Source organism: Bacillus sp. MBGLi79 (assembly GCF_002953915.1).
Map to the genome: position 1 here is coordinate 3,042,316 of NZ_CP026521.1, position 115,343 is coordinate 3,157,658.

The 115,343-nt window shown below is 44.3% G+C and carries 114 protein-coding genes, 1 other RNA gene, 2 pseudogenes and 3 other annotated features (1 of these 120 running past the window's edge); of the genes and pseudogenes, 16 read left to right on the forward strand and 101 right to left on the reverse strand.

Annotation, left to right across the window (positions count from 1 at the left end):
* Positions 1 to 210: 210 nt before the first annotated feature.
* The 4 genes from C1T29_RS15515 to C1T29_RS15530 all read right to left on the reverse strand — a co-directional run bounded on the left by C1T29_RS15515 (position 211) and on the right by C1T29_RS15530 (position 2,496).
* Positions 211 to 369 (reverse strand): hypothetical protein, encoded by a 159-nt coding sequence (locus C1T29_RS15515; RefSeq protein ID WP_134975278.1) that lies wholly within the window; start codon positions 367 to 369, stop codon positions 211 to 213.
* A 155-nt stretch (positions 370 to 524) separates the two neighbouring features.
* Entirely contained in the window at positions 525 to 674 is a 150-nt protein-coding gene (locus C1T29_RS15520; RefSeq protein WP_004399102.1) for a YrzI family small protein, read from the reverse strand.
* Between the two features lie 391 nt (positions 675 to 1,065).
* Positions 1,066 to 1,866, reverse strand: a complete 801-nt coding sequence (locus C1T29_RS15525) for a formate/nitrite transporter family protein (RefSeq protein ID WP_069839591.1) — start codon at positions 1,864 to 1,866, stop codon at positions 1,066 to 1,068.
* A 261-nt stretch (positions 1,867 to 2,127) separates the two neighbouring features.
* A complete protein-coding gene (locus C1T29_RS15530) occupies positions 2,128 to 2,496 on the reverse strand; it encodes a Na-translocating system protein MpsC family protein (protein WP_014664781.1) in 369 nt (122 codons plus the stop codon).
* A 315-nt stretch (positions 2,497 to 2,811) separates the two neighbouring features.
* Between C1T29_RS15530 and fdhF the strand changes: the two genes are divergently transcribed.
* Together fdhF and C1T29_RS15540 are read left to right on the forward strand one after the other, a co-directional pair.
* Positions 2,812 to 5,754, forward strand: coding sequence for a formate dehydrogenase subunit alpha (gene fdhF, locus C1T29_RS15535; RefSeq protein WP_103749985.1), 2,943 nt, complete (start codon positions 2,812 to 2,814; stop codon positions 5,752 to 5,754).
* Positions 5,755 to 5,776: 22 nt separating this feature from the next.
* On the forward strand, positions 5,777 to 6,259 hold the full coding sequence (locus C1T29_RS15540) for a helical membrane plugin domain-containing protein (protein ID WP_069149961.1): 483 nt from the start codon (positions 5,777 to 5,779) through the stop codon (positions 6,257 to 6,259).
* A gap of 33 nt (positions 6,260 to 6,292) precedes the next feature.
* Here C1T29_RS15540 and C1T29_RS15545 read toward each other — a convergent pair whose 3' ends face one another.
* The 5 genes from C1T29_RS15545 to C1T29_RS15565 all read right to left on the reverse strand — a co-directional run bounded on the left by C1T29_RS15545 (position 6,293) and on the right by C1T29_RS15565 (position 10,089).
* Positions 6,293 to 6,523, reverse strand: a complete 231-nt coding sequence (locus C1T29_RS15545) for a YrhC family protein (RefSeq protein ID WP_095432871.1) — start codon at positions 6,521 to 6,523, stop codon at positions 6,293 to 6,295.
* Positions 6,524 to 6,605: 82 nt separating this feature from the next.
* On the reverse strand, positions 6,606 to 7,745 hold the full coding sequence (locus C1T29_RS15550; RefSeq protein WP_095432870.1) for a bifunctional cystathionine gamma-lyase/homocysteine desulfhydrase: 1,140 nt from the start codon (positions 7,743 to 7,745) through the stop codon (positions 6,606 to 6,608).
* Position 7,746: 1 nt separating this feature from the next.
* Positions 7,747 to 8,670 (reverse strand): O-acetylserine dependent cystathionine beta-synthase, encoded by a 924-nt coding sequence (locus C1T29_RS15555; protein ID WP_103749958.1) that lies wholly within the window; start codon positions 8,668 to 8,670, stop codon positions 7,747 to 7,749.
* A gap of 61 nt (positions 8,671 to 8,731) precedes the next feature.
* On the reverse strand, positions 8,732 to 9,427 hold the full coding sequence (mtnN, locus tag C1T29_RS15560; RefSeq protein WP_095432338.1) for a 5'-methylthioadenosine/S-adenosylhomocysteine nucleosidase: 696 nt from the start codon (positions 9,425 to 9,427) through the stop codon (positions 8,732 to 8,734).
* Between the two features lie 20 nt (positions 9,428 to 9,447).
* The gene (locus tag C1T29_RS15565) at positions 9,448 to 10,089 is read right to left on the reverse strand and encodes a class I SAM-dependent DNA methyltransferase (RefSeq protein ID WP_095432339.1); all 642 of its coding nucleotides are present in this window, start codon (positions 10,087 to 10,089) and stop codon (positions 9,448 to 9,450) included.
* A 192-nt stretch (positions 10,090 to 10,281) separates the two neighbouring features.
* Between C1T29_RS15565 and C1T29_RS15570 the strand changes: the two genes are divergently transcribed.
* Positions 10,282 to 10,485 (forward strand): YrzA family protein, encoded by a 204-nt coding sequence (locus C1T29_RS15570; protein ID WP_014477495.1) that lies wholly within the window; start codon positions 10,282 to 10,284, stop codon positions 10,483 to 10,485.
* Between the two features lie 36 nt (positions 10,486 to 10,521).
* On the opposite strand, the gene C1T29_RS15575 is transcribed toward C1T29_RS15570, so the two are convergent.
* From C1T29_RS15575 to C1T29_RS15635, 13 genes are all read right to left on the reverse strand, one after another.
* Entirely contained in the window at positions 10,522 to 11,217 is a 696-nt protein-coding gene (locus C1T29_RS15575; protein WP_095432340.1) for a YrrS family protein, read from the reverse strand.
* A gap of 64 nt (positions 11,218 to 11,281) precedes the next feature.
* Entirely contained in the window at positions 11,282 to 13,036 is a 1,755-nt protein-coding gene (locus C1T29_RS15580) for a peptidoglycan D,D-transpeptidase FtsI family protein (protein WP_095432341.1), read from the reverse strand.
* A 53-nt stretch (positions 13,037 to 13,089) separates the two neighbouring features.
* A complete protein-coding gene (greA, locus tag C1T29_RS15585; protein ID WP_004399078.1) occupies positions 13,090 to 13,563 on the reverse strand; it encodes a transcription elongation factor GreA in 474 nt (157 codons plus the stop codon).
* Positions 13,564 to 13,813: 250 nt separating this feature from the next.
* On the reverse strand, positions 13,814 to 14,449 hold the full coding sequence (gene udk / locus C1T29_RS15590) for a uridine kinase (protein WP_003225916.1): 636 nt from the start codon (positions 14,447 to 14,449) through the stop codon (positions 13,814 to 13,816).
* A 6-nt stretch (positions 14,450 to 14,455) separates the two neighbouring features.
* Positions 14,456 to 15,724 carry a peptidase U32 family protein gene (locus C1T29_RS15595; protein ID WP_003229802.1) on the reverse strand — a complete coding sequence of 423 codons (1,269 nt, stop codon included), beginning with the start codon at positions 15,722 to 15,724 and terminating at the stop codon, positions 14,456 to 14,458.
* A gap of 18 nt (positions 15,725 to 15,742) precedes the next feature.
* Positions 15,743 to 16,672: a peptidase U32 family protein gene (locus C1T29_RS15600; RefSeq protein ID WP_040082309.1), complete on the reverse strand. Its 930-nt coding sequence runs from the start codon at positions 16,670 to 16,672 to the stop codon at positions 15,743 to 15,745.
* Positions 16,673 to 16,677: 5 nt separating this feature from the next.
* Positions 16,678 to 17,331, reverse strand: coding sequence for an O-methyltransferase (locus tag C1T29_RS15605; RefSeq protein WP_040082308.1), 654 nt, complete (start codon positions 17,329 to 17,331; stop codon positions 16,678 to 16,680).
* 151 nt (positions 17,332 to 17,482) lie between these two features.
* On the reverse strand, positions 17,483 to 18,565 hold the full coding sequence (gene mltG / locus C1T29_RS15610; protein WP_103749957.1) for an endolytic transglycosylase MltG: 1,083 nt from the start codon (positions 18,563 to 18,565) through the stop codon (positions 17,483 to 17,485).
* A gap of 140 nt (positions 18,566 to 18,705) precedes the next feature.
* Positions 18,706 to 18,987, reverse strand: coding sequence for a DUF1292 domain-containing protein (locus tag C1T29_RS15615; protein ID WP_014664792.1), 282 nt, complete (start codon positions 18,985 to 18,987; stop codon positions 18,706 to 18,708).
* A gap of 17 nt (positions 18,988 to 19,004) precedes the next feature.
* Positions 19,005 to 19,421, reverse strand: a complete 417-nt coding sequence (ruvX, locus tag C1T29_RS15620; RefSeq protein ID WP_003229795.1) for a Holliday junction resolvase RuvX — start codon at positions 19,419 to 19,421, stop codon at positions 19,005 to 19,007.
* Between the two features lie 7 nt (positions 19,422 to 19,428).
* Positions 19,429 to 19,695, reverse strand: a complete 267-nt coding sequence (locus C1T29_RS15625; RefSeq protein WP_003225903.1) for an IreB family regulatory phosphoprotein — start codon at positions 19,693 to 19,695, stop codon at positions 19,429 to 19,431.
* Between the two features lie 84 nt (positions 19,696 to 19,779).
* Entirely contained in the window at positions 19,780 to 22,416 is a 2,637-nt protein-coding gene (gene alaS / locus C1T29_RS15630) for an alanine--tRNA ligase (RefSeq protein ID WP_103749956.1), read from the reverse strand.
* Positions 22,417 to 22,745: 329 nt separating this feature from the next.
* Entirely contained in the window at positions 22,746 to 23,807 is a 1,062-nt protein-coding gene (locus C1T29_RS15635; protein ID WP_040082305.1) for an AI-2E family transporter, read from the reverse strand.
* Positions 23,808 to 23,909: 102 nt separating this feature from the next.
* Between C1T29_RS15635 and C1T29_RS24870 the strand changes: the two are divergent.
* Positions 23,910 to 24,165, forward strand: a pseudogene (locus C1T29_RS24870) (amino acid ABC transporter permease); the annotation flags it as partial.
* A gap of 60 nt (positions 24,166 to 24,225) precedes the next feature.
* Here the strand turns inward: C1T29_RS24870 and C1T29_RS15640 are convergent.
* The 8 genes from C1T29_RS15640 to cymR form a co-directional block, all read right to left on the reverse strand.
* Positions 24,226 to 24,357, reverse strand: coding sequence for a DUF3918 family protein (locus C1T29_RS15640; protein ID WP_014664797.1), 132 nt, complete (start codon positions 24,355 to 24,357; stop codon positions 24,226 to 24,228).
* Between the two features lie 21 nt (positions 24,358 to 24,378).
* Positions 24,379 to 24,570 (reverse strand): hypothetical protein, encoded by a 192-nt coding sequence (locus tag C1T29_RS15645; protein WP_003225893.1) that lies wholly within the window; start codon positions 24,568 to 24,570, stop codon positions 24,379 to 24,381.
* 11 nt (positions 24,571 to 24,581) lie between these two features.
* The gene (locus tag C1T29_RS15650) at positions 24,582 to 25,106 is read right to left on the reverse strand and encodes a PRC-barrel domain-containing protein (RefSeq protein WP_082032957.1); all 525 of its coding nucleotides are present in this window, start codon (positions 25,104 to 25,106) and stop codon (positions 24,582 to 24,584) included.
* Positions 25,107 to 25,163: 57 nt separating this feature from the next.
* The gene (locus C1T29_RS15655; RefSeq protein ID WP_040082303.1) at positions 25,164 to 27,560 is read right to left on the reverse strand and encodes an SF1B family DNA helicase RecD2; all 2,397 of its coding nucleotides are present in this window, start codon (positions 27,558 to 27,560) and stop codon (positions 25,164 to 25,166) included.
* A 24-nt stretch (positions 27,561 to 27,584) separates the two neighbouring features.
* Positions 27,585 to 28,205, reverse strand: coding sequence for a tetratricopeptide repeat protein (locus C1T29_RS15660; RefSeq protein WP_231516582.1), 621 nt, complete (start codon positions 28,203 to 28,205; stop codon positions 27,585 to 27,587).
* An 85-nt stretch (positions 28,206 to 28,290) separates the two neighbouring features.
* Positions 28,291 to 29,406, reverse strand: a complete 1,116-nt coding sequence (gene mnmA / locus C1T29_RS15665) for a tRNA 2-thiouridine(34) synthase MnmA (protein ID WP_004398509.1) — start codon at positions 29,404 to 29,406, stop codon at positions 28,291 to 28,293.
* Positions 29,407 to 29,433: 27 nt separating this feature from the next.
* On the reverse strand, positions 29,434 to 30,576 hold the full coding sequence (locus C1T29_RS15670; protein ID WP_103749955.1) for a cysteine desulfurase family protein: 1,143 nt from the start codon (positions 30,574 to 30,576) through the stop codon (positions 29,434 to 29,436).
* Positions 30,577 to 30,594: 18 nt separating this feature from the next.
* Complete coding sequence (gene cymR / locus C1T29_RS15675; RefSeq protein WP_003225879.1) at positions 30,595 to 31,011, reverse strand: cysteine metabolism transcriptional regulator CymR; 417 nt, start codon at positions 31,009 to 31,011, stop codon at positions 30,595 to 30,597.
* Between the two features lie 202 nt (positions 31,012 to 31,213).
* On the opposite strand from cymR, the gene C1T29_RS15680 reads away from it, so the two are divergent.
* On the forward strand, positions 31,214 to 32,479 hold the full coding sequence (locus C1T29_RS15680; protein ID WP_071581515.1) for a replication-associated recombination protein A: 1,266 nt from the start codon (positions 31,214 to 31,216) through the stop codon (positions 32,477 to 32,479).
* Between the two features lie 39 nt (positions 32,480 to 32,518).
* Here the strand turns inward: C1T29_RS15680 and C1T29_RS15685 are convergent, their stop codons facing one another.
* The 5 genes from C1T29_RS15685 to C1T29_RS15705 form a co-directional block, all read right to left on the reverse strand.
* Positions 32,519 to 33,283 carry a tRNA threonylcarbamoyladenosine dehydratase gene (locus C1T29_RS15685; protein ID WP_014664803.1) on the reverse strand — a complete coding sequence of 255 codons (765 nt, stop codon included), beginning with the start codon at positions 33,281 to 33,283 and terminating at the stop codon, positions 32,519 to 32,521.
* A gap of 81 nt (positions 33,284 to 33,364) precedes the next feature.
* Positions 33,365 to 33,557: non-coding RNA, 6S RNA (gene ssrS / locus C1T29_RS15690), on the reverse strand.
* 60 nt (positions 33,558 to 33,617) lie between these two features.
* Complete coding sequence (gene aspS / locus C1T29_RS15695) at positions 33,618 to 35,396, reverse strand: aspartate--tRNA ligase (RefSeq protein WP_014664805.1); 1,779 nt, start codon at positions 35,394 to 35,396, stop codon at positions 33,618 to 33,620.
* 13 nt (positions 35,397 to 35,409) lie between these two features.
* Positions 35,410 to 36,684, reverse strand: coding sequence for a histidine--tRNA ligase (gene hisS, locus C1T29_RS15700; protein WP_103749954.1), 1,275 nt, complete (start codon positions 36,682 to 36,684; stop codon positions 35,410 to 35,412).
* 89 nt (positions 36,685 to 36,773) lie between these two features.
* Positions 36,774 to 37,006 (reverse strand) — a binding site (T-box leader).
* A gap of 59 nt (positions 37,007 to 37,065) precedes the next feature.
* Positions 37,066 to 37,236 carry a YrzK family protein gene (locus C1T29_RS15705; RefSeq protein WP_014664807.1) on the reverse strand — a complete coding sequence of 57 codons (171 nt, stop codon included), beginning with the start codon at positions 37,234 to 37,236 and terminating at the stop codon, positions 37,066 to 37,068.
* Positions 37,237 to 37,368: 132 nt separating this feature from the next.
* Here C1T29_RS15705 and C1T29_RS15710 point away from each other — a divergent pair, with 132 nt between their 5' ends.
* Positions 37,369 to 38,925, forward strand: a complete 1,557-nt coding sequence (locus C1T29_RS15710) for an N-acetylmuramoyl-L-alanine amidase family protein (protein WP_103749953.1) — start codon at positions 37,369 to 37,371, stop codon at positions 38,923 to 38,925.
* Positions 38,926 to 38,951: 26 nt separating this feature from the next.
* Here the strand turns inward: C1T29_RS15710 and dtd are convergent, their stop codons facing one another.
* The 8 genes from dtd to comN all read right to left on the reverse strand — a co-directional run bounded on the left by dtd (position 38,952) and on the right by comN (position 48,324).
* A complete protein-coding gene (dtd, locus tag C1T29_RS15715; protein ID WP_071581519.1) occupies positions 38,952 to 39,392 on the reverse strand; it encodes a D-aminoacyl-tRNA deacylase in 441 nt (146 codons plus the stop codon).
* A 12-nt stretch (positions 39,393 to 39,404) separates the two neighbouring features.
* Complete coding sequence (gene relA, locus C1T29_RS15720) at positions 39,405 to 41,609, reverse strand: GTP diphosphokinase (protein ID WP_003229747.1); 2,205 nt, start codon at positions 41,607 to 41,609, stop codon at positions 39,405 to 39,407.
* A gap of 168 nt (positions 41,610 to 41,777) precedes the next feature.
* Positions 41,778 to 42,290 (reverse strand): adenine phosphoribosyltransferase, encoded by a 513-nt coding sequence (locus tag C1T29_RS15725; protein WP_014477521.1) that lies wholly within the window; start codon positions 42,288 to 42,290, stop codon positions 41,778 to 41,780.
* 5 nt (positions 42,291 to 42,295) lie between these two features.
* A complete protein-coding gene (gene recJ, locus C1T29_RS15730) occupies positions 42,296 to 44,656 on the reverse strand; it encodes a single-stranded-DNA-specific exonuclease RecJ (RefSeq protein ID WP_069149974.1) in 2,361 nt (786 codons plus the stop codon).
* A gap of 66 nt (positions 44,657 to 44,722) precedes the next feature.
* On the reverse strand, positions 44,723 to 45,046 hold the full coding sequence (locus C1T29_RS15735; protein ID WP_095432351.1) for a LapA family protein: 324 nt from the start codon (positions 45,044 to 45,046) through the stop codon (positions 44,723 to 44,725).
* A 74-nt stretch (positions 45,047 to 45,120) separates the two neighbouring features.
* Positions 45,121 to 45,618: a cation:proton antiporter regulatory subunit gene (locus C1T29_RS15740; protein ID WP_103749952.1), complete on the reverse strand. Its 498-nt coding sequence runs from the start codon at positions 45,616 to 45,618 to the stop codon at positions 45,121 to 45,123.
* Between the two features lie 157 nt (positions 45,619 to 45,775).
* Entirely contained in the window at positions 45,776 to 47,989 is a 2,214-nt protein-coding gene (secDF, locus tag C1T29_RS15745; protein WP_103749951.1) for a protein translocase subunit SecDF, read from the reverse strand.
* A 38-nt stretch (positions 47,990 to 48,027) separates the two neighbouring features.
* Positions 48,028 to 48,324: a post-transcriptional regulator ComN gene (gene comN, locus C1T29_RS15750; RefSeq protein WP_103749950.1), complete on the reverse strand. Its 297-nt coding sequence runs from the start codon at positions 48,322 to 48,324 to the stop codon at positions 48,028 to 48,030.
* 115 nt (positions 48,325 to 48,439) lie between these two features.
* Between comN and spoVB the strand changes: the two genes are divergently transcribed.
* Positions 48,440 to 49,996 (forward strand): stage V sporulation protein B, encoded by a 1,557-nt coding sequence (spoVB, locus tag C1T29_RS15755; protein ID WP_103749949.1) that lies wholly within the window; start codon positions 48,440 to 48,442, stop codon positions 49,994 to 49,996.
* A gap of 3 nt (positions 49,997 to 49,999) precedes the next feature.
* On the opposite strand, the gene C1T29_RS15760 is transcribed toward spoVB, so the two are convergent.
* The gene (locus tag C1T29_RS15760) at positions 50,000 to 50,656 is read right to left on the reverse strand and encodes a DUF421 domain-containing protein (protein WP_103749948.1); all 657 of its coding nucleotides are present in this window, start codon (positions 50,654 to 50,656) and stop codon (positions 50,000 to 50,002) included.
* 197 nt (positions 50,657 to 50,853) lie between these two features.
* Between C1T29_RS15760 and C1T29_RS15765 the strand changes: the two genes are divergently transcribed.
* Positions 50,854 to 51,243, forward strand: coding sequence for a TIGR04086 family membrane protein (locus C1T29_RS15765; protein WP_168781261.1), 390 nt, complete (start codon positions 50,854 to 50,856; stop codon positions 51,241 to 51,243).
* Positions 51,244 to 51,296: 53 nt separating this feature from the next.
* On the opposite strand, the gene yajC is transcribed toward C1T29_RS15765, so the two are convergent.
* The 9 genes from yajC to iolG all read right to left on the reverse strand — a co-directional run bounded on the left by yajC (position 51,297) and on the right by iolG (position 58,746).
* Positions 51,297 to 51,563, reverse strand: a complete 267-nt coding sequence (gene yajC, locus C1T29_RS15770) for a preprotein translocase subunit YajC (protein ID WP_003237527.1) — start codon at positions 51,561 to 51,563, stop codon at positions 51,297 to 51,299.
* Positions 51,564 to 51,600: 37 nt separating this feature from the next.
* Positions 51,601 to 52,746, reverse strand: a complete 1,146-nt coding sequence (gene tgt / locus C1T29_RS15775) for a tRNA guanosine(34) transglycosylase Tgt (protein WP_095432356.1) — start codon at positions 52,744 to 52,746, stop codon at positions 51,601 to 51,603.
* Positions 52,747 to 52,772: 26 nt separating this feature from the next.
* The gene (gene queA / locus C1T29_RS15780; protein WP_014664821.1) at positions 52,773 to 53,801 is read right to left on the reverse strand and encodes a tRNA preQ1(34) S-adenosylmethionine ribosyltransferase-isomerase QueA; all 1,029 of its coding nucleotides are present in this window, start codon (positions 53,799 to 53,801) and stop codon (positions 52,773 to 52,775) included.
* A gap of 29 nt (positions 53,802 to 53,830) precedes the next feature.
* Entirely contained in the window at positions 53,831 to 54,031 is a 201-nt protein-coding gene (locus C1T29_RS15785; protein WP_014664822.1) for a DUF2905 domain-containing protein, read from the reverse strand.
* A complete protein-coding gene (gene ruvB / locus C1T29_RS15790; protein ID WP_040082286.1) occupies positions 54,024 to 55,028 on the reverse strand; it encodes a Holliday junction branch migration DNA helicase RuvB in 1,005 nt (334 codons plus the stop codon). The genes C1T29_RS15785 and ruvB overlap by 8 nt, the downstream gene beginning before the upstream one ends.
* A 10-nt stretch (positions 55,029 to 55,038) precedes the next feature.
* On the reverse strand, positions 55,039 to 55,644 hold the full coding sequence (gene ruvA, locus C1T29_RS15795; protein WP_014664824.1) for a Holliday junction branch migration protein RuvA: 606 nt from the start codon (positions 55,642 to 55,644) through the stop codon (positions 55,039 to 55,041).
* Between the two features lie 138 nt (positions 55,645 to 55,782).
* Positions 55,783 to 56,295: a sporulation cell-cell signaling protein BofC gene (bofC, locus tag C1T29_RS15800; protein ID WP_040082284.1), complete on the reverse strand. Its 513-nt coding sequence runs from the start codon at positions 56,293 to 56,295 to the stop codon at positions 55,783 to 55,785.
* Positions 56,296 to 56,342: 47 nt separating this feature from the next.
* A complete protein-coding gene (locus C1T29_RS15805) occupies positions 56,343 to 57,650 on the reverse strand; it encodes an MFS transporter (RefSeq protein ID WP_103749947.1) in 1,308 nt (435 codons plus the stop codon).
* A 70-nt stretch (positions 57,651 to 57,720) separates the two neighbouring features.
* Positions 57,721 to 58,746, reverse strand: a complete 1,026-nt coding sequence (iolG, locus tag C1T29_RS15810; protein ID WP_014664827.1) for an inositol 2-dehydrogenase — start codon at positions 58,744 to 58,746, stop codon at positions 57,721 to 57,723.
* A gap of 236 nt (positions 58,747 to 58,982) precedes the next feature.
* Between iolG and C1T29_RS15815 the strand changes: the two genes are divergently transcribed.
* Positions 58,983 to 59,630, forward strand: coding sequence for a phosphotransferase (locus C1T29_RS15815; RefSeq protein WP_103749946.1), 648 nt, complete (start codon positions 58,983 to 58,985; stop codon positions 59,628 to 59,630).
* Positions 59,631 to 59,677: 47 nt separating this feature from the next.
* Here C1T29_RS15815 and C1T29_RS15820 read toward each other — a convergent pair whose 3' ends face one another.
* Complete coding sequence (locus C1T29_RS15820; protein ID WP_014664829.1) at positions 59,678 to 59,797, reverse strand: hypothetical protein; 120 nt, start codon at positions 59,795 to 59,797, stop codon at positions 59,678 to 59,680.
* Positions 59,798 to 59,997: 200 nt separating this feature from the next.
* Here C1T29_RS15820 and C1T29_RS15825 point away from each other — a divergent pair, with 200 nt between their 5' ends.
* Together C1T29_RS15825 and C1T29_RS15830 are read left to right on the forward strand one after the other, a co-directional pair.
* Positions 59,998 to 60,324 (forward strand): DUF5412 family protein, encoded by a 327-nt coding sequence (locus tag C1T29_RS15825; protein ID WP_231516583.1) that lies wholly within the window; start codon positions 59,998 to 60,000, stop codon positions 60,322 to 60,324.
* Between the two features lie 282 nt (positions 60,325 to 60,606).
* Positions 60,607 to 62,061, forward strand: coding sequence for an alanine/glycine:cation symporter family protein (locus C1T29_RS15830; protein WP_103749944.1), 1,455 nt, complete (start codon positions 60,607 to 60,609; stop codon positions 62,059 to 62,061).
* Between the two features lie 41 nt (positions 62,062 to 62,102).
* On the opposite strand, the gene C1T29_RS15835 is transcribed toward C1T29_RS15830, so the two are convergent.
* The 6 genes from C1T29_RS15835 to nadB all read right to left on the reverse strand — a co-directional run bounded on the left by C1T29_RS15835 (position 62,103) and on the right by nadB (position 68,460).
* On the reverse strand, positions 62,103 to 62,825 hold the full coding sequence (locus C1T29_RS15835; RefSeq protein ID WP_103749943.1) for a YebC/PmpR family DNA-binding transcriptional regulator: 723 nt from the start codon (positions 62,823 to 62,825) through the stop codon (positions 62,103 to 62,105).
* A gap of 106 nt (positions 62,826 to 62,931) precedes the next feature.
* Complete coding sequence (gene sgpA, locus C1T29_RS15840) at positions 62,932 to 63,531, reverse strand: spore germination protein SgpA (protein WP_040082279.1); 600 nt, start codon at positions 63,529 to 63,531, stop codon at positions 62,932 to 62,934.
* Positions 63,532 to 63,678: 147 nt separating this feature from the next.
* Positions 63,679 to 64,836, reverse strand: coding sequence for a spore coat assembly protein SafA (gene safA / locus C1T29_RS15845; protein ID WP_103749942.1), 1,158 nt, complete (start codon positions 64,834 to 64,836; stop codon positions 63,679 to 63,681).
* A gap of 115 nt (positions 64,837 to 64,951) precedes the next feature.
* Positions 64,952 to 66,058, reverse strand: a complete 1,107-nt coding sequence (gene nadA, locus C1T29_RS15850) for a quinolinate synthase NadA (protein WP_040082277.1) — start codon at positions 66,056 to 66,058, stop codon at positions 64,952 to 64,954.
* Positions 66,045 to 66,914, reverse strand: a complete 870-nt coding sequence (nadC, locus tag C1T29_RS15855; RefSeq protein ID WP_071581529.1) for a carboxylating nicotinate-nucleotide diphosphorylase — start codon at positions 66,912 to 66,914, stop codon at positions 66,045 to 66,047. Before nadC ends, nadA begins: the two co-directional genes overlap by 14 nt.
* Entirely contained in the window at positions 66,868 to 68,460 is a 1,593-nt protein-coding gene (gene nadB / locus C1T29_RS15860; protein ID WP_071581530.1) for an L-aspartate oxidase, read from the reverse strand. Before nadB ends, nadC begins: the two co-directional genes overlap by 47 nt.
* A 102-nt stretch (positions 68,461 to 68,562) precedes the next feature.
* On the opposite strand from nadB, the gene C1T29_RS15865 reads away from it, so the two are divergent.
* Positions 68,563 to 69,750 (forward strand): IscS subfamily cysteine desulfurase, encoded by a 1,188-nt coding sequence (locus tag C1T29_RS15865; RefSeq protein ID WP_103749941.1) that lies wholly within the window; start codon positions 68,563 to 68,565, stop codon positions 69,748 to 69,750.
* Positions 69,710 to 70,252 carry a transcription repressor NadR gene (locus tag C1T29_RS15870; protein WP_103749940.1) on the forward strand — a complete coding sequence of 181 codons (543 nt, stop codon included), beginning with the start codon at positions 69,710 to 69,712 and terminating at the stop codon, positions 70,250 to 70,252. The genes C1T29_RS15865 and C1T29_RS15870 overlap by 41 nt, the downstream gene beginning before the upstream one ends.
* 24 nt (positions 70,253 to 70,276) lie before the next feature.
* On the opposite strand, the gene pheA is transcribed toward C1T29_RS15870, so the two are convergent.
* Genes pheA through spo0B form a run of 4 tightly spaced genes read right to left on the reverse strand, consistent with a single transcriptional unit; the run spans position 70,277 to position 73,552 of the window.
* Positions 70,277 to 71,134, reverse strand: a complete 858-nt coding sequence (gene pheA, locus C1T29_RS15875; protein ID WP_040082272.1) for a prephenate dehydratase — start codon at positions 71,132 to 71,134, stop codon at positions 70,277 to 70,279.
* 16 nt (positions 71,135 to 71,150) lie between these two features.
* Positions 71,151 to 71,594, reverse strand: a complete 444-nt coding sequence (gene thrR, locus C1T29_RS15880) for a transcriptional regulator ThrR (protein WP_003222630.1) — start codon at positions 71,592 to 71,594, stop codon at positions 71,151 to 71,153.
* A 60-nt stretch (positions 71,595 to 71,654) separates the two neighbouring features.
* The gene (obgE, locus tag C1T29_RS15885; protein ID WP_014664841.1) at positions 71,655 to 72,941 is read right to left on the reverse strand and encodes a GTPase ObgE; all 1,287 of its coding nucleotides are present in this window, start codon (positions 72,939 to 72,941) and stop codon (positions 71,655 to 71,657) included.
* Between the two features lie 32 nt (positions 72,942 to 72,973).
* Positions 72,974 to 73,552 carry a sporulation initiation phosphotransferase Sop0B gene (gene spo0B, locus C1T29_RS15890; RefSeq protein WP_071581532.1) on the reverse strand — a complete coding sequence of 193 codons (579 nt, stop codon included), beginning with the start codon at positions 73,550 to 73,552 and terminating at the stop codon, positions 72,974 to 72,976.
* A 77-nt stretch (positions 73,553 to 73,629) separates the two neighbouring features.
* Here spo0B and C1T29_RS15895 point away from each other — a divergent pair.
* Positions 73,630 to 73,754: pseudogene (locus C1T29_RS15895) on the forward strand (hypothetical protein).
* 120 nt (positions 73,755 to 73,874) lie between these two features.
* Here the strand turns inward: C1T29_RS15895 and rpmA are convergent.
* The 16 genes from rpmA to valS all read right to left on the reverse strand — a co-directional run bounded on the left by rpmA (position 73,875) and on the right by valS (position 88,299).
* A complete protein-coding gene (rpmA, locus tag C1T29_RS15900; protein ID WP_003222623.1) occupies positions 73,875 to 74,159 on the reverse strand; it encodes a 50S ribosomal protein L27 in 285 nt (94 codons plus the stop codon).
* Positions 74,160 to 74,171: 12 nt separating this feature from the next.
* Positions 74,172 to 74,510 carry a ribosomal-processing cysteine protease Prp gene (locus C1T29_RS15905; protein ID WP_014477547.1) on the reverse strand — a complete coding sequence of 113 codons (339 nt, stop codon included), beginning with the start codon at positions 74,508 to 74,510 and terminating at the stop codon, positions 74,172 to 74,174.
* 2 nt (positions 74,511 to 74,512) lie between these two features.
* Positions 74,513 to 74,821: a 50S ribosomal protein L21 gene (rplU, locus tag C1T29_RS15910; protein ID WP_010330275.1), complete on the reverse strand. Its 309-nt coding sequence runs from the start codon at positions 74,819 to 74,821 to the stop codon at positions 74,513 to 74,515.
* 13 nt (positions 74,822 to 74,834) lie between these two features.
* Positions 74,835 to 74,910: a sequence feature (ribosomal protein L21 leader region), on the reverse strand.
* A 57-nt stretch (positions 74,911 to 74,967) separates the two neighbouring features.
* Positions 74,968 to 75,834, reverse strand: a complete 867-nt coding sequence (gene spoIVFB / locus C1T29_RS15915) for a stage IV sporulation intramembrane metalloprotease SpoIVFB (RefSeq protein WP_014664844.1) — start codon at positions 75,832 to 75,834, stop codon at positions 74,968 to 74,970.
* Positions 75,827 to 76,621, reverse strand: coding sequence for a stage IV sporulation protein SpoIVFA (spoIVFA, locus tag C1T29_RS15920; protein WP_103749939.1), 795 nt, complete (start codon positions 76,619 to 76,621; stop codon positions 75,827 to 75,829). Before spoIVFA ends, spoIVFB begins: the two co-directional genes overlap by 8 nt.
* Before the next feature lie 148 nt (positions 76,622 to 76,769).
* The gene (minD, locus tag C1T29_RS15925) at positions 76,770 to 77,576 is read right to left on the reverse strand and encodes a septum site-determining protein MinD (RefSeq protein WP_014664846.1); all 807 of its coding nucleotides are present in this window, start codon (positions 77,574 to 77,576) and stop codon (positions 76,770 to 76,772) included.
* A 1-nt stretch (position 77,577) separates the two neighbouring features.
* Entirely contained in the window at positions 77,578 to 78,258 is a 681-nt protein-coding gene (gene minC / locus C1T29_RS15930) for a septum site-determining protein MinC (RefSeq protein ID WP_014664847.1), read from the reverse strand.
* A gap of 52 nt (positions 78,259 to 78,310) precedes the next feature.
* Positions 78,311 to 78,829 (reverse strand): rod shape-determining protein MreD, encoded by a 519-nt coding sequence (gene mreD / locus C1T29_RS15935; protein WP_014664848.1) that lies wholly within the window; start codon positions 78,827 to 78,829, stop codon positions 78,311 to 78,313.
* Complete coding sequence (gene mreC / locus C1T29_RS15940; protein WP_040082268.1) at positions 78,826 to 79,698, reverse strand: rod shape-determining protein MreC; 873 nt, start codon at positions 79,696 to 79,698, stop codon at positions 78,826 to 78,828. The genes mreD and mreC overlap by 4 nt, the downstream gene beginning before the upstream one ends.
* 30 nt (positions 79,699 to 79,728) lie before the next feature.
* Positions 79,729 to 80,742: a cell shape-determining protein MreB gene (gene mreB / locus C1T29_RS15945; RefSeq protein WP_003229650.1), complete on the reverse strand. Its 1,014-nt coding sequence runs from the start codon at positions 80,740 to 80,742 to the stop codon at positions 79,729 to 79,731.
* A 91-nt stretch (positions 80,743 to 80,833) separates the two neighbouring features.
* Positions 80,834 to 81,529, reverse strand: coding sequence for a RadC family protein (radC, locus tag C1T29_RS15950; protein WP_014664850.1), 696 nt, complete (start codon positions 81,527 to 81,529; stop codon positions 80,834 to 80,836).
* A 36-nt stretch (positions 81,530 to 81,565) separates the two neighbouring features.
* A complete protein-coding gene (locus tag C1T29_RS15955) occupies positions 81,566 to 82,135 on the reverse strand; it encodes a Maf family nucleotide pyrophosphatase (protein WP_040082267.1) in 570 nt (189 codons plus the stop codon).
* A 151-nt stretch (positions 82,136 to 82,286) separates the two neighbouring features.
* Positions 82,287 to 83,285: an SPOR domain-containing protein gene (locus C1T29_RS15960; protein WP_095432363.1), complete on the reverse strand. Its 999-nt coding sequence runs from the start codon at positions 83,283 to 83,285 to the stop codon at positions 82,287 to 82,289.
* A 133-nt stretch (positions 83,286 to 83,418) separates the two neighbouring features.
* On the reverse strand, positions 83,419 to 84,165 hold the full coding sequence (locus tag C1T29_RS15965) for a prepilin peptidase (RefSeq protein WP_103749938.1): 747 nt from the start codon (positions 84,163 to 84,165) through the stop codon (positions 83,419 to 83,421).
* Positions 84,166 to 84,304: 139 nt separating this feature from the next.
* Positions 84,305 to 85,597: a bifunctional folylpolyglutamate synthase/dihydrofolate synthase gene (locus C1T29_RS15970; protein WP_103749937.1), complete on the reverse strand. Its 1,293-nt coding sequence runs from the start codon at positions 85,595 to 85,597 to the stop codon at positions 84,305 to 84,307.
* A 59-nt stretch (positions 85,598 to 85,656) separates the two neighbouring features.
* Positions 85,657 to 88,299 (reverse strand): valine--tRNA ligase, encoded by a 2,643-nt coding sequence (gene valS / locus C1T29_RS15975; protein ID WP_103749936.1) that lies wholly within the window; start codon positions 88,297 to 88,299, stop codon positions 85,657 to 85,659.
* Positions 88,300 to 88,358: 59 nt separating this feature from the next.
* Positions 88,359 to 88,581: a binding site (T-box leader), on the reverse strand.
* Between the two features lie 165 nt (positions 88,582 to 88,746).
* Here valS and C1T29_RS15980 point away from each other — a divergent pair.
* A complete protein-coding gene (locus tag C1T29_RS15980; protein ID WP_003222590.1) occupies positions 88,747 to 88,938 on the forward strand; it encodes a hypothetical protein in 192 nt (63 codons plus the stop codon).
* Between the two features lie 18 nt (positions 88,939 to 88,956).
* On the opposite strand, the gene cotN is transcribed toward C1T29_RS15980, so the two are convergent.
* The 8 genes from cotN to hemA form a co-directional block, all read right to left on the reverse strand.
* Complete coding sequence (gene cotN, locus C1T29_RS15985) at positions 88,957 to 89,982, reverse strand: spore coat protein CotN (RefSeq protein ID WP_040082261.1); 1,026 nt, start codon at positions 89,980 to 89,982, stop codon at positions 88,957 to 88,959.
* Between the two features lie 32 nt (positions 89,983 to 90,014).
* Entirely contained in the window at positions 90,015 to 91,703 is a 1,689-nt protein-coding gene (locus C1T29_RS15990) for a LysM peptidoglycan-binding domain-containing protein (protein WP_103749935.1), read from the reverse strand.
* A gap of 130 nt (positions 91,704 to 91,833) precedes the next feature.
* The gene (hemL, locus tag C1T29_RS15995; protein WP_071581539.1) at positions 91,834 to 93,126 is read right to left on the reverse strand and encodes a glutamate-1-semialdehyde 2,1-aminomutase; all 1,293 of its coding nucleotides are present in this window, start codon (positions 93,124 to 93,126) and stop codon (positions 91,834 to 91,836) included.
* Positions 93,127 to 93,155: 29 nt separating this feature from the next.
* Positions 93,156 to 94,130: a porphobilinogen synthase gene (gene hemB / locus C1T29_RS16000; RefSeq protein ID WP_071581540.1), complete on the reverse strand. Its 975-nt coding sequence runs from the start codon at positions 94,128 to 94,130 to the stop codon at positions 93,156 to 93,158.
* On the reverse strand, positions 94,127 to 94,915 hold the full coding sequence (gene hemD, locus C1T29_RS16005) for a uroporphyrinogen-III synthase (RefSeq protein WP_071581541.1): 789 nt from the start codon (positions 94,913 to 94,915) through the stop codon (positions 94,127 to 94,129). Before hemD ends, hemB begins: the two co-directional genes overlap by 4 nt.
* Complete coding sequence (gene hemC, locus C1T29_RS16010; protein ID WP_080488113.1) at positions 94,905 to 95,849, reverse strand: hydroxymethylbilane synthase; 945 nt, start codon at positions 95,847 to 95,849, stop codon at positions 94,905 to 94,907. Before hemC ends, hemD begins: the two co-directional genes overlap by 11 nt.
* Before the next feature lie 32 nt (positions 95,850 to 95,881).
* Entirely contained in the window at positions 95,882 to 96,712 is an 831-nt protein-coding gene (locus tag C1T29_RS16015; RefSeq protein WP_071581542.1) for a cytochrome c biogenesis protein, read from the reverse strand.
* Between the two features lie 7 nt (positions 96,713 to 96,719).
* A complete protein-coding gene (gene hemA / locus C1T29_RS16020; RefSeq protein ID WP_095432372.1) occupies positions 96,720 to 98,087 on the reverse strand; it encodes a glutamyl-tRNA reductase in 1,368 nt (455 codons plus the stop codon).
* 229 nt (positions 98,088 to 98,316) lie between these two features.
* Between hemA and C1T29_RS16025 the strand changes: the two genes are divergently transcribed.
* On the forward strand, positions 98,317 to 98,814 hold the full coding sequence (locus C1T29_RS16025; protein WP_071581544.1) for a hypothetical protein: 498 nt from the start codon (positions 98,317 to 98,319) through the stop codon (positions 98,812 to 98,814).
* A gap of 21 nt (positions 98,815 to 98,835) precedes the next feature.
* Here the strand turns inward: C1T29_RS16025 and yihA are convergent, their stop codons facing one another.
* From yihA to ilvB, 13 genes are all read right to left on the reverse strand, one after another.
* Positions 98,836 to 99,423 (reverse strand): ribosome biogenesis GTP-binding protein YihA/YsxC, encoded by a 588-nt coding sequence (yihA, locus tag C1T29_RS16030; protein ID WP_014114673.1) that lies wholly within the window; start codon positions 99,421 to 99,423, stop codon positions 98,836 to 98,838.
* A complete protein-coding gene (gene lon / locus C1T29_RS16035; RefSeq protein WP_071581545.1) occupies positions 99,420 to 101,744 on the reverse strand; it encodes an endopeptidase La in 2,325 nt (774 codons plus the stop codon). The genes yihA and lon overlap by 4 nt, the downstream gene beginning before the upstream one ends.
* 180 nt (positions 101,745 to 101,924) lie before the next feature.
* Positions 101,925 to 103,583, reverse strand: coding sequence for an ATP-dependent protease LonB (gene lonB / locus C1T29_RS16040; protein ID WP_095432373.1), 1,659 nt, complete (start codon positions 103,581 to 103,583; stop codon positions 101,925 to 101,927).
* A gap of 150 nt (positions 103,584 to 103,733) precedes the next feature.
* The gene (gene clpX, locus C1T29_RS16045) at positions 103,734 to 104,996 is read right to left on the reverse strand and encodes an ATP-dependent protease ATP-binding subunit ClpX (RefSeq protein ID WP_003229613.1); all 1,263 of its coding nucleotides are present in this window, start codon (positions 104,994 to 104,996) and stop codon (positions 103,734 to 103,736) included.
* A 272-nt stretch (positions 104,997 to 105,268) separates the two neighbouring features.
* Entirely contained in the window at positions 105,269 to 106,543 is a 1,275-nt protein-coding gene (gene tig, locus C1T29_RS16050) for a trigger factor (RefSeq protein ID WP_095432374.1), read from the reverse strand.
* A gap of 227 nt (positions 106,544 to 106,770) precedes the next feature.
* Positions 106,771 to 107,775 carry a DNA damage checkpoint antagonist DdcA gene (gene ddcA, locus C1T29_RS16055; RefSeq protein ID WP_095432375.1) on the reverse strand — a complete coding sequence of 335 codons (1,005 nt, stop codon included), beginning with the start codon at positions 107,773 to 107,775 and terminating at the stop codon, positions 106,771 to 106,773.
* A gap of 118 nt (positions 107,776 to 107,893) precedes the next feature.
* The gene (leuD, locus tag C1T29_RS16060; RefSeq protein WP_014664869.1) at positions 107,894 to 108,493 is read right to left on the reverse strand and encodes a 3-isopropylmalate dehydratase small subunit; all 600 of its coding nucleotides are present in this window, start codon (positions 108,491 to 108,493) and stop codon (positions 107,894 to 107,896) included.
* A gap of 12 nt (positions 108,494 to 108,505) precedes the next feature.
* Positions 108,506 to 109,924, reverse strand: a complete 1,419-nt coding sequence (leuC, locus tag C1T29_RS16065) for a 3-isopropylmalate dehydratase large subunit (protein WP_014664870.1) — start codon at positions 109,922 to 109,924, stop codon at positions 108,506 to 108,508.
* A 49-nt stretch (positions 109,925 to 109,973) separates the two neighbouring features.
* On the reverse strand, positions 109,974 to 111,071 hold the full coding sequence (gene leuB / locus C1T29_RS16070; RefSeq protein ID WP_014664871.1) for a 3-isopropylmalate dehydrogenase: 1,098 nt from the start codon (positions 111,069 to 111,071) through the stop codon (positions 109,974 to 109,976).
* A 20-nt stretch (positions 111,072 to 111,091) separates the two neighbouring features.
* Positions 111,092 to 112,648 carry a 2-isopropylmalate synthase gene (locus tag C1T29_RS16075; RefSeq protein ID WP_040082253.1) on the reverse strand — a complete coding sequence of 519 codons (1,557 nt, stop codon included), beginning with the start codon at positions 112,646 to 112,648 and terminating at the stop codon, positions 111,092 to 111,094.
* Entirely contained in the window at positions 112,635 to 113,663 is a 1,029-nt protein-coding gene (gene ilvC, locus C1T29_RS16080; RefSeq protein WP_003222549.1) for a ketol-acid reductoisomerase, read from the reverse strand. The genes C1T29_RS16075 and ilvC overlap by 14 nt, the downstream gene beginning before the upstream one ends.
* A gap of 23 nt (positions 113,664 to 113,686) precedes the next feature.
* Positions 113,687 to 114,205, reverse strand: coding sequence for an acetolactate synthase small subunit (ilvN, locus tag C1T29_RS16085; RefSeq protein WP_069150004.1), 519 nt, complete (start codon positions 114,203 to 114,205; stop codon positions 113,687 to 113,689).
* On the reverse strand, positions 114,202 to 115,343 hold the 3' portion of the coding sequence (gene ilvB / locus C1T29_RS16090) for an acetolactate synthase large subunit (protein WP_103749934.1). It continues 583 nt past the right edge of the window; 1,142 of the gene's 1,725 nt are visible here — the last part of the coding sequence; its start codon lies off the right edge, out of view — the gene reads right to left on this strand; its stop codon occupies positions 114,202 to 114,204. The genes ilvN and ilvB overlap by 4 nt, the downstream gene beginning before the upstream one ends.

Here is a 115,343-nt window from a genome sequence, read left to right on the forward strand (position 1 = left end):
GAAATACTTTCTTCTCTCAGAAAACAACTCAGGCAACAGCGAACTTGTTTCCTGGATTAAGAAAAACGGAAAATAAACATCATCTTCTTTTCTAAAAGGGAAGGAAGGTACCAACTAGACGGCAATGTGTCTAAAAACGTTTCGATAGAACTAAACTTTTTCATTTTTCCCGCAAAAAAAGCAGAAAACAAAATGTTTTCTGCCCTCTTTCTAATGCCAATGATAAGGGAATACATACAGCCTTTGCTGCTGCATTGCCATCAGCCTCTGCTGTCGGAACGGATTTCCATAGCCATGTTTGAAGGAATGCGGCATGGACGCATAACCATGGCCAATCGACGGCAGCCTTTTTTGATCATCGTTCATGATGCCATCACCTGCCTCACAATAACGTTGATTTACTATATGCAGGCGCGCATTTTCTTGACAGCTGTTTCGCTAAACTTGGTCCTTCTCCATTGTATAATGCATCAATAATTCCATTCTAAGCATATGCCATTCCCCCTTCAGTTTTTTTATTGCTTTTAGCGCCAGTTTGTTAAATAAAGATGCTTTAACTGAGACTCCTTCATTTCATCATAAATCTGCTCAATCTGCTGTTCTCGTTCGAATTCTTCCAGGCTCTTAAACCGTTTTTTTATCGTTAACGTTAAAAAGAATAGGTTAATCGTCATATGCTCACCCCCTTTCAAAGTCCGCACCAAGCGAAATAGCCCGCAGCATCAATCCTTCTGCCGCGGGCAAATAAAAACCGCAGACAAAAGAAGACACCAATGCCTCTACTGCCTGCGGGGAGTTGCGTATGTCCGACTATTCCGAATTTAATGCGTGCGATAAGCATCGGTTAAGGAAGGACACGAACTCTTCCACAGGCTGAATAAACCATGAACTTTTCCTTGTGTATCACGTACAGGTTGACGTCGTTGTCTCATTGTCATTTTGGTTCAGCCTCCTTTGCTCTTTTTTCTTACTTTGTAAGTATATCCACCAAATTCCATTTTGTAAACATCTTTTTCTAAAAATGGACTGAAATTGTGCAAATCATCGAATGGTTTTGCCCGTTGCTCATGATACCTGCTTCATTTCTTTTCTGGAGCGGTCTTTCTTATGATATGCAATAAAATAAATGAGTCCGACAAATACAGCTCCGCCGATGACATTGCCGATAAAAGCAGGAATGATGTTTCCGATAAACTGCCCCCACGTGAACGAGCCTGCAAAAATGGCAGCAGGGATCACAAACATGTTGGCGACAACGTGCTGAAATCCGATAGCCACAAAAGCCATAATTGGGAACCAGATGCCAAGGATTTTACCTGCTGCGTCTTGGGCGCCGAAAGAAAGCCACACTGCAAGACATACAAGCCAGTTACAGCCGATGCCGGAAATGAGAACCTTTCCAAAGCTCATATCGAGTTTTCCTTGGGCAACGGCAACCGTTTTTTCTAAATAAGGACCTGTTTCAGTCAATCCAACCAAATGCCCAAAAAAGTACGCAACAAACAATGCGCCGATTAAGTTCATAACTGTGACGATTCCCCAGTTAATCGCCAACTCTTTTACTGATATTTTTCTCGAAAATAACGCCATCGCAACTGACATCATATTTCCTGTGATCAGTTCAGCGCCAGCGAGAACAACAAGGATTAGACCAACTGGAAATACTGCTGCACCGATCAAGCTGGACAGGCTTCCCCATTCTTTCGGAAGATCACCGATCACCCTGATATCAAGCAAATACCCAAGTGCGATAAATGCACCGCCTAAAAACCCCAGCACAAGCAGTGACGGCAGCGGGAGCTTTATTTTTTTCATCCCTGCTTCTATTGCTGCTTCCGCTATTTCATCCGGTTTTCGAAAAGCCATAATAAAACGCCTCCATACTTCTTCTTTTCTAACAGTTATGCAAGAAAGGCAATAAAAAAGGCAGCACTCAAATAACCTGTGTCAAACCAGGCGTTTGAATGCTGCCTAACTTGTATGCATACCCATACAACAATATCAAGCAGTATGTAAGATATTGAAAGAGAATATATACAGTTCGTGCATACATTCCATTGCTTTAGCCTTCTATAACTGTAGCAATATCATATCAAATGTGACAAATTTGTGTCAATGGCAAATATGCTAGCTTTGCACAGCTTCTTTTTGATCATCTATTTTTCGGTCAAAAACAAATACAGATACAGCGATGTTTTCCTCAATTTTAATATCAGAAAACAAATGGACTAGCTTAGCTCCCATAAGTTCCTCCATTCCTTCCGGCGTTTGTTTGGAATAAAGGTCTTGAATCAGGCTTGTCCGGGCCGCATGTACCATCTCTCTTCCTTCAGGCGTACGGGCGATAAACTGCTCGCTTGCACTCAGATTTCCGTATAGCGTTGAAACTGCCATGTTTTCTACAAATACAGTATGAATTCGCTCAGGCCCTTTTCCGAACAATTCTTTGCGAAGCTTTCGAATGATATCATTGAATTCGTGAATTTTTTTAGACATGCTGATTACCCCTTCCGATATTGCCTTATAAAGGCTTTTCCCGGTTCCCCTTAGGACATTTCACTTGGTTAAAATTTTCCTGCCATATTGTATTATAATAAATATCACTTTATAATAAAAGCAGTGTTGATGGATTTGTAATAGGATCTTGTTATGAGTCTATCGTTTTATAAAAATCAAGGATTGGTCTGTTAGTAAGACTTGCTAGTGAACTATTCCGCCATGTGTGTTTACACCTTCTTAGAATTAAGGACAGGTGTATCTATACATGGCTTTTTTTGACTTCGTGAAAGAAAGATGGAGGGGAATATGAATATGATGGACGGTAAGTCGATCAGTATCCGTGTAGACGGAACAGAAATTCAAGCACGAGCAGGGGCCACAATTTTAGATATTTTAAATGAAAACGGAATTGAATACCCGCAGATTTGCCACGTACCAGAGGTTGATCCGATTCAAACTTGTGATACTTGCATTGTAGAAGCAAATGGCAAGCTGGTTCGTTCATGCGCGACGGTCGCAGAAAACGGAATGTCAATTGATCTTTCGGGAAATCGAGTGAAAGAAGCGCAAACCGAGGCGATGGACCGCCTTCTTGAAAACCATTTGCTGTATTGTACGGTTTGCGATAACAACAATGGGAACTGTACGCTGCACAATACAGCGGAAATGATGGGGATTGAGCATCAAAAATACCCATATACGCCAAAAGAAGATCCTTCTTGCGCGGTTGATATGTCTCATCCTTTCTACCGCTATGATCCAAACCAATGTATTGCCTGCGGCCAGTGTGTTGAAGTCTGTCAAAACCTTCAGGTAAATGAAACACTCTCAATCGATTGGGAACGCGAACGCCCTCGCGTTATTTGGGATGAGGGAGTTCCAATCAATGAATCTTCTTGTGTCAGCTGCGGTCAGTGTGTCACAGTATGTCCATGTAATGCACTGATGGAAAAATCAATGCTCGGGCAGGCTGGCTTTATGACAGGCATTAAAGAGGACGTTATGGAGCCGATGATTGACCTCGTGAAAAACGTTGAACCGGGATATGGCAGCATTTTTGCCATTTCGGAAGTTGAAGCGGCAATGCGAGAAACGAGAACGAAAAAAACAAAAACTGTATGTACGTTCTGCGGTGTCGGATGTTCTTTTGAAGTATGGACAAAAGGCCGGGATATTCTAAAGATCCAGCCTGTTTCTGATGCTCCGGTTAACGCGATTTCCACATGTGTCAAAGGGAAATTCGGCTGGGATTTCGTCAATTCTGAAGAGCGGATCACAAAGCCATTAATCCGTAAAAACGGAGCTTTTGTGGAATCTTCTTGGGAAGAGGCCCTCGATCTTGTCGCAAGCAGACTAGGATCAATTAAAGAGCAGTACGGTAAAGGCTCTGTCGGGTTTATCTCTTCTTCTAAAATTACGAATGAAGAAAACTACGTCATCCAAAAGCTAGCGCGTCAGGTATTTGAAACAAACAACGTCGATAACTGTTCACGCTACTGCCAGTCTCCTGCTACAGACGGATTGTTCCGCACTGTCGGCATGGGCGGTGACGCCGGCACGATTAAAGATATCGCCAAAGCCGGTCTCGTCATCATCGTCGGCGCCAATCCGGCAGAAGGACATCCAGTGCTCGCAACACGCGTCAAACGGGCACACAAGCTCCACGGTCAAAAACTGATTGTTGCCGACCTGCGTAAAAATGAGATGGCTGAGCGATCTGATCTGTTCATCAGCCCTAAACAAGGCACAGACCAAGTTTGGCTGATGGCTGTTACGAAATATATGATCGACCAAGGCTGGCACGATCAGGCGTTTATTGATGAGAACGTCAATTACTTTGAAGATTATAAAGAAACCCTTAAAACGTATACGCTTGATTATGCAGAACGCATCACAGGCCTCTCAAAAGAAAACATCATTCAAATCGCTGAAATGATCCGTGATGCTGACGGCACTTGTGTCCTTTGGGGAATGGGTGTCACACAAAATACAGGCGGTTCTGATACATCAGCAGCCATATCAAACCTGCTTCTCGCTACGGGCAACTATCGCCGTCCGGGTGCAGGCGCTTATCCTCTGCGCGGACACAATAACGTGCAAGGCGCTTGTGATATGGGAACATTGCCTGGCTGGCTGCCGGGATATCAGCATATTACAGATGACAAAGCCCGCGCTAAATTTGAAGAGGCATATGGTGTTGAGATTGATGGAAAGCCTGGTTTAGATAATATTCAAATGCTTCATGCCATTGAAGAAGGCAAAATGAAGGCCATGTATCTTGTCGGTGAGGATATGGCATTGGTCGATTCAAACGCGAACCATGTGCATGATATTTTATCTAGCCTTGATTTCTTCGTGGTACAGGACATCTTCCTGTCAAGAACAGCTCAATATGCGGATGTCGTCTTGCCGGCCACTCCTTCACTTGAAAAAGACGGAACATTCACCAACACAGAACGCCGTGTGCAGCGATTGTATCAGGCGCTTCCGACGCTTGGTGACGCAAAGCCGGACTGGTGGATTATTCAAGAGGTGGCAAACCGTTTAGGAGCGAATTGGAATTACAGCCATCCAAGTGACATTTTCTCTGAAATGGCAAGCCTTTCTCCTCTGTTTGCCAAAGCAAGCTATGAGGTGCTAGAAGGCTGGAACAGCTTCCTATGGGGCAGCTTCACAGGTGAAAGCACACCGCTTCTGTATGAAGACGGATTTAATTTCCCTGACAAAAAAGCCCGCTTTGCCCTTTCTGATTGGACTGAGCCAGCGGCATTTCCAGAGGAATATGATCTTCATATCAATAATGGCCGTATGCTGGAGCATTTCCACGAAGGAAACATGACAAATAAATCGAAAGGCATCCAAGCTAAAGTGCCGAATGTATTCGTTGAAATCTCACCTGAGCTTGCACAAGAGCGAGGTGTTTGTGACGGTTCGCTTGTACGCCTCGTTTCTCCGTTCGGAGCAGTCAAATTGAACGCGCTGATCACAGATCGGGTACGGAAAAATGAACTCTATCTGCCAATGAACTCAACTGATAAGGAGTCAGCGATTAACTTCTTGACGGGACCTGCAGCTGATAAACGGACGAACACGCCTGCTTATAAACAGACAAAGGTCCGCATGGAAGTGCTTGGCGGCTGTGAAACAGCGCCGCTTCCGAAAACAAATCCGCGCAACAAAAAACGGCACCCGCAAAACGGAGTCGAAGCAGAAAGAAAATGGAACCGCCCGGGCTATGTCCATCTGACTGACTGATTAACCGATAGGAGGAAAACGAATGGCCACTCCCATTACGACGATCAAAAAAGAAACAAAAACAGCCGAGCAAATGAAGCTTGAAAAAATAGAAGAACTGAAAGAGCTGCTGGCGGAAAACGAGGACGCCGTCTCTAAAACGATGACGATTATGAATGAACTCAATGATCTTGGAATTTTTGACGCGGCAACAAGCATGCTCAGAGCGAAGGAAGACATTGCCAAGATTGCGCTTGGCCAGGTTTCCCGTGAGCCTGTCACCAACCTCATCAACACGATGATGGCCGCCGGAGGCGCATTGACAAAAGCCGACCCTGAGTTTACAGCAAAGCTTTTAGAAAGCGTAATGGCTGGGACTGAACAGGCACAAAGCTTTTTAAAAGAAGACAAGAAAGTCGGGATTCTCGACCTGTTAAAAGCAATGAACGATCCTGACATCAACAGAGCCGTCGGCTTCGGCCTTCAGTTTTTAAAAGGCATGGGAAAAGAACTTCGAGAAAAATAACAAAAAAACAGCCATCGCGATGATGGCTGTTTTTTATTCGTCGGCTTCTTCCAAACGCTTCTTGTAAATAAGTGAACGGTCAGCGCAAAAGAAGGCACCGGCTAAAAATACGCAATCCGCTAAAAACATAGTCGATTTCTGGCCTAATGTTAAGCCTTGATCAGGGAGAACTGCGCCTATATATAAAAAAGTACTGACTGCAAGCAATGTAAAAGCAAAATGCTTGTAGTCTTCTTTTAAAGATTTTATTCTATTTTTATTCAAAAGAATCACCTGCCAGATTCATAGTATACGACTATTATAATATAATCCGGCGGCTTACAGAGAAAGTAATTCTATCCATTTGTTATATATTTTCAAGCGCTCGGCCGATATCTTCCACCAAATCTTCCGCATCTTCAATTCCCACAGAAATTCTGATCAACCCGTCCGTAATGCCGAGCTCAAGCCGGCGTTCTCTCGGAATAGAGGCATGTGTCATTCTAGCCGGAACAGAAATTAAGCTTTCAACCGCCCCCAAGCTTTCAGCAATGGTAAACAGTTTCAGATTTCCTAAAAACGCATCTACCCGTTCTTCACTGCCGATATCAAAGGAGATCATGCCGCCGAAGCCAGATCCTTGCGTTTTTGCAAGCTCATGTCCGGGATGATTTGAAGAACCGGGATAATATAACGTTTGGACAGCAGGGTGATTCTCAAGAAAGCTTGCGATTTTCCGCGCATTTTGATCAATCGCTTCCATTCTGAGACCCAACGTTTTGATTCCTCTCATCAAAAGCCAGGAATCTTGAGGGCCGAGCACACCGCCTGTGGAGTTTTGCACAAAATGCAGCTCTTCTCCAAGCTCTTTCGAGGCTGTTACAACTAAACCTCCGACGACATCACTGTGTCCGCCAAGATATTTTGTCGCACTATGAAGCACGATATCAGCGCCTAAAGTAAGCGGCTGCTGAAAATAAGGCGTGTTAAAGGTATTGTCTACGATAAGCAGAACTCCTGATTTTTTTGCGATATCCGCCATGAGCGTCAAGTCGGTGATTTTGAGCAACGGGTTTGTCGGTGTCTCAATATAAATGGCTCTTGTGTTAGGACGAATTGCTTTTTCAACTTCTTCTCTGCTGCTCGTATCGACAAATGTTGATTCAATGCCAAGACGGTTAAGCACCTTTGTCATCACGCGGTATGTTCCGCCGTACACATCATCAGTCAACACGACATGATCTCCGCTGTTAAACAGCATCATAACTGCTGTAATGGCAGCCATTCCTGAGCTGAAGGCATAACCTGCTTCCCCGCCTTCCAGTTCTGTCACAAGTGCTTCGAGAGCGGTTCGAGTCGGATTGGCCGTTCTTGAATACTCGTAGCCTGTATGCTGCCCTGCTTTCGGCTGCTTGTACGTGCTTACTTGATAAATGGGCACGGAAACTGCGCCTGTTTTCTCATCACCTGTGATTCCGCCATGTATCATCATTGTTTTTTTCTTCATATCAGATGCCTCCTTCGTATATTTGTTTGCTGATATATCGATCGCTGCTGTCAGGAAGTACAGTAACAATGTTAGTTCCCGCGGATGCTTTTTTCGCTTCCTCCAATGCTGCATAAAGCGCTGCACCTGAAGAGCTTCCGATCAGCAGGCCTTCTTTTTCTGCCGCTTCTTTCACAAGTCTAAACGCATTCTCATCTGTTACGGTGTAGATCTCGTCAAAGTGATTCTTATTCATATAATCGGGGATGAACTCCATGCCGATGCCCTCAGTTTTATGAGCATGAGGCTCTCCTCCGTTTAAAATCGAACCCTCCGGTTCAACAATCACCGTTTTGACTGCTGGATTTTTTTCTTTCAAGTAGGAAGCTGTTCCTGCAAACGTGCCCCCTGATCCTGCCCCGGCGACAAACGTATGAATATTCCCGTCAAGCGCTTCCCATATTTCAGGTCCAAGCGTCTTATAGTAAGTCGATGGATTTACTCGGTTTTTAAATTGCAAAACACAATAAGAATTTTCAATCTCAGTCTCCAGCTGCATGGCTTTTTGAATGGCGCCCTGCATTCCGTCCTCACGCGGGGTATAAATGATTGATGCTCCAAGCGCCTGCATAATTTGCTGTTTCTCTGTGCTGAAATGTTCCGGGACACAGAAAATCGCTTTCAACCCATATTTTCTGGCACTTAGCGCAAGGCCGATCCCTGTATTGCCTGCCGTCGCTTCTATAATCACTCCGCCGGGCTTCACCTTGCCTGAATCGAGCGCGTCACGAATCAGCATATCTCCCAGTCTGTCTTTGATGCTTCCGCCGGGATTCATCATTTCAAGCTTGGCATACACCGCGACTCCTTCTGGAACATCAAAGTTCTTTAAGCGGAGAAGCGGTGTATTCCCAATCAGCTCGGTAATGTCCGTAATCACTGTCATGTATGTCCTCCTCCTTATTAGAGGTTGTTTTTAGAAAAACGGAGGAGAACATGCCTCCGTTTTAATGAATTCGTTTGATCACCTTTAACACAAGCTCTGTTGAATTGACAGCCGCCTGCTCTAAAAATTGGTCAAATGAAACATGTGATTCTTTTCCTGCGATATCTGATAACGCTCTGATGACGACAAACGGCGTTTTAAATTGATGGCACACCTGAGCCACTGCCGCAGCCTCCATTTCAACCGCGTATAGATCAGAAAATCTCGCACGCACCTCTTCAACCCGCTTCGGATCGTTCATAAAAGAATCGCCTGTTGCAATCGTTCCTTTTGCAACCTGAATGCCGTCGAGTTCGGAAACCGCTTCTTCCGTGATGCTGATCAGCTTTTCATCCGCCGAATAAGCAGCCGGAAGACCTGGCACTTGCCCGTATTCATAGTCAAAAGCCGTTACGTCTACATCATGGTGGCGAACGTCAGTGGAAATGACGACATCTCCTACATTCAATGTATGATGAAATCCGCCCGCTGAGCCTGTGTTAATCACATAATCAGGCTTGTAACGGTCAAGCAAAAGCGTCGTGCTGATAGCAGCATTCACTTTTCCAATTCCTGATTTTAGAAGAATTACTTCAGTTCCTTCATATTTGCCAGTTGTAAATTCACAGTGTGCGATTGTTTCTGTTTTTGCATTTTCAAGTTTGTTTCTTAGGATGGTAACTTCCTCTTCCATTGCTCCGATGACTGCTAGTTTCATCTATTCACATTCCCTTCATTTTACCGTTTGATCGCCTCCATTATCCACACGAAGTCGTTTTGCTGAGAGAATCGGACTGCAAAACTTTCAGCTGTAAACATCTCTTTCAACGCATCCAATGTAGGATAATGTTCTGTCTCTAAATCATTTGCAAGCTGATAGAAGCCTTGAGAACGGGCTTTATCGATAGCCTGTTGATACGCTTGCGCATCTTCAAAGACGGTATCGGCAAACACTATTTTATCATGCAAATGAAGGTATTTGCCATATTGCTTTATGGCGGCCCGCTTTTCTTCGTCGGTTAAATGATGAAAAGCGTATGAACTGACAATGGTATCAGCCTGAAATGGCGGCTTAGGGAATGTCAAGAAGTCTCCGTCTACGATTTCCGTTCTGCCTGAAAGCTTGTCAGAAGCCAGTTTACGCATTGCTGGAGAAGGTTCGATTCCAAATACAGTTTTGCCCGCATCAAGCAGCTTTGCTGTCAAATTCCCGGTCCCCGGGCCAAATTCTAACACGTGCATTCCAGATTTGCTGACGATGGCATCAAGGATATGATCGTAGCCTCTGAACGCTTCTTTATACTGAATATCAAAACCTTGTACTGTTTGATCATAAGTTGCTGCCCAATCTTCAAAGAGAGGGATAAATTCACGTCCCATATTTGTCACACTCCATATTTAATAATTCCTATAAGTATACTATGAATTAACGATGGAACAGTTCCTATCATACCACATCTTCTGAAAAGCAGGTACTAAAACACTTTGTGTATTTTATGCCATCTCATATTGCGCAACGACTGCAAAAAAGCTTATACTTCATATGACTTGTGAAAGCTGGAGGGTCAAGACATGAATTTTCAATTAGATCTGATTAAAGACAAAGTGGAATTTTTTGAAGCGGCTTCATTGCAGGAGCTTGAAAAGAAAATCAATACACAAATTGAAAACAATAAAGCCATCATGCTCCGGGTGAAATCTGTTTCACACCAAACTGCTGTGGCAGAAGGAAGAATATTGTATAGCGCGGTGGTTCATTTCGCAGCAGAAGCCTAAAACAAAAGCAGCCGGTTGTAACCCGGCTGCTTTTGTTTATTTTAGCTTTTCTACTTTTGTCGGCTTCCAGCCTTTTTTATCAACCCATGTAATCGTGACTTGATATTTATTCCCAGTCGCCTTGTCTAAAATCTTGCCTTTGGCATCCTGAGGGCTGCCGTTATTTCCAAGCCAGAGCACCGTCATGTTATCTGTTGAGACACCGGTTGCATATGAAATGGCTTTTAGCATCTCAGCCCAGTCTTGTGAGCTTGAATCATAAGTAGCGGCATGCTCGCCTGTCTGCTCAGTTCCGACTGCTTTCCAGTCAGAATTTTCATACGTTTTTTCCACATCGCTTGATGAGCCGCCTTCTGTAACTTTTGCATCTTTAAGCCCGTCACCTGCTGAATCTGAGTCAGAGTCATCTTTTTTAGAAGAAGAATCATCTTTTTTGGAATCTGAATCAGAATCTGAAGACTTCTCAGAATCCTTTTCGCTGTCAGAAATATCTTTCTTGCTGTCTTTTATATCCTCATCCGATTTCTTTTCCGTCTTTCCTGAAGCCGGAGATTCTTGTTTTTGTGTCGTTTCAGAATCCTTGCTGACATCTTTGCTAGAAGGACTGTTAATGAAGAGATTCGCTGCTACTACGACAATTAGTATGGATACGATTGCGATTAAAATGTTAAGCACTAAATTGGCTTTTCTGCGCTTATCACGGTTTTCATAACGAGATTGATTATTGCTCAATAATTCTGCACTCCTTTATCCCTCTTGGCTCAGCATATATTTTAACATGTGCTGAGAAGTTGTTCTATTTCTGATTGATTTCAATTTCGTGTACTTTTTTAACAATATCATAAAACACTGAATTTGTCAGAGCCTTATCTCCCGGTGTATCCATGTGTAAAACAACAAGAGCGTATTTCGGCTTATCCGCGGGAAAGTATCCGGCAAACCATTTTTCATAAAGCGTTTCTTTCTCTTTTGAAAGCTTGCCTGTCTGGGCTGTGCCCGACTTCCCTGCTACAGTATACGGAAGGTCTTGAAACCTTCTGCCCGTTCCGGAAGGAGATTCTACCACCCGCCGCAGCATTTTTTGAAGCTGCTGTGACGTATATTTGTCTATCGTTTCTCCTTTAAGCTTCTGATCTTTAAACGTAACGAGCGTTGTGCCATTCTTATACTCAATTTGTTCGGCAATTTTCACCTGCCGTTTTTCTCCGCCGCGGGCGATTGTCGCCATCATATTGGCTACCTCGAGCGGCGTTACCTTTACATTTTTCTGTCCAATCGCTGTTTGCGCAATGGCTTTTTTGACTAATTTGTCTTTTTCATCCCCCCATATCACGCCGCTTTTTTCGTTATAGAACTGGCGGAAATCGGATTCGTGGTACAGTTTTCCCTCCCAGCCTGCCCGATCAGTGAGAGCGAGCTTCTCAGACATATCTTCAATAACCGAGCTGTCTTTTTTCATTAATTGTTCTGCAAGACTCGTAAATGTGTAATTGCAGCTTTGGGCAAAACTTTCATCAAAAGACAAGGTTCCTTTGTCGTCCCCCGGTTCCCCGTACAGGTTTAAATTGCAATTAAAGGTTTGGCTCGGCTTCACCGTATTATTTTCGATTGCTGCCGCTGCAATAACTGTTTTAAAAACTGATCCGGGATAGATTGGCATCAGCATATAATTTTGAAGTGTGTTTTGCCGGGACACATCCGCATTAGGTTTGCTTACAATACCCAAAACGCTGCTATTTTCGATGTCCAGCAGCACAGCTCCTCCTTTTTTCAGCCCCTGTTCATCCAATACCTCCTCCATCGCTTTTTGAATGCTTTGATCGATCGTTGTTTTGACCTGGAGCGGATAAAATGTATTGGCTTCAGCTGTATATTTGACGTCCATGCCAAACAAAGGGTTTCCCTTTCCGTCCACATGATATAAAAGCTTTGTGTCTTGTTCCGGAAGCAAAAATTCATCAAATGTCCGTTCTAAACCGGTTGTTCCAATTTCTGTCGTAATCGGTAGGTTCTCCTTGTCAGGATATTTCTTTCGGAGCAGTGCCGGATCTTGATTCGTGCTCCCTATCGTATGTGAAGCAAGGCTTGGCTTGTCTTCATTCTCCATATATACGCCGTAAATGCCGGGATATTTCAAAGAATTGATTTTTGTGATAGATTGTTTTGAAAGTGTTTTGATTTTCTTTTGCTGCAAAATGACCGGTTTTTTTGCCTTACCTAGTGTCTGGCGCAAATCGTCTTCAGACATGCCGAGGATGTCCGCAACTTTTTTGATCGGCCAATCCTGTGTCAGCAGAAAAGGGAACAAAACAACCGCAGGCTCGCTTTGGCCTGTGAGCGCCCGCCCGTTCCGATCTAAAAAAGAGCCTCTTCCATCTGAAATAAGCACTTCCTCCGTCCGCTGTTTCACACTTTCTTGAATCAAATTGATTTTCTTTTTAGAAAATGATTCTGTGAAGAACAGCTGGATTTCTGCAAGCCTCAGCAGAAGCAGAAAAAATACAATCAAAAAAGCGATGACTGCCAGCTTCATTCGTTTCGATATCTTCATAAAAAAACACCTCACCCACATTGTGGACGAGGTGTTTCGCTGCTAAACAGATATTATGAAATTTTCACAATTTTCACGAGCATTTCTCCGCCCGGTGTTTGAACTGTGACTTCTTCGTCTACTTTTTTGCCTAAAAGGCTTTTTGCGATCGGTGAATCGTTTGAGATTTTCCCTTCAAACGGATCAGCTTCAGCGCTTCCGACGATCGTATATGATTCTTCATCACCGTCAGGCAGTTCGACGAAAGTGACGGTTTTACCCAAGCCGACTACGTTAGAGCCGCCGTCATCTTCAATGATTTTCGCATTGCGAATCATATTTTCAAGAGTCGTCACGCGGCCTTCTACAAATGCCTGCTCTTCTTTCGCTGAATCGTATTCAGAGTTCTCGGAAAGGTCTCCGAAGCTTCTCGCAATTTTGATGCGCTCTACTACTTCTTTTCGTTTAACCGTTTTCAAATATTCTAATTCTTGTTCAAGTTTCTGTTTTCCTTCTGCAGTCATAGGAAAAACTTTCTCTTGTGCCATGTCCCTTCACTCCTTCTGGTTGTCCCTCAACATCTTCGATTATGTATGAGAGCATAAACTAAAAAATACAAGAATGAGAACACAGGGCAGTCCTCGTTCTTCTCTCCCATATAGGTACTGTTTATCTTAAACTGAATCTTGTCGTTCTGCAAATATTTCGCGTTTATAAACAGGGAAAGAAGGGAATTCGCACATTCCCTTCCTGCCTATACATAATATGGTCAGAGTTATTTATGTCTATGCTATGGTATTACAAAATCGCGTTTTGTTCAAGAATGGTTTGAATTTTTGTGACCATCAGATCAATTGCGACGTGATTCTGTCCGCCTTCCGGGATAATAATATCAGCGTATCGTTTTGTCGGCTCGACGAATTGGTTATGCATCGGGCGGACCACTGACACATATTGTTCAATGACAGAATCAATAGAGCGTCCGCGCTCATTAATATCTCTCATAATCCGTCTGATGATACGCAAGTCAGCGTCCGTATCAACGTAAAGCTTGATATCCATCAGATCACGAAGCCTTTTGTCTTCAAGCACAAGAATGCCTTCAAGGATAATAACATCCTTTGGCTCTACGTGAACCGTTTCTTCTGAACGTGTGTGCAGCTTATAATCATAGATCGGCTTTTCAATCGGGCGATAATTCAATAGATCCTGAATATGCTCGATTAAATAGTCATTATCAAACGCAAGCGGATGATCATAGTTTGTGTTCAGCCTTTCTTCAAACGGAAGATGGCTTTGGTCTTTATAATAAAGGTCCTGCTGGATCATTAAAATCGAGTGTCCTTTAAATTGTTCATAAATGGACCGTGTGACACTCGTTTTTCCTGAACCGGAACCTCCTGCGATTCCAATGACTACTGGATTCTTACCCATGGGCTGTTACTTCCCCTTTCTCATCATGTTGCTCGGATAAATCTTTTTGTCTAGTTTGAATTTGACAATTTGCAGGGGATGGCGGGCAGCATCTAGCTCATTTCCGTCTTCGTCCCAAATGGTTTCAATCGTATGTGTAAAGTTTTCGATTTCCGGACCGAAAAATTCCACTTCGTCGCCTTTTTTGAAGAAATTGCGCTGCTGAAGCGTGACCATTTGTGTGTCTTCATCATAATTCAGCACTAAGCCGACAAAATCATATGTCGTTTTTTTGGCGTGCTCGCCGAACATTTGCTCTTCATAGCCTGGCGTTCCTTCAAAGAAAGCTGTCGCAGTGTCCCGGTTGGCGCACTTATCGAGCTCTTCAAGCCATTCTTTTTGAATCACAAAGTTTTCTGGATCAGCGCAATAAGCATCGATTACTTTGCGGTATACGCTGACAACAGTTGCTACATAGTGAATAGATTTCATGCGGCCTTCAATCTTTAAGCTGTCTATTCCCATTTCAATCATTTTCGGAATGGATTCAATCAGTTTCAAATCTTTCGGGCTCATCGCAAATGGTGCATCTTCTTCACCATACAAAGCAACGGCGTTAGCACCGTCTGTTTGGTAGAGATCATAATCCCAGCGGCATGACTGGCAGCAGCCTCCACGGTTGGAATCCCGCGCTGTCATGTGATTGCTCAGCACACAGCGGCCGGAATATGCAATACACATTGCGCCGTGAATGAAGGATTCGATTTCGATATCTACCTTTTCTTTCATTTCTCTGATTTCAAGAGCGCTTGTTTCACGTGCCAGCACGACGCGGTCAAGACCTTCTTCCTTCCAGAACTGGACAGCCTTCCAGTTTGAAAGAGACTGCTGTGTGCTCAAGTGAACCTCAACATTCGGCGCCACTCTGCGGCATGTTTCGATAATAAGCGGATCCGCCACAATGATGCCGGCAACGTTGGCATCTCCAAGCGCTTTTAGATAGTCTTCAAGCCCGTCCATGTTTTCATTATGAGCGAAAATATTCGTTGTTACATAGATCTTCGCGCCATATTTCTTTGCGAATTCAACGCCTTCTGCAATTTCTTCGATCGTAAAGTTATCGGCATTCGAGCGCAGCCCGTATTCCTGTCCTCCGATAAAGACCGCGTCCGCTCCGTAATGAACAGCGATTTTCAGCTTTTCAAGATTACCCGCAGGTGCGAGAAGCTCCGGCTTTTTCGTAATCACACGCTTACCATTGACGATTGTGGATATTTTATCATTTACGGCAGTCATAGCTTAACCTCCTTTTGATTAATAAACCGTTTCCTTGAAGAAGAATCCGGTATCGATTTTTCTGTTCACTGGCTGGATGCTTTCAATGCGTTCAATCCAGTCTTCTTTTTTCGCTTCGTATTCGTCACGGTCTTCCACGCACAAATCAATTGCTTCTCTGTACATTTTGGTGACTTCTATTAAGTATTCAGGCGTTTTCAGGACACCGTCAATTTTGAAGGAATCAATTCCGGCATCTATCAATTCCTCGAGCTCATCAATGATGCACACATCGTTCGGGCTCATAATATGAGTGCCGTTTTCATCTTCGAAAATCGGATATTTATTATCACGCTCTTTATCGTGCAAAAACATACCAGATTCTTTTTTCTTTCTTTCAATGTCCATGACTTTGCCTTGATATTCAAAATAGTTTCCAATCAAAGAACGCTTCGATTGGAACATGCACGTCATTCCATGCACCTGGATTTCAATTTCGACTTCAGCATTTTCTTTCATTTCGACAATGCTATCCATGTTTAATTCTCTGGCAAGCACAGAACGCGCCGCGCCCTTGCGTCCCCAGTAGTTGCATGTATAGTAGTTGGTGCCTGTTGTTTCTGTACTCCAATGAAGCTTCAGATCAGGCGCAGATTCACGGGCAGCCATCAGCACGGCAGGATCGCCGAATACCGCTGCATCGACACCGGCTTCCGCTAAGAAAGCCAGATATTCGCCAAGCTCACCCACTTTATCGTTATGGAAAATTGCATTTACAGCAACGTATACTTTTGCCCCTTCTTTGTGGGCAATCTCTACGGCTTTCGTTACATCTTCACGAGAAAACTCTCCGGCCAATCTCAAGCCGTATCTCTGTTCCCCAACTAAAAACGCAGTTGCTCCCGCCTGTATGAGCGGCAAAATGTCAGCCGTACTTGTCGGCGTCACTAAGAGCTCTGGTTTTTTCATGACGTTCACCTCTTCTTTTTACTAATCGCAAGTCCGTCCCCGACAGGAATAATCGCAGTTTGGTAATCCGGATGATTCATCAGCCAATGATTATATTCATCAATTTTTGTTATAAGCCTGCGCCTTCTCTTCGGTTCTATTTTGCTGTAATCCTCTGCCACCAGACCTTTAAACAGCACGTTGTCCGTTAAAATCACCCCGTCCGGTGAAAGCATCGGTTCATATAAATGAAAAAAGTTTTGATACTGACCTTTTGCAGCGTCAATAAAAATGACATCGTAAGGCGCAGTTACATGAACGGCGTCAGCTAATTCAAGCGCATCTCCGTAAAAAACATGAATCCGGTCATCAAGCTGAAATTCCTTGATATTGTTTACCGCTTCTTCGTGCCGTTTCTCATTGCGTTCAATTGTATATATTTCAGCAGACGGCAGCTCCAGCGCCATTCGAATGGCAGAATAACCAATGGCCGTTCCGATTTCTAGTATTTTTTTCGGCTGTTTCAGAGACAAAATTTGAAGCAGCACCTCCATGCCCGCTTTTTCCATGATCGGGACATGATGTTCTTCTGCATATGCTTCAAGCTTCTTCACGTTATCCGGCCGAGGCTTTAATAATGCTTCTATATAGTCATTTATTTGTTCATACCGGTCAGTCACTACAAACAGCCTCCCGTTCTAAAAAGGAGTGCCCCAGTCTTATGCACAGGACACTCTCTGAATACATCATGATACATCGGTAAACAACCCGATATATTTTATCATAAAACCTTGCGGAAAGCGAACAAAAGGAGAGCTTTTTGCTCTCCTTTTATTTCTCATTTTTTGAGGAAATGTATTTTTCTTTTGCTTTATTATGCTCTTTTAGTGTTTTTGTAAATACGACCTCACCATTTGATTTGGCCAAGAAGTACAGATAGTCCGTTTTATCCGGATGCAGCGCCGCTTCCCATGACGACATGCCGGCATTGGCGATCGGTCCTGGCGTCAGTCCTGTGTTTTTATACGTATTGTATGGTGAATCGATTTCCAGATCCTTATAAAGAACCCGATCTTTATGCTTGCCTGCCGCGTACAGGACGGTCGGATCTGTTTGGAGCGGCATTTTCTTTTTCAGGCGGTTATAAAAGACGCTCGCAATTTTATGGCGGTCGGCTTTTTCTGTCGCTTCTTCTTCAATTAAAGAAGCCATCGTCAGCAGCTTATGCACAGAAAGTTTGTTTTTCTTTATTTCTGATTTATATGTTTCCACATAAGAATTTGTCTGCTTGATCATTGCCTTGATAATGTCTTCAAGTGATGTGTCCGGATCGTTAAAAGGGTATGTAGCCGGGAATAGGTACCCTTCAAGCGGGTGCTTAATGTTTTGATTGAAAACATCGTTTGTCACAGTGTCCGGGAATTCTTTCTTCAGCTGATTGATAAATGTTTCATCGTCCAGCTTCGCTATGACTTGTTTTTTCGAGTATTTCGTTTCATCAGCAATAGCAGCCGCGATTTGGGTCAGCTGTGCTCCCTCAGTCACTGTGATTTGAAAAGCGTAGCCTGTAGCCCCGCTTGTCAGCTTCTGAATAATGGCATCTAAATCCATTCCTTTATTCAGATGATAGAATCCGGCCTGAAACCCGGAAGCACCTTTATATTTCACATAGTACTGAAATGCCTTCTCGCTTTTTATGACATCATTTTTCTTTAATATCGATGCGATGGCTGAAACAGACGAACCGCTCGGAATGTTAATATTCACTGTCGTTTTACTGTCTTTTTCAACAGGTTCAAGCAATGATTTCCCATATAAAAATGCCCCGCCAATGATGAGAAACAGCACAACAATGGAAGACAGTATGATTCTTTTTTTATTAAAAAACGATTTTTTTTGCTGATTGATATACATTAGGTCTCCTCCCATCAGCTCTTATACTACATGATTCATTGTATTTCGGCAATTTATTACAAAATAAGGGCGAAAGAGGCCTGCAACAAGCAGAAAAAAACCGGAGCAGTATAGCTCCGGCTTTGGTTTGGCACGATGACTTATTCTTCGTCTTCGTCCGCTAGGAATGTGTTTAGTGTTTCTTCGATCATATCCCATTCTTCGTCAGTTTCAATCGGGAATAGCTCACCGTTTTCACCGTCTTCGTTTGGCGTGAAGCTGGAAGCAAGAATTTCTACTTCTTCGTCATCTTTTGATTCGATTGGGTAGTACAATACATAAGACTTGCCAAACTCTTCGTTTTCAAATGTAAACAGCACTTCACAAAGCTGTTCATTTCCTTGCTCGTCAACAATTGTAATATTTTTTTCGCCGTGTTCCATTTTTTTCACCTCTGGCTTTAATTTAAGCTGTCGAGATATCCTTGTAAAATCATGACAGCCGCCATCTTATCAATGACTTTTTTTCGTTTTTGCCTGCTTACGTCAGCTGCAATCAGCATTTTTTCAGCCGCCATTGTGGTAAGACGCTCGTCCCACAGCACAACAGGAACATTGTACGTTGTTTCAAGCACTTTAGCAAATGTTTGGCTGGCTTCGCCTCTCGGGCCGACTGTTCCGTTCATGTTCTTAGGAAAGCCGAGCACGATTTTATCTATAGTATAGTCCTTTATCAGTTCAGATAAACGGGATAAACCATAATCGCCTTCTGCTTCATTTATCTTTATGGTCTCAATGCCTTGAGCAGTCCAGCCCATTTCATCGCTCAGAGCTACACCGAGTGTTTTGGTTCCTAAATCGAGTCCTAATATTCTCATTCTTTATTTACGCCTCTTTATGCTGTTCTAAATAAGACTTTACCAATTCCTCGATTAATTCGTCTCTTTCAAGTTTGCGAATTAAATTGCGAGCGTCACGATGCCTAGGAATATAAGCGGGATCACCTGACAGCAAGTATCCGACAATCTGGTTGATTGGATTGTAGCCCTTTTCCTGAAGCGCGTCATACACTGTAATCAGCACCTCATTTACGTTAGTCTCAGCAGAATCATCGGAGAAATTAAATTTCATCGTTTTATCAAACGAGCTCACCGTTTTGCACCTCTTTCCCAAATTCGCAGGCAAAGTTCAGCCTGGGGTCCTAATCTTACCATCATTCTACACTACATGGGCGAATTATAAAACGGATTTCACCCAATCTTCTACAGAAGCCAAAGCTTCTTCTAGTTTTTCCGGCTGTTTGCCGCCTGCCTGCGCCATGTCCGGACGGCCTCCGCCGCCTCCGCCGCAAACTTCCGCAGCTTGTTTAACCAGCTTGCCGGCATGAAGGCCTTTCTCAATAAGGTCCTTTGTGACTCCGGCAGAAATATTTACTTTATCGTTTTGTACCGCACCAAGCACAATCACCGCAGAGCCAATCTTTGCTTTGAGTTCATCAACCATTGTGCGGAGATGGTTCATGTCTTTAGCATTAACTTTTTCTGCAAGCACGTTTACGCCGCCAACTTCTTTTACTTTCGACAGGATCGCTCCTGCTTCCACGTTGCCTAGTTTCGCAAGAAGAGATTCATTTTCTCTTTGTGCTTCCTTCAGTTCTGCCTGCAAAGCCGCGACCCGTTTCGGCACCTCTTTGATATTTGTTTTCAGCTCGTCAGCAGTCTGCTTCAATACAGAAATCTGGCTGTTCATTTCGACGTAAGCGCCTTGCCCCGTTACAGCTTCAATCCGTCTTGTGCCTGCCCCGATTCCAGATTCAGAAACGATTTTAAACAAGCCGATTTCTGCTGTATTTCTGACATGGCAGCCGCCGCACAGCTCTAAGCTGTAATCCCCAACTTGAACGACACGGACAATATCGCCATATTTTTCGCCGAACAGAGCCATCGCACCCATTTCTTTTGCCTCAGCGATCGGTTTCAAATCAATATTGACCGGGATGCTCGCCCAAATTTTTTCGTTTACGATTCTTTCAATTTGGTCAAGCTCTTCTTTTGTCACTTGGCCAAAGTGTGAGAAGTCAAAACGAAGACGGTTTTCAGTTACAAGAGAGCCCGCCTGATTGACATGAGTTCCAAGAACGTCTTTTAGAGCCTGATGCAATAAATGCGTTGCCGTGTGGTTTTTAATGACGCCGCTTCTCATATGGTCTTCAACTTCAGCAGTAACATGCAAGCCTTTTTGAACAGTACCGCTCTCCACAACACCTTCATGCACATGCTGGCCGTTCGGCGCTTTTTGGACATCTTTAATTCTCACAACTGCCTGCTCGCTGCGGAGATAGCCTTTGTCGCCGATTTGACCGCCGCTTTCTGCATAGAACGGTGTTTCATCAAGAATGAATTGAATGCTTTCGCCTTCATGAGCCTCTTCGATTAATTGGCCGTCCTGAAGAAGCACAATGACATTGGCATCAGCTTTGGTTTGAGAGTAGCCGACAAATGTGCTTTCATCGGTCACATCGCGCAATGCGCCGCCCTGCACCTGCATGCTGCCGACATCCTGGCGGGCGTTTCTTGCCCGTTCTCGCTGCTGGTTCATTTCTTCCTCAAAGCCCTCATGGTCAACCGTCATGTTCTCGTCTTCTGCGTATTCTTCAGTCAATTCAACCGGGAATCCATACGTATCATACAGTTTAAACACATCAGCACCTGAGATGACGCTGCTGCCCTTGTCTTTTTCTTTATTGATCATTTCTGACAGGATCGCAAGCCCTTCATTAAGGGTCTCATGGAACCGTTCTTCCTCGGTTTTAATGACTTTTGCGATGAAATCCGCTTTTTCTTTCACTTCAGGATAGAAATCAGCCATGATTTCTGCGACAACCGGCACTAAATCAAACATGAACGGACGGTGGATGTTGATCGTTTTGGCATAACGGACGGCACGGCGCAATAAGCGTCTTAATACATAGCCGCGGCCTTCATTTGACGGCAGCGCCCCGTCACTGACAGCAAAGGCAACTGTTCTGATATGGTCGGCAATCACTTTAAACGCAGTGTCCTTCACATTGTCTTTGCCGTATGTTTCACCAGAAATCGATTCTGTTGCTTTTATGATCGGAACAAACAAATCGGTATCAAAGTTTGTCGGAACATTCTGGATGACAGATACCATTCTTTCAAGTCCCATGCCTGTATCAATGTTCTTCTTCGGAAGCGGTGTGTACGTGCCGTCAGGGTTATGGTTGAACTCTGAGAACACAAGGTTCCATACTTCTAAGTAACGGTCGTTTTCTCCGCCTGGGTAAAGCTCCGGATCTTCTGGATCATTACCATATGCTTCACCGCGGTCGTAGAAAATCTCCGTGTTCGGTCCGCTCGGCCCTTCACCGATATCCCAGAAGTTCCCTTCCAGACGGATGATTCTTTCTTCAGGAATACCGATTTTTTTCGCCCAAAACTCATACGCCTCTTCATCCTCAGGATGAACCGTAACTGAGAGAAGTTCTTTGTCGAAGCCGATCCACTTATCGCTCGTTAAAAACTCCCAAGCCCATGTAATGGCTTCTTCTTTAAAATAATCGCCGATGGAAAAGTTTCCGAGCATTTCAAAGAAAGTGTGATGGCGCGCAGTTTTACCTACATTTTCTATATCGTTTGTTCTGATCGCTTTTTGAGCGTTTACGATTCTTGGATTTTCCGGCACGACACGGCCGTCAAAATATTTTTTCAGCGTCGCAACACCGCTGTTGATCCAGAGCAGTGAAGGATCCTCATGAGGCACTAATGACGCGCTTGGCTCTACCGCATGCCCTTTTTCTTTAAAGAAATCCAAAAACATTTGACGCACTTCCGCAGAAGTTAAGTGTTTCATTGTATTTCCTCCTCTATAAAAATCGAAATTCTCTTCAGTGACAGCAAAAAAGCCCTCCCCCTATGCAAACCAACGTTTACACAGGGACGAGAGCTGTCTCGCGGTACCACCCTGATTACGGGCTTCATTCGCCCGTCACCTTAAACCCTGTAACGCAGGATGTGCGGCAGTGATTAACTGCACTCAGGATTAGCTTCCTCCGATCTTCTGCTAAAGCTCCTTTCAGCTTATGGAGCTTCTCTCTTTAACAGGGCTTCGGCGTACTCAGATCCGTCACTCGAGATTCGTATGTATTCTACGAGAAATTATAGACAAGCGGCACGCCAATGTCAATGCTCTGTCCTCATCCGCAAAAAATGGATCATCATCACTTTTAAAACAGCCGTCGCAGGAACAGCCAGAATCATCCCGACGATTCCCGCAAGCTCCCCTCCGGCGAGGAGCGCAAGCATGATTACAACCGGATGCATTTTAAGGCTTCTGCCGACAATGAACGGACTAAGGATATTGCCTTCCATAAACTGCAGAATAAACACCGTAATCACCACAACAAGAACCGCCTTCACTGAGATTGTCATCGCAATTAACAATGCAGGAACAGCTCCAATGAAAGGGCCAAAATACGGAATGACATTCGTGATCCCAGAGATAAGGCCGAGTATCAGCGGATACGGAAGCCCAAATACCCAGAACGTAAAGCCGGCAATCACGCCGAGAATCAGGCAGACCAAAAGCTGCCCGCGGATGTAATCTCCAAGAGAGTCATCCACATCGCGCAAAAAGGCGCTGCCACGCTTTCTCCACGACTTCGGAGTCAGGTACCATACCGTCTTTTTCATTAGCTCAATGTCCTTTACCATATAAAATACAAGAAAAGGGATCGTTGCCGCAATTAAGAAATAATCAAGCACGTTTCGGATTCCGCTGATCGCACCCTCGATCGTTCCAGCAAAAAACGCCTCCGTCTGGCTGATCATTTTATCTATACGGTGATGCATACCATCAGGCCAATCATCCGTATGATTATGCACATGAAGAAGGAGCCCGTTATACGTTTCGGCAAACATCGGTATATTTTCTGACAACTCCGTCAGCTGCACGATGAGAACAGGCACTCCCTTATACAGCGCCCAGCCAATCCCGCCAAAAAAAAGAACATAAATCACCAAGATGCTCAAAGTCCTAGGCAATCCTTTGCCATGCAGCCATTCTGTGACCGGAAGCAATAAATAAGATATAAAAATGGAAATAATCAAGGGAATAAAGATCGTTTTTATGACGTACCAAAAGGGTGTCCATAACATATCAAGCATAAAAAAGACGTAGACTGTTAACAGAACCAGCAAACAAATGGCCACCCATAACAAAAGCTGCACCGGTTTTTGAAGCATCTGCTTTCACCTCACCTATATCTTTTGAGGTTTACACAGAATTATTCTTTTATGTTTTCAGCCAGTCCTAAGTCGTGGACATTTTTTCAGATCGTTTAGTGTGTTTTTAAATCCGCTATGCTATCTGAAATTACCCGAAGCGACTGATAGAAGCGTCGTGCTCCACCGGGCTGAGCTACACTGACTTTGTTCTTTTCATGCCGCAAGCGCTTCGCTGCATGGTTCCGCCCATTAGATACATCGCTTGCTGTTGTGATTGCTCTGCCCGAACTGATCAGACGGCGATTATTTTTTTCGATCTTTTTACTTACGGCACCTTATGTATGTGGCAGTCAATTACTTCCTTTCACTCGCAGCAAGCGCCTTGAGGCACGGCAAATATAGAAAAGGATACTCTTTAGAGAGTATCCTTTTTGCATTAAAACATTTTCATCATTCTTCTTCTCATCCGCTTCATGCTTCGATTATTCAGCATGTCAGATTGAGTCGCCATTCGGTACACGAGAGCTCCGGCTCCCATTGCCAAAAGAGAAGTCATCGTCCGATTCATCCTGCGCATCTCCTTTCATGATTAAAAATTGATGCTGCGTTCATCCTCAGAAAACAAATCATCCAAGCTGCTTAACGTTCCGTCTTCTTCCACCTGATGAGTTGCAATCTTCCCTTTCGCCACTGTCAGTTCAATAAAACAGCCCCAGCAATAATATTGGTTCACGCCGATTTTCCCGATATCCTTACTTTTGCAATTCGGGCATATAAGCATATCTCACACCTCTATCCGTTCAGAACGATCTCGTCTTTCCGCACCTCGACAAGCGAATCCGCTCTTTGGATCTGGCGCTTGCTTCCCGCCAGGTCAGAAAAGAAACCGTCCGAGAGTTCATATGCTACGATTATGCCCCTGTCCAAACAAAAGTATACATCTTCCAGCATCCCCAATATATCCCCCTCTTGCGATTTCACAAGCTTCATTTTCATCTGTTCGTATGTGAAGCATGATTTCGGAAGAGGCAGAAGCTGTTCTGAACTGACCGAAGCCAATATGCGGTCATCAAGAACGGAAGAGATATCACACGCCCGTAATAGCGCATGATGATGATGCAAAAACCGTTTTTGTGCAAGAATAAACCCGAGACAATCTCCCTGCAGAGAAAAACAAATATCAGAAATTGCCCCGAGATAACAAGAAGTTCGTTCTGAGTATACTGGGAATCCTTCTACTTCATGGCATGTTCTCAAAGTGTGATCAACCACCTTTTGTTGAACAGGCTTAGGTTTTGCTTTGCGCCTTAGACTCATACGATGAAATCAATTCCACTGCAAATGAAAAAAACTCCCGCTTACACGGGAGCATGTTTACAGCTGTTCTTCTTTCATAAAATCAAATGGTGTAATGCCTTCCATGCCAATGTTGGCGTCGTGTACGCTGAATGGGAGCTCTTTTTGGAGAGCCTCAAGCTCGGCATCCATTTCCTCAACCTGTACGGACAGCCTGTTTTTTAAGGAGGTCTGTCTGACAGTTGCATCATTATTTTTCACGCCCCACTCCAGCGCCTCCTCTTCCCCGCATAAAATGAGAAATTTCTTCGCTCTTGTAATCGCGGTATAAAGAAGGTTTCTTCTGAGCATTCTATAGTAGCCTTTCACAACAGGCAAAACCACAATCGGAAATTCACTTCCCTGCGATTTATGAATAGAACAGCAATACGCATGGGTAAATTGATTAAAATCTTTTTTCGTAAACGTCATTTCATTGCCATCAAAAGAAACGACGGCCATGTCTTCTTTTTCTGTATTTTCCTTTGCATAAAATATCGACGTAATTTCGCCAATATCTCCGTTGAATACATTGTTTTCCGGTTGATTGACAAGCTGCAAAATTTTATCTCCGGTTCTGTAGACAACATCCCCGAACTTCAATTCTCTCCGTTTTTCTTTAGGAGGATTTAAAATATCCTGCAGCATCACATTCAACTCATTGATGCCGGCTTTTCCTCTGTACATCGGAGCGAGGACCTGAATGTCCTTTGCCGTATAGCCTTTTTTCAATGCATTGGCGACAACTTTTTCAACAACTTCTTTAATTTGCGAGCCTCCGCAGCGAATAAAGGATCGGTCCTTTGTGGGGGCAGTCAAATTGTTCGGCAGCAATCCATTTTTCATCTGGTGGGCAAGCTCGACGATTGATGACCCCTCAGCCTGGCGGTAGATGTCTGTCAGTCTCACCGTGGGAATCACCTGGGATGCCAGTAGGTCTCTCAGCACTTGGCCCGGACCTACAGAAGGCAGCTGGTCTTCGTCTCCGACAATGATGATTTGGATATGATCAGGGATCGCCTTGAACAGATGGTTCGCCAGCCATATATCAAGCATGCTGGCTTCATCGATTATTAACAGCTTCCCTTCAATCGGCTCATCCTCTGTATGGGAAAAGCCTTCAGCGCCGTTCCAGCCAAGCAGCCTGTGTATCGTGACTGCAGGAAGTCCCGTTGATTCACTCATTCGTTTTGCTGCTCTCCCTGTCGGAGCGGCCAAAACAATCGGAAAAGCTTCATCCTTTTTATAAGCTGACGGGTCTAGTGACACACCGTGAAGCTCTCCGTAGAGCTCGACAATCCCTCTGATAACCGTCGTTTTCCCTGTTCCTGGGCCGCCTGTTAAAAGAAGCATCGGCGAGGAAAGGGCTTTTTGAATCGCTTCCTTCTGGCTGGGGGCATACTGAACGTTCATCCGTTCTTCCAATTCCCCCAAAGCGAGCAGAAATTCTGATTCGGGAAACTGGTCATCATATTCAGTTTGGCTTGCGATATGTTTCACTCGCTTAGCAACATTTTGTTCAGCGTAAAACAGCGATGGGAAATAACAGCGTCCATCTTCTATGACAATGTCTTTATTTTCTCCAAGAGCAATAATCGCGTTAGCGGCATCCATTTCTGTGATGCGCTGATCTTCCTTTGCTGACTGGTTTAACAGTGATTGGGTGTCGATGATCAGCTGCTCCGTTTCTATGTACGTGTGCCCCTCTGACAGACAAGTCGTTTCAAGCGTGTACAGAATCGCAGCTTTTACCCGCTCAGGATGATTACCCGAAAGACCCATTCTGCCGCCCAGCTCATCCGCTTTTCCAAACCCGATGCCTTCTACGTCCTTCACAAGCTGATAAGGATTTTCTTGAATCTTTTCAAGCGTCTCGGATTCATAGGCTTGATAGATTTTCATGGACAGCTGCGGGCCAAAGCCAAACTGGTTCAGGGAAATCATGATTTGCTCCAGCCCCTGATGCCGCTGCAAGGCACCGGCCAGCGTGTCTGCTTTCTTTTTTGAGAGCCTCGGAACATCATAAAGCACTGAAGCGTCAGCCAATATTTTGTTAATGGCGCTGTCGCCCAGCTTTTTCACAATTTCTTCAGCTGTTTTTTTGCCGATTCCCTCGAATAAGTCACTCGATAAATATTGTATGATGCCTTCCTTAGTCGTCGGTATCTCTTTTTTAAAATGCTCCGCTTGAAATTGGAGCCCGAATTTCGGGTGTGTTACGATCTTTCCGTAAAACGTGTAGGTCTCTTCTTCTTGAAGCGCAGGGAAGTAGCCCGTCACGGATACGGCTTTATCTTCTATGGCTTCGGAGGTCTCTGTTACTTTCACTTTCAGAACCGTATATAAATTGGTGTCATTATGATAGATGACTGTGTTAACTGTCCCTTTTAAATAGGGCTCTTCCTCCAGTTTAAGCTGATCCGGATGCTGCTGCACGAGCTGTCCCTCCTCCTGTGCCTGTTATGATGGGTCGATCAGTTTTTTAGCATGAAGCGCAAGCATATGGTCTGGCTGGATATCGATCGCCTTGTCCAGCATTTCCAGCGCTTTTTCTCGATTTTCTTTATAAGCATAAGCGACACCGGCATTATAAAATGCATCTGCATGCCCGGGATCTTGCTCTGTTACAGCTGCGAACTGGCTGAGCGCTTCGTCCAGCATGCCCTCATTGGCTAAGCACATCCCGAATTGAAAGCGTGCTTCCGTATCGTTTTCATTCAGCTCAACCGCTCTTTGTAAATATGGCAGTGCAAGCTTAGGCTGTTCGAGCTTGACAAGAACCGTTCCGAGCATGTAAAACAGGTCGCCGTTTTCCATCCCCGCACGAAGCGCTTTTTCAAACATGTCTTTCGCTTCTTTGTACATTTCTTTTACAACATAGACATTTCCTGCTCCATAATAAGCAGTGGCTGCGCTATTGTCTAATTCAAGCGCTTTATCATAAAACGCAAGCGCACGTTCCAGCTCGTTTACGGATGAAAGCAGGTTGGCAAAATTGATATACGGCATCGCGTCTTCTTTATTTTCTTCAATCGCTTTTGTAAATGCCTCTGCCGCTTTCTCGTAATCGCCTTCCTGCATCGCCTCTATACCGAGTTGATTATAATCCACCGATCATCTTCCTTTCACTAAAAAACCCCAACTCAGTGTTGAGGTTTTTCATCTTTTATACGTACCACAATTTTGTTCCGTCTTTGTACACATCATCAATTGTCCCGCCGCCAAGGCATTCTTCACCGTCATAGAAGACAACGGCTTGTCCCGGCGTTACAGCTCTGACTTGTTCATCAAAGATGACTTCCGCTTCACCTTCGCCAGTCATGCGCACCGTCACTTTATGATCTTCTTGGCGGTAACGGAATTTAGCCGTGCAGGAAATCTCTTCACCCTTCATGATATCCGAACGTACCCAGCTGATATTTGTTGCTGTGATTTTGTCGGAATATAAAAGCGGGTTATGGAACCCTTGATCTACGTAGAGGATGTTCTTTTCAAGATCTTTCCCTACCGCAAACCACGGCTCGCCGCTTCCGCCGATGCCAAGGCCGTGACGCTGTCCGATCGTGTAGTACATCAACCCGTCGTGGCGGCCTTTAACTTCGCCGTCCATCGTCATCATATCGCCCGGCTGTGCAGGGAGATATTGGCTGAGAAACGTTTTAAAGTTACGCTCGCCGATAAAGCAGATGCCTGTACTGTCTTTTTTCGTCGCCGTTGCAAGTTCTGCTTCTTTGGCGATTTCACGCACACGGCTTTTTTGAAGCTCGCCAATCGGGAACATGACTTTGCTCAGCGTATCTTCTGTCAGCTGATTCAAAAAGTACGTTTGATCCTTGTTTTCATCAATGCCGCGCAGCATTCTGACTTTTCCGCCGCTTCTGTCTACTCTTGCATAGTGGCCAGTCGCTAAATAGTCGGCGCCAAGTGACAATGCATGCTCCAAAAAGGCCTTGAATTTAATTTCTTTGTTGCACAGTACATCCGGGTTTGGTGTTCTGCCTGCTTTATATTCATCAAGGAAGTATTGGAATACCTTCTCATAATATTGCTTTTCAAAGTTTACGGCATAATACGGGATTCCGATTTGGTTGCAGACGCGGATCACATCTTCATAATCCTCTGTCGCCGTGCAAAAACCGTTTTCGTCCGTGTCATCCCAGTTTTTCATAAAGATTCCGATTACATCATAGCCCTGTTCTTTTAACAGCAGGGCCGCCACAGATGAGTCTACTCCGCCGGACATGCCGACGACGACTCTTGTATCCTCCGGCCGTTTTTCCATTTCATTCACTCCAATAACTAAGCCGCCTTATTGTGTCAGTCGTTTGACAACGTCGGCCACATGTTTGGCAGCAGTTTTCACTTGCTCAGCCGTATTGCCGAGGCCGAAGCTGATTCGAATAGAGGACGTCAGCCTGTCACTCTCTTCTCCGAACATAGCAGTCAGAACATGTGACGGCAGGACTGAACCGGCCGTGCACGCTGAACCGCTTGAGACAGCGACACCCGCCATATCAAGATTGACCAGCAGCGCTTCCACTGACACACCGGGGAAATAAAGATTCAAAACATGGGGCAGACTATGCTCTTTGTCCCCGTTGATCTCGAATGCCACACCTGCATTTTTAATCGTGTCGGCAAAGATTGCTTTAAACGATTGATACTTCTCGTTTTTTTCGTCCCGTTCTTCACTTGACAGCTTAATCGCTTCTTTCAGCCCGACAATGCCCGGAACATTTTCTGTTCCGGCACGGCGTTTTCTTTCTTGCTCTCCTCCGAATAATAGCGGTGAAAGCTTCACATCTTTACTCGCATATAAAAAGCCTGTCCCTTTTGGCCCGTTGAGCTTGTGCCCGGAAACAGACAGAAGATCAATATGGCTGTTTTTCACATCAATTGGCAGCAACCCGAACGCCTGAACAGCATCGGTATGAAAATACGCTTTGTGTTCCTTCAGCAGCTCACCGATTTCATCGATCGGCTGCACTGTTCCGACTTCATTATTTCCATACATCACTGTCACAAGGATTGTATCATCACGCAGTGCTTCTTTCACCTGTTTTGCACTGACTCTTCCATTTTGGTCAACGTCCAGATACGTTATGTCAAATCCGTCTTCCTCAAGTTTTTCACATGTGTGAAGCACAGCATGATGTTCAATTTTTGTCGTGATGATATGTCTGCCCAGATCTTTTCTTGCAAGCGCGGTTCCCATAATCGCCAAGTTATCAGCTTCCGTGCCCCCGCTTGTAAAAATGATCTCCTGCTCTGCCGCTCCGATTTCTGCTGCAATCTGCGCTCTTGCTTCATCCACCCATTTTCGAGATTCTCTGCCAAATGAGTGAATACTGGATGGATTACCGAAACTTCCTGAAAAATGCGGTATCATTTTTTCCAGCACGCGCTCATCCATCGGAGATGTTGCGGCATGATCTAAATAAATCCGTTCCATAATGTTTACACCTCTGATCTAAATATAGAACATATAAGCTTCTTGCTCTCCGTCTGTATAGCTGGCAAGATCCTCTAATGTTGTACTGTCTAAAACCTCTTTTACAGCGTCTCGGATGCGAATCCAAAGTTCACGCTTGGCAGGCTCCTCATCTTCCAGCACTTCAACAGGGCTGATCGGCCCCTCTAGCACACGGATAATATCTCCCGCCGTAATGGCATCCGGCTCACTGCCTAATACATATCCGCCATATGCGCCTCTGATGCTTTTCACTAAACCGGCATTACGGAGCGGCGATACCAGCTGCTCCAAATAATGCTCGGACAAATTATTCGTCTGTGCGATGCTTTTTAATGAAGTCGGGCCCTCACCATGCTTTTTTGCAAGCTCGATCATAATGGTGAGCCCGTATCTTCCCTTAGTTGATATTTTCAACATGAACACCTCTGTTATTTCATGATTTTCCACATTTATAATGGTAATTACTATATGTTTCGTCCGTTTATTATCTAATAGACCAACTGTTATTATAACATACCTTCAGCGAATTTTCATTGAGGCAAAAGGAAACGGGCCTTTCCCCTTTTCTAATGTACGGTTTTCCGTTACCCTGTAATTAAGTAAGGAGAGATGATAGATGAAGCCATTGGCATATCGGATGCGTCCGACAAAAATAGAGGATATTATCGGCCAGCAGCATCTGGTGGCTGAAGATAAAATTATCGGCAGAATGGTCCAGGCAAAACATTTGTCATCCATGATTTTGTACGGGCCGCCCGGAATTGGAAAAACATCAATCGCCACAGCAATCGCCGGTTCGACAAGTATAGCTTTTCGAAAGCTGAATGCTGTCATTAACAATAAAAAAGATATGGAAATCGTCGCCCAGGAAGCCAAAATGTCAGGCCAGGTGATTTTGATTCTGGATGAAGTCCACAGGCTGGATAAAGGAAAACAAGATTTTCTATTGCCCTATTTAGAAAATGGGATGATCATTTTGATCGGAGCAACCACGGCTAACCCGTATCATGCCATTAATCCGGCGATCAGAAGCCGGACCCAGATTTTTGAGCTTGAGCCGTTAACACCTGAACTGATCAAACAAGCGCTGGAAAGGGCCCTTCATGATGAACATCGAGGCCTCGGCACATATTCTGTATCCATTGATGATCAGGCGATGGAGCATTTTGCTCACGGATGCGGAGGAGATGTCCGCTCCGCTTTAAATGCACTTGAGCTGGCCGTGTTGTCAACGAAGGAGTCAGCAGACGGTGTGATTCATATTACATTAGAAACCGCGGAAGAATGTCTGCAGAAAAAGAGCTTTTCTCACGATAAAGATGGTGATGCGCATTATGATGTGCTATCCGCTTTTCAAAAATCGATCCGCGGCTCTGATGCCAACGCTGCTCTTCACTATTTGGCAAGATTAATTGAAGCCGGTGATCTGGAGAGCATCGCAAGACGCCTGCTCGTCATCGCCTATGAAGATATCGGCTTAGCAAGCCCGCAAGCCGGTCCGAGAGTGCTGCACGCTATTCAGACCGCTGAGCGAGTCGGTTTTCCCGAAGCGCGAATCCCGCTGGCCAACGCAGTCATTGAGCTTTGCCTCTCACCGAAATCAAACTCAGCCATTCTGGCAATTGATGAGGCTCTGGCTGATATCAGAGCCGGAAAAATCGGTGATGTACCGAAGCATTTAAAGGACGCGCATTATAAAGGAGCTCAGGAATTAGGAAGAGGAATCGACTATAAATACCCGCACAATTACGACAATGGATGGGTCGAACAGCAATATCTCCCTGATCCTTTAAAGAATAAGCAATACTACAAGCCGAAACAGACAGGAAAGTTCGAATCCGCCTTAAAGCAGGTGTACGACAAATTAATGAAAAGAAAATAAAACAAAAACAGCCTTGCTCTTCAAGGCTGTTTTTATGCGTTATTTATCCTTTACGCGTTTGATTTCAATGTCTTTCAAAAGATCCATGACAACATGTCCGCCCATAATCAAGCCTGCGACTGACGGCACAAACGCATTAGAGGATGGCGGCATTTTCGCTTTACGGATTTTCGCTTCGTCATTTCCCACTTCTTTTCTGACATCTTCCCGAATGACAATCGGGCTTTCGTCAGAAAAAATCACTTGAACGCCTTTTTTGATGCCCTCTTTGCGTAATCTCGTACGGACGACCTTCGCAATTGGATCAGTGTGCGTCTTTGAAATATCTGCAATTTGGAAGCGTGTCGGGTCCGTTTTGTTCGCGGCACCCATGCTGGAAATGAGCGGAATATCCCGTTTCAGACATTCTTTCATTAAATGGATTTTATAATGAATCGTGTCTGACGCGTCAATGACATAGTCGAGATTATAGTCAAAAAATTGCTCATACGTTTCTTCCGTATAGAACATTTTTAACGCGATCACTTCGCACTCCGGGTTAATGTCAGCGATCCGCTCCTTCATTAAATCAACTTTCGGCTGTCCGACAGTTGAAAGCAGTGCGTGAAGCTGACGGTTTACATTTGTAATGTCCACATCATCTTTGTCGACAAGCAGAATGCGGCCGACGCCTGACCGCGCGAGCGCTTCCGCCGCGAACGACCCGACTCCGCCAACCCCAAGCACAGCCACCGTGCTGTTTTTCAGCGTTTCAAGGCCTTCTTTTCCGATAGCTAATTCATTGCGTGAAAACTGGTGTAACAAGAACCTCACTCCACATTCGTATTCTGGTTTCATCTATAAAATGGCTGATCCATGAGCAGCCGTTTTTCTGCGCACAAAAAATAAAGTCCCAATAGTGCCGTTGCAGCTTTCCTTTGTTTTGAACCCGCTCTCAGCAGGTGGGTGCCCTCTTTTAAATCTTGTAAGTCCTCTTTACCGAATGAAAAGAGGCATGTACGCCATTTAAAAATGCGGGCTCCCAAATCAAAAAAATGTTCGGTCAAAACTAGGTGTACAACTAACACATCAGGACTTTATTTAACTTGTCAAAATCATATCACAGACGATTTTGATTTTCAAGAATCGAACTGCACATTCAGTTCTTAACTTTTTTCTTGATAGAAAGATGAAGCTCATCAAGCTGAGCATCGCTTACTTCGCCTGGCGCTTCTGTCATCAAGCAGCTTGCGCTTGCCGTTTTCGGAAATGCAATCGTATCTCTCAGGTTCGTACGTCCAGCTAGAAGCATAACGAGACGGTCTAAGCCGAGTGCGATTCCGCCGTGCGGAGGAGCGCCGTATTCAAATGCTTCCAGCAGGAATCCGAACTGTTCAGCCGCTTCTTCTGGTGAGAAGCCGAGAAGCGCAAACATTTTTTCCTGAATATCCTTTTCGAAAATACGGATTGAACCGCCGCCAAGCTCATAGCCGTTTAAAACGAGGTCATAGGCTTGTGCTTTCATGTCTTCAGGCGCTGTTTCAATCAGCTCAAGGTCTTCGCGGACAGGCATTGTGAACGGATGGTGCGCTGCGTAAAAACGGCCTTCTTCCGGATCATGCTCTAATAGCGGCCAGTCGATGACCCATAAGAAATTGAACAATTTTTCATCAATCAATCCGCGTTCTTTCCCAAGCTTTAAGCGCAGGGCGCCGAGTGATGCGGCCACAACTTCAAATTGATCCGCTCCGAACAGCAGCAAATCACCTTCAGCAGCATCAAGTGCTTCAATCAGCTTAGACTGCTTTTCTTCATCAAAGAATTTAGCGATCGGGCCTTTCACTCCGTCTGCCTCAACTTTCACCCAGGCAAGCCCTTTTGCCCCGTAGTTTGCAGCAAAAGCGCCAAGAGCGTCGATGTCTTTTCGTGAGTAGTCGCCGGCACCGTCTTTTACGTTGATGGCTTTGACCACGCCGCCGTTTGCTACAGCTGATGAGAACACTTTAAATTCCGTATCCTTTACAATGTCAGACACATCCGTCAATAGCATGTTAAAACGCGTATCCGGTTTATCAGAACCGTACTTGTTCATTGCTTCGTCATACGTCATTCGAGGAAGAGGAAGCTTAAGTTCCACACCTTTTGTTTCACGCATAACCTTTGCCATCATCTCCTCAGCCAATGACATAATGTCTTCCTGGCTCATAAAGGACATTTCAATATCAATTTGCGTAAACTCAGGCTGGCGGTCCGCACGCAAGTCTTCATCGCGGAAACAGCGGGCAATTTGATAATATCGCTCAATGCCTGATACCATCAGAAGCTGTTTAAATAGCTGCGGGGACTGCGGCAGCGCGTAGAACTCACCTTCGTGCACACGGCTCGGCACCAAGTAGTCACGTGCGCCTTCAGGCGTGCTTCCTGTTAAAATCGGCGTTTCAATATCAAGAAACCCGTTTTCATCTAAAAAGCTGCGAACAGCTTTCGTCACGTTATGGCGCAGCTGCATCGTCTGGAACATAGCCGGTCTGCGTAAATCTAAGTAACGGTGTTTTAAACGAACGTCCTCTGATACCTCTTCTGCTTGATCAGAAATCGCAAATGGAGGTGTCTTTGCAGCATTTAAAACGTTCACTCCATCAGCATGAATTTCGATCGCGCCTGTTTTCAAATTCGGATTAACTGTTCCCTCTTCACGCGCCACCACTTTCCCTTGAATATCAAGCACGTATTCATTTCTGATGCCTTCCGCAATAGCAAGCGCTTCTTTTGACACATCAGGGTTAAAAACGACTTGAACAATTCCCGTACGGTCACGCAAGTCAATAAAAATCAATCCGCCGAGGTCCCGTCTTTTTTGGACCCAGCCTTTCAGCGTTACAGATTCACCGATTGCTTGTTCAGTTATTTCACCGCAATAATATGTTCTACCAAACAATGTGTTCCACTCCTTATCCCTTTTGGTTTGCCTTCATTACATGTATAAATTCATCAAGTGCCACTTCAATCTGTTCGCCCGTCTGTGCATCCTTTACATTGATTTTGTTTTGGGCCAGCTCATCTTCACCCAAAATCGCAATAAATCTCGCATTCAAGCGGTCAGCTGTTTTAAACTGGCCTTTCAATTTCTTATTTTCATAATCGATTTCACTGGAAATGCCTGCTTCTCTCAGTTTGTACACCAATGAAACAGAATAATCCTTGGCTTTTTCGCCGAGTGTGACGATATAGCAGTCGATCCCCTTATCAACAGGCAGCTCTCTTTTTTCAGCATCAATTGCGGCAAGCAGGCGTTCGATGCTCATCGCAAATCCGATGCCCGGAGCTTCAGGTCCGCCGATCTGTTCGACAAGTCCGTCGTAGCGTCCGCCGCCGGCAAGTGTCGTAATCGCGCCGAAGCCCTCCGCATTGCTCATAATTTCAAATGCGGTGTGGTTGTAATAATCCAGCCCCCTCACAAGGTTCGGATCAATTTCATACGAAATGCCAAGATCGTTTAAGTATTGTTTCACTTTCTCAAAATAAACGGCTGATTCTTCATTTAAATATGTCAAAATCGAAGGTGCCGATTTCATCAGCTCATGATCACGGTCTTTTTTGCAGTCCAAAATTCTAAGCGGATTTGTGTGCAGCCGTGACTGGCAGTCTGAACAAAATTCTTCGATGCGAGGCTCGAAGTGTTTCACGAGCGCTTCTCTGTAGCTTTTGCGGCTAGCTTGATCGCCGAGGCTGTTTATGACAAGCTTAACGTTTTCTAAACCTGCTTTTTCATAAATACTCATCGCAAGCGCCATCACTTCAGCGTCTATTGCTGGGTCTTTCGAGCCAATCGCTTCAATTCCAAACTGATAAAACTGGCGGTAACGGCCCGTCTGAGGACGTTCATAACGGAACATCGGCCCTACATAATAAAGCTTTGTCGGCTGTACAGGATTTGCGAACAGCTTGTTTTCATTAAAAGCGCGAACCGCAGCAGCTGTTCCCTCCGGACGAAGCGTCAGGCTTCTGCCTTTGCGGTCCTCGAAGGTATACATTTCTTTTTGTACGATATCTGTTGATTCTCCGACGCCTCTGGCAAACAGTTCTGTATGCTCAAAAATCGGTGTGCGGATTTCTTTATATTGATAAGTGCGGCAAGTGTCTCTCATAATTTGTTCAACAAACTGCCAGCGATCTGATTCTCCAGGCAGAATATCCTGTGTTCCTCTTGGAATGTTATATCCCATAAGTAGACCTCCTTATGTATTCCTTTTAAAATATACAATTTTCGTTCATGATGAAAATGAAAAAAACTCCCGCCCCTACTATACATGATAGTAGGGACGAGAGTTATACCCGTGGTGCCACCCTAGTTGGAATATGTTCATATTCCCGCTCGATCCTTTAACGCAGGTTCACGTTCACTGCCTAATGGCGTTATTCACGCGTTCAGCAGGAAACCTCCGGAGTGTTGTTTCGAGAAAGACGCAATGGGATCCGCTTTCAGCCTGGGGCGGGTTCCTCTCTAGCCATGCAATCTGACCTACTCTTCTCCATTATTGGTTCAAATCTTTCATCATTTGCTATGTACTCAATTTCTATTATAATAATGGGATTGGGGTTCTCTGTCAAGCTTTATTCCGGTTGTTTTTCCTAAGTGCTGCTTCTTTGGACATAAGACCAAATTCAGATGCTGTTTCCGTTAGATAACCAGTTGTATCGGGATCTGCGTGATCGCTGTAATGCAGATTTGCTTCACCGTCTTGAAATGCCCGTCCCATTTTTGGATGATATTTCATGATTTGCACACCTTTTTGATTGTATTTACGCCTAGTATAAACAAATCATTTTATTTTTATTTAAAAATCAGAAAGGACTTTACGATATTAAACAAGAATGCTTTTTTAATGATCATCTGAAAGGAGGACACAATGAGCAAGAAATACTTTGTCCTTATTGTATGTATTATTTTCACCGGAGCGCTTTTCCCGACATTTTCATCCGTTACAGCCGCTCAAGGAGAAGCAGTCATCGCAACAGATGAAATGAATGTCAGAAGCGGCCCGGGGCTTAGCTACGGCATTACAGCGGAAGTAAAAAAGGGAGAACGCTATCCCATTTTAAAGGAAGATGGAGACTGGGTGCAGATCCAGCTTGGTTCCGGAGAAAAAGGCTGGGTAGTCTCCTGGCTTATTACAAAGGAAGATCAGGCCAGCACAAGCTCTTCAGGAAGCAGTGACACTGTGACATCAACAGACCCCGATCTGCGGATGAGAACCGGCCCGGGTACTTCATACGAAGTCATCGGCAAATTCCCGCGAGGCAGCCAAGCATCTGTCATTGATAAAGATTCTGGCTGGATCAAGATTTCCTATCAAAATGCCACCGGATGGGTGTCATCTGAGTATGTCACGTCAGGAGGCAGCAGTTCAGCATCTAATGAGAGTGACCAAACCGAGGATTCCGGTGCGTCAACGACGGGCACAGTCGGTGTTTCTTCACTAAATGTAAGAGCCTCCGCCTCACATGACGCGGCAATTATAACAAAACTTGACCGCGGAACGAAACTGACGGTTCTCAACGAGAAAAATGGCTGGGCTCACATTGAGGTGAACGGGCTGAAAGGCTGGGTTGCAAGCCATTACCTTTTGACTAATTCTGATCCAGCTGAGAATTCGGCAAATGCAAGCAGTTCGTCCTCCGCTAAAAAAGCCTATATTATGTACGGAGGAACGAATCTAAGAAGCAATGCGTCAACATCAGCTTCGATCGTTGAGCGTGCTGCCAAAGGAGATTCATACACCATTACCGGTTCAAAGGGAAACTGGTATGAAATCAAGCTTGATAACGGGCAGACTGCTTATGTAGCCAATTGGGTAGTCCAAACATCTAAAAGCGCAGAAGAAGCAGGTGAACCGCCAGTCTCTGATTCTCCGTCTGGAAACGGCTCTCTCAACAATAAAACGATTATTGTTGACCCGGGACACGGAGGAAAAGACAGCGGAACAATCGGGTATTCGGGGAAATTCGAGAAAAACCTGACGATCAAAACGGCAAAACTGCTCGCCAGCAAACTTAGATCGGCTGGGGCAGATGTGTATGTGACACGCCAGGATGATACCTTTGTCAGCCTGCAGTCACGGGTCTCCACGTCTCACTATCGCAACGCTGACGCCTTTATCAGCATTCACTATGATAGCTATGCGGATACCTCTACAAGAGGCAGTACTGCATACTACTACAGCCCTGCCAAAGATCAGGAACTCGCATCAGATGTACACTCTGAAGTGGTAAAGCGGTCTTCCATTCCAGACCGCGGCGTGTTATTCGGGGATTATTATGTGCTCCGGGAAAACAGACAGCCCGCTATGCTGTATGAGCTGGGATATGTAAGCCATCCGCAGGAAGAAGCCATTGTACATAGCAATTCATACCAAGAAAAAGTAACAGATGGGATCGAAAGCGGATTAGAGAAGTACTTCCAATAAAAAAAGCTGCCTCTTGGCAGCTTTTTTTATTTTGAATCCATTATAAGCGTGACCGGTCCGGAGTTTGTAAGCTGAACATCCATCATGGCTCCAAACGTTCCGGTCTCTACTTTGATTCCTTTTTCACGAAGCAGGTCATTCCATTTTTCATAAAGGCCTAAAGCTTTATCAGGTTTGGCCGCATTCATGTAGTTCGGCCGGCGCCCTTTTTTCGTATCTCCATAAAGCGTAAACTGTGAGACAGATAAAATTTCTCCTCCTATATCTAAAAGAGACAGATTCATTTTTCCTTCACTGTCATCGAAAATACGGAGATTGACAACTTTATCGGCTAAATAAGCTGCATCCTCTTCTGTGTCATCGTGAGTGATGCCGACCAGCACCATGAGGCCTTGTCCAATTTTGCCGACGACCTCTTCGTCCACTGTAACGCTTGCTTCTGTTACTCGCTGAACAACTAATCTCATTTTCTAACCCCTTTAGTTCATGACGCGGCGCACAGAGTAGATATCTCTAATCTGTTTAATACGCTCGACGACTTTGTGCAAGTGATTGATGTTCTGAATAAAAATCGCCATATGAATGGTTGCCACTTTATTGCGATCCGATTTGCCAGAGACAGATGAAATATTTGTTTTTGTTTCGTTCACTGCCTGAAGCACCTCGTTCAGCAATCCGCGACGGTCGTACCCAAGAATCTCTATCTCAACATTGTATTCCTTGCGCTTTTGAACCTGTGACTCATGTTCCCACTCTACCGGGATCAGCCGCTCTTGGGCTTCATTCGTTTTGACATTCGGACAATCTTCACGATGGACCGAAACCCCTCTGCCTTTTGTGATAAAGCCGACAATATCATCACCCGGCACAGGATTGCAGCATTTTGATAAACGGACAAGGAGGTTGTCGATGCCCTTGACGCGAACACCAGCTTCCCGTTTTCTTCCTTGAGGGTATGGCTTAGGTTCCCCAGTGACTTCCTGAACGATCTTTTCCTGTTCTTCCTGATCGCGCTGTTTTCTCTCTTTTTCTGTTAGGCGGTTTGCCACCTGGAGAGCTGTAATGCCGTTGTAGCCGACCGCTGCGTACATATCTTCTTCATTTGAGAAATTAAATTTGTCAGCAACCTTTTGAATATTCTCCGGTGTTAAGACATCCTTCAATTCAAAATCCAGGTTTTTTATTTCTTTTTCGACCAGTTCACGGCCTTTTTCGACATTTTCTTCACGTCGCTGTTTCTTAAAGAATTGACGGATCTTATGCTTCGCTTGGGATGTTTGGGCAAGCTTCACCCAATCCTGGCTCGGACCATAGGAATGCTTAGAAGTGAGAATTTCAACGATATCACCTGTCCGAAGCTTATGGTCAAGCGTAACCATTTTTCCGTTCACTTTGGCACCGATTGTTTTATTGCCGATTTCAGAGTGAATCCGGTAAGAAAAATCAATCGGAACAGAACCGGACGGAAGCTCGATTACATCTCCTTTTGGCGTAAAGACATACACCATGTCAGAAAACAAATCAATTTTGAGCGATTCCATAAATTCTTCTGCATCTGTCGATTCATTTTGAAATTCTAAAATTTCACGGAACCAAGAAAGCTTTTTCTCAAAGGTTGCGCCTTCATTGGCTGCTTTCCCTTCTTTATAAGCCCAGTGAGCCGCAACCCCGTATTCAGCGATTTCATGCATTTCGAAGGTGCGGATCTGCACTTCCAGCGGATCGCCTTTAGGCCCAATAACCGTTGTATGAAGCGATTGATACATATTCGGCTTCGGCATTGCGATATAATCTTTGAATCTGCCGGGCATCGGTTTCCAGCATGTGTGAATGATGCCGAGCACCGCGTAGCAGTCCTTTATGCTATTCACAAGAATACGGACAGCCAGCAAATCGTAAATTTCATTAAATTGCTTATTTTGCAGCACCATTTTTCGATAAATGCTGTAAATATGTTTCGGACGTCCCGAGAAGTCAGCCTTGATATTCACTTCTTCGACACGTTTCTTCACTTCATTGACAACCTCATCGACATAAAGCTCACGTTCTGCGCGTTTCTTCTTCATGAGGTTGACAATTCTGTAATATTGCTGAGGATTCAAATAACGGAGCGCCGTATCTTCCAATTCCCATTTAATTTTTGAAATCCCGAGACGATGCGCCAAAGGAGCAAAAATTTCCAGTGTTTCATTGGAGATTCTTCGCTGTTTTTCTTGAGGCAGATGTTTCAATGTCCGCATATTGTGAAGACGATCCGCCAGCTTGATCAATATGACCCTGATATCTTGAGCCATAGCGACAAACATTTTGCGATGATTTTCCGCCTGCTGTTCCTCTTGAGATTTATATTTAATTTTGCCGAGTTTTGTTACGCCGTCTACAAGCATTGCCACTTCTTCGGAAAATGCTTCTTTCAGGTCATCGAGCGTCACATCTGTATCTTCCACGACATCGTGCAAAAATCCGCCCGCAATTGTGGAAGGGTCCATTTCAAGATCGACGAGAATCCCCGCAACCTGAATCGGATGAATAATATATGGCTCGCCCGATTTGCGGTATTGCTCGCGGTGAGCATCTTCAGCGTACAGATATGCTTTTTCGACAAATGCGATATGCTCATCAGATAGATAGCTTCGCGCTTTATCAATAACTTGCTCGGCAGTCAATACTTGTTCGTTCGCCATGGAATCACCTTTTTTAAAATGTAAACTGTATTGTAGTTTATTATCAAGAAAAAAACGAAAGATGTAAAGAGCAGAAGTTCAAATAGCCAAATATTATATAAAATAAATGCAAAACAATAGGAAAAAAGCACCCTGACATGGAGTGCTTTTTTCGTTATGCGATTATCCTTAGTATTTCATTAATGTTAAGATGTCATAATCTTCCAACTTATCTCTGCCGTCAAGGTAAGAAAGCTCGATTAAGAAAGCGATACCAGCAACAACGCCGCCAAGTTCTTCAACAAGTTTGATTGTCGCTTCAATTGTGCCGCCTGTCGCAAGCAGGTCATCTGTAATAAGCACACGCTGACCAGGCTTAATCGCATCTTTGTGGATCGTTAATACGTCTTTTCCGTATTCCAAGCCATAATCCACTTTAATTACTTCACGAGGCAATTTGCCTTCTTTGCGGACCGGCGCAAAACCTACGCCAAGCGCGTAAGCAACGGGACAGCCGATAATAAAGCCGCGCGCTTCAGGGCCAACGACCAAATCGATTTGCTTTTCTTTCGCATATTCAACAATTTGATCTGTGGCATAGCGGTATACATCGCCTTTATCCATCAGTGTTGTAATATCTTTAAATTGCACGCCCTCTTTCGGGTAATCCGGTACAATTGTTACGTATTGTTTTAAATCCATCTGTTTTATGTCCTCCTCGTACTTTCATAAGCCTCTGAATCTTGTTTCATCAGCTTATTCAGCCATTCCTTCAGCTCTTCAGCAGAAGAATAATTCAGCTTTTGATCCAGTTCCATCAGCTGCTGTTTCGCCTGATATGTTTGTGAGTCTGTTAAGTCACGTTTCTTTGCTCCGCTCACAACAGACAGCACACCATTCTCTATTTTAACAAAACCGAGATCAAAAAACACCTTTGTCATGAAATTGATTGTTTCAACGGACCAGCCTTTATGTTTTGCAAGCTCTGAACCGTGTTTTTTCACATCAAAAGCGCCTCTTTTCAGCAAGAACGCATAATACCATTTAAAGTGGTCTCTTGCGGGAAAAGTCGATAAAAAGTGGTCCTCATGATTGAGAAAAATAAAATATATCCGCTCAGGCGCCTTTCCTTCCAGCAAACGTGCGAGCATGTCCAACGAAGGCGGCGGATCCAGCAATACAATATATGCACCATCGAGGTCAAACGCCTTTGCTTGATCTTCTGAGCTGATGACCTGCACTTCTTGACGAAGGCCTTCAGTTTGAAGAAGTGTTGTTGAGTCTTCTTTGAAAGAGACAATGGCCCGTTTAGCAGATGGAAGGGCGGAAACTGTATCTTCCCACGTCCGTTTTCCCCTTAAATCAAATAGCTGCCATTCAGAAACAGCGGCGTCCTTTATCATAAGCTGCGGTTTTTTCCGATTGTTCCATTCGTTGATTGACATCTCACCGACAATGGAAATTCTTGATCCCGGTACGATGCCTTCTTCGAGCTCACCTTTATTAAAACCGACGCAATCAAGCTGAGACGACTCATTTTTGATCGTCATTTTGACATGAGTTTTATTTGCCCCTATCTTGCGGACATCTTCCAGTACTGCGTTTTCTACGAGAACGTGCGGTTTCGGGTTCAGCATGCCAAAAGGAGAAAGCATGTTCATTTCTGTGATGCTTTCAACTGTAATGTCCTCGACGCTGCAGACAAGGTCTACTTCCTGTACAGGAACAAAATCCTCTTCCGTAAGCGTATTGTCCGCTATTTCATTCAGCCTGCTTCGCAAATTCGGCACATCCTCGGCTTTGAGCGTCATCCCCGCTGCCATTGGATGGCCGCCGAAATGAGGAAGAATATCTCTGCATTCAGAAAGGCTCTCAAATAAATTAAACCCCCTGATGCTTCGGGCCGAACCTTTAGCGATCCCCTTTTCTTCATCAATGCCAAGCACAATAGCAGGGCGATAGAAACGGTCCACAAGCTTTGAGGCCACAATCCCGACGACTCCCGGGTTCCATCCGGCTTTTGCCACGACAATTGCAGTTTGATCGAGCCCTTGCCGTTCAACCATTTCAATCGCTTCATCCGTCATTTTGCTGACCATTTTTTGGCGCTCTTTGTTCAGCTGGTCAATTTCTGCGGCAAGCTCTTCCGCTTCAAACGAATCCTCTGACATGAGCAAATGAACAGCTGGGTCCGCCTGTTCGATTCTTCCGACGGCATTCAGCCTTGGAGCGAGCTGAAATCCGACAGTTTCTTCGTTCGCTTCTCCGATGTCTCCGCCTGACAGCTTAATCAGTTCTTTTAAGCCGAGCCGGTTTGTCCGCCGGAGCCTTTCAAGTCCTAGTGTTGCAATTAATCTGTTTTCGTCATGCAGCGGGACAAGGTCAGCAATGGTGCCGATTGCCGCCAGGTCAAGCAGTTCATCCGGAAGTTCACCCAATAAAGCATGGGCCAGCTTAAACGCGACTCCGACCCCTGCAAGCTCTTTAAACGGGTAAGTGCAGCCCGGCTGCTTCGGGTGGACGATCGCATGGACATCCGGAAGCTCCGGTCCCGGTTCATGATGATCTGTAATGATGACATCCAGTCCGAGTTCTTTTGCCACCTTCGCTTCATGCACAGCGGCAATTCCTGTATCAACCGTAATGATCAAAGAGAAGCCCCGTTCTTTAATCGAACGAAACGCCTGTTCATTAGGTCCATATCCTTCTTTAAAACGGTCAGGTATATAAAAATCAACTTGAGCCGATAGTTTTTGCAGCGTGTGAAGCATCACTGACGTACTGGTAACCCCATCGGCGTCATAATCGCCATATATCATAATCTGTTCTTGTTGTGAAATCGCCTGTTTTATTCGATCTGCCGCTTCTTTCATGCCTTTCATTTCAAAAGGATCATAAAAATCGGCATCCTTTGTATGTAAAAACAGCCTAGCGCTTTCTGCCGTATCAAAGCCTCTTTTTACAAGCAGGGACGCAACAAGAGGTGTTATATGCAATTGTTCTGTGAGTGATTTGACCTTATCCTGATCTGGTCGCTGGATTTCCCATCGCATTTTTGACGCTAACATAAATTCACCCCTCAACCACCCTATTATACTAGAGCAGGCTGAAGGGTTTCAAATAATATTCGAAAACTAGTCTTTTTTCTCAATCATGGCTGAAGCATCCTGTGTGTCGGTCTGATCAGCAAGCTGGGTATCCTCTTGTTTATGGATTGCAGTTCTATTTTCTTTCCGCAGCGTTTTGATTTCCCGCTTTAATTTCATCACCTGAAAAACGCCGACAGAAAATACAATGAGCGCTCCCATTAAAACCGAGCCTAAAATAACAAGAATAAGCGGCCATTCTGACCTGCCAAACAGGTAATCAACTTCTACGGATCGAACATTAATAACTGCAAAAATAGCGACAATTAAGGTGAAAATAAGTGCGAAAATAATGGTCCATTGTTTATTCATTCTCTTTCCCCCAAACTTCTTATTGAGGTAACTTTCCCTATCAAGACTGGTTTTAAACATGGCTTAATACTATGTTAAGCCATGTTTGCGGTCAATTTTTCCCGGATCAGCCTCTTCAGTCCGCTTCCCTCACCGGACATGACAAGTGTATCGCCTTCATCAATGACTGTTTCAGAACTCGGATTTAGTTGTTTATCCTGATTCTTCTTAATCATTGCAATGACCGTCACATGATATTCCTGCCCCACATCCAAATCACCAATCGTCTGATGAATGGCAGGCGCTCCCGCTTCTGCTTTACACCACTCTATCATGAAATCATCAAGGGCTGACTCGACCTGTTCTATTGCTTTCGGTTTATATGCCATTCCGCCAAGAATTGCAGAAATCTGCCTTGCTTCAGCGTCATCAAGCTGCATGGAGGCAACACATTCTTCATGGTCGTTTTCGTCAAAATAGTAAAGCTCTTTCCGTCCGTCATGATGAATGATAATTGAAATTTTATCACGGTTTCTAGTAACCATTTCAACTTTTTGTCCTATGCCCGGCAGCTCTGATTCGCGAACCCTCATATATAAACCCTCCTACATATCTGAAAACCAGTCACAAACACGTTTAACACCATATATATGTTTAAATGTAAGCGTATGTCATTATAGCAAATGCCTGTTTTAAGTTCAATGAAACTTCAAAAAACAGGCTGTCCTGCAGAGGACAGCCTGATATGTTTTATTGACCCGAGTCTTTTTTCAATTCTTTCCCTTTCCATGCAAGCCAAATTTGTGCGGCAATGTATAGAGAGGAATAAACGCCTGTTAACAGCCCGATCAATAAAGCAATTGAGAAGTTTGTAATAGAAGATGCTCCAAAGATCAGCAAAGTGATAACAACGATCACGACAGTTAATACAGTGTTAATAGATCGTGTAAAGGTTTGCTGCAGGCTCAGGTTTACAATATGGTTCAGGTCGGCAAATGTTTTCGGCTTGCGCTTTTTCATATGCTCGCGAATCCTGTCAAATGTAACAATTGTATCGTTAATCGAATACCCGATAATCGTCAGGACGGCCGCGATGAACGTAACATCAATCTCCAGCCTTGTAATACTGAAGAACGTGACGATAAAGAATGCGTCATAAAGCAGTGAAGCGATTGCGGCAATCGCCATTTTGTATTCGAATCGGATTGAAACGTAAATAATGATGCCAATAGAAGCTATTGCAACTGCGTACAGCGCATTTCTTGCCAGCTCTTTTCCGACTGTCGGTGAAACTGTGCTGACATTCGGCTCTGTTCCGTATTTGTCTTTAAAGTGCGTTTTTACTTTGGCAATCGTTTCTTTATCAGGCACTCCAACAAAACGGGCAACACCGATATTGCTCTTTTCACCCGACAGAACAACAGTATCAGGGTCCATACCCAGAGATTCAAAATCCTTCTCAACTTGCTCTGTCGTCAGCTTATGGTCACTTTGCACTTCAATCCGTGCGCCGCTTGCGAAGTCAATGCCAAGATTCAGCTTGAACACAAGCAGGATAATAATCCCGGCAATCGTGACCGCAGTGGAGAAAATAAAGAAATATTTGCGTTTGCTCGTGAAATCCCATTTTTGGAACGGCGTATGCGGCTCTGTATTTTCGTCCGTATCCTGAATATCCATAATATGCTTCTTATTAACGCCGAACCAGCCTTTTTTCCGGTCAAGCCATCTGCTTTCCACAAGGAGAGAAAGGAGAAATCTTGATAGGAAAACGGCAGTGATAAAGCTTGTCAAAATCGACAGAATCAGCATTGTTGCAAACCCTTTAACAGAGCTTGTTCCAAAGATAAAGAGCACAACCGCTGCAATAATGGTTGTAATATTCGCGTCAAAAATCGTCGCAAATGATCGTCTGTTTCCTGAACGGAAGGCAGAACGGACTGACTTGCCTAGCTTAAGCTCTTCTTTAATCCGCTCATAGGTGATGATGTTGGCGTCAACCGCCATCCCTACCCCTAAAATGAGCGCGGCAATCCCCGGAAGCGTAAGTACAGCATTCATCCAGTCAAAGACCTGGAGTGTAATGTAGATATAAACGGATAGCGTAATCACCGCGATAAATCCCGGCAGACGGTAATAGAAAAGCATAAATAAGAAAATAATTGCGATACCGATAGTACCGGCAAACACCGTATCATGGAGAGCTTGCTGTCCAAATTGTGCGCCTACTGATGTTGAATATTTTTCAGTCAGTTTTACAGGAAGCGCGCCGGCGTTTAAAATGTTTGCTAAATCTTTCGCTTTTTGAACGGTAAATTGTCCTTCAATCGTAACGTCTTTTGTGTTCAATTCCTTACTTACATTTGGAGCTGATACATATTTAGGATGCTCTTTTTGAACTTCTTTTTTAAAGGAGTCCCCTTTTTCGTAATCCAGCCAAATGACAAGCTGGTTGTTTGGCGCCATCTTCATGACCTTTTTGGTCACTTCACCAAATTTATCAGCATCTTTTAATTTAATACTAACAATAGGTTCGTTTGTTCTAGCATCATATGTTTGTTTAGCCCCATTTTCGACGAGGTCAGAGCCATTCAGCAATTCTTTGTCATTCGTATCTCTGAAAGAAAGCTGCGCTTCAGTAGCCAGAATTTCACGCGCTCTGTTTTGGTTTGTCACCCCAGCGAGCTGAACGCGAATCCGGTTATTTCCTTCAATTTGGATGTTCGGTTCGCTGACACCGAGAACATTGGCCCGGCGGTTCAACGCCTCTACTGTGCTGACCAGAACGTCTTTTGTGATTTTGTCACCTTTTTTTACAGGCTGTACATCATACAGCACCTCAAATCCGCCTTGCAAATCCAATCCTAACGTAATATTGTTCGCAGCAGGCTTCGTAAAGTAGCCCAAGCCCGTGCCGATCAATAGAACGAAAAGGAAAAACGCAATCAAGCGTCCTTTTTTCATTATGTATATCCTCCCTTAAACCTGTGCGAATCAATCTGCTATCTAAGCAGTTCTTCCAATGCTTCCTGTCCTTCTTCACTGCCCAGCCAATTAGACGTTTTGAATGACTCAACGGTTGCATAATTCATAAATTCGCCAATTTTCACTGATAAGATATCACTCGCCAGTTCATAAATGTTCAGTTCCATTTTCTTTTTCCACTTCTTATTTGTTAAGTATGACCACAAACTTTCAAGTTCAACATCATCATACCCGAGAATCTTAAACTCTTCCAGTTTGCTGTAAAGAAACGGCCTGATGTGGTCTTTATATAGATCGGCGGGATGCTTCTCCATGAATTCCACGCTCCTTTTTTATTGTTTTTCATGAAGACTTGTCATGCTTGGACGATATATACGCATATCTTTATTGTATATGATTCCAGGTAGTTTGAGAAGGCAGGGGGTAAAAATGGCGAAACAGACGTTTTTAAAGGGCACTCTTATTCTTATCGCAGCAGGAATGGTTACAAGAATGCTCGGGTTTGTCAACCGGGTGGTTATCGCCCGGTTTATCGGTGAAGAAGGGGTCGGGCTTTACATGATGGCGGCGCCTACCTTTTTCTTGGCCACTACATTAACTCAATTCGGTCTGCCGGTCGCGATCAGCAAGCTTGTCGCTGAAGCCAGTGCGCGCGGAGATCATCAAAAAACGAAAAACATTTTAGTCATGTCTCTGACCATCACGGGAGTGCTCAGCCTCATCTTTACACCGCTGTTTCTGTTTTTCGCCCCGGTTATGGCTGAAACGATGCTGACAGATAAGCGAACACTGTACCCGCTTCTGGCCATTACGCCGGTCGTGCCGATTATTGCTATATCGAGTGTGCTGAGGGGGTACTTTCAAGGAAAACAGAATATGAATCCGCTCGCTATGTCACAAGTCCTTGAACAGGTCGTCCGTATTTCACTCGTGGCTGTCTGCACAACGATTTTTCTCCCTTACGGAATTGAATATGCTGCAGCGGGGGCCATGCTATCCTCAGTGGCAGGTGAGCTGGCATCCCTTCTTTATTTATTCGTTTGCTTTAAGTATAAAAAAACAATTAAAATCAGAAAGCATTTTTTCCAGTCAATTAAAAACGGAAAACAAACCTTTACCCAATTAATGAGCGTGTCCCTTCCAACTACGGGGAGCCGCTTTATCGGAAACCTCTCTTGGTTTTTCGAGCCAATTTTCGTCGCTCAAAGCCTTGCCATTGCAGGTGTGGCGACAATTTCCGCAACAAAGCAATACGGTGAACTGACCGGCTTTGCCATGACCCTGCTGACTCTGCCCAGCTTTATTACATATTCTTTGTCGACCGCGCTTGTTCCTGCGATCAGTGAAGGAATGGAACAGAAAAAATTGCAGGTGGTGGAATACCGCTTGGAACAGGCGATGCGTCTCTGTCTACTTAGCGGAGGCATTTCAGTTGTTATTTTATTTGTATATGCGGATGAGCTGATGAGAGTGATGTACGGTTCCTCAAGCGCAGCTGTATTTATAAAAGTGATGGCCCCGTTTTTTCTGCTTTATTATTTCCAAGGCCCACTTCAAGCTGTGCTGCAGGCGCTTAATTTGGCAGGAGCTGCGATGATGAACAGCTTAATCGGAGCGCTTGTCAAAACAGGTCTTATTTTTGTCCTAGCCACAAGGCCGTCTCTTGGCATTATGGGGGCGGCATTGGCCATTGTTACAGGCATGGTGCTCGTCACGCTATTGCATGCAGCAACCGTAAGCAAAGTGCTGCCGATCAGCATTAAAATTAAGGAATACGCACTCAGCTTCGCTGTTATTGTGATTAGCGGATTCATCAGCTCCGCCATCAAACAATATATTCGTTTTGGAGCATCCGAGGCTGTGAATCTCGCCGGATGGATTGCGGTGAGCGCCGCTATTTACATTGCCCTCCTGCTCGTTTTCCGTTTAATTAAAAAAGATGAGCTTCGCCGCATTCCTATTATCGGACGTTTGATCATCCGATAATGGTCACGTACGGTGCCCATCTTTTTCATCAATAAATAATTCTCCGTCTGTAAACGAGCAAAATGAAATATCTGAAGGGTCTGTGTACCCGTGTTTTTGCAAATTTCCAAGCAGCCATTGTTTATCTTTACCGATTCTGGACAGGTTTTCGGTTTGAATGGAGCCGTCAAGGATGAGCGGCAAGTCGAGCTGCCGATGCTCTCCGCTATTTTCTTTCTTTACAATAGTCAGTTTGCCCGACGGTTCTAAAATCGCAAATGATACATCAGCTACTCTGTCGATACTATTTTCTCTGAGCTGAACCATTAAATCATCAAAATTATACCGCTGTGATCTCATCGCGTCTTCGTCAATTTTCCCATATTTAATAATTATGGTCGGCTTACCGTCAAGAAGCTGGCGGACTTTTCGGTTTTTTAAAGATAAGTATGCGAATGTCACTTGAATAACCATTAATACAAGCATTGGCAAAATGGTGTGAAACAAATGATCTTCTACGTTTTCTATGGCCAAAACGGCAATTTCAGCCATCATGACAAAGACAACGAGGTCTAAAATGCTAAGCTCCCCGATCTCCCGTTTGCCCATGAAACGAAAAATGATCAGTATCACAAAATACAATACGATTGTGCGAAACGTAATAGTGAGAAGCTCTTCCATCATGCACCTCCGACTCATCATAGGATGCAACAAAACGAACAATTTATGTAAGAAAAACCGATTGTATTTCATAAAGCTTTTACGTCTAATTCAAGGGTTAAGGGAATACATTTTTACAAAGACGAGCCATCAGCATGTCTGACGGTTTTGCACAAAAAGAACAGAAGCCTTTTAATACAGGCAGAGAGGAGACAATCATGGAGGAAACGAAACAAATTGGAAAAGGCATTCTTTACGGCTTAATCGCCATATTTTCAGCCATGCTCCTGACAAGTTTAGCGGTTTCACTTTTATTGACCGCAACCTCGCTGGAAGAGTCATCATTTAACTGGCTGATCACCGCTATCTCATTTCTCTCTTTATTTATTGGCGGATTCATTTCAGGCGGGAAAGGCAAGGAAAGAGGCTGGATGATTGGCGCATTGACTGCTTTAAGTTTTTCACTGATTATTTTATTGTTTCAGTATTTAGGATTTGGAAAGACATTTACGGCAGAACAGCTGCTCTTCCATCTGGGGTTTTTAGGGGTGTGCATGCTGGGCGGGATTTTCGGTGTAAACATAAGGGGAAACAGGTCTTCCACATAAAAAAGAGCGGGCTCACCCGCTCTTTTTTTGTTTGCTATGTATAGCTCCTGCTGTTATTCAGCAGCAGAAACTTCTCTGATCGCACGGCGGTCGAACGTAAGACGTGTGTTTTCACCAGTCTTAATTACGACTTTGCTCTCATCGATAGAGTCAACAGTACCGTGCAATCCCCCGATTGTCACTACTGAATCGCCTTTTTTCAGTTCCTCCTGCATTTGGCGTACAGCCTTTTGCTGCTTTTGCTGAGGACGAATCAGCAAGAAGTAAAGGACCGCAAACATTAAAATAATAGGAACCAATGTGCCTAAAGTGCCAGTCATCATTTTCACCCCTTTCTGTAAGCCTGTTATTGTTTATTTAGAAGCTTTTCGCATTTGGCTTGTTGTAGCCGTAACGCTCAAAGAACTCTTCTCTGAAATCACCCAGACGATCCTCGCGAATAGCCTGTCTTACCTGCTCCATTAAGTGTAACAGAAAATGAAGGTTATGGTAAGTTGTTAATCGAAGGCCAAATGTTTCATTGCAGCGAATCAAGTGCCTAATATACGCGCGAGTGTAGTTTTTACATGTATGGCAATCACACTCTTCATCAATCGGACGGAAGTCTCTTTCGAATTTCGCATTTTTCATATTGAGTCGTCCTTCAGCTGTAAACACTGTGCCATTTCTTGCAATCCGAGTAGGCAGCACACAGTCAAACATGTCGACCCCGCGGATTGCTCCGTCGATCAGCGCGTCCGGAGAACCGACTCCCATCAAATATCTCGGTTTATCCTTCGGCAAGAGCGGTGTTGTAAACTCGAGTACACGGTTCATCACATCCTTCGGTTCACCGACAGACAATCCGCCTATAGCATATCCCGGAAAATCAAGGGAAATCAAGTCCTTCGCACTTTGTGTGCGCAGATCTTCATATTCTCCGCCTTGAACAATACCAAACAGTCCTTGTTCATCCTGACGGTTGTGAGCATTCAGACAGCGTTCCGCCCAGCGGCTTGTCCGCTCAACTGACCGTTTCATGTAATCGTACTCTGCCGGGTATGGCGGGCATTCGTCAAACGCCATCATAATATCGGAGCCGAGTGCGTTTTGGATCTCCATCGCTTTTTCCGGAGATAAAAACAGCTTGTCCCCATTTAGGTGGTTGCGAAAATGGACGCCCTCTTCCTCTATATTACGAAACTTGCTTAAAGAAAAGACCTGAAAACCGCCTGAATCTGTTAAAATGGCGCGGTCCCAGTTCATAAACTTATGAAGCCCGCCCGCTTCTTTGACAATATCGTGACCCGGTCGCAGCCATAGGTGATAGGTATTGCTTAAAATGATGCCCGCATCCATTGCTTTCAGCTCTTCAGGCGCCATTGTTTTGACTGTCGCCAGTGTGCCGACCGGCATAAAAACCGGCGTTTCAAAGGAGCCGTGAGGCGTATGCACTTTGCCCAGCCGCGCTCCTGTTTGTTTGCATTCTTTTATAAATTCATAGCGTATTGGTTGTTCAGCCACTTTTAATGAGGCCTCCTGTTCTCAAATTAGATAATCAGCATCGCGTCTCCGAAGCTGAAGAAACGGTATTCCTCTTCCACCGCATGGTTATAGGCACGCAGAATGTTTTCTCTTCCAGCAAGCGCGCTGACCAGCATAATCAATGACGATTTCGGCAAATGGAAGTTTGTAATCATTCCGTCAATGGCTTTAAATTCATAGCCTGGATAAATAAAAATAGATGTCCAGCCGCTCGATGCTTTAAATTGCCCGTCATGTTCCCCGGCAATCGTTTCAAGCGTGCGTGTCGAGGTCGTGCCGACAGAAATGATCCTGCCGCCATTTTCTCTTACTTTGTTTAAAGCCGCAGCCGTTTCTTCCGACATTTGATAAAACTCTGCATGCATATTATGCTCTTCCACTTCATCGGCACTCACAGGGCGAAATGTTCCAAGGCCAACGTGGAGTGTGATGAACTCAATTTGCACACCTTTATCTTTCAGCTGCTGTAAAATTTCTTCCGTGAAGTGAAGGCCTGCTGTAGGCGCAGCGGCAGAGCCGATTTCTTTTGAATACACGGTCTGGTAGCGCTCTTTGTCATCAAGCTGTTCTTTGATATATGGCGGAAGCGGCATCTCTCCAAGGGATTCCAGCACCTCGTAGAAAATACCGTCATATTGAAATTCCATTTTTCTGCCGCCGTGCTCCAGCTCTTCCGTGCAAACTGCCTTCAATCTTCCGTCTCCAAATGTGACAACGGTTCCTTTTTTCACCCGTTTCGCCGGTTTGGCAAGCGTTTCCCATTTATCGCCAGTTTCTTGTTTCAGCAAAAGAAGCTCCACTTTCGCACCGGTATCCTCTTTTGTGCCGAATAACCGCGCAGGCAGCACACGGGTATTGTTCAGCACAAGACAATCACCTTCGTTAAAAAAGCTGATAATGTGTTTAAACGAGCTGTCAGTCAGCTCTCCTGTATGTTTATCAAGCACCATCAGCCTTGAAGCATCGCGCTGCTCCAACGGTACTTGTGCAATTAAACGTTCCGGTAGTTCAAAATCAAATAAATCGACTTTCATGATAACTTCACCTTTATTCTAGTCTTTTGTTATTTCATTCTGCCGAAAAGATTAAGCAAAATTGATAATACCACACTTATGATAATACAAGTGACAACCGGGAAGAAAAACGTGACATTTCCTTTTTTCACAAAAATATCTCCCGGCAGCTTGCCGACAAAATGTAAAACTGCTCCGATGATAAGCAAAACAGCACCAAGAATCATCATGATCTTAGGAAACTCAGTCATATCGGGGAGCCTCCATTTGGAAATGTTGATAAACGGCCGGTGTCACGATCCTTCCACGCGGCGTTCTTTGGATAAATCCAATTTGCAGCAGATATGGTTCATATACGTCTTCAATCGTATGCGATTCCTCGCCGATCGTAGCGGAAATCGTATCAAGGCCCACTGGCCCGCCGTTAAATTTTTCGATCATGCCCATCAACAGCTTATGATCAATATGATCCAAACCGAGACGGTCAACCTGAAGCCGCTCCAGCGCATCCTGAGAAATGTCTTCCGTAATCCGGCTGTCACCCAGGACTTGGGCGAAATCGCGCACCCTTCTCAGCAGGCGGTTCGCCACGCGCGGCGTACCTCTAGATCTCCTTGCAATTTCAAGAGCAGACGGTTTATCAATCTCAACCTCAAATACATCCGCAGTTCTCGTGACAATATCGGCCAGTTCTTCTTGTGTATAGTACTCAAGGCGTGACATGACGCCGAATCTGTCTCTTAAAGGAGCCGTCAATAGCCCTACCCTCGTCGTAGCTCCCACCAGCGTAAACGGCGGCAGGTCAAGCCGCACTGAGCGGGCAGAAGGGCCTTTGCCGATCACAATATCCAGGCAAAAGTCTTCCATTGCAGGATAAAGCACCTCTTCAATCGATCTGTGCAGCCTATGTATTTCATCAATAAATAATACATCTCCCGGTTCAAGCGCCGTTAATATAGCAGCCAAATCACCAGGCCTTTCAATCGCAGGCCCTGATGTCGTCCGCAATTCCACTCCCATTTCATTTGCAACAATGGAAGCCAGCGTTGTTTTTCCAAGTCCGGGCGGCCCGTACAGAAGAACATGATCCAGCGTCTCCTGTCTCATTTTCGCCGCATCTATAAACACGCGTAAATTTTCTTTCACCTTATGCTGTCCGATATACTGTGCCAGATTTTGCGGCCTCAGGCTTTGCTCTATCACTGATTCATGGTTGTCTGCTTCACTTGAGACGAGCCGTTCATCCATGAACATCACCTTACTTTAATAGTTTTTGTAATGCTTTTTTCACATATTGGTCTGTTGTCAGCCCAATTTCTTCTTTAAGGTGAGGAAGCACCTTTTTGATTTCTTTTTCAGCATATCCGAGAACCCTGAGGGCTTCAAGTGCTTCTTCGAGAGCCGTTTCCGCTGTTTGCTTTTCAAGCCTTTCTTCATGATTAAACAGATTTTCAATCATTTCAGGCACAACATCTGCCAGCTTTCCTTTTAAATCTAGAATAATCTGGCGTGCGGTTTTCTTTCCTACTCCAGGAAACTTGACCAAAAAAGCTTCATCCTCATTTTCAATTGCTTGGATGACCGCTCCCGGATCACCCGATCCCAAGATGGCAAGTGCTCCTTTCGGCCCAATTCCGGTCACGTTTAACAGCTTTGTAAAGAGCGCCTTCTCCTCTCTCGTTGAAAAACCGTAAAGCGAAAAAGCATCCTCTCTGATATGATGATATGTAAAAATCGTTTCTTGGTTTCTCTCCTTATATATAAACGGATTCGGCGTAAAAATCTGATAGCCGATGCCTCCGTTCTCTATGACGATATATTGGGGAGATACATAATCAATCGTCCCTTTAACAAATTCAATCACGCACATTCACCTCTTTGACTGTTCTTCATTGTACCATAAAAACAGCCAAAGTCTTATAGAAAAGTTAACATACGTTCGCTTCTCTCTCATTCTTTCACGAAAAAAAAGACATGAATACATGTCTTCAATCAGATGACGTTACCCGCTGTATGTCTTAATATGTTCGATGACATCCTCGAACTCCGCTTTTGTCCGAAAAGGAATGCCTTTCAACAGATTTTTTTGCATGTGGCTTTCCAGCCTTTCTAAATCAATTTGAAAAAAAGACTGAATGGGTTCGGAAGCTGGCTCAGGCCGCCCATGAAAAGTGGAAATCACTCCATTATCCGATACACCGATATACCCGTTCACTTTGCTGAGCGGAGAAATATCGTCCATTTGCTTCCGGAAGAGCACATATCCCTTTTTTTGTTCCACAAGCGTCCATCCGGCATAAGCCGCCCAAAAATCATCCATGGAAAGCACTTTTTCACGCTTATGCTCAATGCTGACATCGCCGTCCAAATACACCTTTTCAAGCTGCACATGCACCTGCAGCGGTTCATAGTGCTCCACTTCCGCGCCAAGCGCGCGGGAAGGAGCGCCTATTTGAAATACTGCGGCTGAGCAAAGAATGCCCAGCAAAAGATACGCCGTGCTGAATCGTTTCACCCTCTACACCTCTTTGCACACGTTTATGATTAGTTTGACCAAAGAGGCTACTGCTTAACCGTTTTATCAAAATTTGTCTGCACATTTTCCCTGATAAACCGTTCCTCCGTATACACATCTGTTCTTTGCTCAGGAATTGTCAAGAATTGCGTCAGAAAAGCACTGAAAAAATACAATGCCGCAAAGATCCAAATTACGCCGCCTGCACCGAGCGGTCCAATGAAAAGGCTCACGATACCCGGCGCGATAAACGCACACAAACCAGATCCCAAATTCAACACTGACATGGCAGCGCCTTTATTATCAGGCGCAAGCGTCGGCAAAAGAGCGCTTAATGGAACGTAGCCGGCTAATGCCGCGCCGTAGCAGCAGGCGATCATCATCATCACCCAATACTGATGCCCGATCAGCTGAGGCGTGTAATAAAGCGCCAGCGTAAAAATGCCGCATCCGACACCGCCAAACCACATGACGGTATTGCGCCAGCCAAGTTTATCTCCAACTGCGCCAAAAATAAGATTAAACACAATATTCACAAAAAACAGCGTCCCCCAAATTTGCAGCCATTCCGAAACCGAATACCCGTAATGTGCTAAATAAGTCGGAAGAAAGATGGCAAATCCAAATTGTCCTATTGCATTAATCGTTTTGACCACTCCGCCGATGCCGACCTTAGGGTTTTCAAACATAATTGTAAATGCCTTCGACAGTTCTTTCCATTTCGGCTGATCTTGTTTTTTTGCTGGGGTAAATTTATCTTTATTAAAAAATAAGGCCAGAAATCCGCCTGCCGCCACAAACAGCAATGCACTCCAAAGCGTATTGATTTCTCCAAAGGCAGGAACCGCATAGCTGGAATAGAACGGGCCGAGTACGTTAAGGCCGCACGTAAACATAAACCAAAACCAGCCGACAGCTTTTCCGAGAATTTTTTGAGAGGTGCTGTATGATACCCACACGAGAAAAGAGTATGCAAACAGCGGATATCCCAAGCCTCTAAGGGCATAGCTACCTAAGAGAGCCGGATAATACATATGTGGAATCGCCCAGCCGATAAAAGCGGCCGAACCGAGGATAAACGCAAGCAATCCGATCGTCATCGTTTTTCTCGGCCCCCACGTTTGCACAAACGTTCCTGAAAGCCAAGCCGAGATGGTGACAGCAATGCCGTACATGGTAAATAACGATGCGGATTGCTGCATACTGAGACCATGATCCACGAGAAAAGGCGACAGCCAGCCTTGTTCGAGGCCGTCTCCAACCATAAAGATGACAACGCCAATATAACCCCAAACCATGTGAGAAGGAATTCCGATTTTGTTCAAAACATTTCCTTTAGCATGTACTGTATTCATTTTCTCCACCGCCTACTTAAAGTATCAATGGAGTATATACCCAAGCTTGCGGAATTGTAATCCTTTTTGATTAAAAAGCGATTTTTTCAGTGTGCTCAATACTGACAGGCATGCCAAAAGCAAGCGATTGCTGTGCTGCTCTTGCAATCCGTTCGGCCTGTAAACCGTCATTGCCGGTGCAGGCAGTCTCCTGATTTGTGCCGATCGCTTCTGCAAAACGGAGAATCTCCTCCTCATACGCATCCTTATAGCGTTCAAGGAAAAAGAAATGCGGTTTATCCTTCATCACAAAATCAGCGGTTGACACTTCAACCGTCGTCGGCCTGCTATTGTCCGCCGCTGCAGAGCCTTTCGTCCCGAAAACCTCTACCCGCTGGTCATATCCGTACACTGCTTGGCGGCTGTTATCAATCACGGCCATGGCACCGTTTTCAAAAGTCAGTGTAATAACAGCTGTATCAATATCGCCCAGCTCCGCAAAAGAAGGATTCACCAGAGCCGCCCCTTTTGCATACACTTCTGTCACTTCGCTTCCCATAATATATCTGGCCATATCAAAATCATGGATTGACATATCCATAAACAAGCCGCCTGACATGCGGACATAATCTATATTCGGGGGTTCTGGATCCCGAGACGTGATTTTTAATAAGTGAGGTGTACCGATTTCACCATTTTCAACAACTGTTTTGATTTTCTTAAAATGAGGATCAAAGCGGCGGTTAAAACCGACTTGAAGTGTTACTCCATGTTTCCGGACGGCCGCAAGCGCTTCTCTTGTTTCATCTAGAGAGAAACTAACTGGCTTCTCACAAAAAATATGCTTTTTCGCTTCGGCTGCTTCTCTGATCATCTGAGCATGTACGGCTGTAGGTGAGCAAATAAAAACAGCATCAATTTCAGGATCATGTAATAAATCACGATAATCAGAAGTTATGTATTCAATCTGATGACTGTCGGCCCAGCTTTTTATACGGCTCGCCTGAATATCAGAGATTGCTTTTAATTTCATGTGAGGAATCCGGCTTATATTTTGAACATGAAGTTTGCCGATGCGGCCTGCACCGATAATCCCTGTCACAATCTGTTTTGTCATCGCATGTTCCCCCTTGAATATTCACGAAAGCGCTTTATTTAAAATTAATACTATCCCATTTGTAAGCGCTTTTCAAGAATGGAAATAAACGCTCTATGTCTCTTTTATCACAATTTATGCTTATAAGTAGCCTTCTTCTCCAAGACCAGATACACTAGAATTAGGCTCTTTTTCCTGAACAGTTTATGATTTTCCTATAAACGACTGCATAAAATAGAGCAAAGAAGGTGAATGAAATGCTGACAAAAGCAGAGGAACTGGCCCATTCAGTCATATACCGCAAAAACAGCAGATTTGATAAAGTCAAAGAGAAATCCGAGGAATTAACACTAATCGGCAAGGGTAGAAGCGCCTATGTATTTGCCTTAACAGAAGGCGGCCGGAAAATGGCGCTGAAAGTATTTTTTCCGGAGTATCAAGCGACAGCAGTCAAAGAAGCCGCGATCTATGAAAAATTAGCCGGGTCCGCATTCTATCCTGACATTTACGAAACTGGCGATTCATTTATTCTCATGGAATATATTAAAGGTGAAACCTTTTATAACTGTCTGAAGAAAGGCATTGCAATCAGTGATGACATGATTCAGCAGGTTGAAGAAGCGCTTTCTGACGCCCGGGCAGCCGGACTGAATCCGTCAGACATTCATTTGCGGAATCTGATATTGACAGAAACCGGAGCGGTGCGGGTGATTGATGTTGCAAGATTTGAGCAGACAAAAACATGCACGCAGTGGGACGACTTAAAATCAGCATATCATTCACTCTACAAAAAACCGATATTCCCCAAAAAGATTCCGGTTTTTTGGCTGGAGATCATCGCATTTTTATATAAGAAAGATTGGTTTCAAAGGCATTTCGCACAGCGGAAAAGAAAGTATTCTTAAATCAAAAAGGCAGCCGCTTGTGTGGCTGCCTTTGTTCTGTATGTTTACTATCTTACGGTAGAAATCAGTTTCATTTGTTCAGGCGACAGCTTAATTCGATAGCCTCTCACAGTTAAGTAGACCGCTTCTGAGTCCTTCTCTCCGGAATGACAATACGTTTTCTTCATTTCTGTCTCCCCTCACCCTGATTGGTTTTATTTCATCATATCATTCCTTTATTAAGTTAATTTTAAAGAAATGTAAAGATCATATGAATCCGATATATGGTAAAATGAGAGAAAAAAAGGGAGAGAGTCACATCAAGACACGCAGTAAAGTCCCGTTGATGTTTGTGCTGCTGGTATTCTTCGGCGGCGCCGTTTATTGGATGTTATTTTCACTAAAAAACGTTCCGAAAGGAAACCTCGTCCAATCGGTTGAATCGCCTGACGGCAGCTATACGTTAAACACTTACATATCCCAAAACACCTTAAGCTTAGATGCGGCCAGAGGTGAACTTGTAAATGAAAAAACACTTGTTAAGAGAACAATCTATTGGAATTATCCGGACAGCCGTCCAGCAGTGACGTGGATCAATCACAACACAGTGAAAATCGGCAATCAGACATTACACCTCGATACAGATGAAACGTATGATTGGCGAAAAGATGATCATTGGATCCGTGAAGAACCGCCTCAGGCACAAGTGAGGTGACGATACATGAATAAGAAGAACAAGCAATTGTGCTCGCTTGTTCTTTTATATACGGATTGACTGAACTAGGCTAATTGTTGCAAGAATTTTATAACAAATGCCCTAAGTCGGCCTCTGCAGAAAAACGCAGCGTAATCGATACGCCGCGTTTTTTCTTTTTTCCTTCCTCTTCTTATTGATAATTATCAGTCATATAATGTGACAAATCGATTGTAGAAATAGTTCGATTAGCCCAAAATCCTTTTTATACATGTATTCGAATGGAAGTGAGGAGGAAGCTTGATGGCAGATATTGTTGCTAGTTTAAACGCGGTCTTATGGAGTACCCCCGTCATTTATATTTTATTGGGAATTGGATTGATCTTTTCAATTATGACCCGTTTTTTACAAGTCAGACATTTGAAAGAAATGATTGTTCAGATGTTTAAAGGAAAGAGCTCTGAAGCTGGCGTTTCTTCTTTTCAAGCATTATCAATTGCGCTGTCCGGCCGAGTGGGTACAGGAAACATCGCAGGAGTGGCGACAGCAATTGCATTCGGCGGACCCGGCGCTGTGTTCTGGATGTGGGCGATTGCCTTTATCGGGGCGGCGAGTGCCTTTGTTGAATCAACGCTTGCCCAAATTTATAAAGTGAAACAAGACGGTCAATATCGGGGCGGCCCTGCTTATTATATAGAAAAAGGCTTAGGCATTAAGTGGTTTGCCGTCTTATTTGCCGCTGCTGCCCTGATTGCAATGGCCCTTCTGATGCCGGGCGTACAGTCCAACTCCATTGCGGCCGGGGTCAAAAATGCATTCGGCATCTCTCCTTTCATTACAGGGTGTGCTCTCGTTTTATTATTAGGGTTTATTATTTTTGGCGGCGTCAAACGAATTGCTAATGCGGCGCAAATGATTGTTCCTTTTATGGCCCTTGGATATATCCTGCTGTCTTTGATTATTATTGTCATGAACGTGTCTGAATTGCCTGCTGTGATCTCGCTGATATTCAAAAGCGCTTTTGCATTGGATTCCGCTTTTGGCGGCTTAATTGGCATGGCGATTTCCTGGGGTGTTAAACGTGGGATTTACTCAAACGAAGCCGGCCAGGGAACAGGACCGCATCCCGCAGCCGCTGCAGAAGTTTCTCATCCGGTCAAGCAGGGGCTGGTTCAGGCATTTTCTGTTTATATCGACACCTTATTTGTATGTTCCGCTACAGCTTTCATGATCTTGTTTACCGGTATGTACAATACCCAGGCTGCAGATGGTTCCTTTATCGTCCATCACCTTAAAGGCGTAGAAGCAGGACCTGGTTTCACACAAGCGGCAATTGACAGTGTTCTCCCCGGATTTGGTGCAGGCTTTGTTGCCATCGCTTTATTCTTCTTCGCATTTACAACAATTATGGCGTATTACTACATCGCAGAAACAAATATTGCTTATTTAGCACGGGGCAGAGAAAGCAAATGGGCAATGCTCGGCTTAAAACTGATTATTTTAGCCGCCACGTTCTATGGGACTGTGAAAACAGCTTCACTTGCTTGGGCATTGGGCGATGCAGGGCTTGGCATTATGGTATGGCTGAATGTCATTGCCATTGTGCTGCTTGCCAAACCGGCGCTTCTCGCTTTAAAGGATTATGAACGCCAAAAGAAGCAGGGCTTAGACCCGGTCTTTGATCCGAAAGCGCTGGGTATCAAAAACGCTGATTTCTGGGAGAAAGAATACACTAACGAAAATGAACGTGTCTCTTAAACAAACTAAAAACCGGCCCGATATGACATCGTGCCGGTTTTTTATGAGCGATAATTGGTATACACTTCTTGAACATCATCATCTTCTTCAAGGATGTCTATTAATGTTTCCAGTTTCTCAACAGCCTGGTCATCGGCATCTGCATAGGTTTTGGGGAGCATGGTCACCTCCGCTGAAGAAATTGGATATTTCGATTCGAGCGCTGTTTTTACCTCTTCAAAAGAATCAGGCTCTGTTAAAACCTCATACAAGTCTTCTTCAGCCCGCAGCTCTTCTCCTCCTGCTTCCAGCACATCAAGCATGAGTTCATCTTCTTCTATTTGCTGTTTAGTCCGGTCTATCGTAATGAATCCCTTCCGTTCAAATAAAAAGGCTACACATCCGCTCTCTCCCAGACTTCCGCCATTTTTATTAAAGGCAGTTCGCACATTTGACGCCGTTCGGTTTTTATTATCTGTTACGCATTCAACCATAACGGCAATCCCTGAAGGACCGTAGCCTTCATAGGTGATTTCTTCATAGCTGCTTCCATCTTGGCCTCCCGCAGCTTTTTTAATGGCCCGGTCTATATTATCATTCGGCATATTGGCGCCTTTTGCTTTTTCGATAACTAGACGCAATGCTGAATTTGCTTCCGGATCCGCTCCGCCTTCTTTCGTTGCCACATAGATTTCTTTCGCAAGCTTCATAAATATTTTCCCGCGCTTTGCATCCTGTGCATTTTTTCTCTTTTGTATGTTTTTCCACTTAGAATGGCCTGCCATGTTTTCACCTGCTTTTCCTTTTTCTATGTACACTTTAATGGGTATTGTTCGCTGATGCAAAGAAAAAGGCTGCCGAATATCACTATCTTCCGGCAGCCTTTCATCCTTAGCGGGTGTTCATTTTATGAAGTCTTCTGAACAGCCCTTTATCTGTCGATACTTGGACGTCACGGCCATTCGCATAGTTGCGAGCAGCTTTTGCGACATTATCTCTGTCAGACTTTGTGAAATCCCTGTGGCTTCTGACTGCGACAACTACTCGGTCATCCGATACCATCACTTGTGTGTCATTGACGTTTTTCACTTGTTTCACACGGTTGGCAATTTTGGCCGCCAGTCTTCTGTTTTCTTGGTTGTCATACCCATTGTACGCCACATTCCGATTCATGTTTCGGTTATTCGTGTTGTTATATGTTCCGTCAGTAGCCAGAGGAACGCGATCGTCAGCAGTAACACGGTCACGGTTATTTACATTCGTGGTGTTTCGGTTACCGTCGTTCTGATCCTCCATTAATTCAGAAACAGGACCATCGTGGTCGATTCCGTCTCCCTGTCTGTCAGCATCGTTTTCATTTGTATAATATCCGATTGGACGGGTATTGCCGTTATTGCGCGTATCATTCATGGCATTATTATCGTTTGCTCCGCATGCTGTTAAGCCGGCTGTCATAAGAATCAAGCTAGCGATCGTCATTTTTTTACCCAATGGAAAAACCCCCCGTGGACGAATTGAGCATGTTTGCTCGTTTTTATCATGTGCGTCCGAGGGGCATGTTAAGCGTGTCAGTTCTGTCCATTTGGCAGTGATCTGCTTGAAAACAAAAAAAGGAACGATTTACATCGTTCCGAACGATCACTCATTTTCCTCTTCCGGCCGGCCAAACATTTGGTTTACAGAAGGCTGATTCGTCATTGGCATAGAAACTCCTGCCGAATATGGGTTTGGATTTGGGTTAGCGGTGCCATATGGCATATTAGGACTTCCATAAGATCCCAGTCCCGAGTGGCCAGGCGCAGTGAAATATGGCTGATGATCACCGTCACAGCCGCAGTCGTCATGATCTTTGTACGGCATGTAACCAGGAGCCGCAGCAGGCTGGTACGCTCCCATTACTTGGGGAGTGCCATAATAAGGGCCATAAGGCATATGTCCATACGGAGATCCATAAGCCGGAGATGCGTAATGCGGATCACCGTATGAACCGTAATGTCCGTGGTGGCTGTTTTCATGATGCTGGTTTTCATAACCCGGGTCATACTGAGGTGAGACAAAGCCTGGCTGGTATCCATGCATCGGGTACATTGGATAAGCATGTGCAGGATGTAACGGATAGCACAATCCGGATCCTGGAAGAATTGGCGAAATAGGCACCGGACACGGTACGAAATGAGCCGGATAATGAAAATAAGGCTGAACAGCCGGCATATTCGGAACTGTGTGATGAACGTTTTCTTCTTCTACACCGCCTACTTCTGGCGCCTTTGGCATATTAGGCATATTCGGATAATTTGCATTTTCCATATTACTCATAGCCTCCTGTTGTGGAAATTGATCTTGCATATGATACATATGATCTATATTTCCGTCATGATGTTTTTTCGTCTCCTCCGGTTTAGGAGGCGACCAAGGCTGGAAAAGCTGTTTCATGTCATAATACTCGTTCACATCAGCTTCAGGATACACATTTTCCTGCAAATTAGGCATCGGCGGGACATACGGCACGGACTTCTTTTCTTTCGGCTTTGTGTCTTCTACGTCGACAACGGATTTAGGCTTCTCTTTCGCATATGGATGTTCTTGCTTCCCGCTCCCGGCCGCAGGACTTTTGCCCGCTTTTGGCTCTTTTCTGACCGGGACTCCTTCTGACGGCACTTTTATTTTCATTCCAGGCATGATTAAGTCTGGATTACTAAGCTGTGTATTGAGTTTTTTCACTTCCTCAACATCGACTCCGTACTTTTCAGCTATTTTCCAGAGCGAATCGCCTTTTTGAACGATATGGATTTTCAACGTTTTCCCCTCCTATGCAAAACGTGAACAGTTCAGCTGTGATTACAATATGTTTCTTCACAACATATGCCTGAACAAAAGAAGTTATGAGTACAGGAAGGGAAATATTTCTGATCTACGTGATCGAAAGCATTCGATTCAGGGCAAGGAGTGCATCCTCCTGAATGGCTTTTGGCACCTTAATGACGCCTGAAGGCTCTCCTTTTTCAATTTGTTCCAACGACCACAACAAATGCGGCAAATCGATTCGGTTCATTGTCAGGCAAGGACACATGTCAGGGTTGAGTGATTCGATTTGTTTATCAGGGTGCTCGTGAATGATCCGCTGGACAAGATTCATTTCTGTCCCGATTGCCCACTTGCTTCCCGCCGGAGCCTGGTTGATTGTGTCGATAATATATTTAGTTGATCCGCTATCATCGCTTAGTGTCACGACTTCGTGGGAGCATTCCGGGTGCACAATGATCTGAATGTCGGGGTCACGCTCTCTCATATCATGGATATTTTTAGTGGTGAATTTCTCGTGAACAGAACAATGCCCTTTCCACAAAATCACTTTCACATTCGTATGCTCGGATTCAGTCACTAATTCATCTGTCATCGGGTCCCACACCGCCATATCTTCAAGCGCTATGCCCAGATCATAAGCCGTATTTCTCCCTAAATGCTGATCAGGCAAAAATAAAATTCTTTTTTTCTGTGTAAACGCCCATTCAAGCACTTTTTTCGCATTCGAAGAAGTCACAGTTGCTCCGCCATGCTTTCCGACGAATGCCTTGATCTCCGCAGTGGAGTTCACATAAGTTAAAGGTATGATCGTATCTCCAAATATATGCTGAAGCTTCTCCCATGCCCTATTGGTTTGCTGCATGTCAGCCATGTCAGCCATAGAACATCCAGCTCTCATATCTGGCAGGACAACCGTTTGCTGCTCGCCTGTCAGCATATCAGCGGTCTCTGCCATAAAGTGAACGCCGCAAAATACAATGTAATCCGCTTCTTTGTTTTTTTCCGCTACTTGGGCCAATTGCAGGGAGTCGCCGGTTTGGTCAGCAAATTGTATCACTTCATCCTTTTGATAATGATGGCCTGGTATAAAGAGCCTGCTGCCGAACTTTTCCTTAATGGCGGCAACACGCATTTCCATATCCTTTCTTGACAGTCCTTTATAACTTTCCGGCATCATATCATTCGATTGTTTGATCACATCAAGAATTGACATAACGGCATTCCTCCACAGATTCATTTGATAACGTAACATCCATGCTGATATCTAAACTTTTGACGGAATGAGTCAGAAATCCTAAGGAAATATAATTCACACCCGTCCCTTTAAAAGCAGGCAAAGATTCTAACGTAATCCCGCCAGAGGCTTCAGTTTTTATATGATTCGGTGTGAGATTTGAAAAATGACGGACCGTATCTGGCGGACAGTTGTCAAACATAATAACATCTGCGCCTGCTTCAATTGCTTCCCGCAGCTGGTCCTCCGTTTCAATTTCCACTTCGATATTTACCATATGCCCCACGGCCTGACGAGCTTTCTGGCATGCCTCTAAAATAGAGCCGCATGCAGCAATATGATTGTCTTTAATCATGACACCGTCATACAAGCCGAATCGATGATTATACCCGCCACCCGCTCTGACAGCGTATTTTTCCAGCATTCTCAGCCCCGGTGTTGTTTTTCTCGTGTCACAAATTTTAATCTGTTCATCATCCAGCCTGCGGACAGCCTCTCTTGTCATCGTCGCAATTCCTGACAGTCTTTGAATAAGATTTAATACGACCCGCTCTCCTGAAAGAAGCGTTGCGGCCGGACCTCGTAATACTGCAATCACTTCACCTTTTCGCAAAATGTCCCCATCTTTTTTGTGTAAAATGATTTGAACATTTTTATCTAATAAAGCAAAGCCTTCTTTTATCACCGCAGCCCCTGCAAAGATCCCCTCTGACTTTGCAACAATCTCCGCTTCACAGCTCTGCTCTCCAAAAATAGACTGCGATGTAAGATCCCCTGACCCAATATCCTCAAGAAAAAAGTGATTCAGTAATTTTTTCAGCTGTAAATGATTCATTGTTCCAAATCCCTTCGTTTATTCTGATCTTGGTTCCTTTTTTTGTATGGACAATTTGTCTTCCCTGCCAGCTCACCTCAGCATGAGGAAAATCGGTGCGGAAGTGTGCCCCCCTGCTTTCCTCCCGTAAAAGCGCAGAAAACGTCATCAGCTTTGCAGTTTGCCATAAATGAGAAAGCTCCAGCTGCCGAATTGTGATATCCTTCACATTCTTTTTTTGAAAAGGCAGCGTATGAAGCCAGATGCTAAGCTCAATCAAACTGCTTTGTTCCCGCAGAATAGACATGTGGCTTGTCATTTTGCTTTGCAGTTCATGCACCTCTATATCCGGCACCTCGTAGAATACGTTTTTGGGAGTCGCTTGATATTGCCTGTTATAAACCGGTTTTTGCATAATATGCTCTGCTGCCCTTTTTCCAAACACCAGCGCCTCCAATAAGGAATTGCTCGCAAGCCGGTTTGCTCCATGTAAACCAGAGCATGCAGTCTCGCCAATCGCATAAAGCCCCGGTACTGTCGTTTCTCCCCAGCGATTAACTGAAACACCTCCCATTAAGAAGTGCATTCCCGGAGCAACAGGGATTTTTCCACTATGGATATCAACCCCTGCTTTTTCACAAATGGCGGTGATGGTAGGGAAACGCGCTTCAAAATCAGAAATCGCACTGAAGTCAATATAAACGTGATTTCCTTTTGCCATTTCCTCATGAATAACCCGTGAGACAACGTCCCTTGGAGCCAGGTCACCTAAAGGGTGCCGGTCAGCCATAACCCGGCGGCCGTTTTCGTCTACTAAACATCCGCCTTCCCCTCTGACAGCTTCTGAAACAAGCCCATAGGAAACACCATTTTTCACAAGCAGTGTCGGGTGAAACTGTGTAAACTCTAAATCCGTTACTTCCGCTCCGGCCCTGTAAGCCAGAGAAAGACCGTCACCTGTGACAGAGGGATCATTCGTATGGTGAAGAAACAGGTTCCCGCAGCCGCCGGCAGCCAGCACAACTTCGTCTGCATGCCTTACCTTGAGCCGCCCCTTGCAGTCTTTTGTCATAACGCCGATACAGCGGCCATCCTCTATAAGCAACTCTGCTGCCGTTTCATGCTCGATTAACTTAATTTTGCTGTCGATCCGTTTGAGCAAATAATCGACAAGCAGCCTGCCTGTTGCGTCTCCGCCCGCATGAAATATACGGTTGTATGAGTGGGCTCCTTCTCTTCCGAGACAAACATCGCCTCGTTCATTGCGGTCAAATGGAAATTCACGCTCCAATAGGCTTTGAATCATCATTTTTCCATCATGTAACACATCTGCTGCAATAGCTAGATTATTATGGCCGCACCCTGCGTATAACGTATCCTCCAGATGGGCTTCAATCGAGTCACCTTTTGTATAGGCCGCAGCAATCCCGCCTTGTGCATAGACAGAATTGCTGTTTTTGACGCTTTTTTTTGTGATAACAGTCACTTCGTATGACGGCGGGAAAGCTGCCGCTAAAGAAAGTGCCGCCGCCCCTGAACCGATGACTGTAATCGTCTTTTTAGACATATGTCACCCTCCTGTTGTTTACACCTGTCTTGACACCTATATTTACACAAGGATAAAATAAACTCAAGAGTTTTTTATGGAGAACGGATGGAGGAAGACCGGATGATTTATTTAGATTATGCAGCGACAACACCGATTTGTGAGGAGGCTCTTAACGTATATCAGAAGCTCAGCATGGATATGTACGGAAATGCAAGCAGCCTGCACGATGCAGGAGGAAAAGCAAATCACATACTGGAGTACTGCCGTGAAAAAATCGCCAACATCATTGGCGGTGAAGCAAGCGGCATCTATTTTACAAGCGGCGGCACTGAATCTAATTTTCTGGCCATTCAATCATTGCTAAACGGCCTGCCAAAAACGAAAAGACATTTTATTACGACCGCCATGGAGCATCAGTCTATTCAAAACTGTGCTGCATATCTGGAACAGCATGGATTTGATGTCACCATCATTCAACCGAATGAATACGGGCTTATTACCGAGGAAATATTAGCAGCTCATATCCGTCCGGAGACAGGCTTGATATCTATTCAGCATGCCAATTCTGAAACCGGGATCATTCAGCCCATTCAACATCTGTCTTCATACCTGCATAACAGGGATATTCTTCTTCATTGCGACGCTGTTCAAACGTTTGGGAAAATTCCTATCAATACAGAAGATTTGGGAGTAGATGCACTCTCAATATCGAGCCATAAAATCCATGGACCTAAAGGAGTGGGTGCGGTCTATATCCGGCCGGATGTCTCTTGGAAACCCGTTTATCCTCTCACTACTCACGAACGAGGATTCAGGGCCGGCACCGTAAATGTTCCTGGGATCGGAGCCTTCACTGCTGCTGCGGAATGGATCGTAAGCGAAATGGAAAAACAGATATCCCGCAATGAGGCATTAAGAACATACTTTCTAGACCAAATCCGTATGCGGTCTCTCCCTGTAACCCTTGCGGCAGACACTTCACAAACAGAATGTCTTCCGCATATTGTAGGGTGTTTTTTTCACTCATTTGAAGGACAATATGTTATGTTAGAATGTAATCGGAGCAATATTTGCATTTCAACGGGCAGCGCTTGTTCTGCCGGTTACCACGGTCCGTCAGCAACGATGAAAGCATTAAGAAAAACGGAACAAGAGGCTCTGCAATTTATCCGCATCTCTTTTGGCAGGCATACAACAGCTGACCAGCTAGATCAGTTATTACATACGTTTACAATGCTTTGGGAACAAAAGAAAGGAGAATTTGATATTGACCGAGGAATTAAAGCTTATGGGCGCCAACAGGCGTGACCAGCTTCTTCTGTGGCTGAAGGAATCTACATCACCGCTGACAGGAGGAGAACTCGCAAAAAAAGCAAACGTTTCAAGACAGGTTATTGTACAGGATATATCGCTCTTGAAAGCGAAAAATGAACCGATTATCGCCACAAGCCAAGGATATGTATACATGGATGCGGCCGCTCAGCAGCACCAGCAGGCGGAAAGGATCATAGCATGTCTGCACAGTCCTGAACGGACAGAAGAGGAACTGCAGCTCATCGTGGACGAAGGCGTTACAGTGAAAGACGTAAAAATTGAGCATCCCGTTTACGGAGATTTAACTGCAGCCATCCGAGTAGGCACCCGGAAGGAAGTTAGCCATTTCATTAAAAAAATCAATTCTACGAATGCTGCCTACTTGTCACAGCTGACCGACGGCGTGCATCTGCACACACTGACAGCATCTGATGAACACCGCATTGATCAAGCCTGCCAAGCACTCGAAGAAGCCGGCATTTTAATTAAAGACTAAAAAAAGCCCTCTAGAGGGCTTTTTTTATAATTGGTAGGACTGGTATGCACCCAAAAGCTTCACTTTGCAGCCAAGCGCTTCAAGTTCCTGCATGGCTCCTGGAATCAAGACATCATCAAACGCTTTCTCAATATCAATAATAAAGAAATAATGGCCTAATCCCGTTTTAGTCGGACGTGACTCAATTTTTGACAAGTTTAAATTTCTCCAAGAAAATGCAGACAGCACTCTATGCAGCGCCCCCGACTGATCATCCTGCGGAAGCATGACCATTAAGGTCGTTTTCGGCCTGGAACTCAATTTTGAATTCACTTCAAAAGATATGTTTTCATCCGGGGACAGGATAACAAATCTTGTATGATTGTCCCTATAATCCTGTATATCCCGTTTCACGATTTTTAATTCGTATGTAGAAGCTGCCATATCATTGGCAATGACCCCGATATTCAGCTCGGGATGGTCACTGACAAACTTTGCTGCCGCCCCGGTAGAATTGGCGTATTCATATGGAACGGAAGGAAATTGACGATGGAGAAATTTATGGCATTGCGCAATCGCGTGCGAATGTGAGTAAATTTTGTCGAGCTCTTTCCACGCATTCTCTCTAGAGGGATGGACGAGCAAATGCTGATGAATCGGCAACGTCATTTCACCCACGATAGGCAAGGGCTGTTCATGTATTAAATAGTCTATTGTCAGATTTACTGATCCTTCTAATGCATTTTCCAAAGGAACAAAAGCGAAATCAACTTCGCCTGCAACTGCCGCATCTATACACTCCGGAATGGTGCGGTAAGCCACATGTTCGGCGCCGTTTTGAAAACAAGAACTGACTGCTAGATGTGTAAATGTAGCTGCTGGACCTAAATAACCGACTTTCATGACGATTTTCTCTCCCTTATGCACCTGAACCTAATATTTCAACCTTTTCTACAAAATCAAACTTCCTGAGCTTATTCATTAATGTATGAATGTCTTCTTCCATTGCAGACGTACTGATAGACAGTGTCACATTTGCTCTTCCTTGAAGCGGAATGGTCTGGTGAATGGAAAGAACGTTGCTTCCAGAATCAGCTACCGCCTGAAGGAGCTGAGATAACGCACCTGACCTGTCCTCTAAATGAAAGAAAAGTGTGATAATTTGTTCTTTAACCATAGTATAGAATGGAAAAACAGCATCTCTGTATTTATAAAATGCACTTCGGCTTAGATCAACCTTTTGAACGGCATCTGCTACTGAGTCTGCTTTTTTTCGATCAAGCAGCTTTTTGACTTCCAACGTTTTTCTCATTGCATCGGGCAATACATCTTCACGGACAAGATAAAATGTCTCCTCTTTCATTTGCATCTCCCCTTTAAAATAGAGAGCCTGACACCAGGCTCTCTTTTCAGCCAACATTCATTAATCAATAAATTCAAATTCAAATTCCAGAAGCCTGATTATATCTCCATCCTTGGCTCCGCGTTCTCTGAGTGCTTCATCAACACCCATTCCGCGCATCTGTCTTGCAAACCGTTTAACCGATTCATCACGTGAGAAATCAGTCATCTTGAATAACCGCTCAAGGCTGTCTCCTGAAAGCACAAATACACCGTCTGGATCGCGTGTAATGTTAAATGGCACTTCTTCATTTTCCATCGTGTACATGACACGGTTTTGTGTAAGCTCTTCCTCGTCATACAGCGGGAATTCCGGTGTGTTCTCAAGCTGATTGGCAACCTCAAACAGAAGCTCACGCAGACCTTCTCTTGTCACCGCACTGATCGGGAATACCGGATAATCATCCGTCAGCTTTTCTTTAAAGGCTTCGAGATTTTCCGCAGCCTCCGGCATGTCCATTTTATTTGCAACGATAATTTGCGGACGCTCAGTGAGTCGCAGATTGTACTCGCTCAGTTCCTGATTAATCGTGACATAATCATCATACGGATCGCGGCCTTCTAAGCCGGACATATCAATGACATGAACAATAACTCGTGTCCGTTCAATATGGCGCAAAAACTGGTGGCCCAGTCCGACGCCTTGGTGTGCGCCTTCAATCAGCCCCGGCAAATCGGCCATGACAAAGCTGCGTCCGTCATCCGTTTCAACCATGCCGAGATTCGGGACAAGCGTTGTAAAGTGATAGTCCGCAATTTTCGGTTTTGCAGATGAGACAACAGACAGCAAAGTAGATTTTCCCACACTCGGGAACCCGACAAGTCCGACATCTGCAAGCACTTTTAATTCAAGAACAATGTAGCGTTCTTTTCCCGGCTCGCCGTTTTCTGAAAGCTGAGGCGCGGGATTAGCCGGTGTAGCAAAGCGGCTATTCCCTCTTCCGCCTCTTCCGCCTCTTGCAATGACAGCCCGCTGTCCGTGCTCTGTTAAATCAGCGATGACCTGTTTTGTATCATCGTCTGTCACAACGGTGCCCGGCGGAACTTTAATGACCATATCATCAGCATTTCGTCCGTGCTGGTTTTTGGACATGCCATGCTCGCCGCGAATCGCTTTAAAGTGTTTTTTGTATCTAAAATCCATCAGGGTGCGGAGACCTTCATCCACTTCAAAAACGACGTCTCCTCCCTTTCCTCCGTCGCCGCCGGCAGGGCCGCCTTTTGGCACATACTTTTCACGGCGAAACGCAACCATCCCGTTGCCGCCGTCGCCGCCTTTTACATATACTTTGACCTGATCTACAAACATAATGTCCTCCGTTCTAACCGTTAAAAACTCCGCTAGTCCAATCCAATTTCAATCAGACATTCGTGACTTGTGATTTCAAAACGCATGATATCAACTTCCTCATATCCATTCTGCCGAATATCATCAAAAGCAGATGGATCGGCAAAGGCGCCGTGGAAATCAAGGTACAGAATCAGCTGTCTATCAGGATGATCCGTTTGAAGCGAAACCGTTAAATGATTTTCACTCTCTCTGCTGACTGCTTGATCAAACAGATGAAACAGCTTTCTCATCAGTTTCGCCAGCTTTTGGTCATATGCCGACAAATCCTTAATTTCTCCAAGAACTTCATATTCAAGCGTCATATAATGGGTTTTCCAATTAAATGTAAGAAAATCAAACGCCAAATGCGGTGTTTTCAGGTTTGAGAGCTTTGATTCGTGCTTTGCGTCTATAACCATTTCTTCAATCATTTCAAAGACGCGGTCATACTTCTGTAAGCTTAAGTTTCCTTTAATCAGCTGCAGCTTATTCATCCAATCATGCCGGGAATGGCTAAGCAGATGAATCAGTTCGTTTGTTAATGCCGTGTCGCTTATATTTTCTTCTTGATTTTTTGAAACATCCTTCATTTTCGCACTCCCAATCATTTAATTTCTTATTTAGGAGTCTGTATAAGTGTGTATTATGAATTATAACAGAGAAGGCTTTGTTAGAAAAACAATTGTTTTTCCCAGAAATATCATGTTCCTTTTTTCTGGCGCTTTGGTTGATTTGCAGCCAGGCAGAACATTTTATGTATTACTGCTTGGGGAACATATCCAGTGGGTTTGAGATATTTATTCTCATTCTTGGCGGGGTCTGCTCGCACATACTCTGCATTTCATTCTAGGTGTTTACTCCGCGTATTGCAAAAAAAACTCCAGTCATCAACGACCGGAGTTTTTTGAATCATTATTGAGCTACAGGATATACGCTCACTTTTTTGCGGTCACGGCCGAAACGTTCGAATTTAACAGTTCCGTCGATTTTCGCAAATAGAGTGTCATCTCCGCCGCGGCCCACGTTTTCACCTGGGTAAATTTTTGTTCCGCGTTGACGGTAAAGGATAGAACCGCCTGTTACGAATTGACCGTCAGCACGTTTAGCACCTAAACGTTTAGCCTCAGAGTCACGTCCGTTCTTTGTAGAACCTACTCCTTTTTTAGAAGCGAAAAACTGAAGATCTAATCTAAGCATGTAGCTCACCTCCTATATTATGTTTGTGGTCACACGCAAGTTGTCTTTGTAATCTCGTTCGATTGTCTCTAGCGAAACAATCATGCCTTCAATCAGCAGCTGAGCTTTTTGGCGCGCATCCGGATCAAGAGATTCAGGAAATTCAAAATAAAAATAACCCCCGTCCTCTCCTATATCAAGAAGCGGCTCGAAGCCTGCGAGCACAATGACCGCGTTAACGGCTCCAAACACAACGGCTGTCACTCCGGCACAAACAAGATCTTGTCCATGTTCAGCAAAATTCGCATGGCCCGTCATTTCAAAAGACAATATGCCTTTATCATGAGACCTTCTGATTGTTGCCTGAATCATGCTTACGCGTTGATTTTTTCGATCGTCAATTTAGTGTAAGGCTGACGATGACCTTGTTTTTTATGAACGTTTTTCTTTGCTTTGTATCTGAAAACAGTGATTTTTTTCGCGCGGCCTTGTTTTTCAACTTTAGCCGTTACTGTCGCGCCTTCAACTGTAGGGTTGCCGACTTTCACGTTGTCTCCGCCAACAAACAAAACGTCTTCAAAAGTAACTGTTTCACCTGCTTCAGCAGCAAGTTTTTCGATGTAAACAGTTTGGCCTTCTTCAACTTTGATTTGTTTACCGCCTGTTTTAATGATTGCGTACATTCTCTGCACCTCCTATTAGACTAAGACTCGCCAGATACCAGGGGGCTGTAAAAGCTCTTAACACCTGTACTGAGCGGTTGTAGCAATGGTGCTACATCCATAACATTAAAAAATATACCAAAATACAAGACGTTTGTCAATCGATTTTAGTAAGGCAGCAGCAGTTCCTCCATGGAGGAATTCGTCCGCTTATCGGCAAAGTAAGCGTGCAGCACTTCATTCTCGTCAAGCTGGCTGAGCTTCTCGCCTGATTTCTCAATAATAATTGGATGTTTGCAGCCGCGTTTGAACTCGGCCATCACGTGATAGACTTTATCCTCCGCCTTTACTGTCAGCGGCAGAAGTTTCTCAAGATCCCGATTTTTTCCGTAATACCTTTCAAGAAGAAATCTCACATGGATATAGTGCCTTTGCCTATATTCCTCAAACAAAGAAACAGCCAGAAAGACAAACAAAACCCATGCGCTGATTTGCAGAGGAATCACAAATAAAACCCAGCACCCAAGCAACAGGCAGAAGCAGAGCGACGTTTTTAGATTGAGCCGGTGAGCCTTTTGAAAGGGCAGCTGTTTGGAAAACAACAAAAATAACAGTTTTCCGCCATCCAGCGGCCAAATCGGCAGTAGATTGACAAATAAAATAGAAAGATTATAAAAGGTGAAGAGTTCAAAGGTATGCTGATGAATCACTGAGGCTTCTGCAAGCATCCAGGCAGCAACCTGAAGCCAGATGTGCTGAAGAGGGCCGGCAATAATGACCGCAAATTCTTCCTTTAACGGCCGATTCCCGTGCTCTTCCACTTCAACCGTTCCGCCAAACGGCAGCAAAAATACACGCTTGATTCTCCAAGAAAAAAACACAGCCAGAGCAGCATGCCCCAGCTCATGAATCAATACAATCAGGAGCAGACATAATAATGCTTTCATATGACCTGTAAGCAGCCCCAGCGCCGCGATAATCCAAAGAAAAGGATGCACATGGATCTTTAAGATAAGGTCGAGCCATTTATTCAAATGAAATCACCTGAATCGGATCAATAAATTTATCGCCGTCTTTCATGGCAAAATAATAGACCCCTTTATTATGATCATCAAGCTTAATTGAACCAAGCTTTTTGCCTTTATCCACAAAATCATATAAAGCAACATCCACATCTTTGAGCTCGCCATAAATACTGTAGGTGTTGTCAGCATGCTGCACCTTAACCGTCAATCCCGTCTGGCTGTCTTTGCTGACTTCAACCACATAGCCTTCCTTTACGCTATCAATCGTATCGCTGCTTGTTTCAACTTTAATTCCTTCCCCATTGTTCTGAAAATCCTGCTGTACTTTCCCGGATGCAGGCGCGACCAGATCTTTGCTTACTTCAACCTGCTGTTCCTTATCTTTGTGTTCAGGAGCCAGAAAAGCAAGCGGATTTCCAAATTTCGTTTTAAACCAATGGCTTGCCGAAGCAAATTGAAATTCAGTTTCGAAAGTTTTGGCAACTGCGGGTTTAATCTGGCTGGCAGGTCCAATGTTTGTTTTATAGGCTATAGCCGAAACGAGAACAAGGCAGGCCGAAAGAAGACATTTCAGGATAATTGAATCTGTTTTCACCAATGGGTGTTTTCCGTTGAATGTTGGCATGTTATCTTCGTAGACCGGAAGTGTTCCATGCTTTTCCTGATCCGTTACCATCACCCAGGACGGGGGTTTCTGCTTTTCAGAAACTGTCTGAGTAGAGAAACGTTTTGAGCCGGAAAGCTGTTTTCTTCTTTTCTCTAATCGTTTTCTGATTTCATCTGCTCTGTGACTCATTGCCATCATCCTTTGCATTCGTTGGGTTTGTACATCATATGTCTTGTCCATGGCAAATATTCGGTTTAGTCAGGAACAAAGCAGACAAAAACAAAAAAACCTGACACAGCATTTGCTTTGTCAGATTCTTCTCTTTGATTCTATCACATTAAGATCTTACGCCGAAAAATGACTTAATCTTAGCCATCATTCCTTTGTTTTGCTCTTCAAGCACTTGTAAAGGAACAGATTCACCTAAAATACGGCGGGCAATATTTCGATATGCAATGGAAGCGCGGTTTTTCGGGTCCATCGCAATCGGTTCGCCATGATTGGAAGCTTTAATGACTTCATCATCATCAGCCACGATTCCGAGCAAATCAATCGACAGATGCTGTACGATTTCGTCGATATCCATCGTGTCACCGTTTTTCATCAGGTGATTTCTGATTCTGTTTACAACAAGCCGCGGCGATTCAACATTTTCTTCTTGCTCCAGCAGCCCTATAATACGGTCAGCATCACGAACGGCTGAGATTTCAGGCGTAGTGACCACAATCGCTTTATCAGCTCCGGAAACGGCATTTTTGTACCCTTGCTCGATTCCCGCAGGACAGTCTATGATGACATAGTCAAATTCCTGTTTGAGCTCTTGGACCATGTTTTTAATTTGTTCAGGAGCAACAGCTGTCTTATCGCTCGTTTGAGCAGCAGGCATTAAATAGAGCAGATCATCAAAACGTTTGTCTTTTACGAGCGCCTGATGCATTTTGCATCTGCCCTCTACAACGTCTACAAGATCGTAAATAATTCTATTTTCAAGACCCATTACAACATCAAGGTTGCGCAGTCCTATATCAGTATCCACTAAGCATACGCGCTTCCCTAAAATGGCTAAGGCGGTACCGAGGTTCGCAGATGTTGTTGTTTTACCTACTCCGCCTTTTCCCGAAGTTATTACGATAGCCTCACCCAATTCACATTCCTCCCTCAAGCCTTGTTAGATCAGGTCTTAAATGAGCCAAATGTTGAAGGCGTTCAATGACCATATTTCCGTCTGTATCTAAATAAGCACATTCCATTTCGTTCCCTTTTTGAATGTGGTCTGGGGAGCGATTTAACACATGATTGATTCTTAATTGTGTCGGCAGCATTTCAGAGGCGGCGATGACCGCTTGATTATTTCCGTTAAACCCGGCGTGCGCGATTCCTTTCAGGGAGCCCAGAACAAAAATGTTCCCTCCGGCCCTGACTGTTCCGCCGGGATTAACGTCACCGATCAGGAGCAAGTCGCCTTTTACCTGCAGCACCTGGCCTGAACGGACAATTTTTGATACAGAAATAATTTCGGCTTCCTCTTTTATCCGCTGTGCTTCTTTTTTAGTAATGACTTCACTGTCAATAGAATGAACAAACAAATCTTTCTTTGACGCAATCAATTCGGTTAGCTGTTCCTCTTGCTCCTTATATAAAAAGCGATTTCCCAGCTTAACATGGACGCTGATTTTCTGGCCTTTTCCATCGGTATATTGTTCAATTGACAGCATATTCTGAAGACCATCGAGAAGCTCATCAAAAGAACACGCATCATCCAGATGCAATGTTAACCCATTCTTTGTTCCTTTTATCGTTACATATTGCTGCTTTTTGGTCTTCACAATATTCACCTCAACAACATACTCATTTCGTCAAAAAAAGATAAAATCCTTTTTACTCATCTCTCAATTCTTTCTTTAGACTCATAAAAAATAATCTAAACGGCAGAACAAGAATAAGAGCTGCTACAATATTCAATAAAATTGTCGGTATAAACCGGTCAAGCACAAATCCGTTAAACGTCATAATATCTTTATGAATCAAAGACTGAATGCCGAATACGTAAAATTCGAGCAGACAGACAGCCAGAACTGCTATCAATATCACTACAAATGCGTTTGTATGCAGCACTTTAAACGCTTTTGAAGCCAAATAGCATAGCCCTGCAAAACCAAACATGTAAACGCCTAATAGACTTGTATAGTTCATGTCATATAGAAAACCAAATATAAATCCGTAAATCATCGCGTGTTTTTGGTTGATAAAAGCCGACATAAATATCAATACAAGCATCAAAAAACGCGGAGCGAGCACTTGGTCGTCTGTAACGAAAGGAAAATGCACCAAATCTGTAAAAATGCTTTCCGCAGAAAAAACAAGCATCATAACGAAAGGGAGAAGGAAACGTTTCACGATCCTTCCTCCTCTGTATCGACAGTCGGCACGTCACGGTTAACAACGATCACATTATTTAAATCGGTAAGGTCAGCCGCAGGTTTTACATAAGCAACCTTCGTTAATCCATAGGAATCTGACTCGATATCAGTCACCTCACCGATTGTCAGCCCTTCTGGGAAAACACCGCCTGTGCCTGATGTTTCAATAAGATCGCCTTTTTTCACGTCTTGTTTATCCTTACGCTCAATAATTGTCATCTTAAGACGTTTTTTCTCTTTGTCATATCCTTCGATCAAGCCGTAGCCTTTGCTGCCTTTTTTTCCGGAAATTTTCGTCGCGACTCTGTTATTGCGGTCAGTATCGCTTAAAAGCTGAACAGTTGAAGTGAAATTGTTCAGTCCGGAACTTTTGATCTTGCCGATTAATGCGCCTTTTTCGTTCGTAACGGCCATATCTTTCGCTACGTTTTGCTGAGTCCCCTTGTTAATGGTGACCTGTTTCGCCCAATTATCAGGGCTTCTGGCGATGACCGTTGCCAAAATCGGCTTGTAATCCTTAATCGATTTGACATGGCCAAGCTCGGCACGCAAGGATTTGTTTTCTTCTTCAAGCTCTTGAAGCTTGGCTTCATATTGTGTCTGTCCGTCAAGCTTTTCTCTCAGACGCTCGTTTTCTTTGTATGTGTTTTTTAAATCATTGATGTTCTCAAATATTCCTGCAAAAAATTCGGCAGGCGTATGAAAAATATTTTGAAATACTCCCGTCGTATCGCCGATCACTTTCTCAGGCCAGGTGGTATTGCGGCCGCCCTTCAGCGAAAATCCAATCATAGCCACCAATATGATAATACACAGAAGTAATAGCATTAACCGCTTATTCGGCATCGTGTTACACCTCTTCTATTGAACTCCCGATTATCTAGTTTTCCCTTTGAAAAGATGGATGTGCTCCAGTGCTTTCCCTGTTCCGATCGCTACACAATCAAGCGGATCTTCGGCGATAAGGACCGGCATTTTCGTTTCTTCGCTAATGACTTTGTCCAAATTGCGAAGAAGCGCTCCGCCGCCGGTTAACACTATACCTCTGTCCATGATATCTGCTGCAAGCTCAGGCGGTGTTTTTTCGAGTGTGCTCTTCACGGCTTCAACAATTGTAGATACAGTGTCGCGTAGAGCGTTAGAAATCTCTTTTCCTGTAATTTCGATTGTTTTCGGCAGACCTGTCAGCAGATCGCGTCCGCGGATTTCCATGTTATCGGACTCTTCAGGAGCTTCTGCAGATCCGATTTCCATTTTAATCGCTTCAGCCGTACGGTCACCGATCATCAGGTTGTATGTTTTTCTGATGTAGTTGATAATCGCGTCATCCATCTCATCACCGGCTACGCGGATTGATTGAGACGTTACGATGCCTCCGAGGGAAATAATCGCAACTTCTGTCGTACCGCCTCCGATATCAACAACCATGCTTCCAGTCGGTTCCCAAACTGGCAGATTGGCTCCGATTGCTGCCGCAAATGGCTCTTCAATCGGATACGCGTCACGCGCTCCCGCCTGTCTTGTCGCATCGATAACAGCGCGTTCTTCAACAGCTGTAATACCTGATGGAACACATACCATTACATATGGTTTTCTGGCAAACATGCCTTTATTTTTTATGGCCTGATTGATGTAATATTTCATCATCGTCGCCGTAGTTTCATAATCAGCGATAACGCCGTCTTTCATCGGGCGCAGAGCCACCACGTTGCCCGGTGTCCTTCCAATCATATTTTTCGCATCATTTCCGACAGCAACAATCGATTTCGTATCCGTCTGCAAAGCGACAACAGACGGCTCTCTCACAACAATTCCTTTTCCTTTTACAAAAACAAGCGTATTCGCAGTTCCAAGATCTATACCAAGGTCTCTTGCACCAATTCCAAACATATGTATGTATCTTCCTTTCTTAAAGCAAAAATACCCTAAAGGGAAAAACTCATAAACTCTATTATAGCTTAATTCGACGAAAAAAAAAGTGTTACAAATATCCTTTTTCCTTTAAACTCACAAATTTTTTGTCCCCGATCACCAAATGGTCGAGCAGCTCGATGCCAATCAGGTTTCCGCATTCAAACAGCCGTCTTGTCACTTCAATATCTTCCCTGCTCGGCGTTGGATCTCCAGATGGATGATTATGAACACAGATAAAGGAAGCGGCAGATCGTTTAAACGCTTCTTTAAACACCTCTCGCGGGTGGACAATAGATGAATTCAGGCTTCCGATAAATACGGTGCGTTTATGGATGACTTGATTTTTTGTATTTAAGTATAAACAGACAAAATGCTCCTGGGTTAAAAAGCGCATATCCTCCATGACAAGATTAGCGCCGTCTTCCGGGGAGCGAATGACGAAATGTTCTTCGTTGGCTAATTTATGAATCCGGCTTCCGAGCTCAACTGCTGCCAGTATTTGAATCGCTTTTACCATACCGATTCCCGGGATGCTTGACAGCTCTTCAACCGATGCTTCCTTCAGCAGACGCAGCCCGTCAAAAGAGCGCAGCAGCCGGTTTGACAGCTCCAAAACAGATTCGTGTTTAGTCCCTGTCCGCAATAATATAGCCAAAAGTTCATGATTCGCTAAGTTCTCGGCTCCGACTTTCAGGAGCCGTTCTCTTGGCTTTTCTTTCGTTGGGAAATCTCTGAGTTTTAATGGCAGATCGTGTATGACCAAGCACTCCTTTTCTTTCCCTTCCCGTTTATAAAATCATCATGCCTTTATATCAAAATGACGTAGAGCTCTCATTGTTTTTGATATAGGAAGGCCCATGACTGAATAATAATCTCCGTCTATTTTCTTTACAAAAAGCGCGCCTCTTCCTTGGATGCCGTATGCACCTGCTTTATCCATCGGCTCTTTTGTTTCAATATACGTCCAAATCTCTTCTTCACTGAGGGGCCAAAACGCAACTTCTGTCTTATCATAAAAAGTCTCGCTGTGATTTTCAGCTTGAATGCTGACCGCGGTTATTACTGAGTGACTTCGGCCTGAAAGCCTCCGCAGCATGGAAGCAGCTTCTTCTTGATCCTGCGGTTTTCCGAGGCATTCGCTGTCAAGGCATACCATTGTATCAGCACCGATAACAATTGCATGCGGGTGGAGATCAGCAACAGCCTTAGCTTTTTGTTTTGCCAACCATTGGACGTTTTCTTCTGGTGAAAGGTTTCGATTTAATTTTTCTTCTACTTCACTGACAATAATGGAATAGGGCAGCTGGAGAAGATCGAGGAGTTCTTTCCTGCGCGGAGATTGTGATGCAAGTATTAGCGGTTTTGTCATGTTCGTCATCCTTTCAGGGTTTGTTTAAGAAAAAAAGATACTCGTTTATCCTACCAAATCACGGGGCTTGTCACAATTTCAGAAAAATAACTTTTTCATGACAAAATAAAAAAAGCCTGTCACTAAAGGACGAAGGCTCACGCATTTTCTCTTATTTAACGACGGCTAACAGCTGCTGCTGAGCCTTCCATCCGGCTGCAGCACTTGGCTCCTCTAACTCCTTTAATGCCTGCAGAATCGCTTTTTTCTCTCCTGTTTCTGACGCTTTTGTTTCACCAAGCGACTTTTCTATTTTTTCTACACTCGCTTTTGTAAAGTCTTCTCCGAGAATCGCCTTTGTCGCAAGCTCCGCTGTTTCCTTAAAAGAATCGGTCATATCCGACTCTATTGATAAAGAAAGCTCCTTACCTCCCCAAGCTTCAAAATCACTGTCGATTAAAAGCTGTCCTAACTGCTGTGAGACATCCTTTTCACTTGCTAAGCCTGCAATAACATACGTATACCCGTCATCCTTTGACAGTGACACGGCGGAATAACCTTTTTCGGTCAATTGTTTTGTTAACGTTTCGGCACCCTTTTCATTTGAAAATTTCCCGGCTTGCACAGCGTATGTTTTGTATGTACCTTCAGTTTGTGCCGCTTGTTTTTCTGTGCCTGAGGTTTGTTTATCAGCAGAAGCATCTCCGGCTTTTGCCGTTTGGCTGCCTAGAGAATCCTCTAAAGAGGCCGGTGCTGACGCTTCTTTATTCCCCGACATGCTTAACGCGAATAGCCCTAACCCAGTGCCAATGACAGCCGCGAAGGCAATCGTCGCAGCCACTCTTTTTACTGGTTTGGCAGTCCCGGTCTTTCCTTTTGCATAAGACTTTGATTTTTTCTTTTGATAAGGAGGAACAACTTTAGGGTCCTCTTTAAACACCTTGTCCTCCTCGGAATCCCAATTAAATTCATCTTCATCAGGATGTTCCTGGGATGCCGCAACCTCTTGTTCTGCCTTTCTTTTTTCCTCCCAATTTGAAAATGTCATGCTTTTATCCGCCTCTGTATCTTGCGTCTCTTGTTCGTAAACTGTCTCTTCTTTTCCATTAATCGTCACCTTGAGGGCTTTTTCTGCGGCTTTACTGTTTTTTTTATTCTTTCTTTTTTTCAATTCCGCTTCCTCCCTTCATTTGCTTGACCGTTCTTGTCGGCTTTTCATGCTACACACTTTAGCACAGGCGAAAAAAAAAAGAACAAGACTTTTGTCGTCTTGTCCAAAAAACGTTCGTCAAATTTTTCAGCAGTCATCCCGATGCCATTTTGATATAAAACGAAATGATAGAGTTCCCATATAAATAGGTTAAAATACTCCCTGCCGCTATTGCAGGGGCAAAGGGAAGCGGCTGCTTTTTGGCGAGTCTACCAGTCAGAACAGCTGCCGACCCGTACAATGCGCCTATCAAAACAGAAAAGAAAAAGGCAGCCGCCAGCATCTTCACACCAAGCACAAAGCCAATCACCGCAAATAATTTAATATCTCCTCCCCCTACTCCCCCATGAGTGATTGCGGCAATTAAAGCCAGAAATAGAAATCCGGCTGCAGCACCTAACAGGCCTGCATACCAGGAATCAAGCGGAGAAATCAATCTCACGGCCGCCAAAAAGGGAAGAAAGAAAATCAATATTCGATTTGGAATCAGCATATAATGAAGATCTGTCACTGCAACAATAATGAGAAGAGAGAGAAACACGACAGCGGTTAACAATTCCAGCGACATGCCAAAGCGTATTCCTGCGGCGGCAAATAAACACGCTGTCACAAGCTCTGCCGCGGGATACATAAAAGAAATCCTATGCCCGCAGCTTTTACATTTACCTTTTTGAAATAGGAATGACAGGATGGGAATTAATTCTGCAGGGGTCAAAGCCCGCCGGCAAAACGAGCATGATGAACGGGGCGCGATAATAGATAGATGTAAGGGGATACGGCGCCCGGCCGTATAGTAAAAAGAACCAAGGATAAGCCCGAAGATAAAAAGAATGAATAGCATAGACAACACACCTTTACTCACTGAGTTATGGTATGGATTGTAGCAAAATGAGAAACCTGAACTCCAATCGGGATTATGCAATTTTACACATAAAAAAGCCGGCAGAATCTTTTTTCGATTCTGCCGGAGCCGGACGCGTTTATTTCAACCGTTTGCGAATGTCAGAAATAAAATAAAGAGATCCGGTAATCAGCACGATTTCATGTGAGCCCTTTTTGCTTTCTATGAAATTGATCACATCGTCTGGATCTTCACTCCAGCTTTTATGGCTGATTTCACTTGCATCATAGAGATCTTTTGCAAGAGAAGCACGGGGAAAATCAAAAGAAGCAAAATGAATCTCATCAGCTATGGTTTCCAGTCTTTTAATCATGTTCTGATACGGTTTGTCCTTTAATGCGCTAAACACCACAGAAATGCGTGAATTGGCGAAACGCTGCTTCATCGTTTCCGCCAGCTTTTCAACACCTTCTTCGTTATGCGCACCGTCTAAGTAAACCGGAGGATCTTCTTGAACAAGCTCTAACCGTCCGGGCCAAGCAGCCTTCACAAGCCCGCTTCTTAATGCTTCATCACTGATATGGGCAATATTCTCCTTATTGAGCCACTCCGCAGCCAAAATGGATAAAGCAGCATTTTGTCTTTGGTGGGTGCCAATCAAGGATGTCCGAATATCTTCATAGCATTTTTCGCCCGTTTTGAATGAAAACTGTTCTCCTGCAGGCAGAGCCTTTTCATTGAAAATAGCACAGGTATCAAGTAATGACTGGAATGGCGCAGCATGCTGTTCAGCTTCATGGCGGATGACCTGTAAAGCTTCCGCCTGGGTAACTGCTGTAACGATTGGAATACCTTCTTTAATAATACCGGCCTTTTCTCCTGCAATTTCTTCAATGGTGTTTCCCAAAATATTCATATGATCGTGTCCGATGCTTGTGATCACAGTTAAAAGCGGCTCTACTACATTCGTAGAATCGAATCTGCCGCCCAAACCTGTTTCAAAAATAACAAAATCTACCTTATGAAATTCTGCAAAATATAAAAATGCACAGGCCGTCATAATTTCAAATTCTGTCAGCTGTCCGTGTTCCGTTTGATCAAGGGCTTCAACGTACGGTTTCATTTGATTAACGAGTGCTGTCCATTCCTCATCTGTAATCGGTGTCCCGTTTACGCTGATCCGTTCATTAAACGTAATGATATAAGGCGATGTAAACGTTCCTACCGTATATCCGGCTTCCTGCAGCATAGAACGGATAAAAGCGACAGTTGATCCTTTACCGTTTGTTCCTGCGACGTGGAGCGCGCGGATTTTTTTTTCAGGATGTCCTAAACGCGCCATCAGCTGCTCCATTCGGCCAAGCCCGGGTTTCACCCCGAATTTCAGCCGCCCGTGAATCCAGCTGCGCGCTTCTTGATATGCAGTAAACAATGATAATCCCCTCTTTTATAAGACAAGGCGGTTTCTCTAGAAACCGCCCCGGCTTTTCATTAGCCCTTCAGCTCAGCCATTCGTTTTTGAACAGCGTCACGCTTTGCCACATAATCTTTTTCTTTTTCACGTTCTTCATCAATTACGTGTGCAGGCGCTTTTTTCATAAATCCTTCATTTCCAAGTTTCTTTTGGACGCGCTCGACTTCTTTCGTCAGCTTATCGAATTCTTTTTGCAGACGGGCAATTTCTTCATCAATATTAATTAAGCCTTCAAGCGGAAGAATAACCTCTGCTCCTGAGACAACGGCCGTCATCGCTTTATCAACAGCCTCGATATCCGTGCCGATTTTAAGAACGCTCGGATTCGTAAAGCGTTCAACATATGAACGGTTCGCTTCGAGGCGGGCTGCTATTTCGTCTGTGCTTGTTTTAATATACAGTTCAACCTGCTTGCTCATTGGCGTATTGACTTCACTGCGGATATTACGCACAGAACGGATCAGCTCAACAAGAAGCTTCATGTCAGCTGCCGCTTCCGTATCAGTATGCTCCGGCACGACAACAGGCCATTGACTTACTGTAATCGATTCCCCTTGGTGAGGAAGGTGCTGCCAAATTTCCTCCGTTAAGAATGGCATAAACGGATGGAGCAGACGCATCGTTTGATCAAGCACGTAAGCAAGGATGGAGCGGGTAGTTTTCTTAGCCGCTTCGTCTTCTCCATAAAGCGGAAGCTTCGCCATTTCAATATACCAGTCACAGAAATCATCCCAAATAAAGTTATATAAATGGCGTCCGACTTCACCAAATTCATATCGGTCAGCAAGCTGGGTCACGTGCTCGATCGTTTCATTTAATCGCGTTAAAATCCACTTGTCAGCGACTGATTTTTCGCCTGACAGATCAAGCTCATCGTACGTTATGCCATCCATGTTCATTAATGCAAAACGAGAGGCGTTCCAAATTTTATTGGCAAAATTCCATGTCGATTCCACTTTTTCATAGCTGAAGCGCAGATCCTGGCCAGGAGAGCTTCCAGTCGCAAGGAAATAACGCAGAGAATCAGCTCCGTACTTGTCAATGACATCCATCGGATCGACACCGTTGCCAAGAGATTTACTCATTTTCCGGCCTTGCTCGTCACGGATTAAGCCATGAATTAAAACATCCTTGAACGGGCGCTCGTTTGTAAATTCAATGCCTTGGAAAATCATGCGTGACACCCAGAAGAAAATGATGTCATATCCTGTCACGAGAACGTCTGTCGGATAGTAGCGTTTAAAGTCTTCAGCTGTTACATCAGGCCAGCCCATTGTGGAGAAAGGCCATAGCGCAGAACTGAACCATGTATCCAGCACGTCTGTATCCTGTTCCCAATTTTCGCTATCCTCCGGCGCCTCAAGCCCGACATATAGCTCTCCTGTTTCTTTATGATACCAGGCAGGAATACGATGCCCCCACCATAACTGACGGGAGATACACCAGTCGCGAATGTTTTCCATCCAGTGTAAATACGTTTTTTCAAAACGGTCAGGCACAAAATTGACTTTTTCTTCTTTCTTTTGCAGCTCAATCGCTGCATCAGCAAGCGGCTGCATGCGCACGAACCATTGTGTAGAAAGATAAGGCTCCACAACAGCCCCGCTTCGTTCACTATGGCCGACAGAATGCATATGATCCTCGATTTTAAAGAGAACTCCCGCTTCCTGTAAATCTTTCACGAGCTTTTTGCGGCATTCAAAACGATCCATACCTTGATATTGCAATGCATTTTCATTCATCGTGCCGTCTTCATTCATGACAAGAATGCGTTCTAAATTGTGGCGGTTGCCAAGCTCGAAGTCGTTCGGATCATGAGCAGGCGTAATTTTCACCGCACCTGAACCAAATTCCATATCAACATAGTCATCACCGACAATCGGAATTTCACGATTTACAATCGGCAGTATCACCGTTTTTCCGATAAGGTGTTTATAGCGCTCGTCTTCAGGGTGAACAGCAACTGCTGTATCACCGAGCATCGTTTCAGGACGTGTCGTCGCAATTTCAATTGAACCTGTCCCATCAGCAAGTGGATAGCTCATATGATAGAACGCGCCTTGAACATCCTTGTAAATCACCTCAATGTCGGATAGGGCTGTCTTTGTCGCTGGGTCCCAGTTAATAATATATTCGCCTCTGTAGATCAGGCCTTTTTCATAAAGCTTAACGAATACTTCCCGTACCGCTTTGCTTAAACCCTCATCCAGCGTAAAACGTTCCCGGGAATAATCAAGGCCAAGACCTAATTTCGCCCACTGGCTGCGAATAAAGTCAGCATACTCTTCCTTCCACTTCCACGTTTCTTCGAGGAATTTTTCACGGCCTAAATCGTAGCGGGATTTGCCTTCTTCACGAAGTTTCGCCTCCACTTTAGCCTGTGTCGCGATGCCGGCGTGGTCCATGCCAGGCAGCCACAGCACATCATAGCCTTGCATGCGCTTCATTCTTGTTACAATGTCTTGCAGCGTTGTATCCCATGCGTGGCCAAGGTGTAGTCTTCCAGTTACGTTTGGCGGCGGGATGACAACAGAGTATGGCTCTTTTGCCTGGTCACTGCCCGCTTCAAAAAATTTTCCTTTTAGCCAAAAATCATATCGGTCTTTTTCGACCGCTGCCGGATCATATTTCGTCGGCATTGTTTGTTCATTCGTTTCCATCATAACCCTCCAGCATGTTTAAAAATGGCTGAGAACGAAAAAAGAGCTCTTCATCCCTGTAAAAGGACGAAAAACTCTTTCGCGGTACCACCTTTTTTCATGAACTCTATCAGTTCATGCACTTATAACGGATAACGGGTGTTTCCCGAATTTCTCTACTCTTCCTTCAAGAAATTATGCTCCCGGGCGACCTTCCAATCAGACAGCATAAGAAGCCTTTCAGCAAACGGCTTCTCTCTCTGCATGCGCCTTTTTTGTACTCTTCCCGTTCTAAGCAGGTGTATTTATCAGCTCATTGTATACATTATTTATGTTCTTTATTATAGTAAAAGTGTTTTTGATTCGTCAATCATCTTTTCCAAAAACACCGCTTTCTATACAGATAGGCAGGCACCTATTGCCCAAGTTTACATATGATGCTTGTAAATGCGTAGAGGAGGATGCACTGTGAAGAAACGTTTCAGCTCTTATTCGCTGCCGCCATGGGTCAGGCAAATTCGGCTTGTATCCGCACAAGTGATTATTCCCATTACGATTTTTCAAGGAATCAGAACCATTTTCTTTCCGACAACCTTTGATGTTTTGCTGCTCGCAATCCTAATCTTTTTAGCTTGCGCCCTTCATTTAGAATGGATATAAACAAACAAGTCCGCGCCATTAAGACGTGGACTCGTTTTCAGCCTGAAATTTTTTCTCTTGTTCAATCTGATGAATTTTCATTACAAACGGCTCTATATTTTTCATTTGCCAATACGCCTTTAATAATTGTGTACATTCCTCTTTTTCATGCTGTCTTTTCCCGGCTTGATAACCGTTCAGCACCTTGTACATGGCTTGCGGATAAGCCATATAGCTGAGAAATAGACTGACTTCCGCTTCACGTAAAGGAAATGATTTCGTGTATCCATAAAACCATTCGACGCATTCCGGACAAGCTTTCGGAAAGCCTCTGAACATTTTTGTAAAAAAGCCGAGCAGGTCGTTTTGCGGCGGGCCGACAGAAGCTCTTTCGAAGTTTGTAAAATATCCCGTCCCGGTATCATTATATAGAAAATGGTGTATAGACAGGCTGCCGTGGTTCATTACAACCCTTGAAACATCCTTTTCTTTTGCCGACTCATACCAGTCCTCCAGCCGCTCCAGCGCAAAGTTCACCGCGGAAATGGTTTCTGAAAAATAGGTGATGGCCTGAAGTTCAAAAGGAGAAAGGTACCACTCCTTCTCTGCTCTATCCACAAACTGTTCATAGAAGATCTTATCATGTTCCCACTTTTTTTTCGTTTGATCGTAATACCGTTCAATCTCATCACGCCTAACCTTTAGTTCCTGCATGGTTCTTTCGTGAAGGCGGGCTGTCTCTCTAAATAAATAAGCATGTTTCTGATCACGTTCTTCTTCTTGGTCAAATTGGAGCCAAGGCATTAAATAGTAGGTATCTCCGTATTGCCTGCCTGCTGAGAAAAACTCACCGCTATTTGTTCTGTATACAGGAACAAAAGAACGAAAACCTTTTTCCTCAATCGCCACCATATGATCTGTAAATTGCCTGCCGCGACCCTCTTTCAACTTTTTCAGGGCGAATACGCCGTAGTCTGTATACACCTTCCAAACAAGAGGACTGACAGGCTCAATAAATTGAGCAGTCAGTCCGTATTCCTGAAGAACCGATTGGGTATCTTCCATTTCATTCACCACATTTTCCGATCGCTTACGGTTTATGCATGGCTATTTTTATATTGAGGAATATAGAGAATCTGCCCTGCTTTTAATTCATCATCCAAGGCTAAAGAATTCATCCTGATCAGCTGCTGGGATGTAATTTCATACCGTTCGCATAAACGTTCGATCGTATCTTCCTGCTGCACAATGCAGATTTTCATTCTCGAAAACTCATCCTCTTCTCTTGTAAAAAGTTTCGTTAGATAAAGAGAATTATCACTTTCCTTTGTTTGAGGTTCCTTCGTTTCAGCAGCAGGGGAAACCCTAGGAACAGCATTCGTTTCCTTCCTTTCAGTCTCAGAGGATTCAGGCAGCTGGAAGGATTGAAAAGGTGTTTCTTCCATAGGCTCTTCAGCCGGTGGTGTTTTTCTCACTTCAATTTCGAAGCTTTCTTCCTCTTGTTCTTCCTCCTCCAGCAGCTTAGGCGCTGAATAAAAAGAATCCTCCTCTTCTTGTTCGGGCAGGAAGGTACGATAGGCCGGTTCAGGCGATTCTTCTTGATCCTCCTCTGAGCCTGTTTTTTGATTGAAATGGAAATGCAAATCGGCTTTGTCACTCTCCGCATATACTGCTGAAGCTGTTTTTTTCTCTCTGTTTTCTTCTATGGAGAGAGCGGCCTCTGGTACATTCTCCAAAGCTCCATCCGGTTCCGGCTCTTCTTGACAAAGCGCCGTACCAGCCTGATCCGATTGAGGCTCTTCTTCATTTTGAGCCTCTTGACGCAATGCGTATTCATGAATAGATGTTTCTGCTTTTTCCTCTTTGACCACAGTCTCTGAATGAAGTTCAGCTTCCAATGCAGGCGATTCTTCTGCGCCAGCGTGTTCACGAAGCTCATCCTCCGCTGGAGAGTCTGCTTTTTCACGAACATCTGCTGCAGCTGCCGGCTCTGCCGTTTCTTTTTTTGCTTTAACGATCTCTTGAATCTCTATTTCTGAAGCAGCAGGTTCTGGCTCCGATTCTGTACGAACCTCTGCTTCCATCACTGCAGGCTCTTCAGCCTCGTCTTCCTCTTTTCCATCTTCTCTGGCCTCTGGTTCTGAAGCAACCGATTCAGGCGGCTCAGATTCTGCTTTTTCTGTCTCCAGTTCTTCACGGAGCCCTGCTTTTGAGACAAAAAGTTCTGGCGGTTCATCCTGAAGAACTGCTTTCTCTGCCGATGATGCACCTGGTTCTTCTACATTATGTGCCGGCGGCTCTGAAAGCTCTTCCTCCCTGAACGCCTCAGGAGCTTCATATAAAGGTATCTCCGGTTCTTTGTCTTGCGTATCATCCAAAAGACCTTCGATCGCTAAATCAGCTTGAATTGTTAAAATGCGCGAATTCGTTAATTGATAGTCAAATGCGTCAATAAAAACAAAGACATCCTGTAAATGGCTCACTTTATTTTTTGGAATGGTAATATCCACAGGAAAACAGTGAGCCAGTTCCGCACTTCCATCCTCTCTCTTTCTGACTTGCTCAACAAACCGCTTATCTGTATACATCTCTTCGGTATGTTTGTTTTGATCTATGTTGTACTCACCTGTAAGTTCAAGCGATCCTCTGATTGATACATAATCATTTACTTCCTGAACCCTGATATCAGGATCTAATGAAATTGAAAGCAGTTCAGAAACTTCCTGTCCTTTTTGGAAACAGATCGATTCTTCTACAGAAAATTGCAATCGATGATTTTGCGGCAAGTTCATATCCTCCTTTCATCTAATCCTTAAAATTAGATGTCACTAAAGGTGTATGTATGAACTGGAGAAAATATGAGTGGGAGCACACGAAAAAACCGGCACAAGGAGTCCTTGATGCCGGTTTTTACTCTTATCTGCGGCTGATTTCAGCAAATACGTTCTCAGCTGCCTGGATTGTGTTTTCAATATCTTCATCAGTATGGGCCGTTGAGAGAAACAGTCCTTCGAATTGTGATGGCGGAAGGAATATCCCTTCATTTGCCATCCCTTTATAATAGCTTGCAAACAGCTTCAAATCTGATGATTTCGCTGTTTCATAATTGATGACAGGTTCGTTTGTAAAGAAGAAACCAATCATGGAACCTGCACGGTTAAAGGTATGCGGAATGCCATGTGCCTCGGCGGCTTTTGAAATTCCTTCTTCCAGCCTGTCGCCTTTTTTGATGAAATTCTTGTAGGATTCAGGTGTCAACTGCTTCAATGTCTCTAATCCAGCCGTCATCGCAAGCGGGTTGCCTGACAATGTACCCGCTTGATAGATCGGACCGCTCGGAGCGATCTGCTCCATGATTTCTGCCTTTCCGCCATAAGCGCCAACAGGAAGTCCGCCCCCGATTACTTTTCCTAAACAAGTCAGGTCAGGCGCTACGCCGAAGTAGCCTTGAGCGCAGTTATAGTCGACCCGGAAGCCTGTCATCACTTCATCAAAAATCAGCAGGGAGCCATATTGCTCAGTGATATCACGCAGACCCTGCAGGAAGCCTTCTTGCGGCGGAACAACGCCCATATTTCCGGCAACCGGCTCTACGATGACTCCCGCAATGTCTTCACCGAATTGCTGGAAAGCAAGCTTTACACTTTCTAAATCATTGTACGGAACGGTGATGGTATTTTTTGCAATGCCTTCAGGCACACCAGGGCTGTCAGGCAGACCGAGAGTGGCTACACCTGAACCTGCTTTAATCAAGAGGGAATCGCCGTGTCCGTGGTAGCAGCCCTCAAATTTTAGAATCTTGTTGCGGCCCGTATAGCCCCTTGCCAAACGGAGGGCGCTCATTGTAGCCTCCGTTCCGGAGCTGACCATACGTACAATTTCTACAGATGGCACACGATCAATAACGAGCTTTGCCAGTTCATTTTCCACTTCTGTCGGAGCACCGAAGCTTGTCCCGTATTCAGCCACTTTTTTAAGGCTTTCAACAACGCGGTCATTCGTATGTCCTAAAATTAAAGGCCCCCATGACAAGACGTAGTCAATATATTCATTCCCGTCAATATCAAAGATTTTCGAACCTTTTCCGCGCTCCATAAAAATCGGGTCCATGTCTACTGATTTAAATGCGCGAACGGGACTGTTCACACCACCCGGCATGAGTTTTTGCGCTTCTTTAAAAGCCGATTTTGATTTTTCATAGCTTCTCATCTGCCTCAACTCCTGTCAACTGAATAAAATTACTCCGCAAGCCATTTCGCTGCGTCTTTCGCATGATACGTAATAATCAGGTCCGCACCCGCGCGCTTCATGCTTGTCAAAATTTCCAACACAATTTCTTTTTCCTTGATCCAGCCGTTCTGCGCTGCAGCCTTCACCATTGAATACTCTCCGCTTACATTATAAGCGACGAGCGGCAAAGTAAACTCATTTTTCACGTCACGCATGATATCCATATATGAAAGCGAAGGTTTGACAATCAAAAAGTCCGCGCCTTCCTCGACATCTGATTGTGCTTCGCGGAGTGCCTCCATACGGTTGGCAGGATCCATCTGATATGTTTTGCGGTCACCAAATTGCGGTGTGCTGTTTGCTGCGTCACGGAACGGACCGTAAAACTCACTTGAATATTTTACAGCGTAAGACATGATTGGAATATTGACGAATCCTTCTTTATCGAGCGCTTCTCTGATCACTGTAACAAATCCGTCCATCATGTTTGATGGCGCAATGATATCCGCACCTGCCTTCGCTTGGCTGACAGCTGTCTGCGCTAAAAGCTCAAGCGATTCATCATTGAGGATGACCCCGTCTTTGACAAGTCCGCAATGGCCGTGGTCTGTATATTCGCATAAGCACGTGTCAGCGACAACCACCATTTCAGGGAAGTGTTTTTTAATTTCCGTGATGGCTTTTTGAACGATACCATGATCATGGTACGCTTGAGTTCCGCAATCATCCTTTTCTTCCGGGATGCCGAACACGATAACAGATTGAATTCCCAGTTTGACCAGCTCAGCTACTTCATCCTTCAATAGATCTAATGATACATGATAAACATCAGGCATTGACGGAACAGCTTTTTTGCCTTCAAGCCCTTCAACGACAAAAATCGGATAGATAAAATCGGATGGATGCAAACGTGTTTCCTTTACCATCTCTCTCATTGCATTTGATGTCCGCAGGCGGCGGTGTCTATTAAATGATTGACTCATATTCTCTCTTCCTCTCTAGACATGCTGCACATTAACTCAAGCATGCCATCTATTGTAAATGTATCTGGTGTATACGATGTAATGCCATACGTCAGAAGGGCGTCCCTTGTTAAAGGTCCGATGGTGATACAGGCAGTCTCATTCGCCTTCCACTTTTTTAATTCTTCTCCCAAGACATGCATAAACGTATGTACGGTTGATGAACTCGTAAATGTTACATAGTCAAAGGAATATTGACCCGCAGCCTTCTTCAGTGCCTTGATGCCTTCTTCGTCCGGAATCGTTTCGTAGAGAACCCATTCCTTCACTTCAAAACCGAGCGGAACAAGCTCTTGTTTTATCACATCACGTGACAAATTCCCCTTCATCACGGTAATCCGCTCTCCCGGTTCAGCATGCTGCTTAAGAGCGGCAGCCAATTGTTCAGCAATATAGTCCTGCGGCATCACATCAACCGATACGTTATGCGTTTTTAAACGGCGGGCGGTTTTTTCACCGACGGCCGCAATTTTTTTATGTGCAGGGAGAATAAGCTGATTTTCCTTCAGATAAGAAAAAAAGAAGTCTGCCCCATTCACGCTTGTAAAAACAAGCCAGCCTGGCGCGGCAAGATCCTCTCTCACCTGTTCCGCAACATCATTCGGCAAAGCGGGGCGAAACGTAATCAAAGAGGTCAAAACCGCTTTTCCGCCAAGCGCCTCCACTTTGTGCTGAAATGATGTTGCCTGTGCTTTATTCCGGGTGACAAGCACTGTTTTTCCTTTCAGGGGAAAATCATTTTCCATCCTCATCAAGCTCCCGTTTTACACGATCAATTAAATCTTTTGCTCCTTTGTCAGCCATAAGAGCGGCACAACGCTTTCCTACTTCCTCCGGATCGTTTCCGATGACGGTTTCTTTAAAAATGATTTTGCCGTCAGGAGAAGCGACAAGCCCTGTCATTTCAATTTCATCCTGCCCGTTTAACACAGAGTAGCCTGCGATCGGAACCTGGCAGCCGCCCTCCATCGCATTTAAAAAAGCACGTTCTGCCAAAACAGTCCGTTTTGTATATTCATCTGTAAACTGAGAAAACAACGCTAACAGCTCTTCATCCGATTCTCGGCACTCAATCGCCAGTGCTCCTTGCCCCACTGCAGGCAAACAACGCTCAGGCTCAAGGAATTCGGTTACGACATCCTGCTTCCACCCCATTCTGGAAAGGCCGGCAGCGGCTAAAATAATCGCGTCATAATCCTCTGTTTCAAGCTTTTGAAGTCTCGTATCTATATTCCCTCTAATCCATTTAATTGTAAGGTCAGGCCGCTCAATCAAAAGCTGTGCGCTTCTTCTTAAACTGCTTGTGCCAATGACAGCGCCTTCCTTCATTTCTGAAAGCTTTACGCGATTCTTTGAAATAAGGGCATCACGAGGATCTTCCCGTTCAGGAATACAGCCGATCACAAGGCCTTCAGGCAAAACAGCAGGCATGTCCTTCATGCTGTGCACTGCCATATCAATTTCTTCGTTTAAAAGCGCTTGTTCAATTTCTTTGACAAACAGCCCTTTTCCACCCACTTTTGAGAGTGTGACATCAACAATCCGGTCACCCTTTGTCACGATCTCTTTAATTTCAAAAGCAAACGAAGGGCTGATTTCCTTCAGTTTTTGGATAACCCATTTTGTTTGAGTCATAGCGAGTTTGCTTCGTCTGGAACCTACTTTAATCGTTCTCATCATTTCTTTCCTCCCGAATCTGCTTGGGACATCATTTAACTGAACCAATGGAATTGCGACAGGCTTCCAAGCAGGAAATAATTGATCATCAGCACGAGAAAACAAGCCGTATTCCACAGTGCAGCGACCTTTCCTTGCAGCTCTTTAATCAGCCTGATATAAAGATAATAGCTGTACAGCAGCAGGACGACAAACGAACCAAGCACTTTGGCGTCAAACCAATACAGCGTTTCTAGAGAGACATATGCCCAAATAACGCCGAGAATCAAACTCAGCAGCAGCATCGGAACGCCGATCACATTTAAAACATACGCCATATAATCAAGCTTTGATAAATCTTCTATTCTCAACAGCCATTTTCCCCACTTTTTCTTTTTCAGCAGATGATATTGAAACATGTACAACACAGAAAAAACGAAAGAAAGGGAAAAAGCGCCGTATGAAAGAATCGCCATTGTAATATGAATCACCAAAAGCTCGGATACAAGCTGCCCGGAAAAAGCCGCTGACTGCTGCTCTGACGGTGAAAATGTGTGAATGGCGATCATAGAAAATCCTATAACATTTGTAAAAAACACAATAAAGTCAACACGTAAAAGCTTTGTCAATACAAGTGACAGCGTGACAAGCACCCAGGCATAAAAATAAAGCGCCTCCGTCACATTTAATACCGGAAACCGCCCCGTCACCCACATAAAATAGGCCAAATACACGGTTTGCAGAGTCCAGACAATAGAAAGCAACCAGAAGGCCATTTTTCCAGCCTTCCGGTTGTGTTGAAGAAAATCTATAAAATAAAAGAGTACACTTAACGCGTAAATGACGATTGTCCCCTCATTAAGTCTTGCCATTGCAGTATCAATCATTCAGCTTTCACTCACTTACAAGTGGGCTAAAGCCCGCTTTTGATTCAGCCTTTTTAAAAGAGTGGACCTTCTGGCTGCTTTCAAGGGTTTTCATCATTTGACGTCCCGCAGCTTCTTCAATATCAAAAATCTGCATAAACAACGAGAGCTTTTCTTCAGAATCAGCATCTGCTGCAAGCTCTTTCACCTTTAAAATCGGATCGCGCAGCATTTGGTTAATGATACTTTTGGTGTGTTTGTTCAACAGTTTTTTCTCTCTTGTGCTTAAGTGAGGCAGCTTACGCTCGATGCTGTCCATCGTTTCTGACTGGATGGCAAGCGCCTTTTCGCGCAATGCAGAAATAACCGGCACAACACCAAGTGTATTCATCCATTGTTTAAATTCGACAATGGTTTCTTCAATTAACAGTTCAACTTTTTCAGCGGTTTCTCTCCGCTCTTTCATGTTCGCTTCTACAATGCCTTCCAGATCGTCGATATCATAAAGAAAAACACCTTCAAGATCATTCAGCGCCGGATCAAGATCTCTAGGCACAGCAATGTCCACCATAAACAGCGGACGTCCCTTGCGAAGCTTATTCGCGTTTTCCATCATCTCTTTGGACACGACAAATTCACTTGCACCGGTTGAACTGATTAAAATATCAGCCTCCGCAAGCGCGCTTTCAAGCTGATTCAAGCTTCTCGCTTCACCGGAGAAACGGTCAGCAAGCTCTTTCGCTTTCAAGTATGTTCGGTTAATGACAGTGACCTTGCCGATTCCTTGTCCGTGCAGGTTTTCTGCAGCAAGCTCGCCCATTTTTCCCGCACCGAGAATCAATATGTGCTTGCTTGAGAGATTTCCGAAGATTTTTTTAGCAAGTTCAACTGCAGCATAGCTTACAGACACCGCATTTGAGCCAATGTCTGTTTCGGCGTGAGTCCGTTTGCCCACTGTAACAGCCTGCTTAAACAGCTCATTAAAAATAGTCCCGATCGTTTTTTCTTGCTGAGCTGTTTTAAAGCTGTCGCGTACCTGTCCGAGAATCTGCGTTTCACCAATCACCATCGAATCCAGTCCGCAGGCTACACGAAATAAATGCTCAACAGCTGCATCGCTCTCATAAAATGTTAAGAACGGTGACAGCTCTTCTTTGCTTAATTGAAACCAATCAGCTAAGAACTTTTTTATATAATAACGGCCGGTATGGAGCTGGTCGACTACCGCATAAATTTCAGTGCGGTTGCAGGTGGAGACAATGATGTTTTCCAGAATGCTTTTCTCTTCTTTCAGCTGCACCATTGCGTCTGCCAGCTCATTCGGCTGAAAACTTACTTTTTCACGTATCTCAATAGGGGCGGATTTATAATCTACTCCCACAACAAGTATATGCATCGCTTTAATTACACCCCCAACACCCAATCTTAATTTATAATTATTCTAACATAGAACTCATTATTTATAATAATTATAACATAGATTCTTTCACAAAATGTGAACAGATTTTAAAATTCTTATGCTATATTAGAAAAAGCTTCATGGAAAAGAAGCATTCCTATTGACAATACCAAAAACAGCAGAAATTTACTACACATCAGCTCTAAAAAACAAGAAGGTGATATGCATGAAACAAAAATCAATTTTATTCCCTTGTCTGCTGCTTGCCGCTTCTTTATATGCTTGGCTTGAAAGCGGCCAAGCGGAACTGTTTTCAGGACAGGATCAATGGCCTGTTCTCCTCATGCTGTTAGGCGCAGCCTTTGTATATCAAGGAAAAAAAGAAGCCGTTGCACCCCATTTCTTTATCGGTTTGCTTCTCTTCGGGATCGGTTTACACTTTTTTGCCAAGCCGAAATGGGTATGGTGGCCGGATGATTTTGAAATGCTTCTCTTTATGATCGGCTTCTCACTACTCGTTTCAACCGTTCAAAAAAAAGAATATGTATATGAGGCTGTGTCGATGATTTGTTTTTCCCTGTTTTTGTACTTTTTCAAACAAATTATGGCGTGGCTTGAGTCTGCGCATATTCCAACAGCACTTCTGAAGGAGTATTGGCCGTTTGTCTTTATTGGAATCAGTTTATTGTTATTATTGATAAAACGGAAAAAATCTATACGATAAATAAAACCGGTAGAGGATTCTCTACCGGTTTATCATTTTTTTGATCGCTCCCCAAGCTTCGTCTTTCCCCTTTTTCGTTTCTGAGGAAAAGAGAATCAGCTCGTCTTCCGGATCAATATTTAATGTTTGTCGGACAACCTTCGCGTGTTTGTCCCATTTTCCTTTCGGGATCTTATCCGCCTTTGTAGCGATAATAATAACAGGAATGCCGTAATACTTTAAGAATTCATACATCTGTACATCATCATTGGACGGCGCATGCCGCAAATCAACGATCTGTACCACTGCTTTTAATTCCTCGCGTGTCGTGATATAGGTTTCAATCATTCTGCCCCAAGCTTCACGCTCAGACTTTGACACTTTGGCAAAACCGTACCCCGGCACATCCACAAAATGCAGCTCATCATTGATAATATAGAAATTAAGCGTTTGTGTTTTTCCAGGCTTTGACGATGTTCTCGCAAGATTTTTGCGATTGATTAATGAATTGATAAAAGACGATTTTCCTACGTTTGATCTTCCGGCCAATGCAATTTCCGGTAGCCCTCCTTCAGGGTACTGTTCCGGTTTTACTGCACTGATCACGATTTCTGACTTTGTGACTTTCATTTCTTCTCTCCTACTAAGGCATGTTCCAAAACTTCGTCTAGGTGGGATGCCAATATAAATGTCAGCCCCTCTCTGACGCTTTCAGGAATATCCTCTATATCTTTTTCATTCTCTTTAGGCGCAATAATGGTCTTCAATCCCGCTCTATGTGCGCCAAGCGCTTTTTCCTTCAGTCCGCCGATTGGCAGCACGCGCCCGCGAAGCGTAATTTCCCCAGTCATGCCGACTTCACGAGAAACTGCCCGCCCCGTTAAAGCAGAAACAAGTGCTGTTGCCATCGTAATGCCGGCTGACGGACCATCTTTAGGCACCGCACCCTCTGGTACATGTATATGAATATCATACTTCTCATGAAAGTCAGGTTCAATGCCAAGTTCTTCTGTTTTGGATCGCACATAGCTGAATGCTGCCTGAGCTGACTCTCTCATTACATCACCGAGCTTTCCAGTCAGGATTAATTTCCCTTTTCCCGGTGAAAGCGATACTTCAATCGAAAGCGTATCTCCGCCAACGGTTGTATAGGCAAGCCCTGTCACTACACCAACTTGATCCTCTGTTTCAGCTTGTCCATATCTGAAAATGCGTTTTCCGATAAAATCTTGAAGGTTCTTCTCAGTAACCGTAATCCGTTTTCGCTCTTCAGCAACAATGGCTTTTGCAGCTTTTCGGCAAATTGCGGCAAGCTGGCGTTCAAGGCTTCTTACACCCGCTTCCCTCGTATAGTAACGAATAATATCAAGAATCGCCTGATCACGCAGCTGCAAGTTGCTTTTCTTCAGCCCGTGTTCTTTGATCTGCTTTGGAAGCAAGTGATCCTTTACGATTTCGAGTTTTTCTATTTCTGTGTAGCCTGCGATATTAATAATTTCCATTCTATCTCTGAGCGGCCCTGGAATTGTAGCCAAATTGTTCGCCGTTGCGATAAACAGCACTTTTGATAAATCAAAGGTTTCTTCAATATAGTGATCACTGAAGCTGCTGTTTTGCTCTGGATCAAGCACTTCAAGCATAGCAGATGACGGATCTCCTCTAAAATCAGATGACATTTTGTCAATTTCATCTAATAAGAAAACTGGGTTCAGCTTGCCGGCTTTTTTCATCCCCTGAATAATCCGTCCTGGCATTGCTCCGACATAGGTTCGTCTGTGTCCGCGGATCTCTGATTCATCCCGTACTCCTCCGAGTGAGATTCTGACGAATTTCCGTCCCAAGCTTTTTGCAATTGATTTGGCTAAAGACGTCTTTCCGACACCTGGAGGTCCTGCCAAACAGAGGATCGGGCCTTTCAGGGATTTTGTCAGCTTCTGGACAGCCAAATATTCTAAAATACGTTCTTTTACTTTTTCAAGTCCGTGATGCTCTTCGTCCAAGAGACGTCCTGCTTCTTTCAAATCAAGCTTATCATCTGTTTCATCCGTCCACGGGAGAGCAATCAGCCAGTCGATATAGCTGCGGATGACGGAGCTTTCCGCAGAACTTGACGGAATTTTTTCATATCGGTTCAATTCCTTAAGGGCTGTTTCCTTCACATGATCAGGCATGCCTGCTTCTTCAATTTTTTCAGTCAGCGTCTGAACTTCGCCAGTTTTGCCTTCTTTATCGCCAAGCTCTTTTTGGATCGCCTTCATCTGTTCACGCAAATAGTATTCCTTCTGCGTACGTTCCATTGAACGTTTGACACGCTGGCCGATTTTTTTCTCAATCTCCAGCACTTCTTTTTCATTATTAATAAAATCAATGACCTTGTTCAGCCTGTCTTTGACATCTGCCGTTTCTAAAATATCCTGCTTATCCTTTAGTTTAAGGGGCAGATGAGAAGCAACGATGTCTGCCATTCTCCCCGGCTCTTCGATATCAGTAACCGCGGCGTACGTTTCGGCCGAGATTTTTTTAGAAATTTTTATGTACTGATCAAAGTGGTCTAGCAAAGTCCGCATCAACGCTTCGTCTTCTGTATCTTTTGAATCATCTTCATGAATGAGTTGAATGTCAACCGACGTGTATTCCTCGTGTTCATTATAATTAACGATTTGGGCGCGCTTGAGACCCTCCACCAACACACGAATCGTACCGTTCGGAAGCTTCAGCATTTGCTTAATTTTTGTATAGGTGCCGACAGTGAAAATCTCGTCTTCACCAGGTTCGTCTATCGAAATATCCTGCTGAGTGGCTAAAAATATCATATGATCATGCATCATTGCCTGTTCAAGAGCCTGAACCGACTTGTCACGTCCTACATCTAAATGCAAAACCATCGTCGGGTACACTAATAAACCTCTTAAAGGGAGGAGCGGGATGCTGCGTTTTAATTCTTCTGCCATGTGACTGACACCTCCGTGACTTTAGTATGAACCATTATAATACAACTTTTTCATCCTTGTACAATAAACGGCATGGTTCCATTTTCTATAAAGCAGTCTCCTCGTAGTATACCCTTTCTTTCTGATATGAAAAAGGAAAAGATGTCCTTCATGAAAAAAACCCTATTATAAAAATAGGGTTTAAACGGATTCTTTATTAATTTCAATATGGAACGGTTTTTGTTCCGTTGGCGGATTCACTAAAATTTCATCAAGCACTTCTTGGAACGTCTTCACTGCAACAATCTCGATTTCGTCAATCTGCTTTAAGATCGCCTGCTGATTTTCATATGGAATAATCACCTTTTTCGCACCGGACTGCTTGGCCGCTTTTATTTTCGGTATAACGCCTCCGATAGGTTTCACAAGGCCGTTCAAGCTGATTTCGCCTGTCATCGCAACGGTATTGTCAATAGGAATTTTGTGTATCGCCGAGAAAATCCCCGCCGCCATCGCGATGCCTGCTGACGGCCCATCAATCGGAACCCCTCCTGGGAAATTGATGTGAATATCATAATCAGACGGCTTCATTCCCATTGTCCGGAGCACGGTTAACACATTTTCAACCGAACCCTTCGCCATGCTTTTTCGCCTGATTGATTTTGATTGGCTGCCGATGCTTTCTTCTTCAGCAATTCCTGTGATATTAATTGATCCTTTATCTTGAGCCGCGGTTACACTTACTTCGATTTCCAGAAGCGACCCGCTGTTAGGCCCATAGACTGCAAGTCCATTTACAATGCCGACCTGCGGTTCAACACCGATTTTTTGCTCATGCTTCGGTGTAAGCTGACTAGAGTGGATGACCCATTCAATATCCTCAATGGTAATGTCTTTCCGATTCTCCGTAACAGCCATCCCCGCTGCGATTTGAATCATATTGACAGCTTCCCGTCCGTTCCTCGTATAGCTGGTCAGCAGATCGAGGCCTTCTTCAGAGATATTTTTTTCAATTTTATCCGCTGCTGTTTTGGCAACAGTTTTCAGTTCGTCCTTTTCAAGCTCGCGGAAAAAAACCTCCAAACAGCGGGACCGGATAGCTGGCGGAATTTCGTTTGGCATTCTCGTGGTCGCGCCAATCAAGCGGAAATCAGCCGGCAGCCCATTTTGAAAAATATCATGAATGTGATTCGGAATTTGTGTATTTTCCTCACTGTAATACGCACTGTCTAAAAAGACTTTTCTGTCCTCAAGCACCTTCAGCATTTTATTCATTTGAATAGGATGCAGCTCCCCTATTTCATCAATAAACAGCACACCGCCATGGGCATGAGTGACAGCTCCCTGCTTCGGCTGCGGTATCCCAGCCTGCCCCATTGCACCGGCCCCTTGGTATATCGGGTCATGGACAGAGCCGATGAGCGGATCGGCAATTCCTCTTTCATCAAAACGGGCTGTTGTCGCATCGAGTTCCACAAAAACAGCTTGCTCTTTAAACGGTGATTGTTTATGTTTTTTTGCTTCTTCCAACACAAGCCGCGCAGCAGCCGTTTTTCCAACTCCCGGCGGTCCATAGACAATGACATGCTGAGGATTCGGTCCGCACAAAGCCGCCTTTAATGCTTTAATACCGTCTTCCTGTCCGACAATATCTTGAAAGCTTTTGGGGCGGACCTTCTCAGATAATGGCTCGGACAAGCTAATAGCGCGCATTTTCCGAAGCTGCTCCATTTCCTTCTTTGATTCTTTATCTATCGTGACCTTTTGTGTCCTTTGATTTTTAAGCAAATTCCAAAAATACAAACCAATGATGATCCCAAAAAACAGCTGAATAAATAACGCGATCCCTGTCCAACTCATGGTGGTCCCTCCTGAAAAACAATTTATGTATCCAATTCATTCCTCTGATTGCTAGTATCTCCCATAGGAGGCGGGAATAAACGTTTTTCCGGAAGAGTTTACATGCAAAAAACCTCCTGAATGATTCATTCAGGAGGTTTGTGTTTATCTTTATGCAGATGTTTTATCTTGGCTAACCTCAGTGCCGTCTTTTAATAAGAGGCGAGGAGGCTCTCCGTGTGTCACAGTTGCCCCGGTAATCACACATTTTTCAATGTCATCACGAGAAGGCAGCTCAAACATCACATCAAGCATGATGCCTTCAATGATAGAACGGAGTCCGCGTGCGCCAGTCTTGCGTTCAATCGCTTTTTTAGCGATTTCAGAAAGCGCTTCTTCTTCAAACTCAAGCTCAACGTTGTCAAGCTCAAGCATTTTCTTGAATTGCTTAACAAGAGCGTTTTTCGGTTTTGTTAAGATCGCAACCAATGCTTCTTCGTCAAGCTTTTCAAGGCTTGCAATAACCGGAAGACGTCCGATAAACTCAGGAATTAACCCGAAGCGGAGCAAATCTTCAGGAAGCACTTTTGAAAGAAGATCTTCTTTCTCAAGATCAGCAGCTTTGTTGTCAGCACCGAATCCAATCACTTTTTGGCCTAAACGGCGTTTGATGATTTGTTCGATACCATCGAAAGCTCCGCCGCAAATGAACAAAATATTTGTTGTGTCAATTTGAATGAATTCTTGATGAGGATGCTTACGTCCTCCTTGAGGCGGCACGCTCGCCACTGTACCCTCAAGAATTTTAAGCAATGCCTGCTGTACGCCCTCACCTGACACGTCACGTGTGATAGACGGGTTTTCAGATTTTCTAGCCACTTTATCGATTTCATCAATATAGATAATGCCTTTTTCAGCTTTTTCCACATCATAATCAGCAGCTTGGATGAGTTTCAAGAGAATATTCTCTACATCTTCACCCACGTATCCAGCTTCAGTCAAAGATGTAGCGTCTGCAATCGCAAACGGCACATTTAAAATGCGAGCCAACGTTTGCGCCAGAAGGGTTTTACCGCTTCCTGTAGGCCCGATTAATGAAATATTACTTTTGGAAAGCTCAACATCATCGACTTTGCTGTTGGAGTTAATGCGCTTATAGTGGTTATACACAGCAACAGCAAGTGATTTCTTCGCTTGATCTTGGCCGATGACATATTCATTCAAGATTTCACGAATTTCCTGAGGCTTTGGTACGTCTTTAAATTCTACTTCTTCTTCTGTTCCGAGTTCTTCCTCTACAATTTCAGTGCAGAGTTCGATACATTCGTCACATATATATACACCAGGCCCAGCTACAAGCTTACGAACCTGATCTTGTGTTTTTCCACAGAACGAGCATTTCAATTGTCCTTTTTCCTCGTTAAATTTAAACATTCTTTCACCCCTTAATCTTGTCTCACTTTTTCTTTTACCGGCAGAGCAAAAGAAAATGATTCTTGAAACGAAACGAGTATGTATTGCATTTTACCATACTTTCCAAAAAGACGGTAACAATGTGTTTCTGACTTGCACATTCTATATGTATGACAAAAAACTGCCCTGCATTAACTATCTTGCCCCAAGAAAAAGAGATAACTCATAATTGTACAAAACAAGGCACGAATGATTCGCGCCCTGTTTTATTATTACTATTATTATGCACCATATTAACGGTTTTCTACAAGAAAATCAATTGCTTTGCGAACTTTTAAATCTTCTTTCATCGCGTCAGTAGAACCGATGGCTTGTTTAATATTTTCAACAGGCATGTTGTATGCTTCAGCCATTTTAGTAAGCTCAGCTTCAACTTCCTCATCTGATACTTCAAGGTTTTCCGCTTTCGCAATCGCCTCAAGAGTCAGGTTAGATTTTACGCGTTTTTCAGCATCTTCTTTCATTTGCTCTTTTAACGCAGCTTCATCTTGGCCTGAGAATTGAGTGTAAAGCTCAAGGTTCATGCCTTGCATTTGCAGACGCTGCTCGAATTCTTTCAGCATGCGGTCAAGCTCAGTGTCGACCATTGCTTGCGGCACATCGATTTCAGCATTTTCAGAAGCTTTCAGAACAAGCTCTTCACGCAATTTAGCGTCAGCTTCATTTTCTTTCGCTTCTTCTAAACGTTTCTTAGTTTTTTCAGTTAATTCAGCGAGTGTTTCCACTTCTTCATCGATATCTTTAGCGAATTCATCGTCAAGCTCAGGAAGCTCTTTCGCTTTGATTTCGTGAATTTTCACTTTGAACACAGCTGGTTTGCCTGCAAGATCTTCAGCGTGGTACTCTTCAGGGAATGTCACTTCAACATCCTTCTCAGCACCTGCTTCAAGGCCAACTAATTGATCTTCGAAGCCAGGGATGAATGAACCAGAACCTACTTCTAAAGAGTAGTTTTCAGCTTTTCCGCCTTCGAATGCTTCGCCGTCAACGAATCCTTCGAAATCAAGAACAACTGTGTTTCCTTCTTCAACAGCGCCTTCTTCTTTTACAACAAGCTCAGCTTGACGCTCTTGAAGCGCTTTTAGTTCGTTTTGAACATCTTCGTCAGTTACAGTTGTGTCGTCTTTTTCAACGCCTAAGCCTTTGTAGTCGCCAAGCTTCACTTCAGGTTTTACTGTTACTTTCGCAGTGAAGATTAAGCTTTCGCCTTTTTCGATTTTTTCAACATCGATTTCAGGACGGTCTACAGGCTCGATGCCAGCTTCTTCAACCGCTTTAGGGTATTCTACAGGAAGAAGAATATCCAAAGCATCTTGGTAAAGAGCTTCTACGCCAAAGCGCTGTTCGAATAATCCGCGAGGAATTTTACCTTTACGGAATCCAGGAATTGAAACTTGTTTTACTACTTTTTTAAATGCATCATCAAGTGCTGTTTTAAACGTTTCAGCATCAACTTCAACCGTTAAAACGCCTTCGTTGCCTTCTTGTTTTTCCCATTTTACAGACATGTGTTTCCCTCCAAAAATCTATTCAGGTTGTGTCGGTCTTCCATTCTAAAGCAATCATTCGGCTTCGTCCAACAAAAACAAAGCTGCCAAAGATCAGAATCATTATGTATAGATGTTAATAATGAACTGCAAAGCCTGTCCAACCGTATTTCTTATAACCCGTTATACACAAATACAACCACTATATTATAACATAACACATAGCGCTTTCAACTATATGGCGTGATTTACAAATAAGAAATTTCTTCAATATCTTTTATCATTGTGCAAGCTTCATCGAGTTCTCTGTCGGTAAATTCATACATCATATGAAGTTCTTCTCTTTCAATTTCAATCCCGTGCATCTCGTAGCCGACTTTATGCAGGGCAGCCGCCCAAAGATCAGCCGACAGCAATTTCGGCTGGAACGGATATAAAACGTATAAATGTCTTCTCCACAATTCTTCTACTGCCGCATATAAGGTTGGATTTTCATTTCCAAGTGTCTCATCCAGCACCCTGAGAACACGGTGCAGAATCGGAGCGGCATCAGGCGGGACAATCTCAGACGGTTCAATTGTCAACGACTCGCCAAATTTACTAATGTGCACAGGTTTACTGTACTCATGCTCGGACAACAGCATAACAATCATCGTTTTGATAATCGGGTGGGCTGAGGGGTCTTGAAGGATTGTTTTGAGCAACCCTGTATACTTTGCTACGTTACGGTCTTTTAAGGAATGAATGAGATTCATTTGCTCCTCAGGGCTTGCCAGCACTTTCTCGGTGTCAATTGTATCCTCGTATTCTTCGTCCCAAGCCTCGTCCTCTCGATCCGGATCGGTCATTTTCCGGCTGAAATCAAGCAGCTTGTAAAATTGCTCAGCGCTTTCTGCCGGCAGCTGATTTTCTTCCAAAACGGCTTCAATAGTGCTTTTGACTTCTTCGTATTTTTTGAGCTGAATTAAGATGGTCATGTACACCTGCAAAACCGTAAAATAATGGCCATAACCTTCTTTGAGCATCTTCTCGCACACACTTTTTGCCTCTTCCAGCTCGCCCAGCTCTAAAAAGCAGATAGCCATCCCTAAGTGAAGATCAGACTCAGTATCATCATATTTCATTGCTTCAGAAAACAGCTCAAGCGCTTCTTGATACTTTTTTTCCTTGAGTGATGACATCCCTTTTTCCACGAGGCGGTCTTTCAGATGAGGAAAAGGAATAATTTTTGCGTTTTTCTTGTCATGCGTCATACCTATATTCCTTTCAGGCATTTATTTTGTTCAAGTGTATCAACACCTGTGAACAAACACAAGAAATGAAAGGTTTCACCAGGCAAAAAAAGCCGCCGGACAAAGACCGGCCGCTTCTTCAGGCTTGAAGCCAAGAGCTTCTTTTCGATTCAAATAGCTTGATTTCATCTTCAAGCAGCAGCGTTAATGAAATTTCATCATAGCCGTTGATGAGCATCTCTTTCCAATGCGGATCGACTTCAAATGAAATTTGATTGCCTTCACTGTCATGAATCAGCTGATTTTCAAGGTCAACAGTCATTTGCAATGACTGGTTTTCATACTGGCTGACTAGCTGTTTCCAATTGTCATATGGCATGCGGATCGGAAGCATCCCGTTTTTAAAGCAGTTCTGATGGAAAATATCAGCAAATGACGGCGCAATGATAATTTTAAACCCATAATCATCGAGCGCCCACGGAGCGTGTTCGCGCGATGATCCACAGCCGAAGTTTTCTCCTGCTATTAAAATGGAAGCTCCTTGATAAACAGGCTGGTTTAATTCAAATTCAGGGTTCGGTTCACCATTCGCATCATATCTCCAGTCAAAAAATGCAAAACGCCCGTAGCCTGTTCTTTCAATCCGCTTCAAAAATTGTTTAGGAATAATCTGGTCTGTATCAACATTGATCCGATTTAATACGGCCGCTTTCCCCGTATGTGATTTCAAAGGTTCCATCTCGCGCACTCCTTACACAACTGTTTTTTCCTGATAAAACTTTCTGACATCAACGAAGTGTCCGTGAATGGCAGCCATCGCAGCCATTGCCGGGCTGACGAGATGTGTTCTTGCACCTTTTCCTTGTCTGCCCTCAAAGTTGCGGTTAGAGGTTGACGCACAGCGCTCTCCCTCAGGAACAACATCATTATTCATACTCAAACACATGCTGCAGCCTGACTCTCTCCACTCAAATCCAGCTTCCAAGAAAATCTGGTCAAGCCCTTCTTGTTCAGCCTGAAGCTTCACACTTTGGGATCCTGGCACGACGATGGCTCTAACGCTGTCAGCTACCTTCTTCCCTTTGATCATATCAGCAGCCTGACGAAGGTCAGTCATGCGGGAATTTGTGCAGGAACCGATAAATACGTGCTCCACTTTAATGTCTTCGATTTTCTGATGGGGAGTCAGCCCCATATATTCATAAGCTCTAATCGCTTCTTTTTTGTCATCTTCTGCAGAAAAGCTTTCCGGCGCAGGAACTTCAGAATCAACAGGAAGAACCATTCCCGGGTTAATGCCCCATGTCACCATAGGAGAAATGTCGTTGCCGTCAAGGACGATAGATTTATCGTAAACAGCGCCCGGGTCTGTGCGCAGCGCTTTCCATTCCTCTACAGCCTTGTCAAATTCTTCGCCTTTTGGCGTGTACTTGCGGTTTTTGCAATATTCAAATGTTACCTCGTCAGGTGCAATCAAACCTGCTCTTGCTCCTGCTTCAATTGACATGTTGCAAACGGTCATTCGTTCATCCATCGTCATATTTCTGAATACTTCCCCAGTGTATTCAATGACGTAGCCAGTGCCGAATTTCACACCGTATTTGCCGATGACAGCTAGAATGACATCCTTTGCCGTTACCCCTTTTTGAAGCGTTCCATCTACGCGCACTTCAAGTGTTTTCGGACGCTGCTGCCAAAGAGTCTGTGTGGAAAGGACATGTTCAACTTCACTCGTCCCGATTCCGAATGCAAGAGCGCCGAAAGCGCCATGTGTTGATGTATGACTGTCGCCGCACACGATCGTTTTCCCTGGAAGCGTTAAGCCCAGTTCAGGGCCGACGACATGGACAATCCCTTGATCCACACTGTGAAGATCGGCAAGGCGCACGCCAAATTCTTCACAGTTTCTTTCAAGCGCCGTTACTTGGCGTTTCGCAACTTCATCCTTTATCTCAAAACGATTGACGGTCGGGATGTTATGGTCCATTGTCGCAAATGTGTTTTGGGGTCTTCTGACCTTTCTTCCCTTTTGTCTCAAACCTTCAAATGCCTGAGGTGACGTCACCTCATGAATGAGATGCAAATCAATATAGAGAAGATCGGGTTTTCCCTCACCATGTTTTACAATATGCTGATCCCAAATCTTTTCGATGATTGTTCGAGGCATCATCTTTATTTCCTCCCTCTACCTATGAACTAAGACCGCTTATCGTAAGCTGTCACACATTAGAAATTGTATTTTCACTCATGATTGCTGCCTTAACTTCCTCCGTAATGGCCTGAGTGCTGCTGAACTCTTCACCCCGTGCCAAGTCTCTTGTTCTTTTTCCGGAAGCCAAGACTTTGTTTACCGCATCTTCTACAGCTTTCGCTTCCTCTTCAAGCCCGAAAGATGTTCTCAAAAGCATTGCCGCTGACAATATGGCCGCGAATGGATTTGCCATCCCTTTGCCGGCAATATCAGGCGCGGAGCCATGAACAGGCTCAAACAGATGAAGACCTGAGCTTGATAGGCTGGCTGACGGGAGCATTCCGAGTGAGCCTGTAAGCATCGACGCTTCATCGCTTAAAATGTCACCAAACATATTTTCAGTCACCACGACATCAAATTGATTCGGTGCATAAATCAGCTGCATGGCTGCATTATCCACAAGCATGTGCTCCAGCTTTACATCAGGAAAATCTTTTGCAACGTCCTCAGCCACTTCACGCCACAGTCTGCTTGATTCTAGAACGTTTGCTTTATCAACAGAGGTTACTTTTCCTTTTCTGGCTGCTGCCATTTTAAAGCCCTCTCTGATCACGCGTTCAATTTCCGTCCGCTTATAAAACAGGGTGTCTACTGCTTCCTGCTCTCCTTCAGTGTTTACATAGCGTTTGCTCGGCTGGCCGAAATACAAGCCGCCTGTCAGCTCTCGGACGATAACAAAATCAACATGATCGATGTATTCTTTTTTCAAAGGCGAAGCGTCAGAAAGGCTTTCAAACACCTTCACTGGCCGTAAATTCGCAAACAAATCAAGCTGTTTTCTGATGCTGAGCAGCCCTTTTTCCGGTCTCAGCTCCGAAGGGTTTTGATCCCATTTCGGTCCGCCGACAGCGCCAAGCAATATTGCGTCTGCATTTTTACAAGCGGCAACGGTTTCCTCTGGGAGGGGGTTGTTATGTTTGTCAATCGCCGCCCCTCCAATCAGGCCATATTCAAATTCAAATTCATGGTTAAAGCGTTCGGCAACACTTTTCAGTACGTCTGTCGCTGATTCTAATACTTCAGGGCCGATCCCGTCTCCGGGCAATAGAGCAATACGTTTCTTCAAATTAACCGTTCTCCTTTCTTTTATGATCCGACAGCTGTGTGGTTTTTCAGTCCGCTCATATTCGACTCGAAAACCAATTGACGGTTTACTGCGTTCAAATAGGCTTTCGCTGATGCTTCTAATACGTCTTGCGCTATGCCCCGCCCTGCTGATTCTTTTCCGTTCACCAAAACTCTTACATACACCTGGGCAAATGCATCTTCGCCTTTTCTGTTAGACTGAATGCGGTAGTCTAAGAGCTCCACGTCTTTATCGATGCAGCGCTCAAGCGTGTTGTAGATTGCTTCCACACTTCCGGCCCCAGTTGCAGCTTCCTGAATAAGCTCTGCGTTTTCTTGATTTTTCAAAGAAAGAGTAGCCGTAGGGACCTGACTAGTTCCGTAATGTACTTGCAGAGAAAGAAATTCATACCCAATCTTGCGATCTGTTACTTTTTCTTCTAAAATAAGAGAAACAAGATCCTCATCAGTGATTTCTTTTTTCTTCTCAGTCAACTCTTTAAACATCGTAAAGAATTTATTAATCTCTTCACTGTCAAATTGGAATCCTAAAGCAGTCAACCGGTCTTTAAATGCGTGGCGTCCAGAATGTTTACCTAGGACAAGCGCATCTGCGGTTACACCGACAAGCTCCGGCGAAATAATTTCATAAGTTGATTTCTCTTTTAAAAAGCCGTCCTGATGGATGCCTGATTCATGAGCAAATGCATTATCGCCCACAACTGCTTTATTGCGCGGGACAGCCATGCCGGTCAGCTTGCTTACTAAATCGCTTGTTCTCTTAATCTCGTTCAATGTAATTCCTGTTTCAACTTGGTAGAAATCTTTTCTGATATGAAGGGCAACGGCAATTTCCTCTAATGCCGCGTTTCCGGCTCTTTCACCGATCCCGTTCACAGCGCATTCAATTTGATCAGCGCCATTTTCAATCGCAGCAAGAGAGTTAGCAACTGCCATTCCCAAATCATCATGACAATGAGCTGAAAGCTTTGCTTTGTGAATGTTCGGAACGTTTTCCTTCATATATTTAAAGATATTTCCGTATTCCGCTGGAGCCAGGTAGCCGACAGTGTCTGGAAGATTGATAACACTGGCGCCTGCGTCAATCACTTTCTCGACGATTTCTGCCAGAAACGGCAGCTCAGTGCGGCAGGCATCTTCAGCTGACCACTGCACAACCGGAAAACGTTCTTTTGCGTATGTCACCATTTCAACTGCTCTTTCAATGACTTGCTCACGTGTCATTTTCAGCTTGTGTTTCAAATGAATGTCCGATGTGGCGATAAAAACATGAATTCTCGGGTAAGCACCATCCTTCAACGCTTCCCAAGCAGCATCAATATCACCTTTTACACAACGGGCCAGACCAGTCACTGAACAATTTTTAATGGTTCTAGCGATTTCCTGAACAGCTAAAAAGTCACCTCGGGACGAAGCGGGAAATCCCGCTTCAATGATATCTGCCCCGAGTCTTTCGAGCTGCTTAGCTATGGCAAGTTTCTCCTGTGTATTCAAGTTCACTCCAGGGGACTGTTCACCATCACGAAGCGTCGTATCGAAAAAATTAATTTTGCGCAACGGAGACCACCGCTTCCTTTTTCTTGCCTTGTTTCACAAACGGCATCATTTCACGAAGCTTTCTTCCCACTACTTCGATTTGATGCTCGTTCTCGCTCGCATTGATAGCATTGAAACGAGGACGGTTTACTTGGTTTTCGACGATCCATTCTTTTGCGAATGTACCGTTTTGGATATCTTTTAATACTTCTTTCATCGATTCTTTTACTTTAGCATCCACAACGCGAGGTCCTGATACGAAATCTCCCCACTGTGCTGTGTCAGAAATTGAATATCTCATTCCTGCAAGTCCTTCTTCGTACATAAGGTCTACGATTAATTTCAGCTCATGAAGACACTCGAAGTATGCAAGTTCAGGCTGATAACCTGCTTCAGTTAATGTTTCAAATCCTGCTTTGACAAGCGCGCTTAATCCGCCGCAAAGAACCGCCTGCTCACCGAACAAATCTGTTTCTGTTTCTTCCTTAAATGTCGTTTCTAATACGCCCGCTCTTGCGCCGCCGATTCCTTTTGCATATGCGAGGGCTTTGTCTCTAGCTTCTCCTGTCACATCTTGATAGATTGCGAACAATGCAGGTACGCCGGCTCCTTGCTCATATGTTCTTCTGACCAAGTGTCCCGGACCTTTAGGCGCTACCAAGAATACATCTACATCCGCCGGAGGAACAATTTGATGGAAATGCACGTTAAATCCGTGAGCAAATACTAATGATTTTCCTGCTGTCAATTCATCTTTGATTTCAGCTTCGTATACTTTTTGCTGCTGTTCATCAGGAAGCAGAACCATGATGATTTCAGCTTGGGCTGCCGCTTCTTTTACTGAAAATACTTTATGTCCGTCTTCTTGGGCCTGCGTGAAAGATTTTCCTTGTCTAACACCGACGATCACGTCTACTCCGCTTTCTTTAAGGTTCAAGGCATGTGCGTGGCCTTGCGAACCGTATCCGATAACCGCTACTGTTTTGCCTGCCAATACGTTCTCTTTGATATCACCGTTATAATATACTTTTACCATTTCAATCTCTCCCTTGTTATGTTTTATACAATAGATATTGTTTTATTGGATGACGCCTTTTGCTGGGTACCCCTCGCAAAAGCCGTTGTACCTGTTCTCGCGATTTCTTTAATGCCATAAGGTTTCAACAATTCAATAAGCGCTTCAACTTTGTTAGATTCGCCTGTCACCTGAACAACGATGCTGTCTCTGCTGACATCGACGACAGAGGCTCTGAACGGTTCTATGATTCCATTAATCTCTGTTCTCGTTGAAGGTGCGGAGACGACCTTGATTAAGGCCAGCTCCCTCTGGACAATCGATTGATTTGTGATGTCTGTGACTTTCAGCACATCAATCTGTTTGTTGAGCTGTTTTGTTAACTGTTCAACATCATTTTCACCTTCAACGTGAACGACAAAGGTGATTCTGGAAACGCCTGCTGTTTCTGTGTGTCCGACTGTAATGCTTTCAATGTTGTAATGCCTTTTTGTAAATAGACCGGTGATCCGGTTTAACACGCCTGAGCGGTTCACCACAGTCAATGTGATAATTCTTTTCAAGGTTTCACCCCCACCATTTCATGCAGCCCTTTTCCCGGAGCCACCATCGGGAATACTTTTTCTTCGCTGGCAACCCGCACATCAATGACAACAGGTTCTCTAGACGTTAATGCCTCTTCCAGCTTTTCCTTCGCTTCCGCTTCTGATGAAATTCTGATGCCTTTAATGCCGTATGCTTCGGACAATTTGACGAAGTCAGGCTGAGAAGCGAATTTAGATTCTGAATAGCGTTCTTCATAGAAAATTTCCTGCCACTGTCTGACCATTCCGAGACAAGCGTTATTTAAAATCACTACCTTGACCGGAAGATTTAATTCGCGAATGACATCGAGTTCTTGAAGCGTCATTTGGAAACCGCCGTCTCCGACAACCGCGACGACAGTGGCATCTTTATCAGCCAGCTGTGCACCGATCGCCGCCGGAAGGCCGAATCCCATCGTTCCAAGTCCGCCTGACGTAACCCATTTATCTGCTTTTTGGAACGGATAAAATTGCGCTGACCACATTTGATGCTGGCCTACATCCGTGGCGACAATGGCTTCTCCTTTTGTAAATTGATGAATATATTCAATCAATTTCTGAGGTTTAAAACCCTCTTCTTCATTATCTTCATACCAGAGCGGATACTCTTCTTTCCATTCGGCGAGCTGTTTTTTCCATTCGCTTGAATCACTTGGTTTGCCATCTTGTTTGATCAGCTCCTGCAGGACAATTTTGCTGTCTCCGACTACAGGAATCTGTGTTTTCATGATTTTTCCGATTTCAGCTGGATCAATATCGATGTGGGCAATCTTTGCGTTTCTGGCAAAGTGTTTCAGGTTTCCTGTGACACGGTCATCAAAACGGGCGCCGATGCTGATTAACAGATCACAATCATGAAGAGCCATATTGGCTGTATACGTGCCGTGCATTCCCGCCATCCCCAAGAAAAGCGGATGGTCAGCCGGGAAGCCTCCAAGCCCCAAAAGGGTGTGCGCCACAGGGATTTGCTGCTGTTCGACATAATTTTTTAATTCTTCTGACGCTTTTCCGTGCAGTACGCCCGCACCCGCCAGGATCACCGGTTTCTTCGCACTGCTCACGGCTTCTACTAGCTTGCGGATCTGCAAGTAATTCGGCTCTGTTGTCGGCTGGTATC

Bases quoted from the DNA above. Each gene is read 5' to 3' on its own strand.
- C1T29_RS15520 (WP_004399102.1), bottom strand. From the start codon at position 674: ATGACGATTAACCTATTCTTTTTAACGTTAACGATAAAAAAACGGTTT.
- C1T29_RS15525 (WP_069839591.1), bottom strand. From the start codon at position 1,866: ATGGCTTTTCGAAAACCGGATGAAATAGCGGAAGCAGCAATAGAAGCA.
- C1T29_RS15530 (WP_014664781.1), bottom strand. From the start codon at position 2,496: ATGTCTAAAAAAATTCACGAATTCAATGATATCATTCGAAAGCTTCGC.
- fdhF (WP_103749985.1), top strand. From the start codon at position 2,812: ATGATGGACGGTAAGTCGATCAGTATCCGTGTAGACGGAACAGAAATT.
- C1T29_RS15540 (WP_069149961.1), top strand. From the start codon at position 5,777: ATGGCCACTCCCATTACGACGATCAAAAAAGAAACAAAAACAGCCGAG.
- C1T29_RS15550 (WP_095432870.1), bottom strand. From the start codon at position 7,745: ATGAAGAAAAAAACAATGATGATACATGGCGGAATCACAGGTGATGAG.
- C1T29_RS15555 (WP_103749958.1), bottom strand. From the start codon at position 8,670: ATGACAGTGATTACGGACATTACCGAGCTGATTGGGAATACACCGCTT.
- mtnN (WP_095432338.1), bottom strand. From the start codon at position 9,427: ATGAAACTAGCAGTCATCGGAGCAATGGAAGAGGAAGTTACCATCCTA.
- C1T29_RS15565 (WP_095432339.1), bottom strand. From the start codon at position 10,089: ATGGGACGTGAATTTATCCCTCTCTTTGAAGATTGGGCAGCAACTTAT.
- C1T29_RS15570 (WP_014477495.1), top strand. From the start codon at position 10,282: ATGAATTTTCAATTAGATCTGATTAAAGACAAAGTGGAATTTTTTGAA.
- C1T29_RS15580 (WP_095432341.1), bottom strand. From the start codon at position 13,036: ATGAAGATATCGAAACGAATGAAGCTGGCAGTCATCGCTTTTTTGATT.
- greA (WP_004399078.1), bottom strand. From the start codon at position 13,563: ATGGCACAAGAGAAAGTTTTTCCTATGACTGCAGAAGGAAAACAGAAA.
- udk (WP_003225916.1), bottom strand. From the start codon at position 14,449: ATGGGTAAGAATCCAGTAGTCATTGGAATCGCAGGAGGTTCCGGTTCA.
- C1T29_RS15595 (WP_003229802.1), bottom strand. From the start codon at position 15,724: ATGACTGCCGTAAATGATAAAATATCCACAATCGTCAATGGTAAGCGT.
- C1T29_RS15600 (WP_040082309.1), bottom strand. From the start codon at position 16,672: ATGAAAAAACCAGAGCTCTTAGTGACGCCGACAAGTACGGCTGACATT.
- mltG (WP_103749957.1), bottom strand. From the start codon at position 18,565: ATGTATATCAATCAGCAAAAAAAATCGTTTTTTAATAAAAAAAGAATC.
- C1T29_RS15615 (WP_014664792.1), bottom strand. From the start codon at position 18,987: ATGGAACACGGCGAAAAAAATATTACAATTGTTGACGAGCAAGGAAAT.
- ruvX (WP_003229795.1), bottom strand. From the start codon at position 19,421: ATGAGAATATTAGGACTCGATTTAGGAACCAAAACACTCGGTGTAGCT.
- alaS (WP_103749956.1), bottom strand. From the start codon at position 22,416: ATGAAACACTTAACTTCTGCGGAAGTGCGTCAAATGTTTTTGGATTTC.
- C1T29_RS15635 (WP_040082305.1), bottom strand. From the start codon at position 23,807: ATGCTTCAAAAACCGGTGCAGCTTTTGTTATGGGTGGCCATTTGTTTG.
- C1T29_RS15640 (WP_014664797.1), bottom strand. From the start codon at position 24,357: ATGAATCGGACGATGACTTCTCTTTTGGCAATGGGAGCCGGAGCTCTC.
- C1T29_RS15645 (WP_003225893.1), bottom strand. From the start codon at position 24,570: ATGCTTATATGCCCGAATTGCAAAAGTAAGGATATCGGGAAAATCGGC.
- C1T29_RS15650 (WP_082032957.1), bottom strand. From the start codon at position 25,106: ATGAGTCTAAGGCGCAAAGCAAAACCTAAGCCTGTTCAACAAAAGGTG.
- C1T29_RS15660 (WP_231516582.1), bottom strand. From the start codon at position 28,205: ATGCAGGAAGGCGATTACGAGAAAGCGGCAGAGGCATTTACAAAAGCG.
- mnmA (WP_004398509.1), bottom strand. From the start codon at position 29,406: ATGGAAAAACGGCCGGAGGATACAAGAGTCGTCGTCGGCATGTCCGGC.
- C1T29_RS15670 (WP_103749955.1), bottom strand. From the start codon at position 30,576: ATGGAACGGATTTATTTAGATCATGCCGCAACATCTCCGATGGATGAG.
- C1T29_RS15680 (WP_071581515.1), top strand. From the start codon at position 31,214: ATGAAGCCATTGGCATATCGGATGCGTCCGACAAAAATAGAGGATATT.
- hisS (WP_103749954.1), bottom strand. From the start codon at position 36,684: ATGGGATATAACATTCCAAGAGGAACACAGGATATTCTGCCTGGAGAA.
- C1T29_RS15705 (WP_014664807.1), bottom strand. From the start codon at position 37,236: ATGAAATATCATCCAAAAATGGGACGGGCATTTCAAGACGGTGAAGCA.
- C1T29_RS15710 (WP_103749953.1), top strand. From the start codon at position 37,369: ATGAGCAAGAAATACTTTGTCCTTATTGTATGTATTATTTTCACCGGA.
- dtd (WP_071581519.1), bottom strand. From the start codon at position 39,392: ATGAGATTAGTTGTTCAGCGAGTAACAGAAGCAAGCGTTACAGTGGAC.
- relA (WP_003229747.1), bottom strand. From the start codon at position 41,609: ATGGCGAACGAACAAGTATTGACTGCCGAGCAAGTTATTGATAAAGCG.
- C1T29_RS15725 (WP_014477521.1), bottom strand. From the start codon at position 42,290: ATGGATTTAAAACAATACGTAACAATTGTACCGGATTACCCGAAAGAG.
- recJ (WP_069149974.1), bottom strand. From the start codon at position 44,656: ATGTTAGCGTCAAAAATGCGATGGGAAATCCAGCGACCAGATCAGGAT.
- C1T29_RS15735 (WP_095432351.1), bottom strand. From the start codon at position 45,046: ATGAATAAACAATGGACCATTATTTTCGCACTTATTTTCACCTTAATT.
- C1T29_RS15740 (WP_103749952.1), bottom strand. From the start codon at position 45,618: ATGAGGGTTCGCGAATCAGAGCTGCCGGGCATAGGACAAAAAGTTGAA.
- secDF (WP_103749951.1), bottom strand. From the start codon at position 47,989: ATGAAAAAAGGACGCTTGATTGCGTTTTTCCTTTTCGTTCTATTGATC.
- comN (WP_103749950.1), bottom strand. From the start codon at position 48,324: ATGGAGAAGCATCCCGCCGATCTATATAAAGACCACATCAGGCCGTTT.
- spoVB (WP_103749949.1), top strand. From the start codon at position 48,440: ATGGCGAAACAGACGTTTTTAAAGGGCACTCTTATTCTTATCGCAGCA.
- C1T29_RS15760 (WP_103749948.1), bottom strand. From the start codon at position 50,656: ATGGAAGAGCTTCTCACTATTACGTTTCGCACAATCGTATTGTATTTT.
- C1T29_RS15765 (WP_168781261.1), top strand. From the start codon at position 50,854: ATGGAGGAAACGAAACAAATTGGAAAAGGCATTCTTTACGGCTTAATC.
- yajC (WP_003237527.1), bottom strand. From the start codon at position 51,563: ATGACTGGCACTTTAGGCACATTGGTTCCTATTATTTTAATGTTTGCG.
- queA (WP_014664821.1), bottom strand. From the start codon at position 53,801: ATGAAAGTCGATTTATTTGATTTTGAACTACCGGAACGTTTAATTGCA.
- C1T29_RS15785 (WP_014664822.1), bottom strand. From the start codon at position 54,031: ATGACTGAGTTTCCTAAGATCATGATGATTCTTGGTGCTGTTTTGCTT.
- ruvB (WP_040082286.1), bottom strand. From the start codon at position 55,028: ATGGATGAACGGCTCGTCTCAAGTGAAGCAGACAACCATGAATCAGTG.
- C1T29_RS15805 (WP_103749947.1), bottom strand. From the start codon at position 57,650: ATGAATACAGTACATGCTAAAGGAAATGTTTTGAACAAAATCGGAATT.
- iolG (WP_014664827.1), bottom strand. From the start codon at position 58,746: ATGACAAAACAGATTGTGACAGGGATTATCGGTGCAGGCCGCATCGGC.
- C1T29_RS15815 (WP_103749946.1), top strand. From the start codon at position 58,983: ATGCTGACAAAAGCAGAGGAACTGGCCCATTCAGTCATATACCGCAAA.
- C1T29_RS15820 (WP_014664829.1), bottom strand. From the start codon at position 59,797: ATGAAGAAAACGTATTGTCATTCCGGAGAGAAGGACTCAGAAGCGGTC.
- C1T29_RS15825 (WP_231516583.1), top strand. From the start codon at position 59,998: ATGTTATTTTCACTAAAAAACGTTCCGAAAGGAAACCTCGTCCAATCG.
- C1T29_RS15830 (WP_103749944.1), top strand. From the start codon at position 60,607: ATGGCAGATATTGTTGCTAGTTTAAACGCGGTCTTATGGAGTACCCCC.
- C1T29_RS15835 (WP_103749943.1), bottom strand. From the start codon at position 62,825: ATGGCAGGCCATTCTAAGTGGAAAAACATACAAAAGAGAAAAAATGCA.
- nadA (WP_040082277.1), bottom strand. From the start codon at position 66,058: ATGTCAATTCTTGATGTGATCAAACAATCGAATGATATGATGCCGGAA.
- nadC (WP_071581529.1), bottom strand. From the start codon at position 66,914: ATGAATCATTTACAGCTGAAAAAATTACTGAATCACTTTTTTCTTGAG.
- nadB (WP_071581530.1), bottom strand. From the start codon at position 68,460: ATGTCTAAAAAGACGATTACAGTCATCGGTTCAGGGGCGGCGGCACTT.
- C1T29_RS15865 (WP_103749941.1), top strand. From the start codon at position 68,563: ATGATTTATTTAGATTATGCAGCGACAACACCGATTTGTGAGGAGGCT.
- pheA (WP_040082272.1), bottom strand. From the start codon at position 71,134: ATGAAAGTCGGTTATTTAGGTCCAGCAGCTACATTTACACATCTAGCA.
- thrR (WP_003222630.1), bottom strand. From the start codon at position 71,594: ATGAAAGAGGAGACATTTTATCTTGTCCGTGAAGATGTATTGCCCGAT.
- obgE (WP_014664841.1), bottom strand. From the start codon at position 72,941: ATGTTTGTAGATCAGGTCAAAGTATATGTAAAAGGCGGCGACGGCGGC.
- spo0B (WP_071581532.1), bottom strand. From the start codon at position 73,552: ATGAAGGATGTTTCAAAAAATCAAGAAGAAAATATAAGCGACACGGCA.
- rpmA (WP_003222623.1), bottom strand. From the start codon at position 74,159: ATGCTTAGATTAGATCTTCAGTTTTTCGCTTCTAAAAAAGGAGTAGGT.
- C1T29_RS15905 (WP_014477547.1), bottom strand. From the start codon at position 74,510: ATGATTCAGGCAACAATCAGAAGGTCTCATGATAAAGGCATATTGTCT.
- rplU (WP_010330275.1), bottom strand. From the start codon at position 74,821: ATGTACGCAATCATTAAAACAGGCGGTAAACAAATCAAAGTTGAAGAA.
- spoIVFA (WP_103749939.1), bottom strand. From the start codon at position 76,621: ATGAGTCACAGAGCAGATGAAATCAGAAAACGATTAGAGAAAAGAAGA.
- mreC (WP_040082268.1), bottom strand. From the start codon at position 79,698: ATGCCGAATAAGCGGTTAATGCTATTACTTCTGTGTATTATCATATTG.
- mreB (WP_003229650.1), bottom strand. From the start codon at position 80,742: ATGTTTGGAATTGGTGCAAGAGACCTTGGTATAGATCTTGGAACTGCG.
- C1T29_RS15955 (WP_040082267.1), bottom strand. From the start codon at position 82,135: ATGACAAAACCGCTAATACTTGCATCACAATCTCCGCGCAGGAAAGAA.
- C1T29_RS15965 (WP_103749938.1), bottom strand. From the start codon at position 84,165: ATGCTATTCATTCTTTTTATCTTCGGGCTTATCCTTGGTTCTTTTTAC.
- valS (WP_103749936.1), bottom strand. From the start codon at position 88,299: ATGGAAACGAATGAACAAACAATGCCGACGAAATATGATCCGGCAGCG.
- cotN (WP_040082261.1), bottom strand. From the start codon at position 89,982: ATGGAAGATACCCAATCGGTTCTTCAGGAATACGGACTGACTGCTCAA.
- hemL (WP_071581539.1), bottom strand. From the start codon at position 93,126: ATGAGAAGCTATGAAAAATCAAAATCGGCTTTTAAAGAAGCGCAAAAA.
- hemB (WP_071581540.1), bottom strand. From the start codon at position 94,130: ATGAGTCAATCATTTAATAGACACCGCCGCCTGCGGACATCAAATGCA.
- hemD (WP_071581541.1), bottom strand. From the start codon at position 94,915: ATGGAAAATGATTTTCCCCTGAAAGGAAAAACAGTGCTTGTCACCCGG.
- hemC (WP_080488113.1), bottom strand. From the start codon at position 95,849: ATGATGAGAACGATTAAAGTAGGTTCCAGACGAAGCAAACTCGCTATG.
- C1T29_RS16015 (WP_071581542.1), bottom strand. From the start codon at position 96,712: ATGATTGATACTGCAATGGCAAGACTTAATGAGGGGACAATCGTCATT.
- hemA (WP_095432372.1), bottom strand. From the start codon at position 98,087: ATGCATATACTTGTTGTGGGAGTAGATTATAAATCCGCCCCTATTGAG.
- C1T29_RS16025 (WP_071581544.1), top strand. From the start codon at position 98,317: ATGAAACAAAAATCAATTTTATTCCCTTGTCTGCTGCTTGCCGCTTCT.
- yihA (WP_014114673.1), bottom strand. From the start codon at position 99,423: ATGAAAGTCACAAAGTCAGAAATCGTGATCAGTGCAGTAAAACCGGAA.
- lon (WP_071581545.1), bottom strand. From the start codon at position 101,744: ATGGCAGAAGAATTAAAACGCAGCATCCCGCTCCTCCCTTTAAGAGGT.
- lonB (WP_095432373.1), bottom strand. From the start codon at position 103,583: ATGAGTTGGACAGGGATCGCGTTATTTATTCAGCTGTTTTTTGGGATC.
- clpX (WP_003229613.1), bottom strand. From the start codon at position 104,996: ATGTTTAAATTTAACGAGGAAAAAGGACAATTGAAATGCTCGTTCTGT.
- tig (WP_095432374.1), bottom strand. From the start codon at position 106,543: ATGTCTGTAAAATGGGAAAAACAAGAAGGCAACGAAGGCGTTTTAACG.
- ddcA (WP_095432375.1), bottom strand. From the start codon at position 107,775: ATGACGCATGACAAGAAAAACGCAAAAATTATTCCTTTTCCTCATCTG.
- leuD (WP_014664869.1), bottom strand. From the start codon at position 108,493: ATGGAACCTTTGAAATCACATACGGGGAAAGCGGCCGTATTAAATCGG.
- leuC (WP_014664870.1), bottom strand. From the start codon at position 109,924: ATGATGCCTCGAACAATCATCGAAAAGATTTGGGATCAGCATATTGTA.
- ilvC (WP_003222549.1), bottom strand. From the start codon at position 113,663: ATGGTAAAAGTATATTATAACGGTGATATCAAAGAGAACGTATTGGCA.